Raw genomic sequence first — 112,518 nt, forward strand, 5'->3', positions numbered from 1 at the left:
CCCTGGGCAGGACGGCGCAAAGCGGTGCTTTGCGAATTCCCGTCCAGCCTGCCGTGGATCAAAGCTAACAAGCTGGTTGATCAATCGAAGAACTAATCGACATTGCTGCCGATGAACGAAAAGGACGCCTTGGCGTCCTTTTTTATTTCTGAGGCGGGAATAACTGTGTCTGAAGCGTTGAGTGTGTTCCTTTACTTGCACATTGTCACAATCATCACATTGCCGTAACGAACTAACGCCATCCACCGGCGTCCAACCGCGGTCTCCAGATCATCGGAGCGCCCGGAACACATATCAAACAAGCTTTATTTGGAGGTTTTCATGTCGCGCCCAAGCCAACTCTTATTCGCCGCCGTCCTTGCAACAGCAACCATGGCAGCACACGCGCAAGCAGTACAAACCAGCGGTACCCAGGTCGTGGTGCCGGCATCCGGCGAACTGGTCGTGCCGAACGATGAAGCTCGCGCCACTCTCAATGTTGAAGAGCAAGATAAAGACAAAGGAGTCGCCGCTTCTCGCGTTAACAAGAAGATGAAGCAGGGCATCGAGATCGTGAAGAAGCAGGATCCGCAAGCGCAATTGAAGACTCGCGGCTATTACACCTACGCTGTCTACTCTGAAGAAACACCACGTTCCAACAACAAGCCGCGCGCGATTGTCGGCTGGCGTGTCGGTCAATATCTGGAAGTGACGACTACAAATCTGGAAGGTTTGCCGAAGACTGTCGCTGCAACGCAGAACATCCTGGGTCTGAATAATCTGCAATTCGGTCTGAGCCCGGCAACCAGCAAGAAGCTGGATGCTGATCTGATCAATGCTACTTATAAAAATCTCAACGAACGCATTTCTTCGATTGCAACCGCCATGGGCCGCCGCAGCAGCGATGCAGTTGTGGAGACGGTTGATTTCGAAGGCTCCGGCAATTACGTACAGGCCGCAGCAGCTCCCAAAGCGATGATGATGCGTGCGATGGCAGATGCGCCGCAGGAAGCCGTGTCAGAGCCAAGCTTTGAGCCGGGCGAGTCGACCGTCGGCATGCATCTGGTTGGCAAGGTTCGATTCAAGTAAAAAAAGCGGTAATGTCTCAGGCGGCAGGATGATAATTCCTGCCGTAGCGTTTTGCGGGGAGAGTATGATTTTTACCTCTCTTGGTTTTTCTGGCGGATCAGCATCCGATCTTCACTCCGATCCGGTTCATGCAATGTGTTTCGTTCATTTGCCGTTGTGGTCCAGATTTGCCTTAGTTCGCGATAAAATAGCGGCTTATCAAAAAAAGAATGGCTCTTCAGGCCAACAGGTCCCTCCGCTTTAGCACAAGCCGGCATCCCTGGCTGTCATTCGCTATCAACGGGTAAATATCCGTTGATTTGATTTGCGGCGCGTTACATTTCTTAGGCGCTCGTCTAGAATAAGCACGCTTTACCATTTTGAAAATCTATCAGCGACTATCGGAGCAACGTTGAATAACCATTATCCACATCCTATTATTGCCCGCGAAGGCTGGCCCTTCCTCGGTATCGCTGTCGTTGTCGCCGTTATCGTCACGCTGATTGGCGGAGCATGGTCGATTCCTTTCTGGATCATTGCGCTGTTCGTATTGCAATTTTTCCGCGATCCGCCGCGGACGATTCCACAAAATCCGAATGCCGTCCTGTCGCCTGCCGATGGCCGCATCGTGGTGGTCGCCAAGGCGCATGATCCTTACACAAATCGCGAAGCGCTGAAGATCAGCGTATTCATGAACGTCTTCAACGTTCACTCCAACCGCGCTCCGGTGGATGGCAAGATTGAGACCGTGCAGTACTTTCCCGGCAAGTTCGTGAACGCGGATCTGGATAAAGCATCGCTGGAAAACGAGCGCAACGCGCTGGCGATTACAGCCGCCAACGGCCAGAGCGTGACCTGCGTGCAAGTAGCAGGCCTGATTGCCCGCCGCATCCTCTGCTACGTCAAAGCCGGCGACGTCCTGGCGCGCGGTCAGCGTTATGGATTCATTCGTTTCGGTTCGCGCGTCGACGTCTACCTGCCGTTGACTGCAACACCGAAAGTGAGCGTGGGTGAAAAGGTCTCGGCGACGGAAACGATCCTAGCCGAATTCTGATCATCTGACGCATATTGAGACGGACTCTACATGGCAACTTTTCGCAGACGCAAAAACAAGGGCGCAATTCCTTTCCCGAAATCCTTGCGCAGCCATAAAACGCCGATGTACCCGGCCCAGCTGGAAGACGTGGATGGCGCGCCGATCGTGCGTCCACGGCGTTCGCGCGGCATCTATCTGTTGCCGAATGCCTTTACGACGGCGGCGCTGTTTTGCGGCTTTTACGCCATCGTGATGGCAATGAACCTCAAGTTCGACCATGCATCGATCGCAATTTTCGTGGCGATGGTGCTCGATAGCCTTGACGGCCGTGTGGCGCGCATGACCAACACGCAAAGTGAGTTCGGCGCGCAATACGACAGCCTTTCGGACATGGTGTCCTTTGGCGCTGCGCCGGCATTGGTGGTTTATGAATGGTCCTTGCGCGGCATGGGCAAATTGGGCTGGCTGGCGGCATTCGTGTATTGCGTCGGCGGCGCTTTGCGTCTGGCGCGTTTCAATACCAATATCGCTGTGGTCGACAAACGTTATTTCCAAGGCTTGCCGAGTCCGGCTGCCGCGGCGCTGGTCGCCGGCTTTGTGTGGCTGATGGATGACCTGCGTTTTGCCGGCACGGATCTGAGCTGGGCTTCCTGGGTGATTACGCTGTATGCAGGCATCACCATGGTGACCAATGTGCCGTTCTACAGCTTCAAGGACATCAACTTCCGCAAGCCGGTACCGTTTATCGCGGCATTGCTGGTGGTCGTGGTGCTGGTGGCGATTTCGAGCGATCCTTCCAAGGTCTTGTTCGGCTTGTTCGTGTTATATGGCATTTCCGGCTACATCGTCTATGCCTGGCGCAAGATCAAGGGAAAGCCCGTTAGCATCGTCCAGACGGAACACGAGGAAAAGTAAGCGCCTCTGCAAGCAGTCTCCCAAAACCGCCCATGTGTCACCGGGCGGTTTTTTTACGTCTGTTTCATTCGATATGCCCGCGGAATCGTTACTGCACCGCCTATTGCATTGGTGTTGCAAGATTGTGCGAGAGGACTAGAATGAATTTCCGAGACTAGCCTGAGGAGTTGCCATGTCAGCAGAAAAGCTCATCATTTTCGACACGACCCTGCGCGACGGCGAGCAATCTCCCGGTGCATCGATGACGAAAGAGGAGAAGATCCGCATCGCTCGCCAGCTTGAGCGCATGAAGGTTGACGTGATTGAGGCGGGCTTTGCTGCGGCTTCACCCGGCGACTTTGAGGCGATCAAATCCATTGCAGGCCTGATCAAAGACTCCATCATCTGCTCCTTGTCGCGTGCCAACGACCGCGATATTGCCCGTGCTGCAGAGGCCCTGGCGCCGGCGCAGCGCAAACGTATTCACACCTTTATCGCAACCTCTCCGCTGCATATGGAAAAGAAGCTGCGCATGGCGCCCGATCAGGTCTTCGAGCAGGCGCGGCTGGCGGTGCGTTATGCACGGCAGTTCACCGACGACGTCGAGTTCAGTCCGGAAGACGGCAGTCGCTCCGACATGGATTTTCTGTGCAGAGTGCTGGAAGCCGTGATCGCCGAAGGCGCAACGACCATCAACTTTGCCGACACCGTCGGCTATGGCGTGCCTGAGCTCTACGGCAACATGCTCAAGAGCCTGCGCGAGCGGATTCCCAATTCGGATAAAGCGGTTTGGTCCGTGCACTGTCACAACGATCTCGGCATGGCCGTCGCCAATTCGCTGGCCGGCGTCATGATCGGCGGTGCGCGGCAGGTGGAATGCACCATCAATGGTCTTGGCGAGCGCGCCGGCAACACGGCGCTGGAAGAAATTGTCATGGCCGTCAGGACGCGCCGTGACCATTTCAACCTGACGCTGGGTATCGATGCCTCGCAAATCGTACCGACCTCAAAACTCGTATCGCAGATTACCGGTTTCGCCGTGCAGCCGAACAAGGCGGTAGTCGGCGCGAATGCCTTTGCTCATGCCTCCGGTATCCATCAGGACGGCGTGCTCAAGGCGCGCGACACCTATGAAATCATGCGCGCTGAAGACGTTGGCTGGACGGCCAACAAAATCGTGTTGGGCAAGCTGTCGGGCCGTAACGCGTTTAAGCAGCGGCTGGAAGAGCTGGGCATCGCATTGGAGTCGGAAGGCGAGGTCAATGCCGCCTTCGCACGCTTCAAGGAGCTGGCCGACCGCAAGTCGGAGATTTTTGACGAAGACATCATGGCGCTGGTCAGCGATGAACAGCATAGCCATGAAGGAGAGCACTATGGCTTTGTTTCACTGTCGCAGCATTCGGAAACTGGCGAGCGGCCGAGCGCCAGCATTGTCTTCACGGCTGGCGGCAAGGAGGTGAGTTGTTCGGGGCAGGGGAATGGTCCGGTGGACGCCATCGTCAATGCGATCGAATCCAACGCTGCTAGCGGTGCCGAGCTGCTGCTGTTTTCAGTCAATGCGATTACCACCGGCACGCAATCGCAGGGCGAGGTCACCATGAGGTTGGCCAAATCGGGACGTATCGTCAATGGCGTCGGCTCCGATCTCGACATTGTTGTGGCTTCGGCAAAGGCCTACCTCTCAGCACTGAACAAACTGTATTCAAAATCGGACAAGTTGAGCCCGCAACAGGTGTGATGTTGCCAAGCTGGTATCGATCTTTGCCTTAATTGCTGCTAATCTACATTAACAACAGCGAATTTCCCGCGAGAATTGTTTTATGGTAATTGCAGTCAACAGTTCGTTCACAGCCACCATTCCCTATGTCTTCGGAGGGAATGCACCCGTCGTCGATCTCGGTCAAAGCCCGGGAGTGATCAGCACGGCAGCTGCGCTTGCCAGTGGCGGCGCGGTGGTGTTGAGTCTGCCTGGCGCACCCAAAGGGGCCGTCACCTATACTGCATCCGGACTTTTGCACGTACTGGCCCGTGGCAATGTGGCGACTTCAAGGCCAACCGCTGCGAACGACGAAACAGCGGCTGCCGGCAAAGCCATTCTGACTTCACTGAATAAATCGACTGCGGGTTCACCGGACTCTTCCGGTTCTTCGATTGTTTCCGCTTCGTCGGGTGCGACAGACGGCATCTATAACGGCAGCGGCGTCTTTACGCCGACTATTGGTGCGAGCAGTGGCGTTTCCGCTAATTTTGCCGACATTCTGAGCAGCAATCCCGGTTTGTCTTCGGTGGCTGTCAGTAGTGCGGTGGCGCAAGGCTCAGTAGGTACGCTGGTCAGCACCACTGCCTGAGCATTTACTTCCAGTCTTCGGTTTTGATTGCGGTAGCGATGCGCTGACGCAATGTGGCATCTTTCGCCATTCTCTCGCTGACGCGATGATCGGTTGCTGGCAAATCGATGATGCGCCGAGAGCGTGCCGACACGGCGGCTTGTTCCAGCAAGTCTGCGACTTCATGCGGAATGATCGCATCCTCCAGCGCCCTGATCAGGGTCAAACTGCCGCGATAGTTCTGAATCAATTCCAGGGTCTCGGCGTCGCGCCAGCTTTGCGGTCGACGGAGTACGGTTGAGAATTCCACGCCGAAAGGAATGGAAAACGCAGCGCGATCGTAGATAGCACCGACAACCAGCACCAGATGATCAATGCGACTCTCTTCCTGACAGGCGAGGCGCAAGGCGATTTCGCCGCTCATACTGGTGCCGACGACGGTGCGGACGGTATGGGCTGTATCGCTGTAGGCCAACACGCACTGCGCCTGGTGCAAACGCTTTTTCAGCGAACCGGGACTGTTGGCGCTGCTCTCGCCGTGGCCGGAAAAGTCCAGCGCGACGCTGCCAAAACCGGCATGCACCAGATCCTCCCGCAACAGGCGTTGGCGTTGGCGATCGCTTTGCCCGGCGCCGTGCAGAAATACTGCGCGTAGTTGGTGTTGCTCGCCCAGCACGTCGCCAACGATGACTTCATCGTCGACGTGCAGTTCAAAGCGGCGTGAGTTCATTCTTCCGCGGATTGGCGCCGGTCATGTGCTGGCGCCTTGGCGTAGTAAGAACGTTTGTCTTCGTACATCAGGGCGTCGGCGCGCTGGATGGTTGCCTCAAGACGCTCGCCATGCTGGCTGGTGGCGCAGCCCATAGACAGGCTCAGCGGCGAGCCGGAGTAATACTGATTATTGATATCGATCAGCTTCTGAATGTTTTCCATCATGGTTGTGGCGCCGCGCTCATCCGTGGCGGGCATGAGGATCGCGAACTCGTCGCCACCGATGCGCGAAGCGTAGATCGGTTTGTCGGCAGCCTTGCCCAGCACTTCGCCGACACGGCGCAGCAACGCATCGCCTGCGGCATGGCCGAGTTGATCGTTGATCTCTTTAAGTCCGTTGAGGTCGGCCATGATGACGCTGACCGGGAATGGGCCTTTACGCTCCAGGCGATTCATCTCATCGACCATGAAGGCGCGGTTATGCAGCTTGGTCAGTTCGTCGTGCTTGCCGAGGAATTCCAGATAGGCTTCCGCCTTCTTGCGGGCCGTAATATCGGTCAGGGCGACCAGCACCAGATCCCAGTCCTCTTCATGGCCGGGGAATACCGAGAACTGCAGGTGCACATGCAGTTGATCGCCGTTGAGCGCATAGTTCACTACCTCGCGCTGATGGAATAAATTACCTTGCCACAGTTCGCTGAGCTGCTCGCTGAAATGCGGGCGCATGTCGTCGCGGAACACTTCGCTCAGGCGCGACAGCAAAGTCGACTTGTCCGGCGCATGGAACATTGTCAGCGTTTGCTGATTGACGTCGATGACGCGGATTTCCTGCATGCAGCGCTCGACGAATTCCGGATGCACATCGGTGAAGACGCGGAAATCCTTGATGCCGATCTGGCGCAAATCGCCGAACAGGCGTTTGACCTGGCTGAAGTCTTCCACCCACAGCGAAATAGGCGAGTACTCAAACAGACCGCGTGCGTAATCTTCGCTGCGTGTCAGTTTGCGGCGGGCGGTTTCGCGTTCGGTGACATTTTCCACGGCCAGCAGCACGCGGCTCCAGCTGTCTTCGTAACCCGGCAGGATGCGTGCATTGAGCTGAATGTCGAGACGTTTTCCGGAGAGCGTGTAATTGACGCTATGGCTGGAGAATTCAGTTTTGCCTTCCCATACCTGCTGCAATTCTTCGATATGGGTGTGCAGCATATCGTCGCGGAAAACCTTGCCGAGATTGGCGATCAGATGTGCCGTATCCTCGGCTTCAAAGAGCTGCAGCGTCTTCTGGTTAACGTGCAAGACCTGGATGTTGAGCGTGCAGGCATGCACGCGCGACAGATCTGCTTGCAGATAGCTGCGCAGATCGGTGACGCCGGCGGCGCGCCATTCTTCGAGCAGCTTTTTGACGCCACTGAAATCTTCCAGCCACATGGAAACGGGAGCCAGTTCAAACATGTCCGCGTTGATGAAGTCGTCGCTGCCTGTTGTGGCGGCGTCTGAGGAGCGGATTTCATTCTGCATAACGATGAAGATGGATGGGCGATGCCGTAGTGTAATGCCTTTATTGCAATGGGCACACTATCTTCGGGAGCGAATCCGGTTTTTTTTGATGCAAATTTGACATAGATTTAATGCGGCGCAAGTGGTCCATGCGGGCGGCGTTCATGCCGCCCGCCGTGCTTATTTTGATGCCAATAGCTGTGCTGCCATCGTGCGTAAGCGCCGGGTGGGCGTACTCAGCAGGTGCGCGAGGAAATCCAGTGAGAAATAGCGTGGCCGGATGCCGGCGTAGCACCGCACTTCTGTGGACTGTGTTGCATAAAGGCAAGTCCAGCCGCTGCGTTCGATTTGATAATGCTGGCCTTCCTGCAAGCTCGACAAGGCCTTCAGAATAGTCTCGCTCATCCACTCCGGCGACTCGCGCAGGCGAATGCTGCCCGAGTGCACAAACAGGACGGTGCCGCGGGCAGTCCACATGTAATGGCTTTGGCCGGCGCTCAGTTGGATCGTGGTGGGGGTGGCTTGCCTGTCTTCTGTACGCATGGTCTTTTCCTGTTGGTTGGCGTAGGGATAGTCTAGGCAGGACCGGCTTTGCGAAACAGGCACAGGCTGTGGCGATGTGAATCGGAACAGCGGGCATTTTTTCGATCTGTTATCGTCTGTTTTTATCGGCTCTGTATCTATCGCCGCAACAGAGGAACGCTGAAGATTCACTGCATGGACATGCAACCACCACTTCTTGTTATTGAGCCTGCTCCGGCTTCCGCCAGCCAGCCGATTTATCGTCGCCTGGCTGAACACTATCTTTCCGCAATTCAAGCGGGGACGCTATCTGCAGGCGACCGCGTGCCGTCGGTGCGCGACCTGATGCGGCAGCACCATGTAAGTTTGTCGACCGCGCTGCAGACTTTGCGCCATCTGGAAGAGGGCGGCTGGCTGGAGGCACGTCCGCGCTCCGGCTATTTCGTGCGTCAGCCGCGACGTGCGGTGATTCGTCCCGTGGGCGAACCGAATATATCTGCGCCGCTGGACCCGGCGCAATATGTCGGCATCCATGAACAAGTTTCTGATTTCATCGCACGCCGGCATTTGAAGACGCCGACCGTTGACCTGAGCGGCATGAGCTGTGCGCCTGAGCTATATGCTGTCGAAGCCCTCAAGAATGCGGCGATCAAGGCCTTGCGTGAACAGCCGACCTTGCTCACCAGTCCCATGCCGATCAACGGCAACGTCAATTTCCGGCAAGTGGTGGCGCGCCGTGCATTGAATGCCGGCATACGCATCAGCGCCGACGATGTCGTGGTCACGCATGGCTGTATCGAAGCGCTCAATCTCGCACTGCGTGCCGTGGCGCAGGCGGGCGACACCATTGCGGTGGAGTCGCCGACCTATTTCGGCCTGCTGCAGACGCTGGAAAGTCTGGGCATGCGCGCCCTGGAAATTCCGACCAGCCCGCATACCGGCATTTCTATCGAAGCGCTGGAGCTGGCGATGCAGACCTACGGCAACATCAAGGCCGTGGTGGTGGTGCCGACCTTGCAGAATCCTCTCGGCTGCATCATGTCCGACAGCCACAAGGAGCGCCTCGTCAATCTGTGCGAGCAGCAAGGCGTGCCGCTGATCGAGGACGACGCCTATAGCGAACTGGCCGATGGCGATGTTGCGCCGTCAGCGGCAAAGGTCTGGGACAAGAGCGGTAACGTCATCTATTGCGCGTCGTTGAATAAGGTGCTGGCTCCGGGTATGCGGCTGGGCTGGATGACCTGCGGAAAATGGAACGAGCGGGTCAAGATGCTCAAGTTCGCCTATACCCGCGCCAACGAGGAGTGGACCCAGATCACCGCTGCCAACTACATGGGGTCGCCTGCGTATGATCGTCATCTGCGTCGCTTGCGCAGCAGTCTGAAGGACCAGCGCGAACAGATGGCCGAGGCGATCGCCGAGTACTTTCCTGATGAGACCCGGCTAAGTGTACCCAATGGCGGTGTCGGCTTGTGGGTGGAGTTGCCGCGCGGTTTGTCGTCCAAGGCGGTATTTACGGCAGCACTGGATGAGGGCATCGGTGTTTCACCGGGCGTGATTTTTTCCAACTCCCATCGCTTCGACCACTATCTGCGACTGTGCTGCGGCAAGCCGTTCACGCGTGAACTGGATCAGGCCTTGCGCAGGCTTGGCGTCATCACCGCACAATTGCTCGGCTAGATTGCAATTCTTCCTCTGTCAAAAAGCTTTCCGACGCATGTCTGAAAGCTTTTTTTGCTTCTTGTACAAAATATTGTAAGAATACGAAGTGTCCCTGCGACGAACCGTCAGCCGCTGGTCCTGCGAGTTGCGCATTGTGCTGAAGTGTTCGATTCTCAATGTGTTTCTGCTGGGCAAGTGTATATCCGAATCAGAACAAGAGCCGCTAACAAAACAACGCCGACGGCAACGCGCGCCGACGCAGACAGTATGTGAGTACGGCAAAGAGAAGCAATGCTGTCAGCGGTGTTTTGTTAGCGGCTAAGTTACAGGAACATGCTTATGGAGTCTCTTTCCCAGGTGGGGGCAGGTAGTGATGCGTTGCTGCAGTCATTAGAGCAGGCGATCGGTTTTCACACCGCAGGCGATCTTGAAAAGGCGGAAAAGATTTATCGCGAGGTGCTGGTGCAGGACCCGGTGCATCCTATCGCGTTGCATTATCTCGGTATTTTTCTCTATCAGAACGGGCAGGACGAAGAAGGTGTGCAGAACATCCGATTGTCTTGCGCACTACAACCGGATAACGCCGGCTGGCACAACGATCTCGGCAATGTGTTGTTTGCGCTGCGCGAATTCGACGAGGCGTCAGAAGCCTATCAGGCATCCCTGGACGCATATCCGCAGGACCATATTGTCTGGAACAACCTCGGTTCTTCTCAGTTGCAGCACGGTGACGCCGACGGTGCGATTCATTCCTTCAAACAGGCACTTGAACTGGACCCGAATTTCGGCCCCGCCCTGATCCATCTCGGCAATATCTATGAAGCTGCCGGCGATCAGATGAACGGCGCGCATTATCAATGCCGCGCATTCGTGCTGCCGCCGCATGAGGGAAAGTCCAAGCAAATGCTTGGTGTGTCGTATTACTTTCTTGGTCGTTTGCAGGAAGCTGCCGATCACTATCGCGCATGGATGGTGGAAGAGCCGGATAATCCGATCGCTGCTCACATGTTCGCCGCCTGCGCACAGCAGGACGTGCCGGAGCGCGCTTCGGACAGTTATATCGAAAAGCACTTCGACCGCTACGCCGAAACCTTCAACGCCAATCTGGTCGACAGCCTGGCGTATCGCGGTCCGGAACTGATGCAGCAGGCGCTGCAAATCATCGGTGCGCCGGCAAAGCAATTCGATGTACTCGACATCGGTTGCGGCACCGGCTTGTGCGAGCCGATCATCGCTCCTTATGCGCGGTCGCTGATCGGCGTCGATCTGTCCGGAAAGATGCTGGAGCAAGCTGAGGCGCGGGGCGGTTACGACCAGCTCTTCAAGCAGGAAATCACTGAGTATATGACCGGAAAACCGGGCACTGCCGACGTGGTGCTATCGGCCGACACGATGATCTATTTCGGCGATCTGGAAAAGGTGTTCCAGAAAGTAGCGAGCACCTTGAAAGAAAACGGCTATTTTCTGTTCACGGTCGAGACCGCAGCAGAAGAGGGCGCGCAGGATGAGGGTTTCTATTTGCATCCGAGCGGCCGCTATCGCCACAATACAAGTTATGTGACGCGCTGTCTGAGCCAGTTTGGCTTTGAGCTGCTGAACATCAGGGATGTGGTGCTGCGAGAAGAGATTCGTCAACCGGTGCTTGGCATGGTGGCCGTGGCCCAGCGCAGGGGATGAGAGTGCTCTTCGCCGGCAAAAAAAGAGCGACGAGTTTGAATTTCGCCGCTCTTTTTTATTGCGCAGATCTTTTTACTCAGCCCAGGCGGCTCACGACAGTATTGACTTGTTCAGCCATCGGAATCGGCGCAACAGCGCCATAGCCGGTGGTTGAAATGGCTGCCGCCACATTGGCATAGCGTGCTGCTGTAAACGGATCCTTGCCTTCAACGATCTGTGCGATGAAAGCGCCGCCAAAGCAGTCGCCTGCGCCGGTGGCATCCAGCGCATCGACGACATGCGGCGGGACCAGTCGACGCTCGCTCGGCGTCGCGACATAGCAGCCTTCCTTACCCAGCTTGAACGCCACCAGCTTGATCCCATAGGACAGCAACTTATCGACGATGGCATCGCGGTCATCCAGTCCGGTCAGTGCGCTGACATCTTCCCAGCTTGGGAGGCAGATATCGCACAAGGCAAAGGCTTCCGCCATTTTGGCGCGTGCGCGTTCCAGCGGCCACAGGCGCAGGCGCAGATTGGTGTCAAGCGACGTCAGCGTACCGTTCTTGCGCGCATGCGCCATGGCGGCCAGACCGGCGTCACAGGCGCTTTCGCTGATGGCCAGACTGATGCCGGACAGGTGCAGCACCTTGGCGTCGGCAATCGCTTGCAAAGGCAGTTGCGCAGTAGTGTAACGGCTGGCGGCGGAGCCGGTGCGCAGATAATTGAAGTGATGTCCCTGGTCGTCATGCGTGACGACATAGACGCCCGATGCCACGCCCGGCATCACGCCGACATGCGTTGTGTCGACCTGCTCGGTTTTCCACAGTGCTTGCAGGCTCTTGCCGAAATGGTCGTCGCCGACGGCGCTGACGTAGCCGGTGTCGGCGCCCTGGCGCGCTGCGGCGATGCAGAAGTTGGAGGTGTCGCCGCCAAAGCCTTCGAGGTAATAACGCGGGTCTTCGATGCTCTGGTTGAATTCCACCATTGCTTCGCCATAGGCCAGAATTTTCTTGCTCATGATGTGATGCCGTTGCTTAGAAAAAGGTTTGTACGACGTCGATGACGTTGAACTTGCCATCCAACACCGGCAGATGACGCCATTTGTCGAAAGTCAGGCAAGGATGGGAAATGTCGAAAGCGATCATGTCGCCGACCTTGATGTCGTCGCCCGCATTGATTTTCAGGTAGGCGTGCTGATCCATCATGCCCGTGACTTCCCAGTGCGATGGCGAGTCGATCGGCGCCGCATCCAGACCGGGGCGGAAGCGTTTTACCGGCAGCGGCAGACCGGCATCGAAGGCGGCGTCGCGTTTGCCGAGTGTGATGATGGCTTTGTCGGATTCGGGAATCGATTGCACGTAAGCCCATAGTTGCAACGCCGGCAGCAATTCGCTGCGCATTTTCTTTGCCACCGGATTGCGCGTCTGAATCTGCTCCTGTGCGGCGCGATAGACGCCGACGTCATGCGTCAGATAGCAGCCGGGACGCAGCACCACATCGAGCGGGACGCCGATGTCGGCGCCGGCGAATTCTTCGGCGACCACGTCATACCAGGCCGAGCCTGCACCGGTCAGCACCACCGGCTTTTGCGCCGAGCGATGGCTGAAATAGCCTTCGCGGGCCAGATCCCTGGCGCATTGGACCGCGCGTTGCAGGAACAGGCGGATGTCGGCTTCTTCTTTCAAGACACCTTCGTAGACTTCAATGCCGGACAGCGCGATGCTGCCTTCCCAGCGTTTGATCGCTGCCAGCACGGTGGCTTGCTGTTCGTTGTTGCGCACGCCCGTGCGGCCGCCGACAGGGCCGAGTTCCAGCAGCACGTTCAGAGTTTGCTTGCGCTCCGAGAAGAAACGGCCGAGTTGATCAACCAGGTCGGCCGAATCGACCAGGCAGAAGAATTCAAAGAATGGGTCTTCCAGCAGACGGGAAATGATGTTCATGTTTTGCTTGCCGACCAGCTGATTGGCCATCAGCACGCGGCGCACGCCGTGGTGATAGGCTACCTGTGTCTGATGCGCGGTCGCCAGCGTAATACCCCAGGCGCCGGTCGCCAGTTGGCGCGCAAACAGCTTGGGCGCCATGGTAGTCTTGCCGTGCGGCGCCAGCTTGACGCCGTATTCCGTGACGAAACGCTGCATCCAGTCCAGGTTGTGCGACAGGCGCTCTTCGTACAGTACTGCGGTCGGCAGGCTCAGGTCTTCTTTGAGGAGATTCCAGGGCAGGGCGTTGGCCGCGTTCGGCGCCAGCGGCGCTGTCAGGGTGCCGATACCCTTGTTGAGTGGATCGATGATGCCGCTTTGCCAAGTATTCTGGTAGTTTGTATCACTCATCTTGAATTTCTCCTCAAAAATTTGATTTGACGTAATGATAGTCCTGAATTTACTATGTTGGAAGTGTGTTATAAACTAACACGAAAAATTCTTTCACGCCCCATTCAAGCTTTGTAGAGCACCGTCGGGAAGCGTGGAGCCACCATCGAGACTTCATTCAACGCCATGGCACAAGCTTTTGACATTGTTTCACGCATTACTGAGCGTAGCGGACAATTGCGTCTGGCAGAGCAAAAAGTTGCCGAAGCGATTCTGAATGACTTGTCTACCGCCGCGAGCGCCAGCATCGGCGAGCTGGCGCAAAAAGCCGGCGTCAGCCTTGCCAGCGTGACGCGCTTTGCCAAAGCGATGGGATGCCGCGACGTGCGTGAATTCAAATTCATGCTGGCGCAGGCGGTTGCTGTCGGGCAGCGATTTTTTGATGGTGTTAAGACAATTCCTTCAGGGCAGCCTCCTGAACTTGCCGATGTGGTCTATAACGACATCCATGCGGTGCTCGAAGTCAATCGTGCCTTGCTCAATCCTGATGCGCTGCATCGTGCCGCCGAATTGCTGCGTGATGCGCGCATGATTTATTCCTTCGGCATGGGCGGCGGTTCCACCATGTTGTCGGATGAGGCGCGCTATCGTCTGGTACGCCTGGGGCGACCGGTGGCGACGTATCACGATGCACTATTGCAGCGAATGGTTGCCGCGACGCTGGACAAGAATGACGTGCTGCTGGTGTTTTCCACAACAGGCAACGTGCCTGAATTGCTCACCAACTGCGAGGTCGCCAAAGAGTACGGCGTCAAGATGATCGCCATCACCGCGCTGGGTTCGCCGCTGGCGGGCATGGTGGACGTGCTGCTGCCGATCAAGGCGCTGGAAACCGATTTTATTTTCAAGCCGTCTTCATCGCGCTACGCCATGATGATGACGCTGGACATGCTGGTGCTGGAACTGGCGCTGCTGCAAAAGGATCGTAGCCAGGAGCAGTTGCGACGCCTCAAATATGTACTCGACATGCATCGCGGCGGCGGTGACCGCCAGCCGCTCGGAGATTGATATGACTACCTCTACACATTCATTGCCTTCCACACCTGCGCAACATTGCGACACCCTGATTCGCAATGCTTTCCTGATCGATGGCAGCGGATCCGATCCGGTCGTTGCCGACGTCGCCGTTGTCGACGGCCGCATCGCCGCCATCGGCTGCCTCGAAGGCTGGCAAGCGGATAATGTGATCGATGCAGAAGGCAAGGTATTGAGCCCGGGTTTTATCGACGCGCACACGCACGACGACACCAACGTCATCCGCATGCCGGAGATGTTTCCGAAACTCTCCCAGGGCGTTACGACAGTCGTGGTCGGCAATTGCGGCATCAGCGCCGCACCGGTGACGCTCAAGGGCGATCCGCCGGATCCGATGAATCTGCTGGGGCAGTCGAGCGCATTTTCCTATCCGACATTTTCCAGCTACGTCGCAGCGATCGAAGCTGCGCAACCGTCTGTGAATGTGGCGGCGCTGATCGGCCATACGGCGCTGCGCAGCAATCATATGGATACTCTGGATCGCGCCGCGACCGATGCCGAAATCAAGGGCATGCGCGATCAACTGACCGAAGCGCTGGAGCATGGCGCGCTGGGCCTGAGCACCGGTCTGGCCTACGGCAACGCGATCAATGCGCCGACCGAAGAAGTGCTGGCGCTGGCAGAGCCGCTGGCGGAATACGGCGCCATGTACGCCACGCATCTGCGCAGTGAATTCGCTGACATTCTCGACGCCATGGATGAAGCCTTCCGCATCGGCAAGCATGCGCGTGTGCCGGTGGTGATTTCCCATCTCAAATGCGCCGGCGTAGAAAACTGGGGGCGCAGCAGCGAAGTGTTGGCCGCGCTTGAACAGGCCGAGAAACATCAGCACGTCGGTTGCGATTGCTATCCCTACACCGCAAGCTCGTCGACGCTGGACCTCAAACAAGTTACAGATACCTACGACATTCAGGTGACCTGGTCGGAGCCGCATCCTGAGCAGGGCGGCAAGCTGCTGGCCAGGATCGCAGAAGAATGGAAGGTCGACATGACCGAAGCCGCGCGTCGCCTGATGCCTGCAGGAGCCGTCTATCACTGCATGTCCGACGACGACGTCAACCGTATTCTGCGCCATCCGTCGACCGTGATCGGCTCCGATGGTCTGCCCAACGACCCTTTGCCGCATCCACGCTTGTGGGGAGCTTTCCCGCGCGTGTTGGGCTACTACAGCCGCGAGCAGCAATTGTTCTCGCTTGCTGTGGCGGTCCGCAAGATGACCGGTTTATCGGCCTCGCGTTTCGGCCTGAGCGATCGCGGGCTGGTCAAGGAAGGCTATTGGGCTGACCTGGTGTTGTTCGATGCGACCACGATTCGCGACGCCGCAACGTTCACCGATCCCATGCAGCCTGCACACGGTATCGAAGCGGTCTGGGTCAACGGGGTGCTGTCGTATCGCGGCGAAGACAAGAAGGCAACCGGTCAGCGCGCAGGGCGTTTCCTCGCGCGCAAACGTATGCCAGCGGATGCAGCAGAAGCCGCGGCAAGTTAATTCATTGCAACGCCGGAGCGGGGCAATCAATATGAACCTGCCGCGCACCGGATCATTTATCTGAAGGAGTTACACAATGAGCATCAAACGATATGGCGTCGACGGCGGCACCGGTACCGGCGGTCAGCATCTGCCTTTTGCACGTGCAGTGGAAGCGGACGGCTGGCTGTACGTCTCCGGCCAGGTGGCCATGGTCAACGGCGAAGTGATCGACGGCGGCATCGTCGCGCAATCGCACCAGGCGATCAAGAACGTTCTGGCAATCCTCAAGGAAGCCGGCTACGGTCCTGAGCACGTCGTGCGTTGCGGCGTCTGGCTGGACGATACCCGCGATTTCCAATCGTTCAACAAGGTCTTCAAGGAATACTTCGGCGCCAACCCGCCGGCGCGCGCCTGCGTGCAATCGGCCATGGTAGTGGATTGCAAGGTTGAAGTGGATTGCGTGGCGTTCAAGCGTTGATTTGCACGTTGATCACCTAGTTGAGTAACACCCTGGTTGGGGTGAGGAGACCAAAAATGGAAGCAGTACAAGGAAGTATGTTGTTGATCTACGCGCTGGTCGCGGTGATCGCATTGATCGTGTTGATCGCCAAGTTCAAGATGAATCCTTTCATCGTCCTGATCGTGGTGTCGCTGATCCTGGGTTTGTCCGTCGGCATGCCGATGGGGGCTATCGTCAAGTCGTTTGAAACCGGCGTCGGCAATACGCTGGGGCACATCGCGCTGGTGGTCGGCCTGGGTACTATGCTGGGCAAGATGATGGCGGAGTCGGGCGGTGCAGAGCGCATCGCCACCACCATGATCAATGCCTTTGGTGAAAAGAACGTTCACTGGGCGATGATGGTAGTGGCTTTCATCGTCGGCTTGCCGGTGTTCTTTGAAGTCGGTTTCGTGCTGCTGATTCCGATCGCGTTCAACGTCGCCAAGCGTACCGGTACGTCGATGGTGCTGGTCGGTATTCCGATGGTGGCGGGTTTGTCCGTGGTGCACGGCCTGATTCCTCCGCATCCTGCGGCGCTGCTGGCAGTGACTGCTTATAACGCGGATATCGGTCGTACGATTCTGTACGCGCTGATCGTCGGTATCCCGACCGCAATCATCGCCGGCCCGATCTTCGGCAAGCTGATGTCCAAGGTGGTGATCCCTAATCCGGATAATCCGCTGATCGGCCAGTTCGTCGATCAAGGCGGCGCTAAGCGCGAACTGCCGGGTTTCGGCATCACATTGTTCACCATCCTGTTGCCGGTGGCACTGATGTTGATCGGCAGCTGGGCGGACTTGTTCTTTACGCCCAAGACGTTTGCCAATGACTTCCTGCGTCTGATCGGCAACTCGGTGATCGCACTGCTGATTGCAACACTGGTCAGTTTCTACACCTTCGGCAAGATGCGCGGTTTCAATCGTGATGCCATTCTCAAGTTCACCAATGAATGTCTGGGCCCGATTGCCAGTATCACTTTGGTGGTGGGCGCGGGTGCCGGTTTCGGCCGTATCCTGATGGATGGCGGTGTTTCCAAGGCCATCGTCGGCATCGCTACCGATGCGCACTTGTCGCCGTTGCTGTTGGGTTGGTTTGTCGCGGCGCTGATTCGTGTGGCGACCGGTTCGGCAACCGTGGCAATGACAACTGCTTGCGGCATCGTGGCGCCGATTGTGATGGCGGGTGGCGGCGCTCGTCCCGAGCTGATGGTGTTGGCGACCGGCGCCGGTTCGCTGATTTTGTCGCACGTGAATGACGGAGGTTTCTGGCTGGTCAAGGAGTACTTCAACATGACCGTGCCGCAGACCTTCAAGACCTGGACCGTGTGCGAAACGCTCATTTCGGTGCTGGCCTTGCTGTTCACACTGGCATTGGCAACCGTGATCTGATTTGTTCTGTTTTCTTCCGGACAAGAAAAAAGCCGCTTTTCGAAGCGGCTTTTTTTATGCAGAGAGGAGCACTCAGAAGCGCATGCGGCTGTCGTCGTAACGCGGATCGGGGCCATTCTCGACTTTGCGGACGATGCCCTGGGCATCGAAGTAGACGGTCATCTGCGAGTTCCAGACGCCGCTTTCCTTGAAGCCGTAATTCCATGCCTCAAAAGGAATGCGCGCATAACGCGTCACTTCGGTCGGGCGGCCCACCAGGCGGAGCACATCGTTCTTGCTCGCCTGATCTACCTTGATCGAACGGAAGTTCTCAATGGTCCAGACTTGTTGGTAAGAAATTAACTTCCCGTCCGGGCCGATGCGCGCCATGTAACTGTACTGCCCGAAAGCGCCGGCAGCGTATTCCAGCAGGTGAGTATTGCCGTCGGGATACACGCCCGTCGGCTGGCCGAGGCGCGCGACGACTTGCTGTTCCGTGTCGCCCGGATTGACCGGCGGCGCGAGCAGGGAGGCACAACCGCTCAAAGACAGGGCAGCTGCGGCTAAAACGGGGAAAAGGAGGCGTTTCATAAACAATTGGAGAGAAGTTTGCGGAAATAATTTCCCGGAAGGACTCTGATTCTACGCTTTTCCGGTAAGTATTTGAATCTGCTGATCTTTTGCTATATACTTGCGCCTCTGGTCATTTCGGCCAGTTTTTTAATTGTTAGTCACGGTATGTAGGGTAAACACTCCGCACACCGCTTGTGAAAGGTATAGCATGTCGATCGAAAAAGCAGCCAAGGCTGCCATTATTACTGATAACGCCCGTGGTCAAAACGACACCGGCTCCCCGGAAGTTCAAGTTGCGCTGCTGACAGCACGCATCAACGACCTGAACGGTCACTTCAAAGAACACAGCAAGGATCACCACTCCCGTCGTGGTCTGATCAAGATGGTTAACCGTCGTAAGAGCCTGTTGTCCTACCTCAAGGGCAAGGACGCCGACCGTTACCGCGCACTGATCGAAAAACTCGGTCTGCGTAAGTAATCTTGTTCCCTCGTACCATTCCGGTTCAGGGTTCATAGCCAAAATGCCTGCGTCAGTTTCTGACGCGGGCATTTTGTTTTTTGCGATTCCGCTTTTGCCTGGATGTTGATGTTTTCGCGGTTCGCAAAACTTCTTTGCAGTACCGCGATCCCATCCAATGATCGTGATTCGTAAGGTGTCTTGCAGCGGCTTTGTTTTGCCGGTGACGGACATCTGTGGTGAGGTGAACGACAGCGCCTGAAAATCTGTCGGCAAAAAAGAACCCCCGCCAAGCAAGGCAACGCAGGGGTTCAATATAGAAAGGAAATACCGTGTTTAATAAAGTTACTAAAACCTTCCAGTATGGACAACACCAGGTCACGCTGGAAACCGGCGAAATCGCTCGCCAGGCTTCCGGTGCAGTCGTCGTTTCGATTGAAGACACTGTTGTGCTGGCAACGGTCGTGGCACGCAAAGATGCCAAGCCAGGTCAGGACTTTTTCCCATTAACCGTCGATTACATTGAAAAGACGTACGCTGCGGGTCGTATCCCCGGCGGCTTTTTCAAACGCGAAGGCAAGCCATCCGAAAAGGAAACACTGACATCGCGCCTGATCGATCGCCCGATTCGTCCCCTGTTCCCTGAAGGCTACCTGAACGAAGTGCAGGTGATCATTCACGTTCTGTCCGTCAATCCAGAAATCGATCCTGACATCGCTGCGATGATCGGCGCGTCGGCTGCATTGTCGATCGCAGGTATCCCGTTCAACGGCCCGGTCGGCGCCGCACGCGTCGGTTACATCGACGGTCAGTACGTCCTGAACCCGACTGCAACGCAATTGAAGACTTCGCAGCTGGATCTGGTCGTCGCCGGCACAGAAACAGCCGTGTTGATGGTCGAATCGGAAGCGCAGCAATTGTCCGAAGAAATCATGCTGGGCGCGGTCGTGTTCGGTCACGATCAATCGAAGGCTGTCATCAACGCTATCCACGAACTGGTGCGTGACGGCGGCAAGCCGGAAATTCAATGGACTGCTCCTGCAAAGAATGAACCGCTGATCGCACGCGTCACCGAACTGGCTGACGGCAAGCTGCGCGAAGCCTATCAGACCAAGGACAAGCAAGCCCGTACCGAAAAACTGAAGACCGTGACTTCCGAAGTCAACGCAGCGCTGGCAGCAGATGCCGCAGCAGCGGGCACATCGGCAGCGGATTCCGCAGAAGTTGGCGGCATCCTGTTCGATCTGGAAGCCAAGATCGTCCGTTCGCAGATCCTGGACGGCGAGCCACGTATCGACGGCCGCGACACACGTACCGTACGTCCGATCACCATCCGCACCGGCGTGCTGCCACGCACTCACGGTTCGGCACTGTTCACCCGCGGTGAAACACAGGCGCTGGTTATCGCCACCCTGGGTACTGCACGCGATGAACAAAAGATCGACGCACTGATGGGCGAATACTCGGACCGCTTCATGCTCCACTACAACATGCCTCCGTTCGCTACCGGCGAAACCGGCCGCGTTGGTACGCCAAAGCGCCGCGAAATCGGTCACGGCCGTCTGGCCAAGCGCGCGTTGATCGCTGCATTGCCGCCAGCTGAAGAGTTCAGCTACTCGGTACGTCTGGTGTCGGAAATCACTGAATCCAACGGTTCCTCGTCGATGGCTTCGGTCTGCGGCGGCTGCCTGGCACTGATGGATGCCGGCGTGCCGATGCAATCGCACGTTGCCGGTATCGCCATGGGCCTGATCAAGGAAGGCAACAAGTTCGCCGTCCTGACAGACATCCTGGGCGATGAAGATCACCTCGGCGACATGGACTTCAAAGTGGCGGGTACTGCCAACGGCATTACCGCACTGCAAATGGATATCAAGATCCAGGGCATCACCAAGGAAATCATGCAGGTCGCACTGGAGCAAGCCAAGGAAGGCCGCGTGCACATCCTGGGCAAGATGCAGGAAGCCGTTCCAGCCGGCAAGGCAGAACTGTCCGACTTCGCACCGCGTCTGATCACCATCAAGATCAATCCGGAAAAAATCCGTGACGTGATCGGCAAGGGCGGCGCCGTCATTCGCGCACTGACCGAAGAAACAGGCACCCAGATCGACATCAGCGACGAAGGCGTGGTCACCATCGCTTCCGTCGACGCTGCTGCAGGCCAAGAAGCCAAACGCCGTATCGAAGAACTGACCGCTTCCGTTGAAGTCGGCAAGATCTACGAAGGTACCGTGTTGAAGTTGCTGGACTTCGGTGCGATCGTTCAGGTCCTGCCAGGTAAAGACGGCCTGCTGCACATCAGCCAGATCGCCAACGAGCGTGTCAACGCTGTTGCCGATTACCTGAAGGAAGGTCAGCAAGTCCGTGTCAAGGTTCTGGAAACCGATGACCGCGGTCGCCTGAAACTGTCGATGAAGGCAGCGCAAGAAGGTACGGAAGCGCCTGCTGCGCAAGACGCGCAGTAATACCTGAGCAGATGCAGGCTATGCCTCATCTGCCGGATGCACTGAAGTAATAACGAATCCTCCGGGGCGAAAGCCCCGGGGGATTTTGTTTTTTGCGGAATATCTGCGTAGCGTATTTGTCGGAGAGTGGCGCAAGCGGCTGTCGGCGATACACCGATTTGTGTCTGTACACCTTGTCCGAAACGCTAACTGGCATTAGGCTGATCCCTGTTCTTTTGAGACAATGCGGATGTCATCGCAGAATGACTGGGAAATAATCAGGACGATTGAGGAGCACCATTTCATCAGAATCTGAAAGGAGTCCCATGCCTCACGTGATCATCATCGGATGCGGTTTCGGCGGACTTGCCGCCGCACGCGAACTCGCCGATGCCAAGGTCGACATCACCATCATCGATCGCAGCAATCACCATCTTTTTCAGCCTCTGTTGTACCAGGTGGCGACAGCAGGGCTGTCGGCGCCTGCCATCAGCGCACCCATACGCAGCATCCTCGCGACACAGCGCAATCTCACCAGTCTGATGGCTGCGGTCAGCAAGATCGATGTCGCGCGTAAAACGGTTGCACTGGAAGACGGCAGCGAGATTGCCTACGACTATCTGATCGTGGCGGCAGGATCTACGCACAGTTATTTTGGTCACGATGAATGGGCACCCCTGGCGCCGGGTCTGAAAACACTTGCCGATGCTTTCGACATCCGTCGCCGCATCCTCATGGCGTTTGAACGTGCCGAGCGCGAAGCCGACCCGGTGCGCCGCGCAGAGTGGCTGACTTTCACCGTCATCGGAGCCGGAGCCACCGGTGTGGAAATGGCCGGCACGCTCATTGAGATCGCGCGTCACACCTTGCGCGGCGAATTCCGGCGCATCGATCCACAGCAGGCAAAAGTGGTCTTGCTGGAGGGCTCGGAACGTGTGCTCGGCGCCTATCCGGCAGATTTGTCCGAGAAGGCGAGAGCGCAATTGGTCAAGCTGGGCGTTGACGTGCGCACCGGCAGCCGCGTCACGCATATCGATGAAGAGTGCGTGCGCTATACCGATCAAAGCGGTGAGCAGCGATTGGCCTCCCGTACTGTCATCTGGTCCGCGGGCGTGGCGGCATCGCCTTTGGGAAAATCGCTCAACGTGCCGCTTGACCGAGCCGGGCGCGTGATCATCGGCAATGAATTGTCGATCCCGGATCATCCGGAAGTGTTCGTCATCGGCGACCTTGCCGCTGTCACATCAGACGGTAAGCCGGTCCCGGGCGTGTCGCCTGCTGCGAAGCAGATGGGACGCGTCGCCGCACGCAACATCATCAACCGGATCGGCAGCAAGCCACTCGAGAATTTCGTCTATCAGGATTACGGTTCGCTCGCGACAATCGGTCGCAAGGCGGCGGTGGCGATGGTCGGCAACTTCAAGTTCTCCGGCTATTCGGCGTGGCTGTTCTGGTTGTTCGTGCACGTCTATTTTTTGATCGGTTTCCGCAATCGCTTGATGGTCATGACCGACTGGGCATGGGCGTATCTGACGTTCAAGCGTAGTGCACGCGTGATCTCCAACGCGATTGATACACCTGTGGAAAAGCCAGACGACGCGCCAAGCCAGTAAGATTTTCTATCGGAATAAAAAAGGCCGTCATCTGCGCCGGCCTTTTTTGCGTCTGAAGGAAAAGACTCAACCTTCCAGCGCCAACAGAGCGAAGCTGGCCAGCCAGTGGCCGCCGCTGTAGTGGCTGCCGACAACGTGGTCGAGGCTGGCTTGCAGATGCCGCTGCACGGCGCCCGCCAGCGCAGCTTGTGCCGGATGATCGGAGGGCAGGTGGCGGGCAATATGCTTCATGCTCCACGCGCGGCTCAGATTGAGGCCGTCGAGGTGAGCAATCTTTGGATCGGTGCGGTCACTGACCTGGGCAGGCTGCATCAGCCGGTCGATCTTGTCGATCTGCGGCAGGAACTTGCTGAACCATGCCGGGTAGGCCGTCGCATCCAACACCTTGCTCATCAACAGCGCTTCGGTCAGTGCTGCGGAAATGTATTCGTCGCCGCCTGGTTCGTAGTGCGCCGGATAGTCGACGTCGTTGCTGTAGTAGCGTTGCGAGGCTTGCACGATGGCGGTTTCAAGTTCGGTGTCTTTTGCCGCACGTGCATAGTCAATCGCCAACGCCAGCGCAAACGCCGTGTTGTAGTGGGTGCCGACGCGAATCGGGTAGGTCAGCTTGCCCAGATATTCCAGCAGGCGCTTGCGGATCTCCAGCGTCAGCGGCTGCATGGCGGCGTGCCAGATAGCTGCGCGCGGGTGCGGCGATTCGGCCAGTTCCTGCGCCAGTCCGAGGATCCAGCCGAAGCCGTAAGGACGTTCGAAAGAAGCTCGTCCGCCGACCTGGAAGTAGGCGGTTTCCTGCGCCATCAGTTCCGGCGTGAAGTGCTCGTCGAATATCGCGGTGATCTTGTCCAGTGTCGGCAAGGACGGATACAGCTTCGCGCAGCGCAGCAGCAGCCAGTAGCCATGGACGGCCGAATGCCAGTCATAGCAGCCGTAAAACACCGGATGCAAGGCGCGTGGCGACAAGACGTCGCCGGCGTTGTTGAGCACGTGCATGATGTGATTGGGATACTCCTGGCGGAGGTAGGCCAGCGGCATCTCGGTGTATGCGGCGGCCAGTTCGATAGTGAGTTGCATGAGATTTTTTCCGATTTTCAGATCAGTGCGGCAGCGCGTATTTTTGCCATTTTGCGGCCGATGCAGAAAGCATCGGCCGCAACACGCATGAGCGAAACAATTAATGAAATAACTAGCGGAACACAATGAAATACATCAGCAGGATATTCGCCGCCAGCAAGGTAAGGCCAGTAGGGATTTGCACCTTGATGACCTGATACTTGTCCTTGAGTTCCAGCAGCGCCGCCGGCACGATGTTGTAGTTGGCGGCCATCGGCGTCATCAGTGTGCCGCAATAACCTGCCAGCATGCCGATGGTAACCAGCGGTGCAGGATCTGCGTGCTGCCCGACGATGATGAAGGGCAGGGCGATGCCGGCGGTCATGACCGGGAACGCCGCGAAGGCGTTACCCATGATCATCGTGAAGAGCGCCATGCCGACACAGTAAATAACAATCAGCATGAACCGATTTTCAGGATTGACGAACAGGCCGACAACCTGCTGCACCGATTTGCCGGTTTGCGCTGCGACGAAGACGCCGCCGAGCATCGCCAGCATCTGCGGCAGAACCGCGGCCCAGCCGATGGCGTCGAGCAGGCGGCGGGATTCGCGCACGGCATGCAATGGTGTGCCGCCGGTCAGTTTCCATCCTGCCAGGATGGCGCAGATACAGCCGACGCACAATGCCGCCAGCGTCAGTTGCTTCTGGTCGAGTATGTACACGCCGCCAATAGCTACGCCCTTGAGCAGGATTGTGCACAACACCGTCACGACGGGAATCAGGATGGCCGGCACAAAGATCCAGTTACCGTACTGATTGGCCGATGCCTGACGTTGCTCAGCGCTGCGCTGCTTGTAAGTACCGATGGAGAGCAGGCCAAAACCGGCAATCAGTGAAATCAGGATGACCACGACGCCGATGATGCGGTAAGCAAGCGGCTTCCCCAGTGAGGAAACCAGCAAGTCGCTGAACAGGAATACCGCGCCGAACAGGAACCAGAACAGGGCGGTAGTCAGGCGTTTCGGGTTGCCTTTGTCGCGCAATGTCATGCCGACCAGCAGCATGACGATAACGCCGATGAGATAGTAGATTTCGTTGATTGTGATGAGGGTATTCATGCTGTCACCTCTTGTCCTTCAGACTTCTTCCACGCGTTGACATCGCGCTGAATCCCTGCATCGAGACGCACCAGGCGGAACATATGAATAGCCAGTGCCGCAATCGCGGTTGGAATGGCCCACAAGCCGAGATGTAAAGGCTCGACGTTGGTGATGCCGTTTTCCTTGAGGAAGGCGTCTATCAACAGCACCGCGCCGAAGGCGAGGAAAATGTCTTCGCCGAAAAACACGGCGATGTTGTCACAGGCAGCAGAGTGCGCGCGCAGTTTGTCGCGGATGTGCTGCGGCAAGTCGCCATAGCGAGCTGTCGCCGCACCTTCGACCATGGGCGCTAGCAGGGGCCGCACGGTTTGTGCCTGGCCGCCGATATAGGTCAGACCGAGTGCGCCAAACACCTGGCGCAGGATGAAGTACAGCATCAGAATACGAGCGGACGTCGCGCTGGCCATGCTGGAAATCCAGTCTTGTGCGCGCTCCTTCAGGCCGTAACTTTCCAGCAGACCGATAATCGGCAGGATGAGGACATAGACGGCCAGCGAACGGCTATTGATGAATTTTTCGCCGAAGGTTTCCAGCAGCATGCCGAAATCCATGCCGACGGCAAGGCCGGTGGCAAGGCCGGCGACGGTGACGACCAACAGCGGATTGAAGCGGAATGCGAAGCCTGCAACGACGATCGGAATCCCGATCAACGGTAGCAAAATCGAGCTATCCATGGACTATCTCCCAGTAAGGATGGTTGTTGTTAATGAACTGCGTACGACGAATTAAAAAGCGGTAAAACGAGAATCAGAGAGCAATGAAAGACAAACTCAGGACGGTGCGCGAACGGCGATGTGCTCGATGCTCAGGCGCGCGCGGATCTGGCGTGCAAATTCCAACGCATGCGCGCCGTCGCCGTGCAGGCAGACAGTTTGCGCATTGACCTTGACGACGCTGCCGTCGAGGGCGGTGACTTGTTTGTCCTTGACCAGTGAAATCGTCTGCGTGATGGCCTGTGCTTCATCCTCGATCATGGCGCCGGGCAGGGTGCGGCTGACCAGACTGCCGTCGGCGTTATAGGCGCGGTCGGCGAAGACTTCTTCGATAGCCGTCAGGTCAGCTTGTTTTGCGGCGGTGATGAGCTCGCTGCCGGCCAGGCCGAACAGGGCAAGTTCAGGATTGAAGGTGCGCACGGCGGCGCAGATGGCGCTGGCCAGCACGGCGTCTTTTGCAGCCTGGTTATACAGCGCACCGTGCGGTTTGACATGCACCATGCGGCCGCCTTCTGCACGTACGATGGCATCCAGCGCACCCAATTGATACAGCATGCCGCTGATGATTTCTTCCGTCGGCAATTGCATGGCGCTGCGGCCGAAATTCTCGCGGTCGGGAAAGCTGGGATGTGCACCGATGGCGACATGGTTCTGTATTGCCCAGCGCACGCTCTGGCGCATGGTGTTGGCATCGCCGGCATGCCAGCCACAGGCGATATTGGCCGAGCTGACGAGTGTCAGCAGCATTTCATCGTTGTCGCAACCTTCTCCGAGGTCTGCATTGAGGTCGATTTGCATGGTCTTGCATACTCCTTCTGTCTCGTTGGTACCGCGATTCTTGTTGTTTCTTACTTCTTGTATTCGGTGGCGCGCGACCAGTCGAGGGCGGCGAGCGTTTGTCGGATGCTGTCCAGATAAGCTTGCTGTTCCTCCCAGGCAAGCAAGGCCTGTTCCAGATCGCAAGGCTGCAATTGCAATTGCGCATTCAACGGCGCTTGCGCCAGCTTCCACATGTCGGCTTGAATGACAACGCCAATCTTCGGATAGCCGCCGGTGGTTTGCGCATCGCCCATCAGGATGATCGGCTGACCAGATGGCGGCACCTGAATCACACCCGGCACAACGCCATGCGACAGCAGGTCGCGGCTTTGCTTGCGCTTGAGTTCTGGACCTTCGAGGCGGTAACCCATGCGATTGCTGTTGGGGGTGATGCGCCATTTGTCCAGCCACAACGCATTCTTCGACGCGACCGTGAATTGTTCAAATTCAGGGCCAGGCAAAACACGCAGATGAATCAGTTTGCTGCTGTCTTGTGTCTGCGTGCCGACGCCGCTCCATGCCGGCGAACGTACGCCGAAAGCCGGACCGGCGACTGCCAAGGCCGAGGGGCCTTGCGGCAGGCGATCGCCTTTGCGCAAGGCTCGTCCTTCATGGCCGCCGAAGTTGGCTTTCAAATCAGTGCTGCGCGAGCCGAGAACTTCTGCCACGTCGATGCCGCCGGCGACGGCCAGATAGCTTCGCATGCCTTGCGTGGCGTTGGGGCCGGCATGCGCCAGCTTCAGGATTTGCCCGGCGTGCACCGGTACACTCCAGTATGGCGTGATTGATTTGCCATCGAGCCGGGCATCGAAGTCATCGCCGCCGAGTGCAATGCGCGTATCCGCGGTGAAGCGCATTTCGCAGGCGCCCATCGTTATTTCAAGACCTGCCGCATCCATCGGGTTGCCGACCAGCAGATTGGCGGCGCTCAAGGCGAGGCTGTTCAGCGCGCCGCCGGGATTGATGCCGAGCTGGCGGTGTCCGGGGCGACCGAGGTCCTGCACTGAAGTGAGAATGCCGGGTTGGAGGATTTCTATCATTTGGCGATCCGTTCCACGGTGAAGTGCACGCGGTCACCCGGTCGCAACAAGGTTGGCGGCGTTTGCGCGGGATCGAACAGCGAAACGGATGTGCGGCCCAGTAGTTGCCAGCCGCCGGGTGAGGCGAGCGGATAAATGCCGGTCTGCTCGCCGCCGACGCCGACCGACCCGGCCGGGATCGACAGGCGGGGCTCGTCGCGGCGCGGCGTCGCCAGTGCAGGCTCAAGTCCGCCCATATAGGCAAAGCCCGGCATGAAGCCGATGAAGTAGACGACGTACTCGCCGCCGCTATGGCGGGCAATGACTTCTTTGGTGGACAAGCCGGTGTGGCGGGCTACGACGTCAAGATCCGGGCCGTCAGCGCCGCCATAGACGACAGGAATCTCGATTTCGCGTCCGGCGACGTGACTGACGTCAATCCGGGGCCAGATTTCCAGGATACGCCGGGAAACGATGTCCATGTCCGCAACGGGACGGCGGAGGATCAGGGTCAGATTGTTCATGCCGGGCACCACTTCGCTGACTTCCGGCCAGCTTGCAGCCTGTTCGGCAATGCTCCAGATGCGTTGCTGGTGGGGCAGTGTGGCGGGAGGCGGTAAATTGCACAGCAATGCGCCGTCGCCCAGGAAGTGAATTTGCGGTTGAATCATTGTCATCCAGATTGTGCAGAGGCTTAAGCGCCTTCATTGTTCTCGCGGATCATACATTTACAGCAAGGTATAAACAATATGTCGATAAATTATTTATTTGGGATTGCTATATAGTAGCGGCGTTGTACGAAAATCTTCTCGATAGAAAATAGCTTATGAATGAAAAATCCCTGGAAATCACGCCGGAGAATGCCGTGACCAAAAAATCCCCGACCAAAATCGTCTCCTCGAATCACCTTGTTTCCGAGCGCAGCGCTGAGCTGTCAGAACTCGAATATGCCCTGATCATGGCCGGAAACGCCTTCAACCGCTGGATGATGCGTTGCATGCTGGCTGCCGGTGCAAAAGACATGACCGCGATCGAGGTCTCTTTGTTGCATCACGTGAATCACCGTGAACGAAAGAAGAAACTTGCCGATATTTGCTTTGTCCTGAATATTGAGGATACCCACGTTGTGACTTATGCGCTGAAGAAATTGGTCAAGGCAGGCTACGTGAAGAGCGAAAAAGCAGGCAAGGAGTTGCTGTTTTCGACCACGGAAGAAGGGCAGGAGTTGTGCATGAAGTATAAGGAAGTGCGCGAACGCTGCCTGATTGAAGTGCAGGTCGACAGCGGTATTCAGAACCAGGCCATCGGCGAGGCGGCGCAATTGCTGCGTAGCGCTTCAGGCTTGTACGACACGGCGGCGCGTGCTGCGGCCTCACTCTGACGCTGAAATCGCTGGCGGTATGCCGGCAAGGTAAAAAGGATGGATATGAAGGCAATCGAAATCACCGAGTTTGGCGCTCCTGAAGTACTGCAGTTGTGCGAGCGGCCCATGCCGGAACTGAAGAGCGGCGAGGTGTTGATCAAGGTACATGCCGCCGGCGTGAATCGTCCGGATGTCTTTCAGCGGCAGGGTAATTATCCGGTGCCGCCTGGCGCTTCGGATTTGCCGGGATTGGAAGTGGCGGGCGAAATTGTCGACGGCGATCTCGGCGACAGCGGCTTCCGCAAGGGCGATCTGGTGTGTGCGCTGGTGCAGGGTGGCGGTTACGCCGAATATTGCGCCGCGCCGCTTGCGCAATGCCTGCCGGTGCCTGCTGGATTGACGGCTTTGCAGGCTGCCGCTTTGCCCGAGACGTTCTTTACTGTATGGAGCAATGTGTTTGAACGGGCGCACTTGTCGCCGGGCGAGACCTTGTTGGTGCAGGGCGGCAGTTCCGGCATCGGCGTGACGGCCATTCAGATTGCGACTGCCCTGGGGCATCGGGTCTTTGCTACGGCGGGCTCGGACGACAAATGCCGCGCCTGTGAAGAGCTGGGTGCTGAATTGGGCATCAACTACCGCACGGAAGATTTCGAAGAAGTCGTCAAAACCGCGACAGACGGACGCGGCGTCGACGTCATTCTGGATATGGTCGGCGGCGATTACCTGCCGCGTGAAATAAAGACCCTGGCGGATGACGGCCGGCTTGTCGTGATCGCCTTGCTGGGCGGCGCCAAAGGACAGTTGGATCTTAGCCAGATCCTGCGCCGCCGCCTGACGGTGACGGGCTCCACGTTGCGCCCGCGTCCGGTCGAGTTCAAGGCTTACATCGCCGCACAATTGAAAGAACGCGTGTGGCCGCTGCTGGCCGCCGGTAAAGTGAAGCCGGTGATCTACAAGACTTTCCCGCTGGAGCAGGCTGCGCAGGCGCATGCACTGATGGAGTCGAGCGCCCATGTCGGCAAAATCATGCTGACAGTGAGCTGAAACGGTCTCCGGCAGGCCCCGGCAGGCTTTTCAAGCGGCAGATCTGGTGGATAAATACCGGGCTATTGGTTTGACCGGGTTTGCCGCGGCGCGATAGAATGCGGGGTTATTCAAAATACTCACTCTTATGCGCCGTAAATTAGTTGCCGGTAACTGGAAGATGAATGGCGGTCTGGCCGCCAATGCGGCGCTGGTCGCTGACGTAAAAACAGGCCTTGCCGCTGCAGGCGCGCAGGCTGATGTTGCCGTTTGTGTGCCTTCGCCATATCTGGCGCAAGTGCAGGCGGCTGTAGAAGGTTCAGCTTTGGCGTTGGGTGCGCAGGATGTTTCGGCACATGCCAACGGCGCTTATACCGGTGAAGTGTCGGGCGCAATGCTGGCGGAGTTCGCATGCAAGTACGCGATCGTCGGCCATTCCGAGCGCCGTGCTTATCACGGTGAAACGGACAGCGTCGTTGCAGCAAAGGCGGCTGCGGCGCTGAAGTCAGGTTTGACGCCGATCGTCTGTGTCGGCGAAACGCTGGCCGAACGCGAAGCCGGCCAGACCGATGCAGTCGTAGGGCGTCAGATTGATGCGGTGTTGGCCGTGTTGGAAGTAGCGGATGTCGAAAAGATCGTGGTCGCTTATGAGCCGGTCTGGGCAATCGGCACCGGAAAGACGGCAACGCCTGAGATGGCCCAGGATGTCCACGCGAAACTGCGCGGCAAATTGTCGGTCAAGAGTGCGGCGGCGGCCGTCAAGGTGCAAATCTTGTATGGTGGTAGCATGAAGCCAGATAACGCAAAAGAATTGCTGGCCATGTCGGATATCGACGGTGGTCTCATTGGTGGTGCGGCCTTGAAGGCGGCGGATTTCCTGGCGATTGTCCAGGCCGCCCAAGGTAACTGATCGTTGTTGTTTTAAATTGAAGATGGCTATATGAATACTTTATTTACTGTTATTGTTGTGATTCAAGTGCTGGCGGCGCTGACAATCATTGGTCTGGTGTTGCTGCAGCACGGCAAAGGGGCTGATATGGGGGCTGCTTTCGGTTCCGGCGCGTCGGGTAGTTTGTTCGGCGCCACCGGTTCTTCCAACTTCTTGTCCAAGTCGACTGGCGTCGCAGCTGCGGTCTTTTTTATCGCAACGCTCGCGCTGGCTTTTGTCGGTAATCACCACGTCTCGCAAAGTGGCGGCGTCATGGACAATTTGCCAGCTCCGGCAGCTGCAATTCCGGCAACGCCAGCTGCATCGGGTGCTCCGGCGGCAGCACCTGCGAATCCTGCAGATCAATCAAATCAGATTCCGAAATAATCTTTTGCGCAGAGTGTAATAATGCGCAAAACTTAAAGCAGTTTATGAAGTTTTAGTGTGATTGTGCATTGAACAAGAGCATCAAAACGGGTTACAATTGCAGTCTCAAGCCGACGTGGTGAAATTGGTAGACACGCTATCTTGAGGGGGTAGTGGCGAAAGCTGTACGAGTTCGAGTCTCGTCGTCGGCACCATTGAAATATCTAGAAAAGCCAGCAAAGGACAAAATCCTGAGCTGGCTTTTTGACGAGGGAAAAGCTGTTTGATATTGAGAATCATTCCGCTAATTATCAACAAACCTGCGCCTAATCGTGAACCTCGAAAATTACTTTCCAGTTCTATTGTTTATCCTAATCGGCATCGCTGTTGGTGTCGCTCCTCAGTTACTAGGTCGTTTGCTTGGTCCCCACAGGCCTGATGCGCAAAAGACCTCTCCATACGAATGCGGATTCGAGGCTTTTGAAGATGCGCGCATGAAGTTCGATGTGCGTTATTACCTCGTCGCCATTCTGTTTATTCTGTTCGATCTCGAAACTGCATTTTTCTTCCCTTGGGGCGTTTCCATGCGCGACTTGGGCTGGTCTGGCTACATGACGATGATGGTGTTCATCGCCGAATTTGTTGTCGGTTTTTGGTACATCTGGAAAAAGGGTGCCCTGGATTGGGAGTGAGCCATGTCAATTGAAGGCGTATTAAACGAAGGGTTTGTTACCACCTCGCTGGATAAGGTAATCAACTGGACCCGTACCGGCTCTTTGTGGCCGATGACATTTGGTCTGGCTTGCTGTGCGGTTGAAATGATGCACGCTGGCGCATCGCGTTACGATCTGGATCGTTTTGGCGCGGTGTTCCGTCCGTCGCCACGTCAGTCCGATCTGATGATCGTGGCCGGCACGCTGTGCAACAAGATGGCGCCGGCATTGCGCAAGGTGTACGACCAGATGGCCGAGCCGCGCTGGGTGATTTCGATGGGTTCCTGTGCCAACGGCGGTGGTTATTACCACTACTCGTATTCCGTTGTGCGCGGTTGCGATCGCATCGTGCCGGTGGACGTGTATGTGCCAGGTTGCCCACCAACAGCGGAAGCGCTGCTGTATGGCGTGATCCAGCTGCAAAACAAGATCAAGCGTACCAATACCATTGCGCGCTAAGAAGAGAGTGGAAGGGTCAGAATGACGACAAAATTGGAAACTCTCGAAGCTGCCTTGCGCAATGCGCTTGGGGGGTATCTTCAGAATTTGACAGTGGCTTTGGGCGAGATCACGATCGTGGTCAAGCAAGCCGATTACCTGTCGGCGATGCGCGTTCTGCGCGACCACGCCGACACCCGTTTCGAAGAACTGATCGACCTGTGTGGCGTGGATTACTCCACATACGGTGATGGCGTCTGGGAAGGTCCGCGTTTTGCGGTGGTTTCCCATCTGCTGTCGATCAGCCACAACTGGCGCGTCCGCGTCCGTGTTTTCGCTCCTGATGACGAATTGCCGCTGGTGGCGTCGGTGACCGGTATCTGGTCTTCCGCCAACTGGTATGAACGAGAAGCCTTTGATTTCTTCGGCATTTTGTTCGATGGGCACGACGACTTGCGCCGTATTCTGACTGACTACGGCTTCATCGGTCACCCGTTCCGCAAAGACTTCCCTGTGTCGGGCTATGTCGAAATGCGTTACGACGCTGAGCAAAAACGCGTGGTTTATCAACCCGTAACGATTGAGCCGCGTGAAATCACCCCGCGCGTTATTCGTGAAGAAAACTACGGGATTAAATAATGGCTGAAATCAAGAATTACACGCTGAACTTTGGTCCTCAGCACCCGGCTGCACACGGTGTGTTGCGTCTTGTGCTGGAGCTGGACGGTGAAGTTATTCAGCGTGCCGACCCGCACATCGGTCTGCTGCATCGCGCGACTGAAAAGCTGGCTGAACAAAAAACCTATCTGCAATCGGTTCCTTACATGGATCGTCTCGACTACGTGTCGATGATGTGTAACGAACACGCCTACGTCATGGCGATCGAAAAGCTGCTCGGCATTGACGTGCCGATGCGTGCTCAGTACATCCGCGTGATGTTCGACGAAATCACCCGTCTGCTGAATCACCTGATGTGGATCGGCGCACACGGTCTGGACGTCGGCGCGATGGGCGTTCTGCTGTATGCCTTCCGTGAACGTGAAGATCTGATGGATTGCTACGAAGCCGTGTCCGGCGCACGTATGCACGCTGCCTACTATCGTCCGGGCGGCGTCTACCGTGATCTGCCGGATACCATGCCGCAGTACAAGGCATCTATCGTTCGCAACGACAAGGCAATCAAGCAACTCAATGAAAATCGCCAGGGCTCGATGCTGGACTTCATTGAAGACTTCACCAACCGCTTCCCGAAATACGTCGACGAGTACGAAACACTGCTGACCGATAACCGTATCTGGAAGCAGCGTCTGGTCGGCGTCGGCGTGGTCTCGCCTGAGCGCGCGCTGGCAATGGGCTTCACCGGACCGATGCTGCGTGGTTCGGGTATCGAATGGGATCTGCGCAAGAAGCAACCGTATGAAGTCTACGATCTGCTCGACTTCGATATCCCGGTCGGCAAAAACGGCGACTGTTATGACCGCTATCTGGTGCGCGTGGAAGAAATGCGCCAATCCAACCGCATCATCAAGCAATGCGTTGAATGGCTGCGTAACAACCCGGGTCCGGTCATTATCGACAACCACAAGATTGCGCCTCCGCCACGTATGGACATGAAGTCCAACATGGAAGATCTGATTCACCACTTCAAGTTGTTCACCGAAGGCTTCCACGTGCCTCCGGGTGAAACGTATGCCGCGGTTGAGCATCCGAAGGGCGAGTTCGGTATCTATCTGGTGTCCGACGGCGCCAACAAGCCATACCGTATGAAGATTCGCGCGCCTGGTTATGCGCATTTGTCGAGTCTGAACGAGATGGCCAAGGGTCACATGATTGCCGATGCGGTAACCATCATCGGTACGCAAGACATTGTGTTTGGTGAAATCGACCGATAACCGGTGAAGTAAGCCGGTCAGTGGATGTTTTTTAAAACCCATTAGGTTCTGGGGAATATCCGATAAACCCGCGCGGGTTCTCAAAAACCATGCGCACGGATGGCCAACGATATGCTGTTAAGTCAAGACGCTCTAAAGAAAATCGATCGCGAACTCGCGAAATATCCTGCGGATCAACGCCAGTCTGCGGTCATGTCCGCGCTGCGCATCGCCCAGGATGAACACGGCTGGCTGCCTGCCGAGCTGCAACAGGAAATCGCCGACTACATCGGTATGCCTGCTGTCGCGGTGCAGGAAGTCGCTACGTTCTACAACATGTACAACACCAGTCCGCAGGGTAAGCACAAGATCACGGTTTGCACTAATCTGCCGTGTTTGCTGTCGGGCGGCGAGCGCGCTGCGCATCATCTGAAGCACAAGCTTGGCGTGGGCTACAAGGAAACCACGGCTGACGGTCAGTTCACGATCGTCGAAGGCGAATGCATGGGCGCTTGCGGCGACGCACCTGTCATGCTGGTCAATAACCACCGCATGTGCAGCTGGATGTCGAACGACAAGATCGACGCGCTGCTGGAGGAACTGAAGAAATGACTTGTCTGCACGATCGTCATATCAAACCGCTGATTCTGGCGGATCTGGATGGCCAGAACTGGCACCTGGCGGATTACGTCAAGCGCGGCGGCTACGAGTCGCTCAAGCGCATCCTCGCTGAAAACATCACTCCTGAACAAGTTATCGCCGAACTCAAGTCGTCTGGCTTGCGTGGTCGCGGCGGTGCAGGTTTTCCGACCGGCCTGAAGTGGAGCTTCATGCCGCGTCAGTTCCCAGGCCAAAAATATCTGGTCTGTAACAGCGACGAAGGCGAACCGGGCACATTCAAGGATCGCGACATCATTCGCTACAACCCGCACGCACTGATCGAAGGCATGATCATCGGCGGTTACGCAATGGGCATCACGGTCGGTTACAACTACATTCACGGCGAAATCTTCGACGCATATCTGCGTTTTGAAGAAGCGCTGGAAGAGGCGCGCGCAGCCGGTTTCCTGGGCGATAACATCCTCGGCACCAATTTCAGCTTCCAGTTGCATGGTCACCATGGTTATGGCGCCTACATCTGCGGCGAAGAAACTGCGCTGCTGGAGTCGCTCGAAGGCAAGAAGGGGCAGCCGCGTTTCAAGCCGCCGTTCCCTGCCAGCTTCGGCCTGTACGGCAAGCCGACCACGATCAACAACACCGAAACATTCGCGGCTGTTCCGTTCATCTTCAAGATCGGCGCGCAAGCGTATGCCGACATCGGCAAGCCGAACAACGGCGGCACCAAGATCTTCTCGATCTCGGGCGACGTCGAACGTCCTGGCAACTACGAAATTCCGCTCGGCACGCCATTCTCCACGTTGCTGGAACTGGCTGGCGGCATGCGTGGCGGCAAGAAGATCAAGGCGGTCATCCCAGGCGGTTCGTCCGCTCCGGTGATCCGCGGCGACGTCATGATGGAAACCACCATGGATTACGATGCCATCGCCAAGGCCGGCTCGATGCTGGGTTCGGGCGCGGTCATCGTGATGGATGAAACACGTTGCATGGTCAAGTCGCTGCTGCGCCTGGCTTATTTCTACTACGAAGAGTCCTGCGGTCAATGTACGCCATGCCGTGAAGGCACAGGCTGGATGTACCGCATGGTCGAACGTATCGAAAACGGTCACGGCAAGCTGGAAGATCTCGATGTGCTGAATTCGGTTGCCGACAACATTCAGGGCCGCACCATCTGCGCGCTGGGTGATGCGGCGGCGATGCCGGTACGTGCGTTCATCAAGAATTTCCGTGAAGAATTTGAGTATCACATCGAGCACAAACACTGCTCGGTGCCAGCTTATATCTGATCGACATAGTTAGCGATAAAGTTGAGCAGCACGGCAAGATATGCGATCGGCGATAAAGCAGGGCGCATCTCTTCAAGGTCAAAAGAATACTTAGCTTGGGCAAAAAGCCATGGTTGAAATCGAAATAGACGGCAAAAAAGTTGAAGTGCAAGAAGGCAGCATGGTTATGGATGCTGCCAACAAAGTCGGCACTTACATTCCTCATTTTTGCTATCACAAAAAATTATCCATTGCGGCTAACTGCCGCATGTGTCTGGTCGACGTGGAGAAGGCGCCGAAGCCGTTGCCGGCTTGCGCCACACCGGTGACCGCCGGCATGATCGTCCGTACAGCGAGCGACAAGGCAGTCAAGGCGCAAAAAGGCGTCATGGAATTCCTGCTGATCAATCACCCGCTGGACTGCCCGATCTGCGATCAGGGCGGCGAGTGCCAGTTGCAGGATCTGGCTGTCGGTTACGGCGGTTCGGTGTCGCGTTACGAAGAAGAGAAGCGCGTCGTTCCTCCAAAGGACGTCGGCCCGCTGATCTCCATGAAGGAAATGAATCGTTGCATCCACTGCACACGTTGCGTACGTTTCGGCCAGGAAGTCGCCGGCGTCATGGAACTGGGCATGCTGGGCCGCGGCGAGCACTCCGAAATCACAACTTTCGTCGGCAACACCGTCAATTCCGAACTGTCCGGCAACATGATCGATCTGTGCCCGGTCGGCGCGCTGACATCCAAGCCGTTCCGCTACGCTGCGCGTACCTGGGAATTGTCGCGCCGCAAATCGGTCAGCCCGCACGACAGCCTCGGTTCCAACCTGATCGTTCAGGTCAAGGGCGGCAAGGTCATGCGCGTTCTGCCGCTGGAAAACGAAGAAGTCAATGAATGCTGGATCTCCGATAAAGACCGCTTCGCCTACGAAGCGCTGGATAGCGAAGAGCGTCTGACCAAGCCGATGCTCAAGCAAGACGGCAAGTGGCAGGAAGTCGAATGGCAAGTTGCGCTGGAATATGTCGCACACGGTCTGCGCAATATTCGTCACGAACACGGCGCCAGCGCCATTGCAGCATTGGGTACACCGTACTCGACGCTGGAAGAACTGACATTGCTGCAAAAAGTTGTGCGCGGCATGGGTTCGGAAAATATCGATTTCCGTCTGCGTCAGTCCGACTTCGCACTGGACCATCAAGTTAATCCTTGGCTGGGCATGTCGATCGTCGAGTTCTCGCAATTGAACCGCGCTTTCATCATCGGCTCTTTCCTCCGCAAGGATCATCCGCTGCTGACCGCGCGTCTGCGTCAGGCAGTCAAGAGCGGCGCCAAGGTCAGCATTCTGCACGCGACCGACGACGATCTGCTGATGCCGATTGCCAACAAAATTATCGCGGCACCGTCGGCATGGTTGTCCGCACTGGGTGAAGTTGTTGCCGCCGTGGCGCAAGCCAAGGGTGTCGCTGCGCCAGCCGGTTTCGACGGCGTGGAAGCGTCGCAAGCTGCCAAGCAAACTGCCGCCAGCCTGCTGTCCGGCGAATCCAAGGCAGTTCTGCTGGGTAACGCCGCTGCACAACATCCGCAAGCATCGCAACTGCACGCTGCGGCGCAATGGATCGCTGAGCAAACAGGTGCCAAGTTCGGTTATCTGACTGAAGGCGGCAACACCGTCGGCGGTTATCTGGCCAACGCGATTCCGGGCAAAGACGGCGCCAACGCGCTGCAAGTCTTCGCGCAACCGCGCAAGGCATACCTGCTGCTGAACGCCGAACCTGAACTCGACAGCTACGATCCGCAAGCAGCGACTGCAGCATTGAAGCAAGCTGAGATGGTTGTTGTGATGTCCGCTTACAAGCATGGCGCAGATTACGCCGACGTCTTGCTGCCGATCGCACCGTTCACCGAAACATCCGGTACCTTCGTCAATGCCGAAGGCCGTGCACAAAGCTTCAACGGCACAGTCAAGCCATTGGGTGACGCACGTCCGGCATGGAAGGTTCTGCGCGTATTGGGCAACCTGCTGGGTCTGACCAACTTCGATTACGAAACATCCGAGGCTATCCGCGGCGAAGTCATCGGTGCCGAAACCGATCTGGCGGCGCGTCTGAACAACGTTTCCAAGCTGGGTCTGCAAGCATCCAACGGTGCTGCAAACGGCGCGCTGGAACGTGTTGCCGATGTACCTATTCACTTTGCCGATGCGATCGCACGCCGTTCGCCGGCGTTGTTGCAAACGCAAGACGGCCAGGCGCCGAAGGCATGGTTGTCGACAGCATTGTCGCAAAAGCTGGGGATCGCAGCTGGCGACCGCGTAAGCGTCAAGCAAGGGCAGGGCAGCGCATTGCTGACTGCCGGTATCGACAAGACATTGCCGGAAAACGTCGTGCGTGTGGCGGCAGCCCATGCAAGCACCGCTAATCTGGGCAGCATGTTCGGCGCAATCGTTGTGGAGAAAGCGTAATGGATCAACTGATTGCCAATATCAATGCAGTTGGCCCCAACTATCTGGGGACGGCATGGCCGTACGTGTGGACTTTCGTCTGGAGTCTGTTGAAGATTCTGGCCGTATTGATCCCGCTGCTGGTAAGCGTGGCCTACCTGACTTACTGGGAACGCAAGCTGATCGGCTGGATGCACATCCGTCTCGGCCCTAACCGCGTGGGGCCTGCAGGTTTGCTGCAGCCTATCGCCGATGCGCTGAAACTGATCTTCAAGGAAGTCACGACACCGTCGCGCGCCAACAAGGTCCTGTTCTTCATCGCGCCGATCATGACCATCATGCCAGCGGTGGCTGCATGGGCTGTAATTCCTTTCGGACCTGAGTCGGTGATCGCAAACGTAAATGCCGGTCTGCTGTTCGTGATGGCGATCACCTCGATGGAAGTCTACGGCGTCATCATCGCCGGCTGGGCATCCAACTCGAAGTACGCTTTCCTCGGTGCGATGCGTGCATCGGCGCAGATGGTGTCCTACGAAATCTCGATGGGCTTCTGCCTGGTCGTGGTGCTGATGGTTTCCGGCAGCCTGAACATGATCGACATCGTCACCAGCCAGGGCAAGGGTTACTTTGCTTCGCACGGTCTGGGTTTCCTGTCGTGGAACTGGCTGTCGCTGCTGCCGATTTTCGTGATCTACGTGATTTCGGGTATCGCTGAAACCAACCGCCATCCATTTGACGTGGTTGAAGGCGAGTCGGAAATCGTTGCCGGTCACATGATTGAATACTCGGGTATGTCATTCGCCATGTTCTTCCTGGCTGAATACGCCAACATGTGGCTGATTTCCATACTGGCGTCGCTGCTGTTCCTGGGCGGCTGGGCATCGCCGGTCAGTTTCCTGGACTTCATCCCAGGCTGGATCTGGCTCGGTATCAAGACGTTCCTGGTGGTGTCGCTGTTCGTCTGGGTGCGTGCATCGTTCCCGCGCTACCGCTATGACCAGATCATGCGTCTGGGCTGGAAAGTGTTCATTCCGCTGACGCTGGTGTATCTGGTGATCGTTGCGACCTGGATGCAGACCTCGTGGAATATTTGGAAGTAATGGATAAAGGCTGAGGTGAGAAGCATGGAAGCTATTAAAGATTTTTTCAACAGCCTGCTGCTGCGGGAGCTGTTCAAGGGCCTGGCCCTGACAGGCCGCTATCTGTTTGCGCGCAAGATCACGATTCAATTCCCGGAAGAGAAGACGCCGCAGTCGCCGCGTTTCCGCGGTCTGCACGCTCTGCGTCGCTACCCGAACGGTGAAGAGCGTTGCATCGCCTGCAAACTGTGCGAAGCGGTCTGCCCGGCAATGGCGATCACGATTGAATCGGAGCAGCGTGATGACGGTTCGCGTCGCACCACACGTTACGACATCGATCTGACCAAGTGCATTTTCTGCGGTTTCTGCGAAGAATCCTGCCCGGTCGATTCCATCGTCGAAACACATATTCTCGAATATCACGGTGAAAAGCGTGGCGACCTGTACTACACCAAGGAAATGCTGCTGGCCGTTGGTGATCGTTACGAAAATGAAATTGCTGCTGCACGTACGGCAGACGCTGCGTATCGTTAATTGAGTTCGGGACGGCATGCCGGTTTGTTAGTTGTTGCGTGCCGCTGAGATGATCGGGTCTGAAGTTTGTTGGGTGGTCTGGCCGATGGGGCAGGCGATCGAATGATCTGATACTGGTTTAGCCAACTTTTTGGTTGATTATGGAATTTAAAACTGTCTTGTTCTATGCGTTTTCAGTGATCCTCGTGCTCGCTGCATTACGCGTTATCACGGCCCGCAATCCGGTGCATGCGGCCCTGTTTCTCGTGCTGGCGTTTTTCTCGGCGGCCGGTATCTGGATGTTGCTGAAGGCGGAATTCCTCGCCATCGTGCTGGTGCTGGTGTATGTCGGGGCGGTGATGGTGCTGTTCCTGTTCGTGGTGATGATGCTGGATATTAATCTCGACAAGATGCGAGAGGGATTCTGGGGTTACTTCCCGCTGGCGGCAACCATCGGCGTGGTCATCGTGCTGGAAATGGCTGCAGTTCTGCTGCGCAGCTTCTGGGCTCCGGAAGCACAAGTTCCGGCTGCGGCAAATACCATCGGCGGCACCAAGGCGCTGGGTATGCTGATCTACACCGAATACGTCTACGCGTTTGAAGTTGCTGCAGTGATCCTGCTGGTTGCGATTGTCGCCGCTGTTGCGCTGACACTGCGCCGTCGCAAGGACAGCAAATACTTCTCTCCGGCTGATGCCGTCAAGGTCAAGAGCACCGATCGTGTGCGCCTGGTCAAGATGAAGTCTGAATCTACCCGCAACACCGGCGACGATGCTCAGGCATCCGGTGCGGAACAACAATCTTAAGGAGCGGTGCAATCATGACTCTTTCGCTCTCGCATTACCTGATCCTCGGCGCGATCCTGTTCGCGATCTCGATCGTCGGTATTTTTCTGAATCGCAAGAACATCATCGTGCTGCTCATGGCAATCGAGTTGATGTTGCTGGCGGTGAATATGAACTTCATTGCTTTTTCGCATTATCTTGGCGACGCAGCAGGACAGATCTTCGTGTTTTTCATTCTGACCGTCGCTGCTGCTGAGTCCGCAATCGGTCTGGCTATTCTGGTGGTGCTGTTCCGTAATCTGGACACCATCAACGTGGAAGACCTGGACACACTCAAGGGATAAGCGCGCAGTACAGCATTAATGCATTTCGCAGTGCATGTAGATTGAATTTAAATTTCATTTAAAGATGGGTGTTCTCCGAGAGTCCTCGTGATTCGAAGAGAACCCAAATAGCGATAAGGTTCATCATGGCGGGGCAACTTAACCCACATCTTCTTTTAGCCGTACCACTGGCGCCGTTGGCCGGTTCTGCGATCGCAGGCCTGCTCGGTACGAAATTCTTCGGCAATGTAGTTGGCCGCAAGGTGTCGCACACGGCAACCATACTCGGCGTATTGATTGCACTGATCATTTCCGTCCAGACCTTATTGGCGGTGATCGACGGCGCAACCTACAACGGCACGCTGTACACCTGGATGACCGTTGCCGGCCTGAAGCTGGAAGTGGGCTTCCTGATCGACAGCCTGACGGCGATGATGATGTGCGTGGTGACCTTCGTGTCCCTGATGGTGCACATCTACACCATCGGCTACATGAAAGATGACGACGGCTACAATCGCTTCTTCTCGTACATCTCGCTGTTCACGTTCTCGATGCTGATGCTCGTCATGAGCAACAACTTCCTGCAACTGTTCTTCGGTTGGGAAGCGGTGGGTCTGGTTTCTTACCTGCTGATCGGTTTCTGGTACACCCGTCCGACCGCGATCAAGGCCAACATGAAGGCCTTCCTGGTCAACCGCGTCGGCGACTTCGGCTTTATCCTCGGTATCGGCCTGTTGCTGGCTTATGCCGGTTCCATGAACTACGGCGAAGTGTTCGCCAAGCGCGGCGAGCTGGCGCAACTGACATTGCCTGGCACTGACTGGATGTTGCTGACAGTGGCATGTATCTGCCTGTTCGTCGGCGCGATGGGTAAGTCGGCGCAGTTCCCGCTGCACGTCTGGCTGCCGGACTCGATGGAAGGTCCGACCCCGATTTCCGCACTGATTCACGCTGCAACGATGGTTACTGCCGGCATCTTCATGGTGTCGCGCATGTCGCCGCTGTTTGAACTGTCCGATACCGCCTTGTCCGTGATTCTGGTGATCGGTGCAATTACTGCACTGTTCATGGGTTTCCTCGGCACGATGCAAACCGACATCAAGCGCGTTGTTGCGTATTCGACTCTGTCGCAACTGGGTTACATGACTGTCGCACTGGGCGCTTCGGCCTACTCGGTCGCAGTGTTCCACCTGATGACGCACGCATTCTTCAAGGCCTTGCTGTTCCTTGGTGCAGGCTCGGTCATCATCGGTATGCACCATGATCAGGACATGCGCAACATGGGCGGCCTGCGCAAGTACATGCCAATTACCTGGATCACTTCGCTGCTGGGTTCGATGGCGCTGATCGGTACACCGTTCTTCTCCGGTTTCTACTCGAAGGACAGCATCATCGAAGCGGCTGCCGCATCGCATCTGCCAGGCTCCGGTTTTGCCTACTTTGCCGTGCTGGCCAGCGTCTTTGTGACCGCGTTCTACTCCTTCCGCATGTACTTCATGGTGTTCCACGGTGAAGAGCGTTTTGGCAAGGCAGACGCACACGGCCACGATGATCATCATGCTCCCGTCGCTGCACATGGCGCCCACGATGATCACGGCCATGACGCTCACGGCACGCATGGTGCACACGATGACCACGCTCATGACGATCATGAACATCACGGTCTGGCCCCGGGGCAGAAGCCGCACGAGTCGCCGCTGGTTGTGACGCTGCCGCTGATCCTGCTGGCGATCCCGTCGGTCATTATCGGTTTCCTGGCAATCTCGCCTATGATCTTCGGAGATTTCTTCAAGAACGTGATTTTCATCGGTGAAAACCACAAGGCAATTGAAGAGCTGGCGGAAGAATTCCATGGCCCTGTCGCGATGGCTGTGCACTCGCTGACATCCGCGCCGCTGTGGCTGGCAATTGCCGGTGTTATCGTGGCTTACTACTTCTACATGGTCAACCCGCGCGTTCCGGCCTGGTTCAAGGAAAAGTTCAGCGTGATCTACACCATCCTGGACAACAAGTACTACATGGACAAGTTCAATGAAGTCGTGTTTGCCGGTGGCGCACGCTTGTTGGGCACCGGCCTGTGGACTATCGGCGACAAGGGCCTGATTGACGGTCTGATCGTCAACGGCAGCGCCAAGGTCGTCAACTGGTTCTCGAAAGTCACGCGCCTGTGGCAATCCGGTTACATCTACCATTACGCTTTCGTGATGATTATTGGGGTACTGGGTTTCCTGGTTTGGTTCATGCCGTTTCCGTTTGCCAAATAAGTTGGCGGAGTAAAGTAAATAACAACCATGATGCAGTCAACTTTTCCTCTCCTTAGCCTTGCGATCTGGTGTCCGGTCGCGTTTGGCGTGCTCGTCCTGGCAGTGGGCCGTGACGAAAATCCATCCATCGCGCGCTGGCTGGCCTTGCTCGGCGCCGTCGTCAGCCTGCTGGTCACCATCCCGCTGGTCCTGCATTTCGATGCGGCTGCGCATGGCTACCAGTTCGTTGAAAAGACGCCTTGGATCGACCGTTTCAACATCAGCTATTTCCTCGGTATCGACGGTCTGTCGCTGTGGTTCATCCCGCTGACCGCTTTCATCACGGTCATCGTGGTGCTGGCCGGCTGGGAAGTGATCCAGAAGCGCGTCGGCCAATACATGGGGGCCTTCCTGATCTTGTCCGGTTTGATGATCGGCGTGTTCTCAGCGCTCGACGGCATGCTGTTCTACGTGTTCTTCGAAGCGACGTTGATCCCGATGTTCATCATCGTGGGTGTGTGGGGCGGAGCGAACCGCGTGTACGCAGCGTTCAAGTTCTTCCTGTACACCTTGCTCGGCTCGCTGCTGATGCTGATCGCCTTGATCTATCTGTACATCGTGTCCGGTGGCAGCTTCGAGATCCCGACATGGCATCAACTGCCGTTGTCGATGCTGGAGCAAAAACTGCTGTTCTTCGCATTCCTGATGGCCTTCGCAGTCAAGGTGCCGATGTGGCCGGTGCACACATGGTTGCCTGACGCTCACGTGGAAGCGCCTACCGGTGGTTCCATCGTGCTGGCGGCAATCATGCTGAAGCTGGGCGCGTACGGCTTCCTGCGTTTCTCGCTGCCGATCGCCCCTGATGCCAGCCACGCGCTGTCCGGTTTCATGATCACCTTGTCGCTGATCGCCGTCATCTACATCGGTCTGGTTGCGCTGGTTCAGCAGGATATGAAGAAACTGGTGGCGTACTCGTCGATTGCTCACATGGGCTTCGTCACGCTGGGCTTCTTCATGTTCAACGACATGGCAGTGCAGGGCGGTATTGCCCAGATGATTTCCCACGGCTTCGTGTCGGGCGCAATGTTTATGTCGATCGGTGTGCTGTACGACCGCATGCATACCCGTGAAATCGCGCAATACGGCGGTGTGGTCAACAAGATGCCGCGCTTTGCAGCCTTCTTCATCCTGTTCTCGCTGGCTAACTGCGGTCTGCCTGCGACATCCGGTTTCGTCGGCGAATTCATGGTTATCCTGGGTGCCGTCAAGTTCAACTTCTGGATCGGCCTGTTGTCCGCGACTGCTCTGATTCTGGGTGCGGCTTACTCGCTGTGGCTGACCAAGCGCGTGATCTTCGGCGCGGTGACCAATCATCATGTTGAAGAACTGACCGACGTCAACAAGCGCGAATTCTTCATCCTTGGTTTGCTGGCAATCGCAGTATTGGTGATGGGTCTGTACCCGGCGCCGGTGACCGACACCATGCAGACTTCGGTGTCGGACCTGCTCAAGCATGTAGCGGTATCCAAGATTAATTAAGTAAGAAGTGTCGGCACAGCCACAGCGTTGCCTTGCTGTGCTGCGCCGACACCATGCAGCAATTCGGTACGACGTTTCGATATAAGCCGGTCACATGTTTCGCACGGCTGAAAACGGCGGCAACGGTAAGCGGACAAAATACGCGGACGAAAATAAGCGGTAACTAAATGAACAACATGAATCTGATCCCTGTCTATCCGGAAATATTTCTGCTGATTGCGACTTCCGCAATTCTGCTGATCGATATGTTTTTGCCGGATGCAAAACGCGTCATCACCTACCTGCTGTCATTGTTGGCGCTGGTGGTCTGCGCAGTGTTGACCTTCACCAACTACGCAAGCGGAGAGACGGTCTACACCTTCAGCAACATGTTCGTTTCGGACCCGTTGTCCAGCCTGCTGAAGCTGTTCTCCTACCTGGCCATCGGCCTGACGCTGATCTACGCCCGTCAATACAACAGCGACCGCGCCATCGTCGGCGGCGGTCATCTGGGCGGCGAGTTCTACGCGCTGGCGCTGTTCTCGCTGCTGGGTCAGATGGTCATGATCTCCGGTAACAGCTTCCTGTCGATTTATCTCGGTCTGGAACTGATGTCGCTGTCGCTGTATGCGCTGATCGCTCTGCGCCGCGACAATGTCGGCTCGACTGAAGCGGCGATGAAGTACTTCATCCTCGGTGCACTGGCTTCCGGTTTCCTGCTCTACGGTATCTCCATGCTGTATGGCGCGACCGGTTCGCTGGAATTGAACGACGTCTTCCGCGCCATCGTGTCCGGTACCGTTGACCGCAACGTGCTGGTGTTCGGTATCGTCTTCGTGGTCGCAGGCCTGGCGTTCAAGCTGGGTGCTGTTCCTTTCCACATGTGGGTCCCTGACGTTTATCACGGCGCACCGACACCAATGACACTGCTGATCGGCGGCGCGCCGAAGCTGGCTGCGTTCGCCATGGTGTTCCGCCTGCTGGTGGAAGGCCTGCTGCCCCTGGCAATCGACTGGCAGCAAATGCTCATGGTGCTGGCAGTCTTGTCCATCATCATCGGTAACGTGACGGCGATTGCGCAAACCAACATCAAGCGCATGCTGGCTTACTCGACCATCTCGCACATGGGCTTCATGTTGCTGGGCATGATGTCGGGCGTGGTTGACGGCAACCTGTTCCAGGCCGTCAATGCCTACAGCTCGTCGCTGTTCTACGCAATTACCTATGTTCTGACAACGCTGGGCACCTTCGGCGTGATTCTGCTGATGGCGCGTTCCGGTTTTGAAGCCGACACGCTGGACGACTTCAAGGGCCTGAATCAACGCAGCCCTTGGTTTGCCGCGATCATGCTGATCCTGATGTTCTCGCTGGCAGGTATTCCTCCGATGGTCGGCTTCTACGCCAAGCTGTCGGTGTTGCAAGCGGTGCTGGGTACAGGCCAGATCTGGCTGGCCGTGCTGGCAGTCGTGTTCTCGCTGGTTGGTGCGTTCTACTACCTGCGCGTTATCAAGAACATGTACTTCGATGAGCCTGCCGACAGTGGCAAGATCACCGCAAGTTTCGACGTTCGTGTCGCGCTGAGCCTGAACGGTCTGGCAGCACTGGTCATCGGTCTGTGGCCTGGTCATCTGATGGATGCGTGCACCAACGCAATCGTCACGACGCTGGCGACATTCCTGAGCAAAGTCATCGCAGCCTAAGCGAATCTACCGGTGAATGTTTCTCTACTGAGCTGGTGTGTCATCCTGTTGGCGGTCCTGGCCGCCAACCTGCCTTTCTTTAATCAGCAGTTGTTCGCGCTGATCCCTCTGAGCAAGTCCGCCGCATACCGCAAGCCGGTATGGGTGCGACTGCTTGAACTCATCGTTCTGTACTTCCTCGTTGGTGCCATTGCCCGTTTCTTCGAAGCGAGCATCGGTAATGCATTTGCGCAGGGCTGGGAATTTTATGCCATCACCGCGTGTCTGTTTCTGGTGTTGGCGTATCCGGGTTATGTGGTGCGCTACCTGCGCAAGAGCCACGCTTAGCCAGTTCTGGACGCGATGCTGAAACGTCCGCGCTGAACTGCGCGCAGGCATGCGGCGCAGTATTTGATTCTTTCATTCACAATCACTGCATACCGGTCCCGTATGGATACTCATCTCAAAGAAAGCAAGATAGACGGCGAGCTAGCCTACGAAGGCCATTTTCTCAACGTCCAGTGCGACAAGATTCTGCTGCCGGACGGCAAGCAGAGTGTGCGTGAGTACATCAAACATCCTGGCGCCGTTGTGATTCTGCCATTGTTTGAAGATGGCTCGGTATTGCTGGAAAAGCAATTCCGTTATCCTCTCGATCAGGTATTCATTGAATTCCCAGCCGGGAAGATCGATCCGGGCGAAGATCATCTGGAATGCGCCAAGCGCGAGCTGCAGGAAGAAACCGGCTACACCGCCACCGACTGGCAATTCGTCTGCACCATCCACAACGCCATCGCCTATTCGGACGAGCATCTGGACATCTATCTTGCGCGCGGTCTCACTGCCGGTGAGCGCAAGCTGGACGAAGGCGAGTTCCTCGATATCTACAAGGCGCCGCTTTCCGAATTGCTGGAGCAAATCCGCCAGGGCAAGGTAACCGACGTCAAGACGGTGATAGGCGCCTTCTGGCTGGAGAAAATCATCAACGGACAATGGACCTTGCCGGGCGTCTGACTGGCAGGCGATTTCTCAGAATAAAAGAAAAAGGCTTCGATAGGTATCGAAGCCTTTTTTACTTGGGGACCTCGCCTTGCACTCCTGGTTTGAGGCTAACGTTGCGGCAGCGTTTTCAGAAATGCGCCAACTTGCTGCGCATAGAACTTCGAAAAGCTCGTCGTTCCATGCCCGCGTGTTTCTGCACTCGCCGAGATCAGATATAACTCGGCATTCTTCAGTTGCTTCAAGGCCGCGACCATAGTGCCGGTTTCTGGTGGATTGCGCTCGTCGTCGGCAGAATTGATCGCCAGCACCGGCGCCTGTATGCGCGTCAGATTCGGCATCGCATTGAAATCGGCAGAGGATCCCCACTGATAGATGAAATCGTTGGCGTCGGCCGTTACCGGCGCGTTCAAGCGATCGTCGACGATCTTGTCGGCCTGCGCGCGCGTCGGCGCCAGCGCCTGGTAGGCGAGGGTGCCGCCGGCAGTGGCAATGCCGAACATGGTATTGGCAAGGCGTAGCGACGGCGGTTGTGCGGTGTAATTGCCGCCGTTCCATGCCGGATCCTGCTTGATCGATTCCACCAGCATGCGCCGCATCATCCAGTTGCGGCTCGCCATCTCGATCGGCTGCGACGCCATCGGCACCAGCCCGTCCATCATCGTCGGATACATTTCGCCCCACATCCACGTCTGCATGCCGCCCATGGAATTGCCCATGACCAGGCGCAAGTGTTTGATACCCAGGCCTTCCGTCACCAGGCGGTACTGCGCCAGCACCATATCGGCGTAATTGTATTGCGGGAATTTAGCGCGCAGGCCGTCGGACGGTTTGGCGGATTTTCCGACGCCGATGGCGTCCGGCATGATGAGGAAATACTTGCTGGCGTCGAGCGCTTGCCCTGCGCCGAGCATCTCGCCGGCAAAGTCCTTGCCGACCATGTCGGCGCCGCTGCGATAGGTGCCGTGCAGCAGCAGTACCGCCGGATTGGCCGGGTCGCCGGCGGTGGCGTAATGCAGTTTGAAATTGTTCAGCGTTTCGCCGGTGTGAAAGGTGAAGCTCGGTGCAATCCAGTCAGCCTGACGATAACCGGGATAGTCCGCTGCCCGGGCGGTGGAGCAAAGCAGGGCGGAAGGCAGCAGTGAAAGCAGCGATAGTGACAACGACAGCGGGGCGATGAAGCCTGAGGCAAGTCTCCGGATCATTTTTATAGTCCTCGTAAGATGGTCTTATGGGAGAGCCCATACTAAAGGATATTCGTCGGCATCGCAGGGCGCGTCATTGCATCAATGCGACAAGGGCGAGGTCGAAACAAAAACGGCGCTTCGTTTGAGGAAGCGCCGTTTTGTTTTTCACGAATTTTTGAAACACTGCCGCAGCCGAAATTACATATTCGAATAATTCGGTCCGCCGCCGCCTTCCGGCGTCACCCACACGATGTTCTGCGTCGGATCCTTGATGTCGCAGGTCTTGCAGTGCACGCAGTTCTGGGCGTTGATCTGTAAGCGATCGGTATTGTCGTCGTTCTTCACGAACTCATACACTCCCGCTGGGCAGTAGCGCGCTTCCGGCCCGGCATATTTCGCCAGATTGACCCCGACCGGCACCGACGCATCTTTCAGCGTCAGGTGAATCGGTTGGTCTTCCGCATGGTTCGTGTTGGAGATGAACACCGACGACAGGCGATCAAAGGTCAGTTTGCCGTCCGGCTTCGGATACGCAATCGGCGAGAAGTCCGCGGCCGGCTTCAGGCATTCGTGGTCTGCATGCGAATGATGCAGGGTCCACGGCGCCTTGCCGCCGAACAGCACCTGATCGATGCCGACCAGCAGCGTGCCGGTGTACAGGCCTTTGCTCATCGACGGCTTGAAGTTGCGCGCCTTGTACAGTTCTTCATGCAGCCAGGACTTCTCAAACGCCGCGCTGTACGCCGTCAGCTCATCGTACTGGCGATCATTGCCCAAGGCCTCAAAAACAGCTTCTGCGGCCAGCATGCCGGTCTTGATGGCCGCATGGCTGCCCTTGATGCGCGACGCATTCAGGAAGCCCGCATCGCAGCCGATCAGCGCACCGCCCGGGAAGGTCAGTTTCGGGAGCGATTGCAAACCGCCGGCCGTGATCGCGCGTGCGCCGTATGCCAGACGTTTGCCGCCTTCAAAGAACTTGCGGATTTCCGGATGTGTCTTGTAACGCTGAAATTCTTCGTACGGAGACAGATAAGGATTCTCGTACGCCAGACCGACGACATAACCGACAGCGACCTGATTATTTTCCAGGTGATACAGGAAGGAGCCGCCGTACGTGCCGCTATCCAGCGGCCAGCCGGCGGTGTGCACCACCAGACCGGGCTTATGCATCTTCGGATCGATTTCCCAGATTTCCTTGATGCCGATGGCGTAAGTCTGCGGATCCTTGCCGGCGTCGAGCTTGTACTTGGCGATCAGTTGTTTGCCCAGATGGCCGCGCGCGCCTTCGGCGAAGAAGGTGTATTTCGCATGCAGCTCCATGCCCAGCTGGAAAGCACCGGTCGGCTCGCCGTGGCGATCCACGCCCATATTGCCGGTGGCGACGCCCTTGACGGAGCCGTCGTCGTTGTACAGGATTTCCGCCGCGGCAAAGCCGGGGAAGACTTCCACGCCCAGCGCTTCAGCCTGCTGGCCCAGCCAGCGTACGACGTTGGCCAGCGAGATGACGTAGTTGCCGTGATTCTGGAAACAAGCTGGCAGCATCCAGGACGGAGTCTTGTATGCCTTGCTGGCGCTTAGAAAAAGAAAGCGGTCTTCGGTCACTTCCGTATTGAGTGGGGCGCCGAGTTCTTTCCAGTTGGGAAACAATTCGGTGATCGCCTGCGGATCCATGACCGCGCCGGAGAGAATGTGAGCGCCGACTTCGCTGCCTTTTTCCAGCACGCAGACCGAGACTTCCTTGCCGGCTTCGGCGGCCAGTTGTTTGATGCGGATGGCCGAGGACAGTCCGGCCGGGCCGCCGCCCACAACGACGACGTCGTATTCCATCGCTTCGCGCGGACCGTATTGCGCGAGCAAGTCTTGAGTTTGAGTCATGGAGTGTCCCGTATAGTTTTGGTTGGAATATTTGCGAACGATCGTGCTATTGTTCAGTATTTTGCGAGAGAATGCTAGTCTCATCCGCAAAATATGTTCGCGACGCTAGGCATTTTATTTGATTTTTGCCAATTCCCTTGTTCTTGTGTGGAAATGCGTTCGCGATGTGAAACGCTACATCGCCGGATGAAATAAATTCAACAATCACATGAGCAAGATCGACCAAGATTGATGCTTACGAAGAAAGGCACTACCGATGTCCGACAAGATCCTGATTCACACCTCCACCATGAAGATCCGCTGGGGCGACATGGACGCCTTCGGCCACGTCAACAACACCGTCTATTTCCGCTACATGGAGCAGACCCGTATCGAATGGCTGGAGTTCGCCATCGGAGGCATGGTGGAAGACGGTCTGGGCCCGGTGATCGTCAACGCCCAGTGCACCTTCCGGCGCCAGCTCAAGTACCCGGCAGACATCGAGATCCGCATGTATGCTGTGGAACCGGGCCGCTCGAGTGTGGAAACTACCTATGAGATCCGACGTGTAGATCAGCCGGAAATCATCTATGCTGAGGGCGGAGCCAAGATCGTGTGGGTTAATTTCAAAGAAGAAAAATCGGTCCCGTTGCCTGACAGCATTCGTCAGATCCTGACGAAGTTGTAAGTTTCGAGAAAGGTAGATGGGACAGAATCAGCGACGATAACGGTGCCTCAGAACAACGCAGAACAACTGACGGCCCGGCAAGAATTGAGTTAGACCACATAAAGATGGCCAACCAAGATAATTACACCAGGAGGAAGACAAATGTCATACAAGACCCAAGCTTTGGTTGCAGCAGCACTGCTGAGCCTTTCCCTTTCCAGCCAGGCAGCTGATCCGATCAAGATCGGCGTATCTGGCCCGTTCACCGGCGGTTCCGCGCCGATGGGCGTCTCCATGCGCGACGGCGTCAAGCTGGCCGTGGCAGAAATCAACGCCAGCGGCGGCCTGCTGGGCCGTCAGGTGCAGATCGTTGAACGCGACGACGAAGCCAAAAACGAGCGCGGCGTGCAGATTGCACAAGAGATGATCAACAAGGAAAAAGTCGTCGCTACTGTTGGTTACGCCAACACCGGCGTCGCACTGGCTTCGCAGCGTTTCTATCAGGAAGCCAAGATCCCCGTGATCACCAATGTCGCCACCGGTTCCGTGGTCACCAAGCAGTTCGAAAAAGACAAAGACAATTACATCTTCCGCACTTCGGCCAACGACGCAATCCAGGCCAAGATGCTGGCTGACGAAGCCATCGACAAGCAAAAGTACACCAAGGTCGCGATTCTGGCCGATTCGACCAACTACGGTCAATTGGGACGTGAAGATCTGGAAAAAGCGCTGGCTGCTAAAAAGATCACTCCTGTCGCCATCGAAAAATACAATCTCAAAGACGTCGACATGACTGCCCAGTTGCTGAAGTCCAAGCAAGGCGGCGCGCAAGTCGTGCTCACCTACGGCATCGGTCCTGAACTGGCGCAGATCGCCAACGGCATGGAAAAGCTGAACTGGCACGTGCCTATCATCGGCAGCTGGCCGCTGTCGATGGGTAACTTCATCGACAACTCCGGCAAGAACGGCAACGGCGCACGCATGCCGCAAACCTTCATCCAGGACGGCGACACGCCAAAGCGCAAGGCCTTCATCGAAGCCTACCAAAAGGCTTACAAGGTTGACCGCATGCCATCGGCTGTTTCCGCAGCCCAAGGCTACGACTCGATCTTGCTGCTGGCAGCTGCGATCAAGCAAGCGGGCAGCACCGACGGCGACAAAGTCCGTGGCGCGCTGGAAAGCCTGAACACCAAGATTGAAGGTGTTGTCACCACGTACAACAAGCCGTTCACTCGCGACGATCATGAGGCCATCAAGCCGAACATGGTCGTCATGGGCGAAGTCAAAAACGGCCGCGTTGTACTCGGCAAATAAAATCTGACGACAGTGTAATTCGTCGTTAAAGCATAAAGGCCAGTCCTTGCGATCCGGGGACTGGCCTTTTTCGCAGAGTCTGTTGACGATTTTTTAACTTGTATCGGAAATGACGGAAATGTCGCAGCGACGAGCGTGCATCCACCGGCTACAAGCCGTGGTGACCGGCGTCTGCAAGGTGGCCGAAAGAGCAGGGCGCAAGGCATAACCCTGGCTCATTTGTCCGTACCTCATTCTTCATTTTCCTGCTTGCGCTAAAAGTCCCGGCAAACTCAACCCGCCATTCAATGGCAGCCGCTTCTTGGGTAGAAATAATGGATATTCTGTTACAGCTGGTTTTCAGCGGCATCGCGCTAGGCATGATCTACGCGGTGATCGCATTCGGTTATCAATTGACCTTCGCCACCTCCGGCACACTGAACTTCGGCCAGGGCGAGGCGCTCATGCTGGGCTCGCTGGTCGGTCTCAGCGTCGTCGGCAACATACACGGCGGCCCCTATCTCAACTACTGGCTGATGATCCCGATCGTGCTGGTCTTCGGCGCATTGCAAGGCATGTTCGTCGAATGGATCGGCGTACGTCCGGCGATCAAGATCAAGTCCGAATTCGGCTGGATCATGTCGACCATCGCGCTGGCGATCATCTTCAAGAACGTCGCAGAAAACATCTGGGGCAAAGACGACCTGCCTTTCCCGAGCCCACTGTCCGGCTCCCCGTTCCAGATCTTCGGCGCCAACGTACAGCCGATGCAAGTGCTGGTCGTGGTCGGCGCATTGGCCATCATGCTCGCGGTCGAGCTGTTCAACCGCAAATCGATCTACGGCAAGGCCGTGGTCGCGACGTCCAACGACCGTGACGCCGCCGGCCTGATGGGCATCAATACCAGTGTGGTGATCACATTCTCCTACGCACTGTCCTCCGCAACCGCAGCCTTCGCCGGCGTGCTGGTGGCGCCGCTGACATTGACCGGTGCGACCATGGGCGCCGCGCTCGGCCTTAAGGCATTTGCGGTCGCGATTATCGGCGGCCTGACCTCGGGCATGGGCGCCATCGTCGGCGGCCTGATCCTCGGCATCGCTGAAACCGTCACCGGCTTCTACATCTCGACCGGCTACAAGGAAGTCCCAGGGCTGCTGCTGCTCCTGCTGGTGCTGGCGGTCAAACCTGCAGGCCTGTTCGGCAAAACTGCGATCAAAAAGGTCTGATGAACATGAACAAGAAAATCCTCATTCTCTCGCTCCTCGGTGTCGCCGCGCTCGCGGTGTTACCTCTTTTCGTGCGCAATCCCTACTACCTGCATCTGGTCGAAACCATCCTGATCTACGCCATCCTGCTGTTCGGTCTGGACATCGTGGTCGGCTATACCGGTCAGGTCTCGCTGGGCCACGCCGGTCTGTTCGGCATCGGCTCGTACACCGCCGGCGTGCTGTATTTCAAACTCGGCCTGCCGCTGCTGCTGACGGTGCCTGCCAGTATTGCCGTCACCGCCGTGTTCGGCGCCATCCTGGCCTTGCCGGCCCTGCGCGTGACCGGTCCGTACCTGGCGATGGTCACGCTGGCCTTCGGCACCATCATCCAGATCCTCATCAATGAGATGACCTTCCTCACCGAAGGCCCGATGGGTATCAAGGTCGCCAAGCCGATGATCGGCGGCGACAAGATGACCGAAGTCGAGTTCTTCTACGTCGTCGCCATCCTCATGGTGGTCTCCCTGATCGTGGTTCACCGCATCCTGCGATCCAACCTCGGCCGCGCCTTCCAGGCGTTGCGCGACAGCCCGATCGCATCCGATTGCATGGGCGTCTCGGTGTACCGCTACAAGGTCTATGCCTTCATCATCAGCGCCGCACTGGCCGGTCTGTCGGGCGCCTTGTATGCCTATTCGGAAGAGTACATCTCGCCGAACACCTACAACTTCGAACTGACCATCCTGTTCCTGCTGGCGGTGATCATGGGCGGCCGCAAGTCGCGCATCGGTTCGCTCATCGGCGCGCTGATTGTGGTCATGTTGCCGAGCCTGCTGTCGGACATCGAACTGTTCCGCCAGATCGCGACTGTCGCAGCCGTGATCGTCGTCATCGGAGGCGTCGCTTCCGTGATCAAGAAGGTCAAGACCCCGCGTGAGATCCTCGTGCCGGTGGTCGCCACCGTCCTCATGGCAGCGTTCTCCTACAAGCTGGAAAACATCACCGACTGGCGTCTCACCATCTTCGGCCTGATGACGCTGTTCGTCGTCTATTACCTGCAAGACGGTATCGTCGGCTTCTGCCGCAGCCTGTTCGGTCGCATGCTGAGCAAGCGTCCGTCGTCAACCTTGCCGGCGCAGCAAATTGCCGGCGACAAGACCCAAGCCGTCATCACCACCGCCGCCGTCAAGGAAGACGGCGCAACCCTGCTCAAGGTCAATCAGGTGCTGATGCAGTTCGGCGGCCTCAAAGCCCTGAACAAAGTCGACCTCGACGTGCGCAAGGGCACCGTGCACGGCCTGATCGGCCCCAACGGTTCCGGCAAGAGCACCATGATGAACGTCCTCACCGGCATCTATCGTCCGACCGACGGCGCTGTCGAATACGACGGCCGCGCCATCACCGGCCAGACGCCATCGCTGATCGCTTTGGGCGGCGTGGCGCGCACCTTCCAGAACGTGCAGCTGTTCGGCGAAATGAGCGCCACAGAAAACATCCTGGTCGGCCTGCACCACACCTTCACCAGCAACGTCGCGGACGTCATCATCCATAGCCCGCGCTACAAGCGTGAAGAGAAAGCCGCACGCGAACGCGCCGCTGCGATTCTGGAGTTCGTCGGCCTCGCCGATCTCGCCAACGAAGAAGCGCGCAACCTGCCATACGGCAAACAACGCCTGCTCGAAATCGGCCGCGCCCTGGGCCTGAACCCAAGCCTGCTGCTGCTCGACGAACCGGCCGCCGGTCTCACCGCGCCCGACATCAAGGAACTGGTCGCCATCATCCGCAAGATCCGCGATGTCGGCATCACCATCATCCTCATCGAGCACCACATGGACGTCGTCATGTCGATCTGCGACACCGTCACCGTGCTCGACTTCGGCCAGAAGATCGCCGAAGGCAAGCCGGCCGAAGTGCAGGCCAACCCCAAGGTGATCGAAGCCTATCTCGGCGGCAGCGCCGGCGATTCCACACCAACCACCGCGGGAGCTTGAGATGTTGACGATTTCGAATTTGCAGGCCGCTTACGGCAAGGTTGAAGTGCTGCACGGTATTTCCATGGAAGTACCGAAAGGCAAAGTGGTCACCCTGATCGGTTCCAACGGCGCCGGCAAAACCACCACCATGCGCGCCATCTCCGGCATGATCAAACCGAAGGGCGGCACCGTCACCCTCGGCGGCAAAGACGTCACCGGCCAGGACTCGCACAGGATCGCGCGCGCCGGTCTCGCCCATTCACCCGAAGGCCGCCGCGTCTTCGCCACCATGAGCGTCACCGACAACCTGCTGCTGGGCGCTTTCCCGCGCTTCACGCGCGCCCGTCCCAAGGGCGACATCGCCCACGATCTGGAACGCGCACTGGAGCTTTTCCCGCGCCTCAAGGAGCGTCAGACGCAACTGGCCGGCACCTTGTCCGGCGGCGAACAGCAAATGCTCGCCATGGCCCGCGCCGTGATGCTCAACCCGGAAGTCATCCTGCTTGACGAACCGTCAATGGGCCTCGCGCCCATCCTGGTCGACGAGGTGTTCCGCATCATCTTGCGATTGAAAGAGCAGGGTATTACGATGCTGCTGGTAGAACAATTCGCCGCGGCAGCACTGAACGTCGCCGACTACGGCTATGTACTGGAAAATGGCAAAATTTCCGTACACGGCCCGGCCGACAAACTGCAGAACGACCCGGCGGTCCAGGCAGCCTATCTCGGCGGTGGCGCACATCATTAATCAATAACATGCCAAGCCGGCAACCGGATACTCAGGCGCGCAGTACGCTGCGCGCCGGGTATATTAAGGAGGAGACATACCTCTGAGACCTGACTAGGGTGCGCTGCGGCGCACCTTTTCTTTTTGTGGCCACATTTATATCTTTAGTGGCCAAATAAAAAGAGATTAATAACTACACAAGACGCTTCTTCAAGGAGATGGGATATGGACAAGTTAGTCGTTCAGCTTAAGCATTGTTACGGAATTCATAAGTTTGAAAACGATTTTGATTTTTCATCTCCGACAGATCGTTCCAAGAAGGCCAAAGCCTATGCAATCTATGCACCAAATGGATTGATGAAAACCTCTTTTTCCAAGACTTTCGAGAAAATTTCTCGAGGAGAGAGTCCCAAAGAGGAGCGATACGACCGGCCAAGTGAGTGGCTCGTCGAGGTAGATGGAAAAGCTATTTCGCCTAGTCAGATCTTTGTTTTGAAATCGGAAATTGATATCGGCGAAGAAAGTAATGCTGTAACCAATATTCTTGTCAATCCGGAGAGTAAAAGTAGATATGACAATCTTCTGGTTGAAATTGAAAAGCAAAAAGGCAAGGTTGTTCCTTTGCTCGCTAAATTGACCCTCTCTAACTGATCCAGTTTCCACCGCCTGGCAAAGGCTGCGACACGGTCGTACGACCCTTCATATCCCAGAGCGCAAAGATCTACGTGCATCTGTTTCAGACTGCGTTTTTGCTTTCGAGATTTGGTCGATTCTGTTCTAAGCCAAGTGGATAGCTTGAACGCATACTTATCAAGAGCGCTGGGCGATTTTCTGTCTGCATAGACAGGCTCTATGGTTTCAGAGCGTATGTACCGTCTAACGGTATTTCTTGAAATGCCTAAGCGCCTAGAGATCTCTCTCAGTGAAATCTGGTCACGAATGTGCCAGCGTCGAATAATTCCAATTAAAGCCACGTCGATCACTCCAAACTCCTACCTAAATGCCTAGGTAGGATTGTGTCGTAAATGTGGGTCAACTCTCCGTGCAAAAATACGGCCAAAGTGGGTCAAATTTCGGCGCAAATCAACAATTCGAGCGATCAGCGGTTAATCAAAGATATTTTGTTTATCGTGACTGATAAAATTTGCAGTAAAGACCATCACGATGGTTTGAATTTGGAAGATAAAGTTTCGTTGTCTATGGCGATACGCATGCGAGCGGAAATTTTTTTGATCAATGAGCTTCGTAGAATAAAAAAAGAACCAGAATATTGGAGTGACTCTATGAGTCAATTTGGTTCTCTTATGAAGGAGTACAAAACCTTGAACTCCGCATCTCCCTCATTGCAGATTTTGGAAAAAGTTAGTATCACAGTTAGCTCAAACATACATCTCAACTCTTTTATGTATGAACCTATTCTTGACTTAACTATTCATCATCTGATCAAGCTATATGGCGAAGTGAATGGTCTGAAATCAATTTGAGTATTCGAAATAAAAAATACAGTCATGGCAGGACGTCATGACTGTATTAAATAATTTTCTATTTAGATAGTTTTTGCCAAATACCGCTTCCGCCAAGGCTTCAACACCAGCAACGCCAACACCGCCGCCAGAATATCCAGCGTAATCGCCGTCCCGAACACAGGATGCCAGCTACCGGTCTTCTCGTGCATCAGCGCAGCCAACGGTCCGCCGAGGATCGATCCTATCCCTTGCGAGATATACAGCCAGCCGTAGTTGGCGGTGGCGTTGCGCGTGCCGAAGGTGTCGGTCAGTGTCGACGGGAACAATGAAAAGATCTCGCCCCAGCCGAAGAACACCACGCCTGACAACAGCACGAACAGCACCGCGTTCTCACGCGTCATGAGCCACAGCGCCATGGCGATGCCTTCGAGGGCGAAGGCGAAGAACATGGTGTTTTCGCGGCCGAAGTGATCCGATACCCAGCCGAAGAACGGACGCGTCAGGCCATTGGTCAGACGGTCGATGGTCAGCGCCAGCGGCAGTGCGGCGAGGCCGAACACCATCACGTTGGCGACGCCGAAGTCGCGCGCGAAGCTGGCCATTTGCGAGGTCACCATCAGGCCCGAGGTGGACATCATGGTCATCATGCAGAACATCAGCCAGAACAGCGGCGTGCGCAGCATCTGGCGCGGTGTGAGGTCGTTGCCGGTGGATTGCGCGACGCGCGTTGCCGGCAGCGCCGTCATCGGCTCCGGTGAGCGCAGTGCTTGCGAGGCGACGACGCCGATCACAGCGAAGATCAGGCCGAACTGCCACAGCGTGCTTTCCAGTCCCTGGCCGGCGAGTGCGGATGAGATCGGGAAGGTGGTGAGGATCGCGCCCATGCCGTAACCGGCGGCGACCATGCCGACCGCAAAGCCGCGGCGGTCAGGGAACCAGCGCACCATCTGGCCGACCACGCCGACATACACGATACCGGTGCCGAGTCCGCCGACCAGGCCGTAGCTCAGGTACAGCATACCAATACTGGAGGCTTGCGACGCCAGCACCCAGCTCAGGCCCGACATGACGGTGCCGATGGAGATCAGGCGGCGCGCGCCGAAGCGTTCGATCAATCCGCCCTGGAACGGCGAGAAGAAAGTCTGCAGCACGATCAGCATGGAGAAGGTGATCTGCAGCTCGGACAGCGGCACGCCGAGTTTGGCCGAGAGCGGTTTGGTGAACAGCGTCCATACGTATTGCGGGCTGGAGATCGCCATCATGCAGATCAGGCTGATCAGCAGCTGGAACCAGCGGTTCTGGAGCAGGCCCTGCGCGCTGGCAGGGGCGGATGTTTCAGTCAGAGTGGTCATGCGTTTTCTCCTGAAGTAAGAGGGATGGAGCGCGTTGCCGGTGGATTGTTAATTTATGTATGCATAAATTCGCGGCGAACGAATGCAGGATTCGTGCCATTGAGCATGCATTGCCATGGCGTAGCGGGGGAGCGCCGCGCACGCCGTAGAAAGCAAGCCCGGTCCGGCGAGATGCGGGAGGTAATCAAGAGGAAGCGCAGGCTGGGCGCGGCTGTCAGCGCCCGGTAAGCTGCACTAAATGTGTGCTTTAGCCGAAGCGTTTGCGCCGCGCGGGTGCCGGCGAAGGATGCTGGGCCATCTCGGTGCGGACGTGTTCCAGCCGGTCAATGGTGATCTGTTCGACGACGGCGTGGCTGTCTTTGATGTGGCGTTCGACCAGTGCGCCAGCCTGCGCGGCGTCGCCGTCGGCAATGGCGTCGAGGATGGCGGCGTGTTCGTTGTAGGTGTCGGCGATGCAGTCGCCATAGGCGAAGTCCAGGCGCCGCATGATGCGGATGTGTTCGGTGACTTGACGGTAGACGGCATCGGTCTCCGGATTGCCGGCGGCGGCGACCAGCGCGAGGTGAAATTGCTCGTCCAATGCGGCGACGGCGAGTCCGTCCTTTGCGCGTTTTCTGGTCGTCACGCGCCAGACGGCGTTGGCTTCGGCCAGCAGCGTGTCGCGGGCGGAGGTTGGCCTGCCCGGATCGCAGAGGCGGCGCACCGCGTGCAGCTCGATCATTTCGCGCAGGTCGTAGAGCGCGGCAAAGCGCGAGAAGTCGATCGGCACCACTTCCCAGCCGTTGCGAAAGTAGCCGCGCACCAGACCTTCGCTTTGCAGCCGCATCAGCGCTTCACGCACCGGCGTGCGGGAGACTTGCAGGCGTTCGGCGACGTCGTTCTCGGCAAAGCGGTCGCCGGGCAGCAGGCGGAAAGCGAAGATGTCGTCGCGCAGTTTTTCATAGACGGTTTCCGCGAGCCGCAATGCAGGGCGCCGGGTTGCGTCGTCAGTCGGGTGCACCAATGGTTTCGTTGTCATGCGATGGCGGTGGCGGTGGCTCCTGCGGCGTCGTTTTCAGGTAGCGGCGACGCGGCCGGGTGCAGAGTTCGATTACCGGCAATGGTAGCGCATGGCTTCCCGGTCTGCTTTACATATTCGGCTTCCGTTGCGCAGGATGCCACTGCTGCCGGTCAAGCCGACGACGGCGATCCGGTGTAAGGTAGCGGATTTTCTCAGCGCCATTTCTCTGCATGATCGACGCATTCAAAGCCTCCACCGCCGGATTCAGCCTCAGCCTTTCACTCATCCTCGCCATCGGGTCGCAGAACGCCTTTGTGCTGCGCCAGGGTTTGCGTCGCGAGCATGTTTTCCTGATCTGCCTGACCTGTTTTCTCTCCGACACGGTGCTGATCTTTGCGGGCATTGCCGGGTTCGATGTGGTTATCGCCAGGCTGCCGTGGCTGGAGCAGGCCATGCGCTACATCGGCGCTGCCTTCTTGTTCGCCTATGGCGCCAGAAGTTTGTGGTTGGCGTTGCGATCTTCCGCTGCGCTGGCCGCCGGCGACGCGACTCCGCAGCCGCTGAGAAAGACGCTGCTGATCTGTCTGGCATTGACCTGGCTCAACCCTCACGTCTATCTCGATACGGTATTTTTGATCGGCTCGATTTCTACCCAATACGACGGACAGAAGATTGCCTTTGCGCTTGGCGCCGGCGCGAGTTCGCTGCTGTTTTTCTTTGCGCTGGGTTATGGAGCGCGGCTGCTGCAACCTTTGTTCGCGAGGCCGGTTGCGTGGCGGGTTCTGGACGGACTGATCGCCGTCATCATGTGGAGCATTGCGTATTCGCTGGTGCGGCATGCGGGAGTGTGATCGTCGGTAAAGTTGATCAATCGTCAACGCAAGAAGTGCATTGACCGGAAATCACCCCGTTTCATTTGATTTTGAATCGTCAGCACTGCTCATAAAATATTCGGGATAAACATAAGGAGAAGAACATGTTGAAGGTCGCCAACGGAACAACCACGCTTGATCTGCAACCGCTGATGCCGGTGAGCAAAGTCGCCGGCACGCCGTTTCGGGAAGTCTTCGCCAGCGCCAAAACCGATGCAGCCGCCAACGCAGTGGACGTCTCCGCACTATCCTCGCAATCGGCCGCCGTCGCCGCGCTGAATACGGCCTTGTCGCAAGCCGGCATCACCATTCCGCCGGCCATTCGCATCACCTCCGGCCCCAATGGTCTGGAACTCAGTGGTGACAACCGCAACGCCAAATTTCAGGCGATGCTGCAAGTCAATCCGGATCTGCAGAACCAGCTGGGAGGAATGATTTCCCAGGCCGACACGAGCCGCAAGGCGGCGCTCAACGCCGTCGCCAATGACTTCGCGGGGAAGAACCCCGGCGCCGGCGCCACCGCCTTCCTCGAAGACTTCATGGACGACGAGAAGAACGACACTTACAGCATCAGCTTCAATGGCGCCAACGTTTCCGTCGATGAGATGGGCAAGAAGGGCTGGGAGCCGGTCAAGGACAAGGCCGATTTCACCAAGGATTTGCTGGCGGCGTACACGGGCTATCTGCTGACGCATCAGGCCACGGTTGAAAAGAGCAAAGACGACAAAGAGTCGGATGCCGATCTGGACTTCCGCGCCAAGCTCGCCAAGGCGGCACAGGACAGCGCCGGCGCGGTCTGAGCTGTTCGCCGAATCATCACGCCCGGTTTCTCAACGGGAGTGATGGATACTGGATGATGATGGAAATGCAAGATGCAGATAAGGCCTTCAGGCGTTGACGATATCGAGCTCATTTGCCGCCACCGCGAAGCAATGTTTCGCGAGGCCGGGCGCGACGACAAGACGCTGGCGGAGATGACGCGGTCCTTTCGCGTGTGGCTGGCGCCGCGCTTGCTGGACGGCAGTTACTATGGTTTCTTTGCGGTCGACAACAACCAGGTGGTGGCCGGCATCGGCCTGATGTCCATCGACTGGCCGCCGCATCCTTCCCATCCCGGGCAAGACAAGCGCGGCTACGTTTTCAATGTCTACGTTGAACCCACTCACCGCAAAAGGGGACTCGGCAAAATGCTGATGCGCCTGGCCGAGGAAGCATTCGCTGCGCGCGGGCTGCAATTCGCCATTCTGCATTCGACGCAAATGGGGCGCGAACTCTACGCAGGAATGGGCTGGTCGCCGACATCGGAGATGGCGAAGGTACTGAAGTGAAGAATGCAGGCCAGGGTGACAAACGGATCTTGCCACCCTTGCTTCACATGGGCATCGTCTTCACGCCGAGAAACCGCCGTCTGCGGTGATGGATGCGCCCGTGACGAAGCTTGCTTCGTCCGAACACAACCACGCAACAAGATTGGCAATCTCGCTATCCTTACCCAGGCGTCCGATGGGCATCATCGGACGAAGAGCAGCCTTGACGTCGGTTGCGATGATCTCGGTTTCCGTAGGGCCGGGCTGCACATTGTTGGCCGTGATACCTAGCGGTCCGAGGTCGCGCGCCAGGCCGCGCGTGAACGAGGCGATCGCACCTTTGGTGAGTGCATACACGGCTATATCAGGGTGTCCGACGATGTCGGCGACCATGCTGCCAATATTCACAATACGTCCTCCGGACCCCATATGCGCAAGCGCAGCTTGCGTGCCGACGAAGGCCGCTCGCACATTGACGTTGAGCATACGATCAAAGTCTTCTTGCGCGTAGTCGGTCACGTTCCCCTGAATCAGGATGCCGGCGTTATTTACCAGGATATCCAGTCCACCCAGCATTGTTGCCGCCTCGGTGATGGCTGCGCGTAATTGTGCTGCGTCGCCGCTGTCGGCTCGCAGAGCAATGGCGTTTTCACCGAGTTCCGACACCAATGCCTCTGCACGCTCAGGGGACGACATATAAGTGAATACCACCTTGGCGCCAGTTGCGACCAGACGGCGTACGATGCCGGCGCCGATGCCGCGTGAGCCGCCGGTGACAAAAGCGCGACGGCCGGAGAGATGCTGTTTCATGATGATTCCTTTAATTGACTGATTAGTCCAAAATTAAGTAAAAAAATGAGGTGTCGGAACACCTCTGTTGCCTGCTTCTTAACGAAAACTGCGAATGGCCATGTTGGCGATCCCTGAAAGAACCTCCGCCGAAGCGCCGCCTCGGGCTGCGACCTTGATGCCGGTGATTGTCGCCAGTATGAATTGCCCCGCATGCGCGGCATCGAGGTCGGGTGCGAATTCACCCGATTTCACCGCATCTTGCACACGACGTTCGATCGCGCCGGTCAGGAGCCGTCCCATGGTCTCTGTGAGAGTAACTATTTCAGGAGAGCTGCGGCCGAATTCGCAAATGGCTGAAATTCCGAGACACGAGGGTTTCAGCTCCTCCAGGGCCCGCGCCGCGGCATAGGACAGTAATGCTTCAATTCCCGCTTTACCGCCAGCAGCGCTTTCGAGTGCGACCAGCTGCCCGCCGATACTGTCCGACGCATAGCGTTCCAACGCCTCGAGATAGAGCTGCCATTTGTCGCCAAAGGTGTCATAAAGACTTTGACGGCGAATGTCCATCGCGACGAGCAATGCTTCTGTCGACGTTCCTTCGAAACCGTGTTGGGAGAAAGTGGCGATCGCGCGCGCCAACGCTACGTCACGATCGAATTCTTTGGATCTGGCCATCTGACAATCGTAATTGTTTTGGATTGATCTGTCAATAATTGAAGCGAGCACTGTTCTGCATCCACGTTTATTGATTACGTCTTGGTAGCTCAGTAAGGTACGCGAGCAGTTTTAACGAATGAATGGAAAATTGTCACTCTTGCAATGGCGAATAAATTGAACTATGTAACAATCAACAGCGTTCAGGCGTATCTCCGATTACTTATTCCTTTTCTCTCATGACGACACTCCGACTTCTGGGTCTGCTGGCATTTCTTACCTCGGCCAACGCGTTTGCAGCCGACTCGTACATACGGCTCATCTGCGAAGAAGAGGAGAAAGGTTCCGATGTCATCCTGGATGGCGAGTACAAGGGAAAATGCCCGGTCGACATCAGCACCAAGCCGGGCAGCCATCAGTTGGAGGTGGCCATCAAGAAAGAGGGTAAGTACAAGATCGTCTATCACGCGGACGTACCGGTGGGCGCTGGTGTGGCGCAACGGATCGAAGTACCCCGGCCTCCCGGTTATGGGCAGCCGCCGGAATGGGAGAGTTTCTGGGCGCGGAGAACGCCATTTCCGGTGCTCATGCGCAGTGCCGCGGCGGGCAGTCCGGTTGCCAAGGCAGAGCTGGAGAGGAATTATCTTGCCGACGCTAAGGGATGCCGTTTTCTCCTGATCATGCCTGAGGATATGAAGGCCGCCGTCAAATCCTGGAGCGGCGCTTGCAAGGGGGGCGCAGGATCGGGCCCCGGAGAACTCGTGTGGTCGGCGGACGGCAAGGAAGAGTATGGCCGCCTGACAGGCAACTTCGTCCTGGGCAAAATAGAGGGAAAAGGCCGGCAGGCTTTTCACAACGGCGAAGTCTATGAGGGCATGTTCGCCGGCGGACAGCAGCGTGGGCAAGGCTCCCAGTTGTACGCCAATGGCGACCGCTACGAAGGAGAATTCCAGGATTGGAAGACGACCGTGAAAGGCGTCCTGATCAAAAAGAACGGCGATCGCTACGAGGGCGAATTCAGAAACGGCCAGATGAATGGGAAGGGCGTGCTGACTGCGGCCGACGGTACGCGCAGCGCCGGAAAATTTCAACAGAACAAATTCATCGGCCCGGAATAAAGCCTGATCGTCTCAAGGCCGGTTCCCGGACTTTTTGCTGGCTGAGTTAACGGGCCAGGAACATTCAATGCAATTCACGACCCCTGTCGACCTGGGTTCCTTTGTTCTCCAGAGAACCCGCCATGGAGATGATGTCGTCGTCCGTGACGACGAAGCAGACTTCGAATCCTTCCAGCGTCGCCAGACGAAGAATGAGTTTACCGGCTTCTTCTGCGCGCTCGAGCGACCACGCGCTGGTGGGGAAGACGAGCCGTGCGGAGCGGTCTCCCGATTGCGCCTGCAAGGCCTGGGACTGAATGGTGGGCAGGGTCATCACCAGCGAGGTCAGCAATTCGTACGGCAGGTGCAGGGAGGTTTCCTCGCCTGACTTGTCGAGCATGCCAAGACGCGCCTTCGAGCCGTCGAAGGCGATGTCAAAACTGGTTAAATCGCTGATTTCGATGTCGTTTGACATACTTCATGCCCGCCTGATATTCGTTATGTTCGTAAGGATATAGCGTATGCCGTAACGGCGTCAATTCAATACGCTCCAATACTCCCGTGCGGTCAGCTTCATGCGCGGGCGGCAAAGCGCATCGCCGCCGCGTTCATGCAATAGCGCAAGCCGGTCGGTTTCGGACCATCGTTAAACACGTGTCCCAGATGCGCGTCGCACAAACGGCAGGAGACCGCGGTGCGCTGTACGCCAAAACTGCGATCGGTTTCTTCCACGACGTTGCTTGCGGAAATCGGTTGCCAGAAGCTCGGCCAGCCGGTGCCGGATTCGAACTTGGTTTTGGAGTCGAACAGCGCCGTGTCGCAGCCGATGCAGCGATACAGACCGTCCTTGTGGTTATCCCAGTCCTTGCCGGTGAAAGGACGCTCAGTCCCTGCTTTGCGGGTCACCAGATAGGACGTCTCCGAAAGCTGTTTGCGCCAGTCGGCATCCGCTTTGACAAGCTTGGGCAGACGAACTGTCTTGTCCAGCTTTCCTGCCGGGGAAAACATGTCGATGGTGACTTCATTGTTGGGTCCGGCAGCGGCCAAAGGCGCCGCTGCTGCGCGCCCATGCAGGCTGCCGAGCGCGAGTGCGCCCAGGCCGAGTCTCATCAGCATGCGGCGCCGGGCGCTCGGTACGCGTGTGCCGGATTTTGCATTGTCGGCGTTGTTTGTGTTGTTTGCGCTGTGGCGAGGGATCTTCATGTCGTCTCCTATCCGAAAGTGAATGCGAACGCCTGAGCGCCGCCATCGAGAAACTCAATTGAAAACGTGTGCTCGCCGATCCCGCCGGTTTGGCGGATCAATTGATAGAGCCGTTGTTCGCGGACGATGCCATCGCCTTTGTCATTGATATCGGTGCCGTGCGCTTGCATCGGCGCCTGGCCGTCGAGCATGACGCGGAACTTCACCGGCTTGCTATCGGCGCCGGGTCCGATGACCAGATGCAGATCACGGGCATAGAAGCGGAAAGAGATCTTGCCTGTCGTGCCGGCCAATACCGCTTTTTCCTTGTCGACTTTCCACTTCCCATCCAGTCCCCACTGATTGAGCGTCAGCGCCTTGGGTAAGCGGTATTCGGCTGTCTGGTCCGCTTGCTGATCGGGTGTCGCAGCAAAATTGTCTGCGCGCTCGTAACCCAGATAGGTTTCCGGCGATTGCATATGGTCGTTGTCCGCAGCAGCTTGCAAGCCGCTGGCGTTGATTGCGGCACCCGGAGCCGGGAGATTCTTTGCGCCTGCCTCGATCAGCAACTGACGGATCAGTGCTTCGGACTCTTCATAGTTGCCTTCGCCAAAATGATGACCGCGGATCTGGCCTTGTGCATCGATGAAATAGTGTGCCGGCCAATACTGATTCTTGAAGGACTGCCAGATGCTGAAGTTGTTGTCGAGCGCCACCGGATAGCCGATCTTCATTTCCTTGACGGCGCGCTGCACGTTCTTCAGATCTTTTTCAAAGGCAAACTCGGGGGCGTGTATACCTAGCACGACCAGGCCGTAGTCCTTGTATTTTTCACTCCAGGCTTTGACGTAGGGAAGGGCGCGCAGGCAATTGATGCAGGAGTACGTCCAGAAATCGACCACCACGACTTTGCCGCGCAAGGATTCCGGCGTCAGCGGTGCGGAGTTGATCCATGCTGTTGCGCCGGCCAGTGACGGCAATGTTCCTTCCACGTCCGGAGCGCTGTATGCGCCTGAGCTGCTCATCATGGCATTGCTGCCCGACATGCTTGCGCTCATGGCGACAGGTGCGCCGTCGGCAGGGGCCGGCTTGATGCGCTCGATCAGGGATTGCTCCAGGCGATTGGTGCTATTGAGCGACAGGCGCGTCAACACATCCGTATCCCAGCCTGCGGCAATGGCAACCACCGCAAACAAAATGGCGACGCCTAATGCGCGACGGACCCATTCACCTGCACCGAGAGATTTTTTCATCAGCGAAAACACGCGGCCGCCGATCAGCAAGGCGGCGCCGAGCGATGTCGCGGCGCCCGCAGCATAGGCAAACAACAACAGCGATGTCTGGGTGTTCGGGCCGGAGATCGCTGCGCCGGTCAATACCAGCCCCAGGATAGGTCCGGCGCACGGCGCCCATAGCAAACCAGTGGCGATGCCAAGCAGGAACGAGCGCACTGCGCCGGAACTGCCGCCCTGGTCATCAGATGCGCCTTGCACCAGGCGATTTCCCAGAGAGACAAATGGCTTGGCAACGATGTCCGCCAGGCGCTTGGACAGCAGCGTCAACGCAAAGGCGGCAAGCATGACCAACGCCAGCACACGCCCATATTGATTGATGTGTACAGCCCAGGCGCCGCCGACTGCGGCGAGTGACGCAATGCCGGCAAAGGTGGCGGCCATGCCGATCAGCATCGGCAAACCGGATTTCAGGAATGGTTGTTCCGCACGTGCGAATACGAACGGCAGAACCGGCAGGATGCAAGGGCTGAGAATGGTCAGCACGCCGCCCAGAAAAACCAGCAAGAACAAAATCATTTTTTCTCCGTCATCGATGCAAACAACATCGCGGTAGTTGCTGCTGCTGCTGCTGCTGCTGCTGCGCAGCCTTGATTTTTAGGGATTACAGCGAGTTAGTCGTCGGTCTGACCCAGGCATTACAAAAATAGTTGTTGCCGTTGTTTTGATTGCGTGCGGCATGCGCCCGGTCAATATGTCCGGTCTGGCAATGACATTGAGGGATGCTGAAAGCGAGAGTACGCCGGGATGCGGCACTCCGGCATTACAAATGGATGACAATTTTGTCATTTAAAATGGCTGTGCCGCCAACCGGGCATAACCGTCTGAAAACAGATGGTCAACGCCATTCCTCTACCGATCAACAATCAAGATGAATTTCAAGATGAACAATATGCCACCAGCAGAAAACCATGAAGTCCAGATACGCCCGGTAAGGAAAGAAGACTTCCACGCCTGGCAGCGTCTATGGCAAGGCTATAACGCCTTCTACGGGCGCCACGGCGAGACGGCGTTGGCCGAGGAGATCACCGCAATGACATGGTCGCGCTTTTTTGACGCCTACGAACCGGTGCATGCGCTGGTTGCCGAATGTGATGGCCAGTTGATCGGGCTGGCGCATTTTCTGTTTCATCGCAGTACGACGCAGATCGGCCCCAACTGCTATTTGCAGGATCTTTTTACTGCGGAGTCATCCAGAGGAAAGGGCGTGGCGCGCAGGTTGATTGAAGAGGTCTATGCGAGGGCAAAGGCAGCGGGCAGCGGCAGGGTCTACTGGCAAACGCATGAGACCAATGCCACTGCAATGAAGCTGTATGACAAGGTCGCCGAGAAGTCGGGCTTTGTCGTCTATCGGAAGTTGCTCTGAAGGTCGGCGAAGCGGATGACCGGTCCGAACGTATGGACTGGCCATCCGCCTGATGTGAGACTAGTTAAAAAATTTCAGCAGCAGCGTGGCGCACACGATCATGACCGCGCCGCCGATACGGGTGGAGATCTGCGCGAACGGCATCAGCCCCATGCGGTTGGACGCCGACAGAATCGCGACGTCGCCGGTTCCACCCAGGCCGCTGTGGCATGCCGTGACGATGCCCGACTCCACCGGATACATGTTGAGCCATTTGCCGGCGAAGAAGCCGCACGCCACCAGCGAGATGACGGTGCCGGCGCAGACCGCAAAATAGCCTGGCGTGAACGCATGCACCAGATCTTTCCATGATACGAACAGCGCACCCAGGCCGACCAGGATGGCAAACGTCAGGTTGCTGGAGACGAACTTGTACATCTGGTAGGCGCCCAATTCGATTTTCTCCGGGACCAGCTTGCATACCTTCAGCAACGCCGCGCTGATGATCATCAGGATAGGACCGGGAATGCCGGTATATTCCGACAGCACCGCGCCGAGAATGAAGAAGGCGCAGCTGACCAGCAGACCGGCGCCCATCAGGCCCAGATCGATGGGTACGTTGGTGTGGTCGGTTTTGAGCAGGTCGACATCTTCCCCCGATTTGACGAGGTAGCCGTTGCCGTTCAGATGCGGCTTCTTGTCGCCGATCCAGCGCAGCACGCCGCTCGACAGGATCGCGACGACATTGCCCAGCAGCGCCGCAGGAACCAGCATGGCGATCAGCTCGGCCTGCGGTCTGCCGAGGATTTCCGAATAGCCGATGGAGAGCGGCAATATCCCTTCGCCTATACCGCCGCCGAAGATGGGAATGATGATGAAGAAGAAGGTGTGCCTGGGCGTGTAGCCAAACAACCAGCCGACGGAAATCCCCACCACGATGGCCCCGATCGAACCGATCAGCAGAGGCAGGAACATGCGCATGAAGCCTTGTACCAGCACCTTGTGGCTCATGCCCAGTATGCTGCCGGCAACCAGGCAGGCGATGTACAGATACTGCAGATTCGCTGTCTTCATGGTGGTGGTGATGGCCTTGAGCATTTCCGGATCCATCAGCTTGAAACCAATCAGCGCCGACGGCACAAACAGGCACAGAATTGCTGCGCCGCCGATGTGCCTGAAGACGGGCAGCCGGCTGCCGATTTCGCCGAGCAGAAATCCGGCCAGCATGAGCACGGCAAAGCCGCCGATCATGTCGTTGGGTAGTTTTTTGTTGAGCGCGGCAATGATGGTGATTGCCGCGATGGCGACATAGACTGGTAGCGGCAGCGGGCCGATTTTATAGCTGCTGATGGATTGCCATGCGCCTTGCCGGGTGTCAGGCGATTCGATTGAGGTTGCTTTCATGTTTGTCTCCGTATTGAGGGCGGCAGCTCTTTTTTTGTATGAGGTTGGATGCCGCTTGATTCAAGAAATGCTGCTAGCTGTTGCCCAAAGGTTCGGCTGGCGAAGTTGCGTTGAGCGTCGCGTTAGTCGTCGCGTCGATGCGTGCTCTGGTGACGTGAGCAATGTTGTGCAACCAGGGCCGTTGTTGCCAGTGTTGCTGCTGGAATGCGCTGATCTCATCTTGCAGCGACAAGGTCGCGCCGATGATGTCGAGGCCTTCCAGAAACATGTGGTGATGCCGGGCCGACAGGGTGAATGAGGCTTTCACGCTGTGACTCTTGACCGTCATGTTGTTGACGTCGATCAGCACCTTGCTGGTCAGCGGATCGGAGACGTCGTCCATGATGCGTTGCACGTCGGCTTCCGGAAGCATCACCAGCAGCAGGCGATTGTTCATCGCGTTGCTGTAGAAGATCTCGCCGAAGCTGGGCGCAATGACCGCACGGATGCCGAATTGCTGCAGTCCCCATACTGCGTGTTCGCGACTGGAACCGCAGCCGAAATTGCTGCCGGCGACAATGATCGAAGCCCCCTGATACGCAGGCTGGTTGAGCACGAAACCGGGGCGCGGCTGATGATCGCCGTCATAGCGCAGGTCATACAGCAAACCTTGGTCCAGGCCTTTTTTGTCGATGCCGCGCAAGAACTGCTTGGGCATGATCTGGTCGGTATCCAGATTCGGCGTGGGGAGGGAGGCGGCGATACCGTCAACGCGCGTGGTGTCAGCAATACTGGTCATGCTGGTCATATCAGACATGGGCTTCTCCTAATTTGCGAACGTCGGTGATGCAGCCGGTAATGGCTGCTGCGGCCGCCATCGCCGGGCTCATCAGATGTGTAATGCCGCCGCGTCCCTGGCGTCCTTCAAAGTTCCTGTTGGTGGTGGAAGCACAGCGTTCGCCCGGCAGCAGGAAGTCGTCATTCATGGCCAGGCACATGGAGCAGCCCGGCTGCCTCCATTCAAAACCACTGTCGATCAGTATCTGGGCGATGCCTTCACGCTCGGCCTGTCTGCGCACGGCGCCGGATCCCGGCACCACCATGGCGCGCACCGAGGACGCCACCTTGCGTCCTTTGACGATCCCGGCGACGACACGCAGGTCTTCGATGCGGGCATTGGTGCATGAGCCGATGAACACGCGCTGCACGGCAATGCCTTCCATCTCGGTGCCGCCTTGCAGGCCGGTGTAGCGCAGCGCCTGTTCCGACGCTGCACGCACCGTGGGGTCTTGCGCCGATGCCGGCGAGGGGATTTTTCCTGTTACCGGCACGGCCTGGTCGGGGCTGGTGCCCCAGGTGACGTACGGTGCGACTTCACTCGCATCGAAGACGTGCTCGATGTCGAACACGGCCTCGCTGTCGCTATGCAGGGTCGCCCAGTCGGCAAGCGCGGCGTCCCGGTACTGTGCTGCAATCTCGGGGGCATGTTCCAGGACGTATTGTGCGGCGGCGTCGTCGGGGGCGATCAAGGCGCCGCGTGCACCGGCTTCGACGGTCATGTTGCACAGGGTCATGCGCGCTTCCATCGACAGCGCGGCGATGGCGCTCCCTTGAAACTCCACCACATAGCCTCGCGCGCCTTGCGCGCCGATGCAGCTGATGATGTACATGATCAGATCCTTGGCGCTGGAACCCGGCGGCAGTACGCCATCGACGCGAATGCGCATGTCCTTGGCCAGCCGGTACACCAGCGTCTGTGTCGCCAGCACGTGTTCAACTTCCGACGTGCCGATACCAAAGCCGAGCGCGCCAAACGCGCCGTAGGTCGTGGTATGGCTATCGCCGCACAGCACCACCATGCCGGGGCGGATCATGCCCAGCTCCGGTGTGATGACGTGTTCGATACCTTGCAAGGCATCGTTGGTGTCGAACAGCACGATGCCGTGCGCGGTGCAGTTTTTGGCGAGATTGGCGGCTTGCAGCGCCGACGAGGGATCCTGAATGATGCGAAAACTCACCGGATGCGTCGGAATGATATGGTCCACCACGGACAAATGTTGTCCGGGCACGGCCACCGGCCGTCCAGCTTCGTGCAGCCCGGCGAATGCCTGCGGGCTGGTGTATTCATTCATGATGTGCAGGTCTGCGTAGAGCAGCACGTTCTGCTCATCGAGCCGCGCCACGGAATGCGACTCCACCAGTTTTTGATACAGCGTCCTAGCCATGTTGCTTCCTCCTTGTGCGCACCTGCGCTTGCAGGCTTGCGGGTTTTGAATGGCGCCAAACTTTTGCGCACTTCATGAGGAGGAAGTGTAATAATTCTGTGGCTATTTATAATTCATATTCACTACATCTATTATTTAGTTGAGTTTAATAATGGACCGCATATCTGATCTGGAATTTTTCATTCAGCTGGTGAAGCAGGGATCCCTGGCTTCGCTCGCCAGGGAGCTGGGCGTCACGCCGCCGGCTGTGACGTCTCGGCTGGCGCAGATAGAAAAGCGCCTCGGCGTCAGACTGCTCAATCGCACCACACGGCGCATCAGTGTGACGCACGAAGGCGAGGTCTATCTGGCGACCGGCGCCAAGCTGCTGGCAGAACTGCAGGAGCTGGAACAGACCGTGTCCAGCAGCCGCGGCATCCCCAAAGGCGTGCTACGGGTCAATGCCACTTTCGGCTTTGGCCGTCGCCACATTACGCCGGCGATCGCTGCATTCGTGCGGCGTTATCCGGAAGTGGAAGTGCAGCTCGAACTTACCGACAGATCCATCAATCTGGCCGACAAGGCATTCGATATCGGCATCTGGTTCGGCACCGTGCCGGATTCCAGAATGGTCGCCAGAAAGATCGTTTCGAACAAAAGACTGCTTTGCGCCTCACCAGCCTATCTGAAAAGAGCCGGTACGCCATTGGTCCCCAGAGATCTGCAAACGCACCAATGCATCGTCTTGCGCGAAAGCGACGCCGCCTACGGCACCTGGCATCTCGCGCGCGGCAGCAAGCAGGAGACTATCAAAGTCCGCGGCAGTCTGAGCACCAACGATGGCGAAGCCGGCGTAGTGTGGGCGCTGGAAGGCCACGGCATTCTGATGCGCTCCGAGTGGGATGTTCATCCATATGTCAAAGCGGGGAAGCTGGTGCAGGTGTTGGGCGAATGGTCGCTGCCGGGGGCGGACATTTTTGCCGTTTATCCGGAGCGAGCGCATCTTTCTGCAAAGGTCAGTGCGTTTATCGATTTTTTGACAGCGTGGTTTGCCAAGGAAGCGGCGTGGATAAATAAGGGCAGATAGAGCGGAAGTCATGGATCGTCAATATTCCAAAGAGGAAATTCCATCGACGAGGGCTTGATCCTCTCCAGGTTGGCGGGCCGGAAAAAACTAAATGATACGAGTCGGATAAAATCGTTTCCCGAAGCGGATTCATTCCGCGCGTACAGAAAGAATAAATTTCACGGGGGAGGGGCAATAATGCGTGATTCCAATTCGATGCCACGGCGCAAGTTTTTGCAAACCGGGGCAGCGTTGTCTGCGTTGTTATATGCGGGGAGTTTTCCTGCGGCACTGAATGCAGCGCCGGTACTGCATTCGCCGAAAAATCTACGGGCTTTGCGCAACAGTCTGCATGGCCGCCTGATCTTGCCCGGTGAAATGGGTTATGCCATGGCGGCCACACCCAACAATGCGCGCTATGCGGATGCACTGCCGCTTGCGGTGGCGATGTGTGCAGACGCGCACGATGTCCAGCTGTGCCTGCGCTGGGCAGCAGACCATCGCGAAAAATTCGCCATTCGCTCCGGTGGCCACAACTATGCTGGTTTCTCAACCACCAGGGGCTTGCTGATCGACGTCAAGGCGATGAGCAAGGTGTGGTTCGATATCGACAAAAACCGCGGCTACATCCAGGCCGGCGCCAATAACCAGAATATGGCCGACGCCTTCAGCGGCTCAAGCTTTGCCATTCCTTCCGGCCGTTGCCCCACAGTGGGCGCCAGCGGCCTGGTGCTCGGCGGCGGTTGGGGATTCGCCGCGACCCATGCGGGCCTGACCTGCGACAGTCTGGTTCAGACGGACATCGTACTGGCCAACGGCCGGCAGGTCAGCGCCGACGCCGATGGCGACTTCAGGGATCTGTTCTGGGCGCTGCGCGGCGGCGGTGGCGGCAACTTCGGCGTCAACACCGGATTCAGTTTTGAGCTGCACGAGGTGAAGGATGACGTAACGATTTTCAACATCCTGTGGCCGGGCGAAAAGCAAATCGAACTGCTGAGTACATTGCAGGAAATACAAAACAACCACGCACAGCAAATTTCAACCCGCACCAAGGCCTATCCCAATGCTCCCGGCCCTCGGCCGCGACGCGATCAGCTTCAGGTAACGACACTCGGCCAGTTCTTCGGCCCGCGCGACAAGGCCATGGAAGCGCTCGCTCCGGCACTCAAGCTGGTTAAACCGCTCAAGAGCGATATTCGCCAGATGAGTTATTGGCAAGCGCGCGACTATCTTATTACCGATGATCCGAATGGCATGTATGACCTGCGCTCAAGCTATGTGGCCGACGCCTTGCCGGCGGAAGCGCTGGAAACGATGCTGCAATGGATGATGAAATGGCCGGGAGGCTCGCTGCTTCCGGAAAATATGGGCATTCTGTTTGCTATCGGCGGTAAGGTCCGGGAGGTAGCACCCGATGCCACCGCGTACGTGCATCGGAACGCCAACTACATCTTTGAAATGGAAAGCGCCTGGGCGCCGATCGACCGGCCGGATGTGGTGCGCCGGCAGCAAGCCTGGCTCACGGAATATTTTGCGGCCATGCAGCCATTCATGCTGCCGCAGTCCTACGTCAACTTTCCTAGCAGGGACCTGCCGCATTGGGCAAAAGCTTACTATGGCGACAACCTGGCACGATTGATGCGTATGAAAAGCAAATACGATCCCGGAAACCTCTTTTCATTTGCGCAAAGCATACCGTCCGCTTAAGAACATGAAATTCGTCTCAAAGCATTCTTTGGCAGTACATTTGCTACGCATCATTTTTGGCAGTTACTTTGTGGTGACGCTCATTGTCACTTGCGTCCAGTTGGCTGCTGACTACCAGCACACGAAAACTGGCATCGACAGTGAATTGATGGCCATGGATCTGACATTCGGAACCAGTCTGGCCAGCGCGACCTGGCGCTTTCAGGGAGACGTGCAGAAGGCCACTCTCACCGGCATCAGCAATCTGCCTGTGGTGACCGGCGTCAAGATTGAAGATCCCCAGGGACGTCTGGTGCTCGCCTTGGGTAATATCTACGACGGCGATGGAAAGCAGATACATGTCGACGCTGATGGCGTACGCAGTCAAGTGGCAACAGGTTTCCTCAATGCCGCAACCGGTCATCGCTTTCCCATTCTCTACCGTGACGAACATAACCTCAGCCACGACATCGGCTCCTGGACGGTGTACTCAAGCCGTCACGTCGTGGTCAGGAAAGTGGCTTATGGATTCACGCTCATTCTGATCAATTCCATCATCAAGACGCTGGTGTTGTGGTTTATCTTTCTCTACGTATTCCAGCGTTGGCTAGGCGCGCCTATTACCAAACTCAGCACCTTCGTGCGGGAGCAGGATCTGAATCAGCTCGATACGCCGCAAAGCATTGCATTGCCCGGGAAAAAACAACATGAACTGCATTTTCTCGCCGATGCCATCAACGCGATGCTGGCGAGTCTGAGAAAACACATGGGACAAAACCGGGCGCTCTATGAAGAGCTGCAACAGGAGAAGGAATCCCTGCGCGCTCTGAACACGTCGCTGGAATTACGCATTGCTGAACGTACCCGCGATCTGGCGCAAGCCAACGAGCAACTCAAGCTGCTCAGCCTCACTGACGCGCTCACCGGCATCCCCAACCGCCGTTGTTTTGATCAGACCCTCGATCAGGAGTGGCGACGCTGCGCCCGCAATGGCAAACCGCTGATGGTCGCTCTATTCGATGTGGATTGGTTCAAACATTACAATGACCACTATGGTCACATTGCCGGTGACGAGGTATTGCGGCAGGTTGCCGGCATCTTGCAACAAACCGTGGGCAGGGCAGGCGACACCGTGGCGCGCTACGGCGGGGAAGAGTTTGCGTTGATCGCACCGGACACCGATAGCGAATCGGGACTCAGTGTCGTGCACAGAATGTGCGATGCCATTTTTTCGCTGGACATGCCTCACACGTTATCAAATTTCGGGCGTATTACGGTGAGCGTCGGTGTGGCCAGTTGTGTGCCGTCTCAGCATCAGGGTGATATCAATACGCTGCTGCAAGCAGCCGACGCAGCCCTGTATCGTGCAAAAATTGCGGGACGCAACCAGGTTCTGGTTGCGGAATAGTCATCCCTCCATCATTGAAGAAAGTAGGCGATGTTGTATTGCGTTTTGCGTTGCGTTCTGTCCTCCCTGGCAATCGCCGCTTTATGTCCGGCCGCAATGGCTGCCGACGAGATCATTTGGGGCAAATACAATGTGCCGCCCTACATGATTCGGGCGGGAGAGTGGGCGCATCAAGGTATTTTTGACCAGACCCTCGATGTCCTCAAAGACAAGATGCCTCAGTATCAGCATGTGGAGTTGGAGGCGCCGTTTCCCCGTATCAACAGCGAGATCAAAAAAGGCAGCCACTGGTGCTTTAACGGGACATTGAAAACACCGGAACGTGAAGCCTATGGCTATTTTTCGTTACCCAGTTCTATCTTTCTCCCGGTCCGGATCATTGTGCGCCGGGACCGCCTGAATGAATTCAAGGGGCGACAATCGCTGCAGGCTCTGTTGCAGAATCATCAGTTCATCACCTCGGTGATGCGCGACCGGTCGTACAGCCCTACGGTGGACAAATTGCTGGCCGCTTACCCGCCGAAAGAAAATTATTCGGAACAGGTCGAAGCCATCGGCATGTTGTTGGCAGGGCGGATCGATTTCATGGTCGAGTTACCGCTATTGGCATTCGATCAGGCCCGCGTGATGGGCCACCCGGGAGAACTGATCGCCATTCCCCTGCAGGAGGGGGACGAAGTCGTCTTCAACCGGGTCATGTGCTCAAAGAATGAATGGGGGCGCAAAGTGGTGGAGCAGGTCAACAAGGTACTGATCGCGAATCGCGGCCAACCCTATTACCGCCGTATTGTCGAAAAATGGCACGATGCTGAATCGGTGGCTGAGATACGTAAAATTTACGATACCGTCTTTCTCAAGACGCCATAGACGCATTACAAAGAAATGGCTGGGAAAGTGCGAAGTGAAGTCGGGGCCTTTTCTTTCTATCGGTTCGTGACGGCCGCGATCGGCCAGAAGCGAAGATGTTGAGAACTCCGAATTTTTCCCAGAAATTCTAGACGGCCCGAAGCTGCTCGGCCAAATGATTTAACACGGTCCGCGTCTTGGACGGCATGCGTTGTCCCAGAGGTATCAGCGCATGCACCGGAGGACCGTCGACATCGGCTGAAGGCAGGACATGTACCAGCCGGCCGGCTTCCACATGGGGTTTGGCTACCCGGTCGAGTATCTGGGATATTCCCAGCCCATGAATAGTCGCGTCAACCAATCCCTGCCCATCAGCCAGCACCATCACCGGCGATGGTGAAATCTCGCGGACGATCTCGCCGTCCTGTACTGTCCACGGTCGCAAGCGGCCTGACGGGCCGCGAAAGATCACGGCGTCGTGGACACTCAGTTCAGAGACGGCCTGAATGGGGGCGTGTTGCGCCAGATACTCCGGCGCGGCGTAAAGTCCCAACCGCAAATCACAGAGCTTGCGAACGGTCATGTCGCTGTCAGCCGGCAGCATGCCGATGCGCACAACAATATCCCATCCTTCACCAACGGCATCCGACATCCTGTCACTGAGTGCAACTTCCAGTGTCACTTTCGGATAACGCTTCCTCAAGTCCACAAAGCTAGGTAACAGCAGGCGCCCGAAACCAGCGGGCAGATCGATGCGCACACGGCCAAGAGGCTCATCCCGGCGCGCAGCCAAGGCTTGTTCCGCATCACGAAGCCCATCCAGGGCAGCTTGTGCAGCCTGAAGGTAGGTTTCGCCATCTTCCGTCAATCGCACCGCACGCGTAGTGCGCTGGAACAGCTTCGTTCCGAGGCGCGCCTCTAGCCGCTGCACAGCCTTTCCCACATTGGATTTGCTGGTGCCGAGGTTCTCCGCAGCCTTGGTGAAACTGCCTGTTTGCGCCACAGCCGCAAACGCCGTGATCTCTGGAATTGATGCGTCGGAGCGTTCGCTCATTGTATCCCCGCTGGAAACAAAGAAAGTCAGATTGGCTAGTTTATCAAGTTTTAAGCGAAAGTCATACTGCGTTCCAAGGTCCTGCAGTCTGCGCAATTCCGCGCAAGTTGAGCAGGAAGGGGCACCAGGCGCTGGCGCCCGGCAAGCAAAGAGAAGGCATCAGCATGTTGACCAGAGAATTGATCAGTTCAGGCCAGTACCTCGAGCAGCTCAGTACGCTGCCTGCGGAATGGTTATGGACACCCGAAAAAATACAACGCTCATACGAAGAAACGATACGCGCTCGTCCTGGCACGGGCGACGTCTGGCTGTTCGGCTATGGATCGTTGATCTGGAATCCATTGCTTGATTTTGATGCGCAGCAAGGAGCCATTCTGGATGGCTGGAGCCGGAGCTTTTGCTTGCGAATGTTGGCCGGCCGCGCAAGTGCCGATGCACCGGGAAGAATGCTGGCGCTTGAGCCAGGGGGCCGCGCCCAAGGCGTTGCTTTCCGTATTGCCGCCGACAAGCTGGAGCAGGAACTCCCGATGGTCTGGGTTCGGGAGATGGTGGCCGGTTCTTATACGCCCACCTGGCAAATCGTCTCACTCGAAGACGGACAGCAGGTGCAGGCGCTGGTTTTCGTCGCCGACCGGACGGCCGCTCAATACGACGCCGACGCGTCCATTGCGACGGTAGCGCCATTGATCGCGCATGCGTCCGGCGTGCATGGCAGCAACGCCGACTACGTTTTCAAGCTTTCTTTTGCGTTGGCAGACCGTGGCTTCACCGATGACTACATCGAAGCCCTGGCCTTTGAACTTCAACGCATTTGTTCTGACCGCGACCGCCACCAGCTCCGCTGCACCGGCCGAAATCTTCCGTAACCGCCATTTCTCAATCCAAGGAGTCTCTTATGCTTACCAATCGCAAACGGCTATCCCTGATTCTCGGTGCTCTCTTCATTGCGGGCGCCGGCGTAGCCACTACTCAATATCACCACGGCATTGCCGATGCGCAAGCGGCTAATGCGCCTGCAGCAACTGAAGTCGATGTCGCTATCGTCGTCAGCCAACAGGTCACCGAATGGCAAAACTATTCGGGTCGCCTGGAGGCCATCGACAAGGTCGAGATCCGGCCGCTGGCATCCGGCAAGATTGTCGCAGTGCATTTCAAAGATGGGGAGAAGGTGAAGAAGGGCGACTTGCTCTTCACCATCGACCCGCAACCTTATGCCGCCGAGCTGGATCGTGCACAGGCTCAGGTCGCCGCAGCCGAAGCACGTGTTGGCTACGCTTCGTCAGACCTGACGCGCAACCAACGTCTGCTGGCGGACAACGCCGTCTCGCGCCGCGACTTCGAAGAAAAGCGCAACGCCTCGCTGGAAGCCAACGCCGCACTGCGCGCCGCCAAGGCCGCAGTGGAAGCTGCGCGCATCAATCTCGCCTATACCAAAATCACCGCACCGGTATCGGGTCGCGTATCGCGTGCAGAAATGACCGTCGGCAACATCGTCTCGGCCGGTGCGAACGCACCGTTGCTGACAACGGTGGTGTCGCAGTCGCCAATCTATGCATCATTCGACGTCGATGAACAAACCTATCTGCGTTACCTGCGGCAGGGTGGGTCGTCGAAGACGCCCGTTGCGCTCGGACTGGCTAACGAAGAAGGCTACTCGCGCGAAGGCCGCATCAATTCCGTCGACAATCAGCTTGACACCCATTCCGGCACTATCCGCGTGCGCGCGAGCTTTGACAACGGCGACGGCGCATTGCTGCCCGGGCTGTACGCACGCATCAAAGTCGGTGCCGGAAAACCGCAACAGTCCGTGCTGATCAACGACACAGCGATCGGCACCGACCAGGCCAAGCGCTTCGTGCTGGTGGTGGACAAGGCCAATCACGTCGAATACCGCGAAATCAATCCCGGCAACCTGCACGAAGGCATGCGCATCGTTACCTCCGGCCTGCAACCGGGAGAACGCGTGATCGTCAACGGCATGCAGCGTGTCCGTCCGAATGACAGCGTACAACCGCGCACCGTCGGCATGAACGACGGCAAGCCGGTGGCGACAGCCAAACCGGCTGCCTGAAGCAAGTCCAGAACCCGGAGTCCATCATGAACATTTCAAAATTCTTTATCGACCGGCCGATCTTCGCCGGCGTGCTGTCGGTGATTGTCGTCCTCGCCGGCCTGATCGCGCTGAAGATGCTTCCTACCGGCGAATATCCCGAAGTCGTCCCACCCTCGGTTATCGTGCGCGCGCAATACCCCGGCGCCAATCCCAAAGTGATCGCCGAGACCGTTGCCGCGCCCATCGAGGAACAGATCAATGGTGTGGAAAACATGTTGTACATGCAGTCGCAAGCCAACAGCGACGGCAAGATGACGACCACCGTCACCTTCAAGCTCGGCACCGATCCCGACAAGGCGCAACAGTTTGTGCAAAACCGCGTGGCGCAGGCATTGCCGCGCCTGCCGGAAGATGTGCAGAAGCTGGGTGTGACCACGGTCAAGTCCTCACCGACGCTGACGATGGGTGTGAGCTTGTTCTCGCCCAATGATCGCTACGACCTGACTTACCTGCGCAACTACGCGCTGATCAACGTCAAGGATCGCCTGGCCCGTATTCCCGGCATCGGTGAAGTCGTGCTGTGGGGCTCGGGCGACTACGCCATGCGCGTCTGGCTCGATCCCGGCAAGGTGGCGGCGCAGAACATGACTGCAGGTGAAGTGGTCAAGGCAATTCGTGAACAGAACGTGCAGGCCGCCGCCGGTGTGATCGGCGCATCGCCCATGCCGGCCGACGTACCGATGCAATTCAACGTCAATGCGCAGGGCCGTCTGAAAACTGAAGAAGATTTCCGCAACATCATCCTGAAGACCTCGGCTGATGGCGCGGTGACGCATCTGTCGGACGTGGCGCGTGTTGAACTGGGGGCATCTGAATATGCGCTGCGGGCCATGCTGGATGACAAGCCCGCGATTCAGCTGATCATCTTCCAGCAGCCTGGCGCCAACTCGCTGCAGATTTCAGACGACGTGCGCGCTGCGATGGAAGAGCTTAAGGCTGACATGCCGCAAGGTGTGGACTACGGCGTCAAGTACGATCCGACGCAATTTGTGCGCGAAAGTATCGATGCCGTCATCCATACGCTGATCGAAGCCATCATATTGGTGGTGATCGTGGTGGTGGTATTCCTGCAATCCTGGCGGGCATCCCTGATCCCGCTGCTGGCGGTGCCTGTGTCTATTGTTGGCACCTTCTCGCTGCTTCTGGGATTCGGCTTCACGATCAATGCCTTGTCGTTGTTCGGAATGGTGCTGGCCATCGGCATTGTGGTCGATGATGCCATCGTGGTGGTGGAGAACGTTGAGCGCAATATCGCTGCAGGTCTCTCTGCGCGGGAAGCGACTTACAAAGCCATGCAGGAAGTGTCGGGGCCGATCATTGCGATCGCGCTGACGCTGGTTGCCGTGTTTGTCCCGCTGGCATTCATGTCAGGTCTGACCGGCCAGTTCTACAAGCAATTCGCCATGACGATCGCGATCTCGACCGTGATCTCGGCGTTCAATTCGCTGACCTTGTCTCCTGCATTGTCGGCGATCCTGCTCAAGAGCCATCACGATCCCAAAGACAAGTTGACTTTGCTGATCGATCGCATCTTCGGACGCTTCTTTGCCGGCTTCAATAAGGTTTTTCATCGCGGTTCAGAATCGTATGGCCGTGGGGTAGGGGGCGTCATCAACCGCAAGATGGCAATGCTCGCCGTCTATGCTGTACTACTGGGCCTGACCGTGTTGCTGGGTAAAGTCGTGCCGGGTGGTTTTGTTCCTGGCCAGGATAAAGACTATCTGGTCAGTATCGTGCAGTTGCCGAACGGCGCATCGCTGGAGCGTACCGAAGCCATCGTCAGGCAGATGAACGAGATCGCCCTGAAGGTCCCCGGCGTGCGCAATGTGCCGTCTTTCCCAGGCCTGTCGGTCAACGGCCTGACCAATTCGTCTTCCAGCGCGCTGGTGTTCTCCGTGCTCAAACCATCCAAGGAGCGCTCGAAGGAAGAGTCTGCGGACGCCATTGCCGCCACGCTGAACGCCAGGTTCTCTCAGATCAAAGGTGCCGTGATTGCGACGTTCCCGCCGCCGCCCGTATCCGGGCTGGGCACAGTCGGCGGTTTCAAGTTGCAGATTCAGGATCGTGGCGCTCTCGGATATGAAGCACTGAACGACGCTACTCAGGCCTTCATGAAGGCGGCCGCCAAAGAACCTGCGCTGGGCCCGATGTTTACCAGCTATCAGATCAACGTGCCGCAACTGGATGTCGACCTGGATCGCGTCAAAGCCAAGCAGCTCGGTGTGTCGGTGACGGACGTTTTCGACACCATGCAGATCTACCTGGGTTCGCTGTACGTCAACGATTTCAATCGCTTCGGCCGTGTTTATCAGGTTCGTGCTCAGGCTGATGCGCCGTACCGTGCTTCGGCAGATGACATCGGTGTACTCAAGACCCGCAATAACCGGGGTGAGATGGTGCCGCTGTCGTCAGTCGTGAAAGTCAAGGAAAGCTATGGTCCGGAAATGGTCGTGCGTTACAACGGCTTTACTGCCGCCGACATCAACGGCGGTCCTGCTCCAGGCTATTCGAGCGGCCAGGCGCAAGCCGCAGTGGAACGTATTGCTGCCGAAACCCTGCCTCGCGGCATCAAGTTCGAATGGACGGACTTGACCTATCAACAGATCCTGACCGGCAATGCCGCCCTCTGGGTATTCCCTATCAGCGTACTGCTGGTGTTCCTGGTGCTGGCTGCGATGTATGAAAGTCTGACTTTGCCGCTGGCGATTCTGCTGATCGTCCCGATGAGCATTCTGTCCGCACTAGCCGGCGTATGGCTGACACGTGGCGACAACAACATCTTCACGCAGATCGGTCTGATGGTGCTGGTGGGGCTGTCGGCGAAGAACGCGATTCTGATCGTGGAATTCGCCCGTGAACTGGAAATGCAGGGCATGAACACCATCAAGGCCGCCATCGAAGCCAGCCGCCTGCGTCTGCGTCCGATCCTGATGACCTCGATCGCTTTCATCATGGGTGTGATTCCTCTGGTGATCTCGACCGGCGCCGGCTCCGAAATGCGCCGTGCAATGGGTATTGCCGTCTTCTTCGGGATGTTGGGCGTGACCTTGTTCGGTCTGCTGCTGACACCGGTGTTTTACGTCCTGCTGCGCAAATTGGGCGGCAACAAGAAACTGCACTCCGCATCGCATCACGATGCGCCGATGACCGCGGGCCAGCACGTCGATCCGGAACTGCACGTGGTGTCACCGGACGGTAAGCAAGCCGACAGTGTCGTACCCGCAAAACTGACAGGAGCATGATCATGAACGTCAATCAATTCAATCGCGATGCATCCGGCGTCATGAGCAAATGGATGCGGCCAGTCCAAGGTCTGAGAGTAGGTTCGGCCCTGCTGGCAGCCATGCTGGTGCTGGCAGGCTGTTCGGTAGCCCCGACTTACGAACGCCCTGCAGTGAACACCTCGGTCGCCTACAAGGAAGCTGCAGCTGAATCTGCCAATACTAAAGCAGCTTCCGACTGGAAGACCGCACAACCTGCGGAAGACTTGGCCCGCGGCGAATGGTGGAAGATCTTCAACGATGAAGGCCTCAACGCTCTGGAAGTCCAGGCGCTCGAAGCCAATCAGAACCTGAAGGCCGCCGCCGCCCGCCTAACGCAGTCGCGTGCACTGCGCCAGGACGCACGCTCCGGTCTGTTCCCGCAAATCGACGCCGGCTTCGGCGCGACCCGCCAACGTCAGTCGCCGGCCTCGCAAGGTCTGGCGCCGGATGCCAACACCACGCCGAACACCCTCTGGCGTGCACAGTTGGGCGTGTCATATGAAGCCGACTTGTTCGGTCGCGTCGCCTCGACTGTCGACGCAGCAACCGCCGATGCGCAACGCAGCGAAGCGCTGTTCCATTCGGTGCGTCTGGCGCTGCAAGCCGACGTCGCTCAGCAATATTTCCTGCTGCGCGAACTGGATGCCGAGCAAGAGCTGTACAGCGGCACCGTCGATCTGCGCACGCAATCGCTGAAGCTGGTCCAGCGCCGCTTCGATGAAGGCGACATCAGCGAAGTCGACGTCGCCCGCGCCAAGTCCGAACTGGCTTCCGCGCAATCGGAATCCTTCGGCATCGCCCGTCAGCGCGCCAATGCAGAACACGCACTGGCAATCCTGCTGGGCAAGACGCCGGCCGAGTTCAACTTCACGCCGCAACCGCTGCAACGCCTGTCGATCACGATTCCCGCCGGTCTGCCGTCCGACCTGCTGGAACGCCGTCCCGACATCGCTGCTGCGGAACGTGCGATGGCTGCAGCCAATGCCCGCGTCGGCGTGGCCCGTTCGGCATGGTTCCCGCGTCTGGATCTGACCGGTGGTCTGGGTTACGAATCGGCCAAGCTGGGCGACTTGTTCAACTGGTCGAGCCGCACCTTCCTGCTGGGTCCGTTGGTCGGTACTGCGCTGACGCTGCCGATCTTTGACGGCGGCCGCCGTGAAGCCGGCGTCAATCGTGCCCACGCTGCGTATGAAGAAGATGTCGCCAACTATCGCCAGACCGTCCTGACGGCCTTCCGTGAAGTAGAAGACAACCTCGCCAGCCTGCGCATTCTGGGCGACCAGACCCGCGCACAGGATGACGCGGTGTCGGCATCGAACCGCGCCGCCAAGCTGTCGCACGTGCAGTACCGCGAAGGTTCGGTCAGCTACTTCAACGTGATCGACGCCGACCGCACCGTGCTGCAACAGCAGCGCGCAGCCGTGCAGCTCGACGGCGAGCGTGCCCGTTCGACCGTCAACCTGATCCGCGCACTCGGCGGCGGCTGGCATGTGCCAGTGTCTCCGACCGATACGCAAGCGAAGAACGCGACCACAAGTAACTACCTCGCAAGCAACCACGGTAGCAGCAACAGGTAAAAGCCTGTTTACCGCGATGGTCGCGGTGAACCGTATTCAACTGTTCATCCCCTTGTCGGCCGGTTCGGTTGCCCATGCCGGGCCGGTCGACTTTTTTATTCTGCTGATTGTCGTTGATTGTCGCTAGTTGTTGCTGTATGGCGCTTTGAAAGGAAAACATGAATCGCTTGCAAGCAATGCAAATATTCGTCGCCATCGCTGACGAGAAGAGTTTCAGTCGTGCCGCCGCTATTTTTGGATTGGCGCGTTCATCAGTAACAGCCATCGTTCAACGTCTGGAAGACCATTTGGGAGTTGCGCTGATCCAGCGCACTACACGCAGACTGACGTTGACCGAGCAGGGATTGATGTATTACCGGATATGCAAGCAGGTGTTGCATGTTCTGGATCGCGTCGAGCGCAATCTTCGTTCGGCGGAGGAACCGCGACAAGAAGCGCCGCAGGGTGGAATAGGCAATGTGCAGTTTTCCAACGCAGTTTCGCCGGAAGAAGCTGCTTTCATTCTCTCGCCGGCCGCCAATGCCTCGCTTTTTTGGGGAAGTTAAACATCTCCATTCAGGCGACAAAAAATGACTCATTCAGTAAACCCACGCGCCATTTTTCCGGATCGGAACATGGTCATTTTTTCCATTCACAACACTCCATCTCATGAACGAAACTATCAATGACAAAACCGCCGACCGTGGCAAGCTTCTGATCCTGGCTGGCATATGCCTGTCCGCGCTGGTATTGCCGCTCAGCTTCACGGGGGGCGCAGTCGCTACACCTGCCATTGGGCGCGAACTGGGCGGAAGTCCGGTAGCGCTCACCTGGATCACCAATGCCTTCATGCTGACCTTCGGTAGCCTATTGATGGCTGCAGGCGCTTTGGCCGACGTCTACGGCCGCAAGCGGCTATTCACCATGGGAATGGTGCTGTACACCATGATGTCGCTGGCGCAGGCGTTTGCGCCCACCGCATTGTGGCTGGACATTTTTCGCGGCATCCAAGGCGTCGCCGGCGCCGCAGCGCTGGCGAGCGGATCGGCTGCGCTGGCACAGGAATTCGAAGGCCATGCGCGCACGCGTGCATTCAGCCTGCTGGGTACTACTTTCGGTATCGGCCTGGCCTTTGGTCCTCTGGTTGCCGGTTTGTTAATCGACGCGTTTAGCTGGCGCGCGATTTTTGTTTTTACAGCACTGATCGGCGTTATCGCACTGGTGTTCGGCGTCCCGCGCATGCGCGAGACGCGTGATCCGGAAGCCGCCGGGCTCGACTGGCCCGGAACAATGACTTTCAGCGGCACCCTGGCTTTGTTCACCTTCGGTGTCATCCAGGCGCCGGAAAGCGGATGGGGCAGCGCCCTGGTGATCGGTTTGCTTTCGGCGTCGGCTTTGCTCGCCATGAGCTTCGTTGTCATTGAGATGCGAGTCAAACGCCCGATGCTGGACCTCTCGCTGTTTCGCTATGCGCGCTTCGTTGGTGTGCAGATCCTGCCGGTCGGAACCTGCTACTGCTACATCGTGCTGATCATCATGCTGCCACTGCGTTTCATCGGCGTGGAAGGGCTATCCGAACTGGAGGCCGGCTGGTTGATGGTTGCACTGTCGTTGCCCATGCTCGTCGTGCCGATGTCCGTCGCCGTGTTGACGCGCTGGATCTCTGCCGGCGTTCTGTCAGGCATCGGTTTTCTCTTTGCTGCCGCAGGTTTGCATTGGCTGTCTCTCTACAACGCCGGTGATCCGCGTTCCGCGCTGGTACTGCCGATGCTATTGATCGGCGCCGGCGCTGGTATGCCATGGGGACTCATGGATGGCTTGTCGGTCAGTGTGGTTCCGACGGAGCGTGCCGGGATGGCAGCGGGAATTTTCAATACCGCACGTGTTGCAGGCGAGGGCATCACGCTGGCAATCGTCACGGCGATTCTGGCAGCACTGGTGCACAGCAATCTTCTTGCGAGCGCGCCCATTGCAAGCACAATCAGCCCAACTGCTCTGGCGGAAGCTTCAGGCTACGTCACGACGGGAGGTATCGCGCGCGCGGCAGCCATGTTGCCCGGTGTCGGCGGAAAGCTGCTTGCGATGAGCTACGCCGAGGCGTTCCGGAATTTGTTACACATCTTGACCGGCATCACCTTGTGCGTCGCTGTCGTGACTTTTGCTTTGCTGGGCCGCGCCGGTAAAAGCGCGGATGAAACTGAAGCGCTCAATTCCAACGCAAGCGGCGGGGCACAGGTTTGATGAAGACGATGAGATCACATCCCATCGCTGAACTTGAATAGGGGAATAGGCAATTCTTCCAATGCGATGAAAATCCCCGGCGCATTGAAAGCGCGCGTCGCAAGCGCTATCCCTGCTTGCGACGCGCTATTGCTGGGGAAATGGCTCAGGCGGCGATCAGCTTTTGGTGCTCGGCGACGAGGGCCGCTTCATCGGCAAGCGCCTTGACGACGGACGGACGTGATTCAATGCGTGTCTTATAAGCCATCAGATTTTTCAGATGGCTGATTTCAGCGCCGCTGCGTTCGTGCCAGAAGGTCGCCCAGACATAGGCGTCAGCCACGGTGAATTGTTCGCCGGTCAGATAGGCGCGACCGTCAGCCAGAATTTGATCGAGCGTGGCATAGGCGGTCACCAGTTTGTTGCGAGTCCAGGCGGCGCCATCTTCGGTCAGGAGCTTACGCATGAGAGGAATGTGTTTTTGCGCGATTTCAGTGCCGACGAAGTTGAGCAATTGATCCATCTTCACACGCTCAATTGTGTCGCGCGCTGGGACAAGGCCGCTTTCAGGATGTTGGTCGGCCAGGTAGCTGGCGATGATTGCGGTCTCTGCGATCAAGTCACCTTCGTTGTCGTCCAGTTTCAGGACTGGAACGTAGCCCAGAGGATTCACTTCAGCGAAGTTTTCGCCGTTGGAGGTGGATTTGCCAAACACATCATAGTGGATCAGTTCGGTGGTGTTGTTGCCCAGTTCGTTGAGTACGACCTGAACGGCCAGAGAGCAGGTTGCTTGAGCGATATACAGTTTCATTTTGGTCCTCTTAAGGTGGGTTCCGCGGAGAGTTCCTATAACTCTTCCGTCGTTGAGTCACACTTTAATTGGAGTGAAAGATGAGATAAATCCTTTGATTTGAGTAAGAGTGTTGCCTCAGTGGATACAGTCCTGCATTGTCTGCATACGGTGACATGTCGTGATCTCGCAATTTCCGTTTCCGGGCAGAACATGCGTTCGCGAGACGCCGCCAAGTGGCTTTCGCGCATCGGATTTACAATACCCTCATCGATTAACGCTCCTTGGCGACAGGGACCACGCCATGAGGTATCAACAATGAATAATGCTTTGAAGATCGATTTCGTCTCCGATATCGTATGCCCCTGGTGCGCGATCGGGCTGGCGGGTCTCAATACGGCGCTGGAACGCATTGGTCCGGCGGCACGCGTCGACCTCACCATGCATCCCTTCGAGCTCAACCCGGGTCTGCCGGCAGCAGGTCAGGTTCACCTCGATCACATCACCGAAAAATACAACATCACTGCCGATCAGGCGCGCGTTAACCGTGAGCAGATACGGGCCAGAGCGGCCGCTGTCGGTTTCACCATGAATCGCGATGACGCCAGCCGCGTCTACAACACTTTCGACGCCCATCGCCTGCTTGCCTGGGCGAAAGAGAAGAACGTACAAGCAGCGCTCAAGCTGGTCTTGCTCAAAGCTTATTTCACCGATGGCAAGAACATCGCGGACAGGGATGTGCTGGCCGAACTCGCCGGGCAAGCCGGACTGGACGGCGCCGAGGCACGCGAGATACTGGCGTCGGAGCGTTTCATACAGGAAGTGAAGGAAGAAGAGGCGTTGTGGGCTCAGCGCGGCATCAGCAGCGTGCCGGCAGTCGTCGTGAATGACCGTTATCTGATATCCGGCGGCCAGCCGCCGGAAGTGTTTGAAGAACAGCTCCGGGCGATTATGGCGGGCGCCGAGGACAGGGAATGATCATCGCAGGAGCGCTTGCAGATAGGCGCTCATCGAGGGTGTCTATCTGAAGGCGGCCCAGGCAATGAGCGCTGAAAACATGCCCAGCGCTACTGAGCTTAATTGTTGAATCTTGCGGGGGCTGATGAATGTCAGGTGCTTGTTATTCAACGCATTGCCTACGCCGATCCAGACGGCGCCTATCGGCACCAGCAGACAGACAAAAGACGCCATGGCAAATGCATAAGCCGATAGCATCTCGAATGTGTGGGCCGGAAAGATGACCAGTGCGAACAGCAGTCCTTTCGGATTCAGGAGCGTTGCTGCGAATAACATTTTTGGCGTGATGTTTCTTTGCTGTGGCGTCTGCAATAACTTCGCGTCGCCCCATACCTTGATTGCGGTGTAGGCCAGGTAGCCGCTACTGGCGATTTTCACCAGCGTGGAAATCCATGGAAACTGCAGCTGGATTGGCGCCAGCAATGTTCCCCACATTGAAATGGAAATGACGTACCCGGCTAACTCAAAGATGAGCAAGGGCAGGGCCCGGCGGATGCCCAATCCGAAGCCGGCCAGAGCCAGCAGGGTATTGGTCGGTCCCGGTGTCAGCAGAATCAAGGCGACGCTGAGCAGAAAAATGAAAGAATGAAAGTCAAAGGACATGAAGATCAGAGCCTGTTAAAAGCTGGTTAATGAGTAGATTAGCTGATTGTGAGTACGCGCGGACGCTGATAAATCATCAGGCAACGGCCGATGCTGCAAGCCTGGGTTCTCGCGCAATGCAGTCCACCAGAAAATTCATCACCACTTCCACCAGCGGACTGCGGCGGATATCGGGATAGACAATGATCCAGATATCACGCACCGGTCCTGCTACCGGCGTCGGCAGCGGTACCAGCTCCGGGTCCGCCGCGCCGATCATGGTGGGTAGCACGACTGCACCCACATGGTCCCGCGCCGCCAATTGCTGCGACACGAGATCGCTTGCAAAGAACGCGATCGGACGTTCGCCTCTGATCTGATGCAACCACATTTGCTGGGGCAGATGATCGAGTGACTGGTCATACGAAATGAAAGCCCATTGCTCCGCTGGACGCCGGCTGAATTCTCGCGTGCCATAGAGGCCGAAGCGTACCTCGCCGACCTTTTTACGGATCAGATCGCCGTCTTCGGGACGCACGGTGCGAATCGCAATGTCGGCCTCGCCTTTGCCGATGTCGTCCAGCGAAGTAGACGGCTGCAAGATCAGGCGCAACTGAGGGTGGCTGGCGCGCAGCGCTGCGATGCGCGGCACGATGCACGCACGCGACAGTGAGGGCGGAGCGCTTACCCGCACCGAGCCGGCGAGCCCGATCTGTGCGGGGCGGGCGCGTTGTTCTATCAGGGCGGCGATCTGTTCCATGTTCTGCGCCAAAGCGGCGATGGCGCGCCCGTCTTCCGTCAGTGGGCGGCTGCGCGGCAGTTTGTCCACCAGCCGCAAGCCCAAGGCTCGCTCCAGCGAATCCAGCCGCCGGCCGACAGTAGCATGCTCAATGCCGAGCTCGCGAGCCGCGCCGGAGAGTGATTCGGTGCGTGCCAGCACCGTAAAAACATAGAGATCCTGCCAATCGAACATTGGTAAATATTTTCACGGGAAGGGTGAGTAAATCGGGAATTTTCTATCAAACACCGCTGTTTTATCATGCTTGCCGGAAGAGCGAAACAGAAAATCCTGATCTGATGAGGAAGAATGCAATGAGAGCGATCACCATCGAACAATACGGCGGCCCGGAAGTGCTGCAAAAACGCCTGAATGCACCCATGCCGCTCGTACCGGGCGGCCATGTGCTGATCAAGGTGGCGTGCGCCGGCATCAATTTCATGGACGTGCACACGCGCCAGGGGAAATACGCTAACTCGCAGACCTACAGCGTGCGCTTGCCTTGCACCCTGGGCATGGAAGGCAGCGGCGAAGTGATCGCATGCGGTGACGATGTTCGCGATATCGCCGTCGGGGACCGCGTCGCCTGGTGTATTGCCTGGGGGAGTTACGCCGAGTACGCTTCGGTCCCGGCGGCGCTGGTTGCCAAACTTCCCGATGGCATCACCCACCAGATGGCTGCGGCATCGATCTTTCAGGGTTCGACTGCGCACTATCTCATCGAAGACGTGGCTCGCCTGGCACCCGGCAGCACCTGCCTCATCCATGCCGCCGCCGGCAGTATCGGCCAGTTATTGGTGCAGATGGCGAAACTGCGCGGTGCACGGGTATTCGTCACAGCCGGTACGGCGGAAAAACGCGCTGCGGCAATCCGGCGCGGCGCCGACCAGGCGTTCGACTATTCGCAGGGCGGCGTCGCTGAGCAGGTTCGCCAGGCCACCGGCGGCGAGGGTGTGGATGTGGTGTTCGACTCGGTCGGTAAAGCGACGCTGCGGGACAGTTTTCGCGCCTGTAAAAAACACGGACTGATCGTCAACTACGGCAATGTCTCAGGATCCCTCGCCGACCTTGATCCCATAGAGCTGGGCGAAGCCGGCTCACTGTTTCTTACCCGTCCGCGCCTGGCCGACCACATGGTGAATCGGCCGATGGTTCAGCGCAGGGCAGATGCGGTCTTCTCCGCACTCCTGGATGGTTCGCTACAGGTTGACATTGAAGCTTGTTATTCGCTCGATAATGTGGAGCAGGCGCACGCGCGCATCGAAAGTCGTGAACAAGTCGGCAAACCTGTCCTGCAACTGTAGATTCATCTGTGCCGACTGGAGGAATCCGCGCGTCCGCAGCAAGTTTTTCATGGTGTTCTGGTGCTTGTCGGCTACCATTCCCTCTTCGATGAAATGAAAGATGAACCATGGGAATACTTGACGAAGCAATACGCGAGATAGCGCTGGAGAGGCAAGCGGCTGAGGATGATGCCAGGCAGGCGCTGGAAGATTTCGACATCATCACTTCCAGAGCCATTGACGCGGTGAAAAACACCATCGCCGCCTTGCAGGTTGAGTTGCGGGCTGCGGGTTGGTGGGCTGATGAATTGAGCGAGGATAGTCAAAAGCCGGAATACCTGAGCCTGAGCTTCCGGGTTCGCCGTCATTCGCAAAATCCCGATCTCGTGACGAATCCCGATTATGTCTATTCCATTAAATTTGACGCTTTGGGGGGCGCGGTCCGGACCGCAGGTGCAAGCGAGCAATTGCTGGAGCCGATGGTATTTCGCGGTGTAGCCAGACAAGACTTTGGTGTTGATCTGGAAAAGGATCTCAAGCTTTTCCTGAAAGCGATTCTCCAGCGGCATTAAAGACCATCGATATTCCCCTCCGAGACCATCTGTCCAATCTTGTTCTCACCGATGGAAGGCGTCAGTCCAACTGCCAATCCATCGCGAGGGAGCAAGAAAAAGCCCCGTACGAACGGGGCCTTTACGGTAAAACGATTGCAACCGGCGTCGGGCGATTTACTCCGTCAGCGCGGGAGTGGCGGGCGTGATGTCGATCGTGCGAATCCGTGTCGTCGATGCGTTGCCGGCAAGAGCTACACGCTGATTATCCAGCTTGAATACGCTCACGACGTCAGACAATTTCCCGGCCTGATCTTGCAGCGACTGCGCTGCGGCGGCAGCTTCCTCCACCAGCGCAGCATTCTGTTGCGTGACTTCATCCATTTGCGTGATGGCCAGATTGATCTGCTCGATGCCGTCGCTTTGTTCCTGGCTGGCGGACGTGATTTCGCCGACAATGTCGGTCACGCGTTTGACGCTGTTGACGACATTGTTCATGGTGTTGCCGGCTTCTTCCACCAGTTTGCTGCCGACGTCGACTTGTGCGACGGAACTGTCGATCAGGAACTTGATTTCCTTGGCCGCGGCTGCAGAGCGTTGGGCCAGACTGCGGACCTCCGACGCGACCACGGCAAAACCACGTCCTTGCTCTCCGGCACGGGCTGCTTCGACGGCGGCATTGAGCGCCAGAATATTGGTCTGGAACGCAATGCCGTCAATCACGCTGATGATCTCGACAATCTTGCGGGACGAATCGTTGATGGAACCCATGGTGTGCACCACCTTGCCGACGACGTCGCCACCCGCCGCTGCAACTTCAGAAGCGGAGACCGCCAGCTGATTTGCCTGCCGGGCGTTGTCGGCATTTTGCTTGACGGTCGATGTCAGCTCTTCCATGGCAGAAGCGGTTTCTTCCAGTGAACTGGCTTGCTGCTCCGTACGTGAAGACAGATCCAGATTCCCGGTGGCGATCTGGCTCGATGCCGTTGCGATGGTATCGGTGCCGGCACGCACTTCGCTCACGATCGACAGCAGGCTGTTGTTCATGGTCTTCAGTGCCTGAAGCAGCTGTCCGGTTTCATCTTTGCTGGAGGGCTGGATATCCGTCGTCAGGTCGCCGCCGGCAACGCGTTGTGCGACTGCTACCGCCTCGGTCAACGGGCGTGAAATGACTTTGGCGATCCACACGGCCAGCGATACTGCGGCAATGACGCAAAACGCCAGCATGGCAATAATCCACATGCGCGCGCTGGCATAGGTTTCATCTGCGACCTTGTTTGATTCGTTCGCGCCGCTGTCGTTGACCTTCACCAGTTTGTCCAGTTGTTCGCGCAGTTTTGTATAGGCCGCCGTGGACGCGCCTTCGACCAGTGCACGGGCTTCGTCGTTCTTGTTGGCGCGCGACAGCACCAGCATCTTCTGATGCTCCGCCAGGAAGATGCTGATTGCCTGGGCGACTTCCGGATAGATGACTTTCTCCTCCGGCTCGCTGATTTGCGACACGTAATCTTTTTGCTGATCGGCCAGTTCTGCAATCTGTTTGTTCATCTGCTGTTCAATGAGATCAAACTGTTGAGGTTCCGACGCGACGATGTGCTGGAATTCGAAACTGCGTATGCGTTCGAGCGACAGTTTCATCTGCGACAGGGTGCGAATGCTTGGCAGCCAGTTGGTGGCGATATTCGTGGAAGCCTGATTGACCTTGTCCAGTTCCTGAATCGCAAAAAGGCCAAGCCCTGACACCAAGGCAATAATGAGCAGAAACGTCGAAAGCAGTTTCCGGGAAATCTTGAGGTCGTAGAACCATTTCATCTTATTCTCCTGACGGATGGCGCTTGGATAAGAGCGCTGATATACATATGTTCCCCGAATGAAACAGGGATGAAAAAAATTGGGGAATGATGCTGGCTTGATAATACAACCTACCGGGAATGTGTGTTTGGAGCGCCATCATTCGTCCATCATCGGGCAAAGGGCAAGGCAGGAGGGCTGACACCTCCTTTCATGCAGCAAAGGAGGTTCAGTCATCCTCGCCTCGGAGAATGCTTGGGTGAATATTGTGATCTCTGCGAAACGGCGAGATCAGCCGCTTTTAGTAGGTCAGCGTGACTGTCACGGTGTCCGTATAGACGCCGGCCAGCGGAGTCTGTGCGCTGGCGATGCGGCCGTAGACGGTCAGGTTCTGGATCAGGCCGTTGCCGGTGCCTGCCTGGGTATCGGTGCCGATGGTCGAACCCCAGTTGTTGGTACGGCCGGAATCGCGATACAGCGCGTAGTTCAGTGTGCCGCCCAGGGAACCGGTCAGCTTGCGCACGCTGGTGGTAGCGCCGGTGCCGGCGCCTGCATCCAGGCCGATGGTGTACGAAGTGCCGTTGGTGCACAGTACGGCGATGTTGCCGGTCTGGTCGACTTGCGAGCTGGTGTAGTTGCCGAAGGCGATGGTGGAGCCGACGACGGTGCAGGAAGCCAGTACGGTCGCGGTGACGACCAGCGTGCCTGTTGCAGTTGCAGCGAAAACCGGAGCGCCGGAAACCAGCATGGCGGCAGCGAGGGTGGCGCAGATGACACGATTTTTCTTGATGGTGAACATGGCATTTTCTCCTGATTTCTTGGCGGTTGTTGGCGTTTCGTTCTTGTCCCATTACAAGAGTTTCGAATTCGCCGGGCACAGGTGAACTTTACGTTTTCGACATACTTGCCGGTATCGGGAGATTCCCGAAAAGGGGGCGAAATGCTTAGGGAAATTCCTGAGAGTTGCTATTGGTAATGGTTGACACGGGTGGTGCCGACGTCAGCGCGGAATCAGATTGACTGTTGCCAGCCTTCAAGGAACAATTCGTCTCCCATCCAACTGGTAATGAAAGCTGTTCATGCTTACGGGAATCAACCACCTGACCCTGGCTGTCCGCGATTTACCCGCGAGCCTCGCGTTCTATCAGAAGCCGCTCGGTTTTAAGCTGCGCGCCGCTTGGGATACGGGCGCTTATCTGACGATCGGCGACCTCTGGTTGTGTTTGTCGCTGGATGGAAAAATGGATGGGAGCCCGCGTCCGGACTACACGCACTACGCGTTCTCGATTGCGCAGCAGGATTTCTTGCCGTTCAAACTGCGTCTTGAATCTGAAGGCGTCTGTTGCTGGAGGGACAACCAGAGCGAGGGCGATTCTTTTTACTTTCTCGATCCGGACGGGCACAAACTGGAGGCGCATGTCGGCGATTTGCTGTCGCGATTGGCACAGTGCCGGCAAGCGCCTTATGCGGGAATGCGGTTTTATGACTGATGCCGGCTTGCTTTCTGCCGGGCAGATACGTACGGTTCAATTCAATAACAATTTTCGGATGACTCCATGCTTGCACACACACTGAACTTCACAACCCTCGCATTGTTCGCGCTGGTGGCACTGGTGACGATCGCTACGCCCGGCCCGACGGTGTTGCTGGCGCTGGCCAATGGCGCGCGCTATGGCGTGCGCCGCTCGCTGCCGGGAATGCTCGGCGCGGTGTCGTCGGATTTTGTGCTGGTCGGTTCGGTGGCGCTGGGTTTGGGCGCGGTGCTGGCGGCGTCCGAGTTCTGGTTCTCGGTGGTGAAATGGATCGGCGTTGTTTATCTGACCTGGCTGGGAATTCGCTTGCTGCGTTCCAAAGGCGGACTGGATTTGTCGCGCGCGGTTGCGGAGCCGGGCGAGGTGGCGCCATCGCAGATTTTTGCGAAGTCGTTTCTGGTCGCAGTAACCAATCCCAAGGGATATCTGTTTTGCTCGGCGTTGCTGCCGCAATTCATCAACGCCGCCGAGCCGCAATGGCCGCAATATGCGGCGATCAGCCTGGTGTTTGCCATGCTCGATTTCAGCGTGATGCTGGGCTACGCCATCATTGGCGCACGCGCTGTCAGTCTGCTGCGTCAACGCGCAGTGCTGTGGCTGGATCGCTCTTGCGGAGCGATCCTGCTGGCGCTGGCGGGAACGATGGCATTTTATCGTCGCAGCGGTAACTGAGCCGGCTTCTGTTCAGACGATTTCCTGCGAGACCAAGGCATATAAAAAAGAACCGGCAGCATTGTTCAAATGCCGGCCGGCTCACACCACAACAACTTCAGGTACTGCAGGAGATTTTGGGGCTGGGTTGAACCCTCGTCACAAGCGGCTCAACCGGGCGTTTTACCGCTTTGCAATTACTGCGGTTTCAGCAAGCTGCATTTCGATTCGGCGACGGTGGTAAACGCTTGCTCGCCGGGGATGGTTTCCACCAGTTTCAGGTAATCCCACGGCTTCTTCGATTCGGACGGCGACTTGACCTGATACAGGTACATGTCGTGGATGTTGCGTCCGTCGGCGCGGATATAGCCTTTGTTGTAGAAGTCGTTGATCTTCGTCTTCTTCAGCTCTGCCATGACCTTGGTCGAGTCGTCGGTCTTGATTGCGGCGACGGCTTTCAGATAGGTCGTGGTTGCGGAGTAGGCTGCGGCCTGATGCGTACTCGGCATCTTCTTCATCTTCAGGAAGAAGCGGTTGGCGAACTGGCGCGATGCTTCGTCCTTGTCCCAGTACCAGCTGTCAGTCATCATCAGGCCCTCGGCGTTGTTCAGGCCGAGCGCGTGGATGTCGTTGATCACCATCAGGAGGCCCACCAGCTTCATTGTCTTGGTGACGCCGAATTCCTTGGCCGCCTTGATCGCATTGACGGTGTCGTCGCCGGCGTTGGCCAGGCCCAGGATCTGCGCCTTGGAACCCTGCGCCTGCAGCAGGAAGGACGACATGTCGGAGGCGAACAGCGGATGCTTCACCGAGCCCACCACGGTGCCGCCGTTGGCCTTGACCACGGCTCCGGTGTCGCTGGCCAGCGCATGGCCGAAGGCGTAGTCGGCCTCCAGGAAGAACCATGATTTTCCGCCTTGTTTGAGGACCGCTTTGCCGGTGCCTTTGGCCAGGGCCACGGTGTCGTATTCATAGTGCACGGTGTAGGGTGTGCATTCTTCGTTGGTCAGGCGTGCCGAGCCGGCGCCGATGTTGATGTAGACGCGCTTCTTTTCCGCCATCACCTTGTTCGTCGCCAGCGCGGTGGCGGAGTTGACGCCGCCGATCAGCATGTCGAGGCCGCGCTGGTCGGCCCATTCGCGCGCCTTGGTGGCGGCGATGTCGGCCTTGTTCAGGTGGTCGGCGGACAGCACTTCGATCGGTTTGCCCAGTACCTTGCCGCCGAAGTCGGCCACCGCCATGCGGATCGCTTCGAGGCCGCCGGCGCCGTCGGTGTCGGCGTAGGGGCCGGACATGTCGGTAATGAAGCCGATGCGGACCGCATCGTCCGACACTTGCGCCTGCGCGGCGCCGGCGCAGACCAGCGCCGAAGCTGCGATCAGGCGGGCGAGGGTGTTCAGTTTGAATTGTGCTTGCATATTGTCTCCTGGTTATCGATGCTTTCTGATGAAGCGATCTTTTTTGTACTGCGGGTGCTGCTTATTTTCCACGCCGCTGGCTTAACAGCTTAACCGCAAAATCGACGCGTACGTCTTTGGCGGCAACCATCTGCTGTACCACCCAATCCATTTCGTCTGCCGCTGCGCCGGCCGCCAGTGCAATGTTGCGTGCATGCAGCGCCATGTGGCCGCGCTGGATGCCTTCGGTAGCGAGCGCGCGCAGGGCAGCCATGTTTTGTGCGAGGCCGACGGCGACGGCGATTTCGGCCAGTTCTTGCGCCGATTTGACGTCCATGATCTTGAGCGCCAGGCGCGCCAGCGGATGCGTCTTGGTGGCGCCGCCGACCAGGCCGACCGGCATCGGAATTTCCAGCGTGCCGACCAGATGGCCGTCGTTGCCGATTTCCCAGGTGGTCAGCGCAGTGTAGTGGCCGTTGCGGGCAGCATAGGCGTGGGCGCCGGCTTCGACCGCGCGCCAGTCATTGCCGGTGGCGACGATGACCGGGTCGATGCCGTTCATGATGCCCTTGTTGTGCGTGGCGGCGCGGTAAGGATCGACGGCTGCGAAGGTATAGGCATCGACGATGCGGTTGATGACGTCGGCGCCGTCGTAATCGGCGGTGGTCAATGCTTCCGGCGAGACGCGGACGTGGGCGCGGGCTAGGCGCAAGTCGGCGAGGTTGGACAGGATGCGCAGGCGCACTTTGCCGCCGGTGATTTGTTCGATATGGCCGGCAACCGCTTCGGCCATGGTGTTGACGGTGTTGGCGCCCATCGCATCGCGCACGTCGACGATCAGATGCACGATTACCATCGCGCCGCGCGGCGTGTCGGGGAATACATGGACTTCGATGTCTTTGCAACCGCCGCCCAGGCTGATCAGCAACTGGTCGCGGCTGTTGGCGATATCGATGATGGCCTGGCGATCTTTGAGAATCGCCAGTCGTGCGCCGTAAGGATCGCTCACGCCGATGACCTGCACCTGAGCGCGCATCAGCGGTTCGCTGCTGGAAGTATGAAAGCCGCCGCAGTCACGGATCAGCTTGGCCATGAAGGACGCGGCGGCGACCACGGACGGTTCTTCCACGGCCATCGGCACCAGCACATCTTTACCGTTCAGCTGGAAGTAGCCGGCCACGCCCATCGGCAACTGAAAGGTGCCGACTACGTTTTCGATCATGCCGTTGGCGACGTCGAGCGAGAGCGCGGTCGGATTGCCGAGCAGGGCGGCTTCGTCGGCGGTCAGGTTGGCGCGTTCGGCGATTTGCGCCAGACGTTGCTGCGGCGTGAGGGAACGGAATTGCGGGAGTCGGGAGTCGACGGTCATGGCGTGCCTTTGTCTCGATGTTATGTCCGGCGATAGCCGGTACTGGAATGAAGCCAAGAATAACAGGCTGTACCCAATATCTTTGGTACACTTTTCACCAACAGTTAATTAACTGTACCCAAGACACTTGTCCTGCGATGCAACATCCGTCCAGAGTCGTTATGCCGCCCAAATCCACTGAAACCGCCGCGCCGCTTACCCTTACACGTCAACTGGTGCAACTGATCCAGCGTCAGATCCGCGATGGCGTGTACGCCCCCGGCAGCCGTTTGCCCTCGATTCGCGACATGGCCAAGACCCATGATTGCGCCAAGAACACCGTGGTCAATGCCTTCGACTATCTGACCTCGCTCGGTGTGCTCGAACCGAGGCGCGGTTCCGGTTTTTTCGTTTGCGTGGCGCCGCCTGCGATCAAAGAGGACGACGATGCTTCGTCGCTGAGCCGCGCCATGGACGTGGTCTGGCTCATGCGCGAACAATCGAAGAGCGATCCCGAACATCTGCGTCTGGGCGACGGCTTTCCGCCGGTGGACTGGCTGAGTGAAGTGCGGCTCGACAAATTCCATCAAAAGGTAGTGCGCACCGGTCTCGGCGCCTTGTTCGGCTACGGCAGCCGTTTCGGCTACCAGCCATTGCGCCAGCATCTGGTGCACCGGCTCGCCAATCACGGCATCGAAGCCTCGGCCAGCCAGATTGTGCTGACCCACGGCGCCAATCAGGCACTGGATATCGTGATCCGCAATTTCGTCAAACCGGGCGATCGCGTGCTGGTGGACGAGCCTGGTTACTACATGTTGTTTGGCAAGTTGAAGCTGAGCGGCGCGCGCATCGTCGGTATTCCGCGTCTGGCGGACGGACCGGATCTGGAAGCGCTCGAGCGGGAGCTGAAAACCGGCAAGCCTTGCCTGTTCTTCACCCAGACGCTGGCGCACAATCCGACCGGCTCCGACACCTCGCCGCACAAGGCGCACAAGATCCTGCAACTGGCCGACCGTTACAACGCCATCATCGTCGAGAACGATACCTTTGCCGACTTCAAGCCCAACGCGGCGCCGCGCATCGCCACGCTGGATCAGTTGCGGCGCACGATCTATGTCGGCAGCTTTTCGAAGTCGGTGTCGGCGGCCCTGCGCGTGGGCTTCCTCGCCTGCCACCGGGATCTGGCGAGTGACCTGGCCGACATCAAGATGCTGATCCACGTGAGCAGTTCCGAATATTGCGAACGCACGCTCGATGTCATCCTCAGCGAAGGCCACTACAACCGTCATGCGGCGCGTCTTCGCGACCGCTTGACGCAGGCCACCGAGAATGCGCGCCGTCTGCTCGATCAGTTCGGCGCGGAACTGTTTTGCGCGCCGGCGCAGTCCCTGTATGTCTGGGCGGCAATGCCCGGCTATCCGGATTCCAAGACGCTGGCGCAGGCGCTGATGCGGCAGAACATTGTCACCGCGCCGGGCAGCATCTTCCACATCGATACCGAGGCGCAATCGCGCTGGTCGCGCTACAACGTCGGCTTGCTCGGCGATCCGCGATTTGCGGCGGCGATGCAGGGACTGCTGCGCTAGCGCCGGACGAGAGCGGAGCTGGCCTGATAGTCAGCTCCAAGCCCCGGTTTGCACTAGAATGGAGGCCTTTTCGAGGCAATCCATTTCCTTTCTATGCTAGTCAAGCCACCCCTGCTCAGCGTCGCGGAAGCGACCAAGTTTCTTTCCAGGTCCGCCGTGCCGCTGACCGAGACCGAGATCGTCCCCACACTGGAAGCCAATGGCCGTGTGCTGGCGGCGGCGCAGGTGTCGCAGATCAACGTGCCGGGAATGGACAATTCGCAGATGGATGGCTACGCCGTACGCGCGGCCGAGTGTGCCAGCGGCGAGACGCGGTTGCGCGTGTCGCAGCGCATTCCCGCCGGTCATGTCGGTACTGCGCTGGAACCGGGCACGGCGGCGCGCATCTTTACCGGCGCCATGGTGCCGGAAGGCGCCGACGCCATCGTCATGCAGGAAGCCTGTGAACTCAACAAAGAGGCGGACGGCGATCACGTCATCGTTCGCCATGTGCCGGAAGCAGGCGAGTGGATCCGCACCATCGGTGAAGACATCCGCTCCGCCAGCACCATCCTGCCGTCCGGCGTGCGCCTGCGTCCGCAGGAACTGGGCCTGGCCGCTTCGGTCGGTCTGGCGACATTGCCGGTGGTGCGCAAGCTGCGCGTCGCAGTGTTCTTCACCGGCGACGAACTGACGATGCCGGGAGAAGCCCTGAAGCCCGGTGCGATTTACAACTCCAACCGTTTCCTGCTGCGCGGTCTGCTGGAAAACCTCGGCTGCGAGGTCAAGGATTTCGGCATCGTGCCGGATCAGTTGCAAGCTACGCGCGATACCTTGCGCGCTGCTGCAGCCAGCCACGACTTGATCATCACCAGCGGCGGCGTGTCCGTCGGCGAGGAAGATCACGTCAAGCCGGCGGTCGAAGCCGAAGGCCGTCTCAACATGTGGCAGATTGCCATGAAGCCGGGCAAGCCGCTGGCTTTCGGTGAGATCAATCGCACTGCAGACAAGACCGGAAAAGCCTTCTTTATCGGTCTGCCAGGCAATCCGGTATCGACCTTCGTCACTTTCCTGATCTTCGTAAGGCCTTTCCTGCTGCGCCTGCAAGGTGTGGAAAACGTCGCTCCGCGCGCGCTGACCATGCGTGCCGATTTCAACTGGCCCAAGGCCGACCGCCGCCAGGAATTCCTGCGCGCCCGTTTCAACGATCAGGGCGGCCTCGACCTGTTCCCGCATCAGGGATCGGGCGTGCTGACCTCAACGGTCTGGGGCGACGGCCTGATAGACAACGCGCCGGGCAAGACCATTGCCGAGGGCGACCTGGTGCGGTTTATTCCGTTTGATCATTTGCTGAACTGAACCGGGAAAGTGCCCGTCATCTACCGTATTCAAAGGATTTGAAACACATGAAAATAGAACTCCGTTTTTTTGCCAGCGTGCGTGAAGCGCTTGGCGTGACGCAAGAAATCGTCGACCTGCCGGATCACGTCAAGACCGTCGGCGACGTGCGCGCTTTCCTGATGGGCCGCGGTGGCCTGTGGATGGAGGTCCTGTCGCCGGAAAAGGCTTTGCGCATGGCCTACGATCACAACATGGTTGAGCCGGGCACCTTGATCGAAGAGGGCGGCGAAGTGGCCTTCTTTCCGCCGGTAACAGGCGGTTGAGCTGAGGGAAATCATGCCGCTGCCGAAAGAACAACTGGACGTCATTGCCGGCGGCACGCTGGCCCATTACGAAGGGCGCGCGCTCGACTTCCGCGAAGGCACGCGCGACCATGATGTCAGTCAGAACATCCATGCTTTGCTCGATGCCATCGCGGAATCTCCGTCGGCATCGGCGTCGGCGCCGCTGACCATTCTGGATTTCGGCTGCGGACCGGGGCGCGACTTGCAGACGTTCACGAAGCTGGGCCACCGCGCCATCGGTCTCGACGGTACGGCGAGTTTTGTCGAGATGGCACGCGCCGATTCGGGCTGCGAAGTCTGGCATCAGAACTTCTTTGAACTGGATTTGCCGGAGGCCTTGTTTGACGGCGTGTTTGCCAATGCCTCCCTGTTTCATGTGCCGGTCGCCGAGTTGCCGCGCGTGCTGGTGCAACTGCGCGAGACGCTCAAGCCGGAAGGCGTGCTGTTCTGCTCCAATCCGCGCGGCAGCAACAGCGAAGGCTGGAGCAGCGGGCGCTACGGTTCTTATCACGACCTGGACGCCTGGCGCGGCTTCATGACGGCAGCGGGTTTCGTCGAGATACGGCATTATTATCGTCCTGACGGCTTGCTGCGCGCCGAGCAGGCGTGGCTGGCGACGGTGTGGCGCAAGCCTTCATAAGTCCGCGATCCTAATTCACTCATCAACAAGAACAACGCTCATGACGCTGCAAACTTTCTTTCTGTATCTCGCGGCCGTATTCGTCCTTACCGTCACGCCGGGTCCGAGCGTGCTGATGTGCATCACCAATGGCATCCATCACGGCGTGCGCCGCGCGTTTGCGGGTGCGCTGGGCAGCGTGACGGCGGTGTGCCTGATCATGGTGGTGTCGGCTGCCGGATTGGGGGCGATTCTTGCAGTTTCGGAGAAGGTGTTTCTCATTTTGAAATGGTGTGGCGTCGCCTATCTCGCGTATATTGGCGTGCGAACTTTTTTCTCGACCCAGAGCACGATAGGCCTGGACGAAGGGCAAGCGCCGGCGACGACAAAGTCGCGCGCCAGCTTGTACTGGCAAGGATTCCTGGTCGGAGGGAGCAATCCCAAGGCACTGTTGTTCTTCACGGCGTTCTTCCCGCAGTTCATCAATCCGCAGGCCGCACAGTTGCCGCAGTTTCTGGTGCTGGGTGCGACCTTCGTCTGTTTCGAATTGTTCTGGCTGACGTTCTATGCGCACTTTGCTGCGCGTGTTGCGCCGTGGTTGCGTACGCCGGGCAGGGCGAAGATGTTCAATCGTTTGTCAGGTGCGACCTTCATCGGCGCTGGAGCGTTGCTGGCGACAGTAAAACGTAGTTGAATAAAACCCAGTTTGCAGAAAAACTGCCGAGCGCCAGAGTAGTGCAAGGCAAGGAGAAAACCAGGTGAGGAGACGCTCATACATTGAAGACAAGGAGATATCTTGCACCTGACCACTGAAATCGCCGCCTGGGCGGCACAGGATACGCGCCTGCTGCTATCCGTTCTTATTGCCCTGATCGGCATCGTTGTGCTGATCAGCGTTCTTAAAATAGCTCCCTTCCTCTCCATCCTGCTCGGCACTTTCATCGCCGGCATGGGCGCCGGCTTGCCGCTGGAAAAGATTGCCTCGGCGTTCAGCAAGGGGGCCGGCAGCATCCTCGGTGAAGCCGGTATCATCATTGCGCTGGGCGCCATGCTCGGGGCCCTGATGGCGGACTCCGGGGCGGCCGACAAGATCGTCACGACCTTGCTGAAATATGCCCGGGGCCAGGCGATTCCGTGGATGATGGCGCTGGTGGCGATCGTCGTCGGCTTGCCGCTGTTCTTTGAAGTCGGTCTGGTGATGATGGCGCCGATCATTTTTGTGATGGCGCGCCGTTCGCAGCAGCCGATCTTGCGCGTGGCAATTCCTGCGCTGGCCGGTATGACGACGCTGCATGCCTTGCTGCCGCCGCATCCGGGTCCGCTGATTGCGGTCAGCGCCTTGCATGCGGATCTTGGCACCACCATGCTGCTCGGGTTTATCGTTGCGATTCCGGCGGTGATTCTGGCGGGGCCGCTGTACGGCATGTGGCTTGCGCCGCGCATGCCGATCGGCGAGCCGGAACAGATCGGCGCCTTGTTCAAGGGCCAGCAAGCGGCTGAGCTGCAACCGGGTTTCCTGCCGTCGCTGGTGACGATTCTGCTGCCGGTGGTGCTGATGCTGGGCCGTACCGTGGCCAAGATATGGGTTACGCCTGAGACCACCTTGTTTGAAATGCTCAACTTCTTCGGCGAACCGATCATCGCGCTGACGGTGACCGTTCTGTTTGCCGTCATCGTACTCGGCTGGGCGCAAGGTACCGATCGCACCAAAGTCGGCGCCATCCTGCGTAAGGCCTTGCCGCCGATCGCCGGTCTGCTCCTGACCATCGGTGCGGGCGGCGGACTGAAGCAGGCTCTGCTGACGGCGGGCATCAGCGACACCATCACCAAGGTTGCAACCGGCACCCACGTGCCGCTGATCCTGCTGGCGTGGCTGATTGCTGTGGCGCTGCGTCAGGCGACTGGCTCGGCCACCGTGGCGACGACTGCAACCGCTGGCATCGTTGCGCCACTGGTGGCAAGCTTGTCGGGCACACACAATGCCTTGATGGCGCTGGCAATCGGCGCCGGATCGGTGTTCTTCTGCCACGTTAATGACGCCGGTTTCTGGATGGTGAAAGAATACTTCGGCCTCGATCTCAAGCAGACCTTTGCAACGTGGTCGGTGATACAGACCATCGTTTCAGTGGTGGGGCTGGGCATGACCTTGCTGCTGTGGGGTATCCTCGTCTGACGGCGTTCACGCGCCCATGAACAAGTCCCGGCTGGTCCGGGACTTGTCGTTTCTGCGGCCGATACGGGCATCGATGTCAGCAAGACATTGGGTACAATGAGGGCGATTCCATCAGCCTCTCCATTTTTCTATGCCGATCCGCGTCCAGACTGCCGACTTTGACCTCAGCGCCGAGATCGCTGCGTTGCGCCTGACCAATCCCAAGGTGGGCGCGGTGGTCAGCTTTGTCGGCACTGTGCGCGATCTCAATGACGGCGCCAGCGTGCAGGAAATGGAACTGGAGCATTACCCTGGCATGACCGAAAAGGCACTGGAGCACATCGTTGCCGACGCCAAAGCGCGCTGGGAGATTTTCGATGCGCTGGTGATCCATCGCGTCGGGCCTTTGCAGCCGCTGGATCAGATCGTGCTGGTGGCGGTCACCTCGAAGCATCGCGGAGAAGCCTTTGCCGCTTGTGAGTTCATCATGGACTATCTCAAGACGCAGGCGCCTTTCTGGAAAAAAGAACAGACCCCTGATGGCGCGCGTTGGGTGGATGCGCGCGAGAGCGATGACAGGGCGGTGTCGAAATGGCAGCCTGCATCCGAAGGCTGATTGATCTTTTCTCTTCCTCTTCAACAACAATAAAACATGTTCCGCCTGCCAACGACTGCCACTGCGCCTTTCTGTCCTTCTGAAGTTTCCGGCAGCGTGTCGGTGCCGCCACACGCCGGCGTCTGGCAAAAGCTCAAGGTCTATGTCGGTCCCGGCCTGCTGATTTCCATCGGCTACATGGATCCGGGGAACTGGGCGACCTCGGTCCAGGCCGGGTCGCAGTTCGGCTATCAGTTGCTGTTCGTGGTGATGTTGTCGAGTCTGGCTGCGATCATGCTGCAATGCCTGTGCGCACGGCTGGGTATTGTCACCGGCAAGGATCTGGCCATTCACTCACGCGAAAATTATCCGCCGGCGGTAGGCAAGGGCATGTGGGTGTTTGCCGAGCTGTCCATCATCGCCTGCGATCTGGCCGAGGTGCTCGGCTGCGCGCTGGCGTTCAAGTTGTTGCTGGGCGTGTCGCTGCCGGTCGGTGTACTGCTGACCGCACTGGATACGGTGATTGTGCTGGGTTTGCAAGGGCGTGGATTCCGCCAGGTTGAGGCTATCATCCTTGGCCTGGTGATGACCATTGCGGTGTGCCTTTTCACGCAACTGGCTTTCGTTAAAGCTGATTGGCATGCAGTGGTGCAGGGCTTCGTGCCGTCGCTGGCGGCGCTGTCGAGCCGCGAACCGCTGTATCTGGCCATCGGCGTGCTGGGGGCGACGGTGATGCCGCACAACCTGTATCTGCATTCGTCCATCGTCCAGACGCGCGCTGTCAGGCGTGATCGCAGCAGCCTGCTGGAGGCGATTCGTTACACGCGCATCGATACCACGGTGTCGCTGCTGATCGCGATGGCGATCAATGCTGCGATCCTGATCCTTGCCGCATCGGCGTTTCATAGCAGCGGCCGCACCGATGTCGTGGATCTGGATGTGGCGTATCACTTGCTCGATCCGATTACCGGGTCTTCGCTGGCGGCGATCTTGTTCGGCATCGGTTTGTTTGCAGCGGGGCAGAGTTCCACCTTCACCGGCACGATTGCCGGTCAGGTGATCATGGAAGGCTTCCTGAAGCTGAAGATTCCGTGCTGGCAGCGCCGCATGGTGACGCGCGGACTGGCCTTGATTCCGGCGCTGATCGGTGTGCTGACGCTGGGTGAGCATTCGGTCGGACGTCTGCTGGTGCTCAGCCAGGTGGTGCTGAGCCTGCAGTTGCCGTTTGCGATGTATCCGCTGATCCGGCTGACCAGCCGGCGCGACCTCATGGGCGACTTCGTCAATCCGGTGTGGCTGGCCGCGCTGGCGTGGATGTTATTCCTCGGCATCAGCGCGGCGAATGTGTGGCTGGTGGTGCAGCTCTTTACCTGATCGCTTGAGCTTATTTGGCGGAAGCAGTCTTGCTCTGACCGCTTGGCTCCAGCGTCACGGTGCAGGTCAGACCTGCGGCCAGCAGCACATCCTTCGGCACTTCATCAATGTGGATCCGCACCGGAATCCGCTGTGCCAGACGCACCCAGTTGAAGGTCGGATTGACATCGGCCAGCAGCTCGCGGCTTTGCGGATTGTCACGGTCATAGATGCCGCGTGAAATGCTGTCGACGTGGCCGCGCAAGGTGGCGCCGTTGATCAGCTGGATCTTTGCTTTGTCGCCGACGGCAACGTAAGGCAGCTTGGTCTCTTCAAAATACCCGTAGACCCAGAACGAATGGCTGTCGATGATGGCGATCTTGGCTGCGCCGATGCTGGCGTAGTCGCCGCGGCGCACGTTCAGGTTGGTGATGTAGCCGTCGACCGGCGCATAGACCTTGGTGCGGTCGAGGTTCAGCTTGGCGGCGTCGCGCTGAGCGATGGCGACCTGGTATTGCGCATCGGCGGCGGTGACCTGGCTGCCGGCGTCTTCACGGTTTTCACGCGAGACCACGAGGCTGTCCATGTCGGCGCGGCGGCGCGCCTGGGCGCGGCGCATGTCGAGATCGGCTTTGCGCGCCAGCACGGCGGCTTCGGCCTGTTGCAGCGCCAGTTGGTAGTGCGACGGGTCGATTTGCATCAGCAGGTCGCCTTTGTGCACCAGCTGGTTGTCGCGCACGGGCAGATCAACCACCTGGCCGGCGACATCCGGCGCGATGTTGACGACATCGGCGCGCACGCGGCCGTCGCGGGTCCACGGCGAGACCATGTAGTGCTGCCATAGCGTCCACGCCAGGAAGATGGCGGCAAGGAAAATCAGCGCCGTGATGATGAATCGAAAAATGGTTTTGACCGACATGATGGATTACTCCTGATTGATTCCGTATCTGTTTTTCTGAAGCTGCCGTTTTTTCAGGCTAACTGTAAATGGCCAGGCCGAGCAGCGCCGCGATGCAGGTGAACAGGCTGACGCGAAACAGCGCCGGATGCCACACCAGGTTGTACAACCCGATGCGCACCAGGACGCGGTCCGCCAGCAGCGCAATGGCGCCGGCCACGATGACGGCCAGCAGCAGCGTCGGCACATAGGCGTCGAAGAAAGAAATTTCACGCGGCATGATTTGCTCCTGAATGGGTTCCCGGGGAAGTGTTGGCGCCACCGTCCCGGTCCTGATGCATGGGTTGCAACGGCGATTGCGGATCCAGCAACGCCGTGCGGATGAAGTGCAGGTAGCTCAGCGTACGCTGCAGGCGATGACGCTCGCTGCGTTCGCGATAGTGCGGGCCGATGGCGCGCTGCACTTCGGCGATGGCGTTGTTGTTGGCGCCCAGCACCACCGCCAGCGTGGCGGGCGTGGGTTGCTCGAACAGCGCCGGCAGGGTTTCGCGCAGGCGATCCAGTGCCGCATAGGCCGATGGCGACAGCAGCTCGGGATTGCCGCTGCGGATGCCGTGCAGCTCGGTGCGCAGCTCAATCACGGCATGGCCGATCTCCAGCGTGGCGAACATCCAGCCGAAGGCGTTCTTGCGCAGCGCCGGACGGCTGCCGGTAACCATGGTGATCTGATGCATCAGGTCGCGCGTGCCGCTTTCGAATTGCAGCGCCAGATGTGCCAGTTTGCCGAAGCAGGCCTGGACGACTTGCTTGCGCAATTGTTTTTCCAGATGGCGTACGGTCCAGTTGGTGGTGGGTGGCAACAGCAGCATGAAGGACACCGTGGTCACGATCAGCGACACCATCAGCGCGATGCATTCGTTCAGATAGCCGGCGGCGTTGAAGTGGGCGAGGTTATCGGGCACCGCCACAAACGGGAAGAAGATGCAGATGCCCAATCCATATCCGGCCAGCGATGGCTTGGTGGTCAGCAGCACGGCCAGCATCAGCACCGGCGTCAGCGCGGCAGCCAGCATCCAGAAACCGTCAAGCTGCGGCACGATATGGAAAGTGTAGAAATAGCCGAGCACGACCGCCAGCGCCACACCCATGGTGACGGTGCGCGTCGCCTTGGCCGGATCCGGCGCGGCCGAAGTGATGGCGCAGAAGGCGGCGGCATTGAGCGCTGCGACATCGCCGCTGGGCCAGCCGCTCAGGATCCAGAACGTCGACAGGCCGATCAGCGTGATGGCGGCGCGGGCGCCGGCAATGCTGGCGATGACCAGACTGGTTTTGGGGGCGTAGGCGTGCTCCCATTGTTCGCGTTCGTGACGGCGTTGCACCAGTGAAGCGTAGGTCAGGGTATAGGCATGCAGCTCGTCGATCACGCGGTACAGCAATTCGGACGCGGTATCGAAATCGAGGATGGCGTCGTCGCCGAACGCCTGCGCATGCATGGCGCGGGTGGTGCGCACGCGGCGAGGCAGCTCCTGCTTATACGCTTCCAGCTTGAGTGCCGCGTCGGCGGCGTCGCTTGCTGTCATCACCGGTTCGCCGCCGCTGCGTGTGAGCAGCGGCTGTACTTCGTGGTAGTAGGGCGAGATCGCATCGATTACAAGTTGCGCAGAAGGATTGCGGCTGTCGTGCAGGCGGTTCATCAACTGATGCAAGGCGTGTACACGGGTCGACAGTGCCATGAACTCGCTGTTCATGCGGGTCAGGCGGCCGCTGCGCAGGCGGATTTCAGGATCTTCAAAAATGGCGGAGCTGCGCAGTGCTTCCAGGCCGATGATATCGCCGACGAAGCGGGCGTTGGTCGCTTCCAGCACTTTGCGGTCCGCCGTGCCGCCCAGCGTGGCGCCGATCAGATCGACGAAGGCGGTGAAGCGGCCGCGGATGATGCGCACCAGGCCGGGGGCGCTGGCTTGCGGGAAGATCAGGGCGCTGACCAGGCCGGCGCAGACGATGCCGACGGTGATTTCCGTCACGCGGGTCATGACCGAATCGAACGTCAGCGCCGGATTGAGCGCTGCCGGGAGGCCGATCAGCGCGACCGTATAGCCGGACAGCACGAAACCGTAGGAACGGAAGTTGCGGTTGTGCGCCGAACCGAGCGTGCACAGGCCGATCCACAAGGCGGTCGCCAGCAGGAACAGTTCCGGCGTCTGCGCGAACAGGCCGACAAAGACGAAGATGGCGACCGAGCCGACCAAGGTGCCGATCACGCGATAAAAACTCTTGGCCAGGATCATGCCGCTTTGCGGCTGCATCACGATAAAGACCGTGATCAGGCCGGAGCGCGGCGATTCCAGATCCAGCCCGTAACCAACCCCCAAGGCCAGCAGGCCGGCAAAGACCATCTTGAAGACGTAGATCCAGTTGGGGAATTCGGTCTGCCACCAGTCGGCGGCGGCTTCGCGCAGCTGTTGTCCGAAGGGAGGCCGGACCGCCGCTGGCGTCGGTGCCGGAACGGAGGGAGTGTTCACGGTGCGACTCCTGCTGCTGCGACCGTCTTGTTAGCGTCAGCAGATGCTGCGCTGTCTTCAGGTGCAGACACTTCCAGCCCGCCGCCAAGCGCAACCGTCAGGCTGGCGTAGGCGCTGAGCTTTTGCGCCAGCAGTTGTTGCACGATCTGCTGCTGACGCAGCCATTGCGTTTGGGCCGTGAGCACGTTCACATAGTCGGTCAGGCCACGCTGATAAGCGCGGGTGGCGATGTCGACGTTCTTTTGCGCGGCAGTGATCGAAAGGTCGGCCTGTACTTGCTGGCGCTTGATGGCTTGCAGCGTCACGATCTGGTCGGCGATGCTTCTGAGCGCCTGACTCAGCAACATGTTGTAGTGCTCGACTTCCTGGTCGTAGCCGGCAGTGGTGGCGCCGAGCTGGCCGCGCAGGCGTCCGCCCTCAAAGATCGGCAGCGAAATCGCCGGGCCGTAGCTGGTCGTGATGTTAGGACCGCTGAGGAAGCTGAACAGGCTGCCGCCGGCCGCTGCCGGACCGATGCTGGCCATCAGGTTGATGTTCGGATAGAAGGCTGCCTTGGCGACGGCTATGCCTTTGGAGGCGGCCTCGACGCGCCAGCGTGCGGCGCTGATGTCGGGACGGCGGCCGATCAGTTCGGCCGGCAACGCGCTCGGCAGGCCGATGCCTGCCTGCAGGTTCATGCTCGGACGGGTGATGCTGTCGCCGGCGCCGGGCCCTTGGCCGAGCAGGGCCGCCAACTGGTTACGGGTGAGCGCGATGTTTTCGTTCAGGGCTTCGATCTGGCGGCGGGTTTCCGGCAGGGGGACTTCGGCCTGGGTGATTTCCATCTGGGTGCCGATGCCGCCCTTGAAGCGGCGATTGGCCAGGTCGAGGATGCGTTGCTCTTGCTTGAGTGTGTCTTGCGTATTGTCCAGCAGACCATATTGCAGCGACAGCTGCACATAGGTACGCACGACGTTGCTTTCCAGATCGAGCTGGGCGGCGCGGGCATCGGCGGCGACGGCGTGGATTTCGTCCTGGGCGCGTTCGGTAGTATTGCGGTTGCGGTCCCACAGATCGAGGTTGTAGGAAAGGCTGAGCGCGGCGGTGTTGTTCCAGGTCAGCTTGTCGCGGAAGCTGGCGCCGTAGTAGACGTTGTCGGACCAGTCTTTACGGCCGATGGCGGCGTCCAGCTGTGCTTGCGGCAATTCGCCGGCATGTGCGACGACGGCCATGGCTTGTGCCTGGCGCACGCGGGC

General features: G+C 57.8%; 105 protein-coding genes, 1 tRNA gene and 1 pseudogene (1 of these 107 only partly in view). 70 read left to right on the forward strand and 37 right to left on the reverse strand.

Annotated features, from left to right (window positions below):
- Window positions 1–321 precede the first annotated feature (321 nt).
- The 5 genes from AC1RN6_RS16135 to AC1RN6_RS16155 all read left to right on the forward strand — a co-directional run bounded on the left by AC1RN6_RS16135 (window position 322) and on the right by AC1RN6_RS16155 (window position 5,325).
- Window positions 322–1,068 carry an SIMPL domain-containing protein gene (locus AC1RN6_RS16135; RefSeq protein WP_493006462.1) on the forward strand — a complete coding sequence of 249 codons (747 nt, stop codon included), beginning with the start codon at window positions 322–324 and terminating at the stop codon, window positions 1,066–1,068.
- A gap of 391 nt (window positions 1,069–1,459) precedes the next feature.
- Complete coding sequence (locus AC1RN6_RS16140) at window positions 1,460–2,101, forward strand: phosphatidylserine decarboxylase (RefSeq protein ID WP_493006463.1); 642 nt, start codon at window positions 1,460–1,462, stop codon at window positions 2,099–2,101.
- A gap of 30 nt (window positions 2,102–2,131) precedes the next feature.
- Window positions 2,132–2,998 carry a CDP-diacylglycerol--serine O-phosphatidyltransferase gene (gene pssA / locus AC1RN6_RS16145; RefSeq protein ID WP_493006464.1) on the forward strand — a complete coding sequence of 289 codons (867 nt, stop codon included), beginning with the start codon at window positions 2,132–2,134 and terminating at the stop codon, window positions 2,996–2,998.
- A 172-nt stretch (window positions 2,999–3,170) separates the two neighbouring features.
- Complete coding sequence (locus tag AC1RN6_RS16150) at window positions 3,171–4,715, forward strand: 2-isopropylmalate synthase (RefSeq protein WP_493006465.1); 1,545 nt, start codon at window positions 3,171–3,173, stop codon at window positions 4,713–4,715.
- 82 nt (window positions 4,716–4,797) lie between these two features.
- Window positions 4,798–5,325, forward strand: a complete 528-nt coding sequence (locus AC1RN6_RS16155) for a hypothetical protein (RefSeq protein ID WP_493006466.1) — start codon at window positions 4,798–4,800, stop codon at window positions 5,323–5,325.
- A gap of 4 nt (window positions 5,326–5,329) precedes the next feature.
- On the opposite strand, the gene AC1RN6_RS16160 is transcribed toward AC1RN6_RS16155, so the two are convergent.
- The 3 genes from AC1RN6_RS16160 to AC1RN6_RS16170 form a co-directional block, all read right to left on the reverse strand.
- Window positions 5,330–6,034, reverse strand: a complete 705-nt coding sequence (locus tag AC1RN6_RS16160) for an alpha/beta hydrolase (RefSeq protein WP_493006467.1) — start codon at window positions 6,032–6,034, stop codon at window positions 5,330–5,332.
- On the reverse strand, window positions 6,031–7,533 hold the full coding sequence (locus AC1RN6_RS16165) for a sensor domain-containing diguanylate cyclase (RefSeq protein ID WP_493006468.1): 1,503 nt from the start codon (window positions 7,531–7,533) through the stop codon (window positions 6,031–6,033). The genes AC1RN6_RS16160 and AC1RN6_RS16165 overlap by 4 nt, the downstream gene beginning before the upstream one ends.
- Window positions 7,534–7,692: 159 nt before the next feature.
- On the reverse strand, window positions 7,693–8,055 hold the full coding sequence (locus tag AC1RN6_RS16170) for a hypothetical protein (protein WP_493006470.1): 363 nt from the start codon (window positions 8,053–8,055) through the stop codon (window positions 7,693–7,695).
- A gap of 174 nt (window positions 8,056–8,229) precedes the next feature.
- Here AC1RN6_RS16170 and AC1RN6_RS16175 point away from each other — a divergent pair, with 174 nt between their 5' ends.
- Both AC1RN6_RS16175 and AC1RN6_RS16180 read left to right on the forward strand, forming a co-directional pair.
- Window positions 8,230–9,714, forward strand: a complete 1,485-nt coding sequence (locus AC1RN6_RS16175; protein ID WP_493006471.1) for an aminotransferase-like domain-containing protein — start codon at window positions 8,230–8,232, stop codon at window positions 9,712–9,714.
- A 321-nt stretch (window positions 9,715–10,035) separates the two neighbouring features.
- Window positions 10,036–11,373, forward strand: coding sequence for a tetratricopeptide repeat protein (locus AC1RN6_RS16180; RefSeq protein WP_493006472.1), 1,338 nt, complete (start codon window positions 10,036–10,038; stop codon window positions 11,371–11,373).
- A 76-nt stretch (window positions 11,374–11,449) separates the two neighbouring features.
- On the opposite strand, the gene AC1RN6_RS16185 is transcribed toward AC1RN6_RS16180, so the two are convergent.
- Window positions 11,450–12,373 carry a sugar kinase gene (locus tag AC1RN6_RS16185; RefSeq protein ID WP_493006473.1) on the reverse strand — a complete coding sequence of 308 codons (924 nt, stop codon included), beginning with the start codon at window positions 12,371–12,373 and terminating at the stop codon, window positions 11,450–11,452.
- Between the two features lie 16 nt (window positions 12,374–12,389).
- Window positions 12,390–13,685: an amino acid deaminase gene (locus AC1RN6_RS16190; RefSeq protein WP_493006474.1), complete on the reverse strand. Its 1,296-nt coding sequence runs from the start codon at window positions 13,683–13,685 to the stop codon at window positions 12,390–12,392.
- 165 nt (window positions 13,686–13,850) lie between these two features.
- Here AC1RN6_RS16190 and AC1RN6_RS16195 point away from each other — a divergent pair, with 165 nt between their 5' ends.
- The 4 genes from AC1RN6_RS16195 (at window position 13,851) to AC1RN6_RS16210 (ending at window position 18,117) form a co-directional block, all read left to right on the forward strand.
- Window positions 13,851–14,732, forward strand: a complete 882-nt coding sequence (locus AC1RN6_RS16195; protein WP_493006475.1) for a MurR/RpiR family transcriptional regulator — start codon at window positions 13,851–13,853, stop codon at window positions 14,730–14,732.
- 1 nt (window position 14,733) lies between these two features.
- Entirely contained in the window at window positions 14,734–16,248 is a 1,515-nt protein-coding gene (locus AC1RN6_RS16200; RefSeq protein ID WP_493006476.1) for an N-acyl-D-amino-acid deacylase family protein, read from the forward strand.
- 76 nt (window positions 16,249–16,324) lie between these two features.
- Window positions 16,325–16,708 carry a RidA family protein gene (locus tag AC1RN6_RS16205; protein ID WP_050477773.1) on the forward strand — a complete coding sequence of 128 codons (384 nt, stop codon included), beginning with the start codon at window positions 16,325–16,327 and terminating at the stop codon, window positions 16,706–16,708.
- Between the two features lie 56 nt (window positions 16,709–16,764).
- Entirely contained in the window at window positions 16,765–18,117 is a 1,353-nt protein-coding gene (locus tag AC1RN6_RS16210; protein ID WP_493006477.1) for a GntP family permease, read from the forward strand.
- Window positions 18,118–18,189: 72 nt separating this feature from the next.
- Here the strand turns inward: AC1RN6_RS16210 and AC1RN6_RS16215 are convergent, their stop codons facing one another.
- The gene (locus AC1RN6_RS16215; protein ID WP_493006478.1) at window positions 18,190–18,687 is read right to left on the reverse strand and encodes a hypothetical protein; all 498 of its coding nucleotides are present in this window, start codon (window positions 18,685–18,687) and stop codon (window positions 18,190–18,192) included.
- Window positions 18,688–18,877: 190 nt separating this feature from the next.
- Between AC1RN6_RS16215 and rpsO the strand changes: the two genes are divergently transcribed.
- The 3 genes from rpsO to AC1RN6_RS16230 all read left to right on the forward strand — a co-directional run bounded on the left by rpsO (window position 18,878) and on the right by AC1RN6_RS16230 (window position 23,183).
- Window positions 18,878–19,147 (forward strand): 30S ribosomal protein S15, encoded by a 270-nt coding sequence (gene rpsO, locus AC1RN6_RS16220; protein ID WP_007881925.1) that lies wholly within the window; start codon window positions 18,878–18,880, stop codon window positions 19,145–19,147.
- Window positions 19,148–19,458: 311 nt separating this feature from the next.
- Window positions 19,459–21,591 carry a polyribonucleotide nucleotidyltransferase gene (pnp, locus tag AC1RN6_RS16225; RefSeq protein WP_493006479.1) on the forward strand — a complete coding sequence of 711 codons (2,133 nt, stop codon included), beginning with the start codon at window positions 19,459–19,461 and terminating at the stop codon, window positions 21,589–21,591.
- A 305-nt stretch (window positions 21,592–21,896) separates the two neighbouring features.
- Window positions 21,897–23,183, forward strand: a complete 1,287-nt coding sequence (locus AC1RN6_RS16230) for an NAD(P)/FAD-dependent oxidoreductase (RefSeq protein WP_493006480.1) — start codon at window positions 21,897–21,899, stop codon at window positions 23,181–23,183.
- A 66-nt stretch (window positions 23,184–23,249) separates the two neighbouring features.
- On the opposite strand, the gene AC1RN6_RS16235 is transcribed toward AC1RN6_RS16230, so the two are convergent.
- The 6 genes from AC1RN6_RS16235 to pxpB form a co-directional block, all read right to left on the reverse strand.
- Complete coding sequence (locus tag AC1RN6_RS16235; RefSeq protein WP_493006481.1) at window positions 23,250–24,254, reverse strand: DUF2891 domain-containing protein; 1,005 nt, start codon at window positions 24,252–24,254, stop codon at window positions 23,250–23,252.
- Between the two features lie 112 nt (window positions 24,255–24,366).
- Complete coding sequence (locus AC1RN6_RS16240) at window positions 24,367–25,353, reverse strand: DUF979 domain-containing protein (RefSeq protein WP_493006482.1); 987 nt, start codon at window positions 25,351–25,353, stop codon at window positions 24,367–24,369.
- Window positions 25,350–26,069, reverse strand: coding sequence for a DUF969 domain-containing protein (locus AC1RN6_RS16245; protein ID WP_493006483.1), 720 nt, complete (start codon window positions 26,067–26,069; stop codon window positions 25,350–25,352). The genes AC1RN6_RS16240 and AC1RN6_RS16245 overlap by 4 nt, the downstream gene beginning before the upstream one ends.
- Before the next feature lie 96 nt (window positions 26,070–26,165).
- Window positions 26,166–26,906 carry a 5-oxoprolinase subunit PxpA gene (gene pxpA / locus AC1RN6_RS16250; protein WP_493006484.1) on the reverse strand — a complete coding sequence of 247 codons (741 nt, stop codon included), beginning with the start codon at window positions 26,904–26,906 and terminating at the stop codon, window positions 26,166–26,168.
- A 50-nt stretch (window positions 26,907–26,956) separates the two neighbouring features.
- A complete protein-coding gene (locus tag AC1RN6_RS16255) occupies window positions 26,957–27,967 on the reverse strand; it encodes a 5-oxoprolinase subunit C family protein (RefSeq protein WP_493006485.1) in 1,011 nt (336 codons plus the stop codon).
- Window positions 27,964–28,617: a 5-oxoprolinase subunit PxpB gene (gene pxpB / locus AC1RN6_RS16260; RefSeq protein WP_493006486.1), complete on the reverse strand. Its 654-nt coding sequence runs from the start codon at window positions 28,615–28,617 to the stop codon at window positions 27,964–27,966. The genes AC1RN6_RS16255 and pxpB overlap by 4 nt, the downstream gene beginning before the upstream one ends.
- A 155-nt stretch (window positions 28,618–28,772) precedes the next feature.
- On the opposite strand from pxpB, the gene AC1RN6_RS16265 reads away from it, so the two are divergent.
- From AC1RN6_RS16265 to AC1RN6_RS16365, 21 genes are all read left to right on the forward strand, one after another.
- A complete protein-coding gene (locus tag AC1RN6_RS16265; protein ID WP_050477762.1) occupies window positions 28,773–29,327 on the forward strand; it encodes a winged helix DNA-binding protein in 555 nt (184 codons plus the stop codon).
- 45 nt (window positions 29,328–29,372) lie between these two features.
- Window positions 29,373–30,353, forward strand: coding sequence for an NAD(P)H-quinone oxidoreductase (locus AC1RN6_RS16270; RefSeq protein ID WP_493006487.1), 981 nt, complete (start codon window positions 29,373–29,375; stop codon window positions 30,351–30,353).
- Window positions 30,354–30,480: 127 nt separating this feature from the next.
- Window positions 30,481–31,242 carry a triose-phosphate isomerase gene (gene tpiA, locus AC1RN6_RS16275; RefSeq protein WP_493006488.1) on the forward strand — a complete coding sequence of 254 codons (762 nt, stop codon included), beginning with the start codon at window positions 30,481–30,483 and terminating at the stop codon, window positions 31,240–31,242.
- A 30-nt stretch (window positions 31,243–31,272) separates the two neighbouring features.
- Window positions 31,273–31,647: a preprotein translocase subunit SecG gene (gene secG, locus AC1RN6_RS16280; protein ID WP_083444655.1), complete on the forward strand. Its 375-nt coding sequence runs from the start codon at window positions 31,273–31,275 to the stop codon at window positions 31,645–31,647.
- 109 nt (window positions 31,648–31,756) lie between these two features.
- Window positions 31,757–31,841: transfer RNA gene (locus tag AC1RN6_RS16285), tRNA-Leu, on the forward strand.
- 117 nt (window positions 31,842–31,958) lie between these two features.
- A complete protein-coding gene (locus AC1RN6_RS16290; protein ID WP_050477760.1) occupies window positions 31,959–32,318 on the forward strand; it encodes an NADH-quinone oxidoreductase subunit A in 360 nt (119 codons plus the stop codon).
- Between the two features lie 3 nt (window positions 32,319–32,321).
- Window positions 32,322–32,798 (forward strand): NuoB/complex I 20 kDa subunit family protein, encoded by a 477-nt coding sequence (locus tag AC1RN6_RS16295; protein WP_007881947.1) that lies wholly within the window; start codon window positions 32,322–32,324, stop codon window positions 32,796–32,798.
- A 21-nt stretch (window positions 32,799–32,819) separates the two neighbouring features.
- A complete protein-coding gene (locus tag AC1RN6_RS16300) occupies window positions 32,820–33,416 on the forward strand; it encodes an NADH-quinone oxidoreductase subunit C (protein WP_050477759.1) in 597 nt (198 codons plus the stop codon).
- Entirely contained in the window at window positions 33,416–34,669 is a 1,254-nt protein-coding gene (locus tag AC1RN6_RS16305) for an NADH-quinone oxidoreductase subunit D (protein WP_050477758.1), read from the forward strand. Before AC1RN6_RS16300 ends, AC1RN6_RS16305 begins: the two co-directional genes overlap by 1 nt.
- A gap of 99 nt (window positions 34,670–34,768) precedes the next feature.
- Window positions 34,769–35,260, forward strand: a complete 492-nt coding sequence (gene nuoE, locus AC1RN6_RS16310) for an NADH-quinone oxidoreductase subunit NuoE (protein ID WP_493006489.1) — start codon at window positions 34,769–34,771, stop codon at window positions 35,258–35,260.
- Window positions 35,257–36,552: an NADH-quinone oxidoreductase subunit NuoF gene (nuoF, locus tag AC1RN6_RS16315; RefSeq protein WP_050477756.1), complete on the forward strand. Its 1,296-nt coding sequence runs from the start codon at window positions 35,257–35,259 to the stop codon at window positions 36,550–36,552. The genes nuoE and nuoF overlap by 4 nt, the downstream gene beginning before the upstream one ends.
- Window positions 36,553–36,661: 109 nt before the next feature.
- Window positions 36,662–38,989, forward strand: a complete 2,328-nt coding sequence (nuoG, locus tag AC1RN6_RS16320) for an NADH-quinone oxidoreductase subunit NuoG (protein WP_493006491.1) — start codon at window positions 36,662–36,664, stop codon at window positions 38,987–38,989.
- Window positions 38,989–40,068: an NADH-quinone oxidoreductase subunit NuoH gene (nuoH, locus tag AC1RN6_RS16325; RefSeq protein WP_493006492.1), complete on the forward strand. Its 1,080-nt coding sequence runs from the start codon at window positions 38,989–38,991 to the stop codon at window positions 40,066–40,068. Before nuoG ends, nuoH begins: the two co-directional genes overlap by 1 nt.
- Before the next feature lie 24 nt (window positions 40,069–40,092).
- Window positions 40,093–40,581, forward strand: a complete 489-nt coding sequence (gene nuoI / locus AC1RN6_RS16330) for an NADH-quinone oxidoreductase subunit NuoI (RefSeq protein ID WP_050477753.1) — start codon at window positions 40,093–40,095, stop codon at window positions 40,579–40,581.
- Between the two features lie 140 nt (window positions 40,582–40,721).
- Entirely contained in the window at window positions 40,722–41,366 is a 645-nt protein-coding gene (locus AC1RN6_RS16335; protein WP_493006493.1) for an NADH-quinone oxidoreductase subunit J, read from the forward strand.
- Window positions 41,367–41,380: 14 nt separating this feature from the next.
- Window positions 41,381–41,689 (forward strand): NADH-quinone oxidoreductase subunit NuoK, encoded by a 309-nt coding sequence (gene nuoK, locus AC1RN6_RS16340; RefSeq protein ID WP_050477751.1) that lies wholly within the window; start codon window positions 41,381–41,383, stop codon window positions 41,687–41,689.
- 125 nt (window positions 41,690–41,814) lie between these two features.
- Entirely contained in the window at window positions 41,815–43,932 is a 2,118-nt protein-coding gene (nuoL, locus tag AC1RN6_RS16345) for an NADH-quinone oxidoreductase subunit L (protein WP_493006494.1), read from the forward strand.
- 27 nt (window positions 43,933–43,959) lie between these two features.
- Window positions 43,960–45,450 carry an NADH-quinone oxidoreductase subunit M gene (locus AC1RN6_RS16350; RefSeq protein WP_493006495.1) on the forward strand — a complete coding sequence of 497 codons (1,491 nt, stop codon included), beginning with the start codon at window positions 43,960–43,962 and terminating at the stop codon, window positions 45,448–45,450.
- Between the two features lie 167 nt (window positions 45,451–45,617).
- Window positions 45,618–47,129, forward strand: a complete 1,512-nt coding sequence (nuoN, locus tag AC1RN6_RS16355) for an NADH-quinone oxidoreductase subunit NuoN (protein WP_493006496.1) — start codon at window positions 45,618–45,620, stop codon at window positions 47,127–47,129.
- A gap of 12 nt (window positions 47,130–47,141) precedes the next feature.
- Complete coding sequence (locus AC1RN6_RS16360) at window positions 47,142–47,456, forward strand: DUF2818 family protein (protein ID WP_493006497.1); 315 nt, start codon at window positions 47,142–47,144, stop codon at window positions 47,454–47,456.
- A gap of 102 nt (window positions 47,457–47,558) precedes the next feature.
- Complete coding sequence (locus tag AC1RN6_RS16365; RefSeq protein WP_493006498.1) at window positions 47,559–48,122, forward strand: NUDIX domain-containing protein; 564 nt, start codon at window positions 47,559–47,561, stop codon at window positions 48,120–48,122.
- Between the two features lie 95 nt (window positions 48,123–48,217).
- On the opposite strand, the gene AC1RN6_RS16370 is transcribed toward AC1RN6_RS16365, so the two are convergent.
- Complete coding sequence (locus AC1RN6_RS16370) at window positions 48,218–49,312, reverse strand: alpha/beta fold hydrolase (RefSeq protein ID WP_493006499.1); 1,095 nt, start codon at window positions 49,310–49,312, stop codon at window positions 48,218–48,220.
- A 180-nt stretch (window positions 49,313–49,492) separates the two neighbouring features.
- Window positions 49,493–51,169 (reverse strand): electron transfer flavoprotein-ubiquinone oxidoreductase, encoded by a 1,677-nt coding sequence (locus tag AC1RN6_RS16375; protein ID WP_493006500.1) that lies wholly within the window; start codon window positions 51,167–51,169, stop codon window positions 49,493–49,495.
- Between the two features lie 256 nt (window positions 51,170–51,425).
- Here AC1RN6_RS16375 and AC1RN6_RS16380 point away from each other — a divergent pair, with 256 nt between their 5' ends.
- From AC1RN6_RS16380 to AC1RN6_RS16405, 6 genes are all read left to right on the forward strand, one after another.
- A complete protein-coding gene (locus AC1RN6_RS16380; protein WP_493006501.1) occupies window positions 51,426–51,836 on the forward strand; it encodes an acyl-CoA thioesterase in 411 nt (136 codons plus the stop codon).
- Between the two features lie 141 nt (window positions 51,837–51,977).
- Complete coding sequence (locus AC1RN6_RS16385) at window positions 51,978–53,129, forward strand: ABC transporter substrate-binding protein (protein WP_493006502.1); 1,152 nt, start codon at window positions 51,978–51,980, stop codon at window positions 53,127–53,129.
- A gap of 314 nt (window positions 53,130–53,443) precedes the next feature.
- On the forward strand, window positions 53,444–54,334 hold the full coding sequence (locus tag AC1RN6_RS16390; protein WP_493006503.1) for a branched-chain amino acid ABC transporter permease: 891 nt from the start codon (window positions 53,444–53,446) through the stop codon (window positions 54,332–54,334).
- 5 nt (window positions 54,335–54,339) lie between these two features.
- Complete coding sequence (locus AC1RN6_RS16395; RefSeq protein ID WP_493006504.1) at window positions 54,340–56,307, forward strand: branched-chain amino acid ABC transporter ATP-binding protein/permease; 1,968 nt, start codon at window positions 54,340–54,342, stop codon at window positions 56,305–56,307.
- A 1-nt stretch (window position 56,308) separates the two neighbouring features.
- Window positions 56,309–57,037, forward strand: coding sequence for an ABC transporter ATP-binding protein (locus tag AC1RN6_RS16400; RefSeq protein ID WP_493006505.1), 729 nt, complete (start codon window positions 56,309–56,311; stop codon window positions 57,035–57,037).
- Between the two features lie 204 nt (window positions 57,038–57,241).
- Window positions 57,242–57,667: a hypothetical protein gene (locus tag AC1RN6_RS16405; protein WP_493006943.1), complete on the forward strand. Its 426-nt coding sequence runs from the start codon at window positions 57,242–57,244 to the stop codon at window positions 57,665–57,667.
- Here AC1RN6_RS16405 and AC1RN6_RS16410 read toward each other — a convergent pair.
- A pseudogene (locus AC1RN6_RS16410) lies at window positions 57,610–57,999 on the reverse strand (winged helix-turn-helix transcriptional regulator); the annotation flags it as partial. The gene AC1RN6_RS16405 and the pseudogene AC1RN6_RS16410 sit on opposite strands and share 58 nt — an antisense overlap.
- A gap of 42 nt (window positions 58,000–58,041) precedes the next feature.
- Here AC1RN6_RS16410 and AC1RN6_RS16415 point away from each other — a divergent pair.
- Window positions 58,042–58,500 (forward strand): hypothetical protein, encoded by a 459-nt coding sequence (locus AC1RN6_RS16415; protein ID WP_493006506.1) that lies wholly within the window; start codon window positions 58,042–58,044, stop codon window positions 58,498–58,500.
- A gap of 62 nt (window positions 58,501–58,562) precedes the next feature.
- Here the strand turns inward: AC1RN6_RS16415 and oxlT are convergent, their stop codons facing one another.
- Both oxlT and AC1RN6_RS16425 read right to left on the reverse strand, forming a co-directional pair.
- Complete coding sequence (gene oxlT, locus AC1RN6_RS16420) at window positions 58,563–59,834, reverse strand: oxalate/formate MFS antiporter (RefSeq protein WP_493006507.1); 1,272 nt, start codon at window positions 59,832–59,834, stop codon at window positions 58,563–58,565.
- A 247-nt stretch (window positions 59,835–60,081) separates the two neighbouring features.
- On the reverse strand, window positions 60,082–60,852 hold the full coding sequence (locus AC1RN6_RS16425) for a GntR family transcriptional regulator (RefSeq protein ID WP_493006509.1): 771 nt from the start codon (window positions 60,850–60,852) through the stop codon (window positions 60,082–60,084).
- 212 nt (window positions 60,853–61,064) lie between these two features.
- Between AC1RN6_RS16425 and AC1RN6_RS16430 the strand changes: the two genes are divergently transcribed.
- The 3 genes from AC1RN6_RS16430 (at window position 61,065) to AC1RN6_RS16440 (ending at window position 63,034) form a co-directional block, all read left to right on the forward strand.
- A complete protein-coding gene (locus tag AC1RN6_RS16430) occupies window positions 61,065–61,685 on the forward strand; it encodes a LysE/ArgO family amino acid transporter (protein WP_493006510.1) in 621 nt (206 codons plus the stop codon).
- A gap of 125 nt (window positions 61,686–61,810) precedes the next feature.
- A complete protein-coding gene (locus tag AC1RN6_RS16435; RefSeq protein ID WP_493006511.1) occupies window positions 61,811–62,506 on the forward strand; it encodes a hypothetical protein in 696 nt (231 codons plus the stop codon).
- Window positions 62,507–62,578: 72 nt separating this feature from the next.
- On the forward strand, window positions 62,579–63,034 hold the full coding sequence (locus AC1RN6_RS16440) for a GNAT family N-acetyltransferase (protein ID WP_493006512.1): 456 nt from the start codon (window positions 62,579–62,581) through the stop codon (window positions 63,032–63,034).
- A gap of 60 nt (window positions 63,035–63,094) precedes the next feature.
- On the opposite strand, the gene AC1RN6_RS16445 is transcribed toward AC1RN6_RS16440, so the two are convergent.
- Entirely contained in the window at window positions 63,095–63,823 is a 729-nt protein-coding gene (locus tag AC1RN6_RS16445) for an SDR family NAD(P)-dependent oxidoreductase (RefSeq protein ID WP_493006514.1), read from the reverse strand.
- 78 nt (window positions 63,824–63,901) lie between these two features.
- Window positions 63,902–64,480 carry a TetR/AcrR family transcriptional regulator gene (locus AC1RN6_RS16450; RefSeq protein ID WP_493006515.1) on the reverse strand — a complete coding sequence of 193 codons (579 nt, stop codon included), beginning with the start codon at window positions 64,478–64,480 and terminating at the stop codon, window positions 63,902–63,904.
- 218 nt (window positions 64,481–64,698) lie between these two features.
- On the opposite strand from AC1RN6_RS16450, the gene AC1RN6_RS16455 reads away from it, so the two are divergent.
- Window positions 64,699–65,577 carry a PEGA domain-containing protein gene (locus AC1RN6_RS16455; RefSeq protein WP_493006516.1) on the forward strand — a complete coding sequence of 293 codons (879 nt, stop codon included), beginning with the start codon at window positions 64,699–64,701 and terminating at the stop codon, window positions 65,575–65,577.
- Between the two features lie 64 nt (window positions 65,578–65,641).
- On the opposite strand, the gene AC1RN6_RS16460 is transcribed toward AC1RN6_RS16455, so the two are convergent.
- The 3 genes from AC1RN6_RS16460 to AC1RN6_RS16470 form a co-directional block, all read right to left on the reverse strand.
- Complete coding sequence (locus tag AC1RN6_RS16460; RefSeq protein WP_493006517.1) at window positions 65,642–66,031, reverse strand: hypothetical protein; 390 nt, start codon at window positions 66,029–66,031, stop codon at window positions 65,642–65,644.
- A gap of 98 nt (window positions 66,032–66,129) precedes the next feature.
- Window positions 66,130–66,759: a peptide-methionine (R)-S-oxide reductase MsrB gene (gene msrB, locus AC1RN6_RS16465; RefSeq protein ID WP_493006518.1), complete on the reverse strand. Its 630-nt coding sequence runs from the start codon at window positions 66,757–66,759 to the stop codon at window positions 66,130–66,132.
- 8 nt (window positions 66,760–66,767) lie between these two features.
- Window positions 66,768–68,549: a cytochrome c biogenesis protein DipZ gene (locus AC1RN6_RS16470; protein WP_493006519.1), complete on the reverse strand. Its 1,782-nt coding sequence runs from the start codon at window positions 68,547–68,549 to the stop codon at window positions 66,768–66,770.
- A 352-nt stretch (window positions 68,550–68,901) separates the two neighbouring features.
- On the opposite strand from AC1RN6_RS16470, the gene AC1RN6_RS16475 reads away from it, so the two are divergent.
- Window positions 68,902–69,396: a GNAT family N-acetyltransferase gene (locus tag AC1RN6_RS16475; protein WP_493006520.1), complete on the forward strand. Its 495-nt coding sequence runs from the start codon at window positions 68,902–68,904 to the stop codon at window positions 69,394–69,396.
- 60 nt (window positions 69,397–69,456) lie between these two features.
- On the opposite strand, the gene AC1RN6_RS16480 is transcribed toward AC1RN6_RS16475, so the two are convergent.
- From AC1RN6_RS16480 to leuC, 3 genes are all read right to left on the reverse strand, one after another.
- Window positions 69,457–70,779: a 2-hydroxycarboxylate transporter family protein gene (locus AC1RN6_RS16480; RefSeq protein WP_493006521.1), complete on the reverse strand. Its 1,323-nt coding sequence runs from the start codon at window positions 70,777–70,779 to the stop codon at window positions 69,457–69,459.
- Window positions 70,780–70,852: 73 nt separating this feature from the next.
- Window positions 70,853–71,566 carry a 3-isopropylmalate dehydratase small subunit gene (leuD, locus tag AC1RN6_RS16485; protein WP_493006924.1) on the reverse strand — a complete coding sequence of 238 codons (714 nt, stop codon included), beginning with the start codon at window positions 71,564–71,566 and terminating at the stop codon, window positions 70,853–70,855.
- Between the two features lies 1 nt (window position 71,567).
- Window positions 71,568–72,983 carry a 3-isopropylmalate dehydratase large subunit gene (gene leuC / locus AC1RN6_RS16490; protein ID WP_493006522.1) on the reverse strand — a complete coding sequence of 472 codons (1,416 nt, stop codon included), beginning with the start codon at window positions 72,981–72,983 and terminating at the stop codon, window positions 71,568–71,570.
- Window positions 72,984–73,134: 151 nt separating this feature from the next.
- Between leuC and AC1RN6_RS16495 the strand changes: the two genes are divergently transcribed.
- From AC1RN6_RS16495 to AC1RN6_RS16510, 4 genes are read left to right on the forward strand one after another with little or no spacing between them, the layout of a single operon-like run.
- Entirely contained in the window at window positions 73,135–74,049 is a 915-nt protein-coding gene (locus AC1RN6_RS16495; RefSeq protein WP_493006523.1) for a LysR family transcriptional regulator, read from the forward strand.
- 54 nt (window positions 74,050–74,103) lie between these two features.
- Window positions 74,104–75,735: an FAD-binding oxidoreductase gene (locus tag AC1RN6_RS16500; protein WP_493006524.1), complete on the forward strand. Its 1,632-nt coding sequence runs from the start codon at window positions 74,104–74,106 to the stop codon at window positions 75,733–75,735.
- 4 nt (window positions 75,736–75,739) lie between these two features.
- The gene (locus AC1RN6_RS16505; RefSeq protein WP_493006525.1) at window positions 75,740–77,122 is read left to right on the forward strand and encodes a sensor domain-containing diguanylate cyclase; all 1,383 of its coding nucleotides are present in this window, start codon (window positions 75,740–75,742) and stop codon (window positions 77,120–77,122) included.
- A 30-nt stretch (window positions 77,123–77,152) separates the two neighbouring features.
- The gene (locus AC1RN6_RS16510; protein WP_493006526.1) at window positions 77,153–77,989 is read left to right on the forward strand and encodes a TIGR02285 family protein; all 837 of its coding nucleotides are present in this window, start codon (window positions 77,153–77,155) and stop codon (window positions 77,987–77,989) included.
- Between the two features lie 127 nt (window positions 77,990–78,116).
- Here the strand turns inward: AC1RN6_RS16510 and AC1RN6_RS16515 are convergent, their stop codons facing one another.
- Window positions 78,117–79,022, reverse strand: coding sequence for a LysR family transcriptional regulator (locus tag AC1RN6_RS16515; RefSeq protein WP_493006527.1), 906 nt, complete (start codon window positions 79,020–79,022; stop codon window positions 78,117–78,119).
- A 164-nt stretch (window positions 79,023–79,186) separates the two neighbouring features.
- Between AC1RN6_RS16515 and AC1RN6_RS16520 the strand changes: the two genes are divergently transcribed.
- The 6 genes from AC1RN6_RS16520 (at window position 79,187) to AC1RN6_RS16545 (ending at window position 88,195) form a co-directional block, all read left to right on the forward strand.
- The gene (locus AC1RN6_RS16520; RefSeq protein WP_493006528.1) at window positions 79,187–79,888 is read left to right on the forward strand and encodes a gamma-glutamylcyclotransferase; all 702 of its coding nucleotides are present in this window, start codon (window positions 79,187–79,189) and stop codon (window positions 79,886–79,888) included.
- Between the two features lie 29 nt (window positions 79,889–79,917).
- Window positions 79,918–81,093 (forward strand): efflux RND transporter periplasmic adaptor subunit, encoded by a 1,176-nt coding sequence (locus tag AC1RN6_RS16525; protein WP_493006529.1) that lies wholly within the window; start codon window positions 79,918–79,920, stop codon window positions 81,091–81,093.
- Window positions 81,094–81,119: 26 nt separating this feature from the next.
- The gene (locus tag AC1RN6_RS16530) at window positions 81,120–84,377 is read left to right on the forward strand and encodes an efflux RND transporter permease subunit (RefSeq protein WP_493006530.1); all 3,258 of its coding nucleotides are present in this window, start codon (window positions 81,120–81,122) and stop codon (window positions 84,375–84,377) included.
- A gap of 41 nt (window positions 84,378–84,418) precedes the next feature.
- Window positions 84,419–85,975 (forward strand): efflux transporter outer membrane subunit, encoded by a 1,557-nt coding sequence (locus AC1RN6_RS16535; protein WP_493006925.1) that lies wholly within the window; start codon window positions 84,419–84,421, stop codon window positions 85,973–85,975.
- A gap of 158 nt (window positions 85,976–86,133) precedes the next feature.
- Window positions 86,134–86,520 (forward strand): LysR family transcriptional regulator, encoded by a 387-nt coding sequence (locus tag AC1RN6_RS16540; protein ID WP_493006531.1) that lies wholly within the window; start codon window positions 86,134–86,136, stop codon window positions 86,518–86,520.
- Between the two features lie 103 nt (window positions 86,521–86,623).
- Window positions 86,624–88,195, forward strand: coding sequence for an MFS transporter (locus tag AC1RN6_RS16545; RefSeq protein WP_493006532.1), 1,572 nt, complete (start codon window positions 86,624–86,626; stop codon window positions 88,193–88,195).
- 145 nt (window positions 88,196–88,340) lie between these two features.
- On the opposite strand, the gene AC1RN6_RS16550 is transcribed toward AC1RN6_RS16545, so the two are convergent.
- Complete coding sequence (locus AC1RN6_RS16550; RefSeq protein WP_493006533.1) at window positions 88,341–88,985, reverse strand: glutathione S-transferase family protein; 645 nt, start codon at window positions 88,983–88,985, stop codon at window positions 88,341–88,343.
- 297 nt (window positions 88,986–89,282) lie between these two features.
- On the opposite strand from AC1RN6_RS16550, the gene AC1RN6_RS16555 reads away from it, so the two are divergent.
- Window positions 89,283–89,942, forward strand: coding sequence for a DsbA family oxidoreductase (locus AC1RN6_RS16555; RefSeq protein WP_493006534.1), 660 nt, complete (start codon window positions 89,283–89,285; stop codon window positions 89,940–89,942).
- 42 nt (window positions 89,943–89,984) lie between these two features.
- Here AC1RN6_RS16555 and AC1RN6_RS16560 read toward each other — a convergent pair whose 3' ends face one another.
- The gene (locus tag AC1RN6_RS16560) at window positions 89,985–90,584 is read right to left on the reverse strand and encodes a LysE family translocator (RefSeq protein ID WP_493006535.1); all 600 of its coding nucleotides are present in this window, start codon (window positions 90,582–90,584) and stop codon (window positions 89,985–89,987) included.
- A gap of 76 nt (window positions 90,585–90,660) precedes the next feature.
- Window positions 90,661–91,536, reverse strand: a complete 876-nt coding sequence (locus AC1RN6_RS16565; protein ID WP_493006536.1) for a LysR family transcriptional regulator — start codon at window positions 91,534–91,536, stop codon at window positions 90,661–90,663.
- A 119-nt stretch (window positions 91,537–91,655) separates the two neighbouring features.
- On the opposite strand from AC1RN6_RS16565, the gene AC1RN6_RS16570 reads away from it, so the two are divergent.
- Entirely contained in the window at window positions 91,656–92,645 is a 990-nt protein-coding gene (locus AC1RN6_RS16570; protein WP_493006537.1) for a quinone oxidoreductase family protein, read from the forward strand.
- 107 nt (window positions 92,646–92,752) lie between these two features.
- Entirely contained in the window at window positions 92,753–93,196 is a 444-nt protein-coding gene (locus tag AC1RN6_RS16575) for a hypothetical protein (RefSeq protein WP_493006538.1), read from the forward strand.
- Between the two features lie 156 nt (window positions 93,197–93,352).
- Here the strand turns inward: AC1RN6_RS16575 and AC1RN6_RS16580 are convergent, their stop codons facing one another.
- Window positions 93,353–94,987: a methyl-accepting chemotaxis protein gene (locus AC1RN6_RS16580; protein ID WP_493006540.1), complete on the reverse strand. Its 1,635-nt coding sequence runs from the start codon at window positions 94,985–94,987 to the stop codon at window positions 93,353–93,355.
- Window positions 94,988–95,267: 280 nt separating this feature from the next.
- A complete protein-coding gene (locus AC1RN6_RS16585) occupies window positions 95,268–95,765 on the reverse strand; it encodes a Csu type fimbrial protein (protein ID WP_493006541.1) in 498 nt (165 codons plus the stop codon).
- A 280-nt stretch (window positions 95,766–96,045) separates the two neighbouring features.
- Here AC1RN6_RS16585 and fos point away from each other — a divergent pair, with 280 nt between their 5' ends.
- Entirely contained in the window at window positions 96,046–96,456 is a 411-nt protein-coding gene (gene fos, locus AC1RN6_RS16590) for a fosfomycin resistance glutathione transferase (protein WP_493006542.1), read from the forward strand.
- A gap of 66 nt (window positions 96,457–96,522) precedes the next feature.
- Window positions 96,523–97,170, forward strand: a complete 648-nt coding sequence (locus AC1RN6_RS16595) for a LysE family translocator (RefSeq protein ID WP_493006543.1) — start codon at window positions 96,523–96,525, stop codon at window positions 97,168–97,170.
- Between the two features lie 176 nt (window positions 97,171–97,346).
- On the opposite strand, the gene AC1RN6_RS16600 is transcribed toward AC1RN6_RS16595, so the two are convergent.
- Window positions 97,347–98,567 (reverse strand): ABC transporter substrate-binding protein, encoded by a 1,221-nt coding sequence (locus tag AC1RN6_RS16600; protein ID WP_493006544.1) that lies wholly within the window; start codon window positions 98,565–98,567, stop codon window positions 97,347–97,349.
- A gap of 61 nt (window positions 98,568–98,628) precedes the next feature.
- Entirely contained in the window at window positions 98,629–99,915 is a 1,287-nt protein-coding gene (locus AC1RN6_RS16605; RefSeq protein ID WP_493006545.1) for a hydroxymethylglutaryl-CoA reductase, degradative, read from the reverse strand.
- A gap of 161 nt (window positions 99,916–100,076) precedes the next feature.
- Between AC1RN6_RS16605 and AC1RN6_RS16610 the strand changes: the two genes are divergently transcribed.
- The 8 genes from AC1RN6_RS16610 (at window position 100,077) to AC1RN6_RS16645 (ending at window position 107,884) form a co-directional block, all read left to right on the forward strand.
- Entirely contained in the window at window positions 100,077–101,480 is a 1,404-nt protein-coding gene (locus AC1RN6_RS16610; protein WP_493006546.1) for an aminotransferase-like domain-containing protein, read from the forward strand.
- A gap of 93 nt (window positions 101,481–101,573) precedes the next feature.
- The gene (locus tag AC1RN6_RS16615; RefSeq protein WP_493006547.1) at window positions 101,574–102,818 is read left to right on the forward strand and encodes a molybdopterin molybdotransferase MoeA; all 1,245 of its coding nucleotides are present in this window, start codon (window positions 101,574–101,576) and stop codon (window positions 102,816–102,818) included.
- Between the two features lie 47 nt (window positions 102,819–102,865).
- Complete coding sequence (gene moaD / locus AC1RN6_RS16620) at window positions 102,866–103,123, forward strand: molybdopterin converting factor subunit 1 (protein ID WP_050477693.1); 258 nt, start codon at window positions 102,866–102,868, stop codon at window positions 103,121–103,123.
- A gap of 13 nt (window positions 103,124–103,136) precedes the next feature.
- Complete coding sequence (locus AC1RN6_RS16625; RefSeq protein ID WP_493006548.1) at window positions 103,137–103,784, forward strand: class I SAM-dependent methyltransferase; 648 nt, start codon at window positions 103,137–103,139, stop codon at window positions 103,782–103,784.
- A gap of 40 nt (window positions 103,785–103,824) precedes the next feature.
- Window positions 103,825–104,457, forward strand: a complete 633-nt coding sequence (locus tag AC1RN6_RS16630; RefSeq protein ID WP_493006549.1) for a LysE family translocator — start codon at window positions 103,825–103,827, stop codon at window positions 104,455–104,457.
- Between the two features lie 102 nt (window positions 104,458–104,559).
- Entirely contained in the window at window positions 104,560–105,936 is a 1,377-nt protein-coding gene (locus tag AC1RN6_RS16635) for a GntT/GntP/DsdX family permease (RefSeq protein ID WP_493006550.1), read from the forward strand.
- Window positions 105,937–106,066: 130 nt separating this feature from the next.
- Window positions 106,067–106,531: a molybdopterin synthase catalytic subunit MoaE gene (moaE, locus tag AC1RN6_RS16640; protein WP_493006551.1), complete on the forward strand. Its 465-nt coding sequence runs from the start codon at window positions 106,067–106,069 to the stop codon at window positions 106,529–106,531.
- 36 nt (window positions 106,532–106,567) lie between these two features.
- Window positions 106,568–107,884, forward strand: a complete 1,317-nt coding sequence (locus AC1RN6_RS16645; RefSeq protein WP_493006552.1) for an Nramp family divalent metal transporter — start codon at window positions 106,568–106,570, stop codon at window positions 107,882–107,884.
- Window positions 107,885–107,894: 10 nt separating this feature from the next.
- Here the strand turns inward: AC1RN6_RS16645 and AC1RN6_RS16650 are convergent, their stop codons facing one another.
- The 4 genes in view from AC1RN6_RS16650 to AC1RN6_RS16665 are tightly spaced (at most 58 nt apart) and all read right to left on the reverse strand, a layout consistent with a single transcriptional unit that may run on beyond the window.
- Window positions 107,895–108,782, reverse strand: coding sequence for an efflux RND transporter periplasmic adaptor subunit (locus AC1RN6_RS16650; RefSeq protein ID WP_493006553.1), 888 nt, complete (start codon window positions 108,780–108,782; stop codon window positions 107,895–107,897).
- 58 nt (window positions 108,783–108,840) lie between these two features.
- Entirely contained in the window at window positions 108,841–109,041 is a 201-nt protein-coding gene (locus AC1RN6_RS16655) for a DUF1656 domain-containing protein (RefSeq protein WP_493006554.1), read from the reverse strand.
- Window positions 109,031–111,283 (reverse strand): FUSC family protein, encoded by a 2,253-nt coding sequence (locus tag AC1RN6_RS16660; RefSeq protein WP_493006555.1) that lies wholly within the window; start codon window positions 111,281–111,283, stop codon window positions 109,031–109,033. Before AC1RN6_RS16660 ends, AC1RN6_RS16655 begins: the two co-directional genes overlap by 11 nt.
- Window positions 111,280–112,518 carry the 3' portion of an efflux transporter outer membrane subunit gene (locus tag AC1RN6_RS16665; protein ID WP_493006556.1) on the reverse strand. It continues 279 nt past the right edge of the window, so only the last 1,239 of its 1,518 coding nucleotides appear in the window; its start codon lies beyond the right edge, outside the window; the stop codon is at window positions 111,280–111,282. The genes AC1RN6_RS16660 and AC1RN6_RS16665 overlap by 4 nt, the downstream gene beginning before the upstream one ends.

This window comes from Herbaspirillum sp. GW822-FHT03A08 (assembly GCF_058801885.1).

What these genes read in the sequence shown, in the direction of transcription:
- AC1RN6_RS16135 (WP_493006462.1), top strand. Translation starts at nt 322, where the DNA reads ATGTCGCGCCCAAGCCAACTCTTATTCGCCGCCGTCCTTGCAACAGCA.
- pssA (WP_493006464.1), top strand. Translation starts at nt 2,132, where the DNA reads ATGGCAACTTTTCGCAGACGCAAAAACAAGGGCGCAATTCCTTTCCCG.
- AC1RN6_RS16150 (WP_493006465.1), top strand. Translation starts at nt 3,171, where the DNA reads ATGTCAGCAGAAAAGCTCATCATTTTCGACACGACCCTGCGCGACGGC.
- AC1RN6_RS16155 (WP_493006466.1), top strand. Translation starts at nt 4,798, where the DNA reads ATGGTAATTGCAGTCAACAGTTCGTTCACAGCCACCATTCCCTATGTC.
- AC1RN6_RS16160 (WP_493006467.1), bottom strand. Translation starts at nt 6,034, where the DNA reads ATGAACTCACGCCGCTTTGAACTGCACGTCGACGATGAAGTCATCGTT.
- AC1RN6_RS16165 (WP_493006468.1), bottom strand. Translation starts at nt 7,533, where the DNA reads ATGCAGAATGAAATCCGCTCCTCAGACGCCGCCACAACAGGCAGCGAC.
- AC1RN6_RS16170 (WP_493006470.1), bottom strand. Translation starts at nt 8,055, where the DNA reads ATGCGTACAGAAGACAGGCAAGCCACCCCCACCACGATCCAACTGAGC.
- AC1RN6_RS16175 (WP_493006471.1), top strand. Translation starts at nt 8,230, where the DNA reads ATGGACATGCAACCACCACTTCTTGTTATTGAGCCTGCTCCGGCTTCC.
- AC1RN6_RS16180 (WP_493006472.1), top strand. Translation starts at nt 10,036, where the DNA reads ATGGAGTCTCTTTCCCAGGTGGGGGCAGGTAGTGATGCGTTGCTGCAG.
- AC1RN6_RS16185 (WP_493006473.1), bottom strand. Translation starts at nt 12,373, where the DNA reads ATGAGCAAGAAAATTCTGGCCTATGGCGAAGCAATGGTGGAATTCAAC.
- AC1RN6_RS16190 (WP_493006474.1), bottom strand. Translation starts at nt 13,685, where the DNA reads ATGAGTGATACAAACTACCAGAATACTTGGCAAAGCGGCATCATCGAT.
- AC1RN6_RS16195 (WP_493006475.1), top strand. Translation starts at nt 13,851, where the DNA reads ATGGCACAAGCTTTTGACATTGTTTCACGCATTACTGAGCGTAGCGGA.
- AC1RN6_RS16200 (WP_493006476.1), top strand. Translation starts at nt 14,734, where the DNA reads ATGACTACCTCTACACATTCATTGCCTTCCACACCTGCGCAACATTGC.
- AC1RN6_RS16205 (WP_050477773.1), top strand. Translation starts at nt 16,325, where the DNA reads ATGAGCATCAAACGATATGGCGTCGACGGCGGCACCGGTACCGGCGGT.
- AC1RN6_RS16210 (WP_493006477.1), top strand. Translation starts at nt 16,765, where the DNA reads ATGGAAGCAGTACAAGGAAGTATGTTGTTGATCTACGCGCTGGTCGCG.
- AC1RN6_RS16215 (WP_493006478.1), bottom strand. Translation starts at nt 18,687, where the DNA reads ATGAAACGCCTCCTTTTCCCCGTTTTAGCCGCAGCTGCCCTGTCTTTG.
- rpsO (WP_007881925.1), top strand. Translation starts at nt 18,878, where the DNA reads ATGTCGATCGAAAAAGCAGCCAAGGCTGCCATTATTACTGATAACGCC.
- AC1RN6_RS16230 (WP_493006480.1), top strand. Translation starts at nt 21,897, where the DNA reads ATGCCTCACGTGATCATCATCGGATGCGGTTTCGGCGGACTTGCCGCC.
- AC1RN6_RS16235 (WP_493006481.1), bottom strand. Translation starts at nt 24,254, where the DNA reads ATGCAACTCACTATCGAACTGGCCGCCGCATACACCGAGATGCCGCTG.
- AC1RN6_RS16240 (WP_493006482.1), bottom strand. Translation starts at nt 25,353, where the DNA reads ATGAATACCCTCATCACAATCAACGAAATCTACTATCTCATCGGCGTT.
- AC1RN6_RS16245 (WP_493006483.1), bottom strand. Translation starts at nt 26,069, where the DNA reads ATGGATAGCTCGATTTTGCTACCGTTGATCGGGATTCCGATCGTCGTT.
- pxpA (WP_493006484.1), bottom strand. Translation starts at nt 26,906, where the DNA reads ATGCAAATCGACCTCAATGCAGACCTCGGAGAAGGTTGCGACAACGAT.
- AC1RN6_RS16255 (WP_493006485.1), bottom strand. Translation starts at nt 27,967, where the DNA reads ATGATAGAAATCCTCCAACCCGGCATTCTCACTTCAGTGCAGGACCTC.
- pxpB (WP_493006486.1), bottom strand. Translation starts at nt 28,617, where the DNA reads ATGATTCAACCGCAAATTCACTTCCTGGGCGACGGCGCATTGCTGTGC.
- AC1RN6_RS16265 (WP_050477762.1), top strand. Translation starts at nt 28,773, where the DNA reads ATGAATGAAAAATCCCTGGAAATCACGCCGGAGAATGCCGTGACCAAA.
- AC1RN6_RS16270 (WP_493006487.1), top strand. Translation starts at nt 29,373, where the DNA reads ATGAAGGCAATCGAAATCACCGAGTTTGGCGCTCCTGAAGTACTGCAG.
- tpiA (WP_493006488.1), top strand. Translation starts at nt 30,481, where the DNA reads ATGCGCCGTAAATTAGTTGCCGGTAACTGGAAGATGAATGGCGGTCTG.
- secG (WP_083444655.1), top strand. Translation starts at nt 31,273, where the DNA reads ATGAATACTTTATTTACTGTTATTGTTGTGATTCAAGTGCTGGCGGCG.
- AC1RN6_RS16295 (WP_007881947.1), top strand. Translation starts at nt 32,322, where the DNA reads ATGTCAATTGAAGGCGTATTAAACGAAGGGTTTGTTACCACCTCGCTG.
- AC1RN6_RS16300 (WP_050477759.1), top strand. Translation starts at nt 32,820, where the DNA reads ATGACGACAAAATTGGAAACTCTCGAAGCTGCCTTGCGCAATGCGCTT.
- AC1RN6_RS16305 (WP_050477758.1), top strand. Translation starts at nt 33,416, where the DNA reads ATGGCTGAAATCAAGAATTACACGCTGAACTTTGGTCCTCAGCACCCG.
- nuoE (WP_493006489.1), top strand. Translation starts at nt 34,769, where the DNA reads ATGGCCAACGATATGCTGTTAAGTCAAGACGCTCTAAAGAAAATCGAT.
- nuoF (WP_050477756.1), top strand. Translation starts at nt 35,257, where the DNA reads ATGACTTGTCTGCACGATCGTCATATCAAACCGCTGATTCTGGCGGAT.
- nuoG (WP_493006491.1), top strand. Translation starts at nt 36,662, where the DNA reads ATGGTTGAAATCGAAATAGACGGCAAAAAAGTTGAAGTGCAAGAAGGC.
- nuoH (WP_493006492.1), top strand. Translation starts at nt 38,989, where the DNA reads ATGGATCAACTGATTGCCAATATCAATGCAGTTGGCCCCAACTATCTG.
- nuoI (WP_050477753.1), top strand. Translation starts at nt 40,093, where the DNA reads ATGGAAGCTATTAAAGATTTTTTCAACAGCCTGCTGCTGCGGGAGCTG.
- AC1RN6_RS16335 (WP_493006493.1), top strand. Translation starts at nt 40,722, where the DNA reads ATGGAATTTAAAACTGTCTTGTTCTATGCGTTTTCAGTGATCCTCGTG.
- nuoK (WP_050477751.1), top strand. Translation starts at nt 41,381, where the DNA reads ATGACTCTTTCGCTCTCGCATTACCTGATCCTCGGCGCGATCCTGTTC.
- nuoL (WP_493006494.1), top strand. Translation starts at nt 41,815, where the DNA reads ATGGCGGGGCAACTTAACCCACATCTTCTTTTAGCCGTACCACTGGCG.
- AC1RN6_RS16350 (WP_493006495.1), top strand. Translation starts at nt 43,960, where the DNA reads ATGATGCAGTCAACTTTTCCTCTCCTTAGCCTTGCGATCTGGTGTCCG.
- nuoN (WP_493006496.1), top strand. Translation starts at nt 45,618, where the DNA reads ATGAACAACATGAATCTGATCCCTGTCTATCCGGAAATATTTCTGCTG.
- AC1RN6_RS16365 (WP_493006498.1), top strand. Translation starts at nt 47,559, where the DNA reads ATGGATACTCATCTCAAAGAAAGCAAGATAGACGGCGAGCTAGCCTAC.
- AC1RN6_RS16370 (WP_493006499.1), bottom strand. Translation starts at nt 49,312, where the DNA reads ATGATCCGGAGACTTGCCTCAGGCTTCATCGCCCCGCTGTCGTTGTCA.
- AC1RN6_RS16375 (WP_493006500.1), bottom strand. Translation starts at nt 51,169, where the DNA reads ATGACTCAAACTCAAGACTTGCTCGCGCAATACGGTCCGCGCGAAGCG.
- AC1RN6_RS16380 (WP_493006501.1), top strand. Translation starts at nt 51,426, where the DNA reads ATGTCCGACAAGATCCTGATTCACACCTCCACCATGAAGATCCGCTGG.
- AC1RN6_RS16385 (WP_493006502.1), top strand. Translation starts at nt 51,978, where the DNA reads ATGTCATACAAGACCCAAGCTTTGGTTGCAGCAGCACTGCTGAGCCTT.
- AC1RN6_RS16390 (WP_493006503.1), top strand. Translation starts at nt 53,444, where the DNA reads ATGGATATTCTGTTACAGCTGGTTTTCAGCGGCATCGCGCTAGGCATG.
- AC1RN6_RS16395 (WP_493006504.1), top strand. Translation starts at nt 54,340, where the DNA reads ATGAACAAGAAAATCCTCATTCTCTCGCTCCTCGGTGTCGCCGCGCTC.
- AC1RN6_RS16400 (WP_493006505.1), top strand. Translation starts at nt 56,309, where the DNA reads ATGTTGACGATTTCGAATTTGCAGGCCGCTTACGGCAAGGTTGAAGTG.
- AC1RN6_RS16405 (WP_493006943.1), top strand. Translation starts at nt 57,242, where the DNA reads ATGGACAAGTTAGTCGTTCAGCTTAAGCATTGTTACGGAATTCATAAG.
- AC1RN6_RS16415 (WP_493006506.1), top strand. Translation starts at nt 58,042, where the DNA reads ATGTGGGTCAACTCTCCGTGCAAAAATACGGCCAAAGTGGGTCAAATT.
- oxlT (WP_493006507.1), bottom strand. Translation starts at nt 59,834, where the DNA reads ATGACCACTCTGACTGAAACATCCGCCCCTGCCAGCGCGCAGGGCCTG.
- AC1RN6_RS16425 (WP_493006509.1), bottom strand. Translation starts at nt 60,852, where the DNA reads ATGACAACGAAACCATTGGTGCACCCGACTGACGACGCAACCCGGCGC.
- AC1RN6_RS16430 (WP_493006510.1), top strand. Translation starts at nt 61,065, where the DNA reads ATGATCGACGCATTCAAAGCCTCCACCGCCGGATTCAGCCTCAGCCTT.
- AC1RN6_RS16435 (WP_493006511.1), top strand. Translation starts at nt 61,811, where the DNA reads ATGTTGAAGGTCGCCAACGGAACAACCACGCTTGATCTGCAACCGCTG.
- AC1RN6_RS16440 (WP_493006512.1), top strand. Translation starts at nt 62,579, where the DNA reads ATGCAGATAAGGCCTTCAGGCGTTGACGATATCGAGCTCATTTGCCGC.
- AC1RN6_RS16445 (WP_493006514.1), bottom strand. Translation starts at nt 63,823, where the DNA reads ATGAAACAGCATCTCTCCGGCCGTCGCGCTTTTGTCACCGGCGGCTCA.
- AC1RN6_RS16450 (WP_493006515.1), bottom strand. Translation starts at nt 64,480, where the DNA reads ATGGCCAGATCCAAAGAATTCGATCGTGACGTAGCGTTGGCGCGCGCG.
- AC1RN6_RS16455 (WP_493006516.1), top strand. Translation starts at nt 64,699, where the DNA reads ATGACGACACTCCGACTTCTGGGTCTGCTGGCATTTCTTACCTCGGCC.
- AC1RN6_RS16460 (WP_493006517.1), bottom strand. Translation starts at nt 66,031, where the DNA reads ATGTCAAACGACATCGAAATCAGCGATTTAACCAGTTTTGACATCGCC.
- msrB (WP_493006518.1), bottom strand. Translation starts at nt 66,759, where the DNA reads ATGAAGATCCCTCGCCACAGCGCAAACAACACAAACAACGCCGACAAT.
- AC1RN6_RS16470 (WP_493006519.1), bottom strand. Translation starts at nt 68,549, where the DNA reads ATGATTTTGTTCTTGCTGGTTTTTCTGGGCGGCGTGCTGACCATTCTC.
- AC1RN6_RS16475 (WP_493006520.1), top strand. Translation starts at nt 68,902, where the DNA reads ATGAATTTCAAGATGAACAATATGCCACCAGCAGAAAACCATGAAGTC.
- AC1RN6_RS16480 (WP_493006521.1), bottom strand. Translation starts at nt 70,779, where the DNA reads ATGAAAGCAACCTCAATCGAATCGCCTGACACCCGGCAAGGCGCATGG.
- leuD (WP_493006924.1), bottom strand. Translation starts at nt 71,566, where the DNA reads ATGACCAGCATGACCAGTATTGCTGACACCACGCGCGTTGACGGTATC.
- leuC (WP_493006522.1), bottom strand. Translation starts at nt 72,983, where the DNA reads ATGGCTAGGACGCTGTATCAAAAACTGGTGGAGTCGCATTCCGTGGCG.
- AC1RN6_RS16495 (WP_493006523.1), top strand. Translation starts at nt 73,135, where the DNA reads ATGGACCGCATATCTGATCTGGAATTTTTCATTCAGCTGGTGAAGCAG.
- AC1RN6_RS16505 (WP_493006525.1), top strand. Translation starts at nt 75,740, where the DNA reads ATGAAATTCGTCTCAAAGCATTCTTTGGCAGTACATTTGCTACGCATC.
- AC1RN6_RS16510 (WP_493006526.1), top strand. Translation starts at nt 77,153, where the DNA reads ATGTTGTATTGCGTTTTGCGTTGCGTTCTGTCCTCCCTGGCAATCGCC.
- AC1RN6_RS16515 (WP_493006527.1), bottom strand. Translation starts at nt 79,022, where the DNA reads ATGAGCGAACGCTCCGACGCATCAATTCCAGAGATCACGGCGTTTGCG.
- AC1RN6_RS16520 (WP_493006528.1), top strand. Translation starts at nt 79,187, where the DNA reads ATGTTGACCAGAGAATTGATCAGTTCAGGCCAGTACCTCGAGCAGCTC.
- AC1RN6_RS16525 (WP_493006529.1), top strand. Translation starts at nt 79,918, where the DNA reads ATGCTTACCAATCGCAAACGGCTATCCCTGATTCTCGGTGCTCTCTTC.
- AC1RN6_RS16530 (WP_493006530.1), top strand. Translation starts at nt 81,120, where the DNA reads ATGAACATTTCAAAATTCTTTATCGACCGGCCGATCTTCGCCGGCGTG.
- AC1RN6_RS16535 (WP_493006925.1), top strand. Translation starts at nt 84,419, where the DNA reads ATGAGCAAATGGATGCGGCCAGTCCAAGGTCTGAGAGTAGGTTCGGCC.
- AC1RN6_RS16540 (WP_493006531.1), top strand. Translation starts at nt 86,134, where the DNA reads ATGAATCGCTTGCAAGCAATGCAAATATTCGTCGCCATCGCTGACGAG.
- AC1RN6_RS16545 (WP_493006532.1), top strand. Translation starts at nt 86,624, where the DNA reads ATGAACGAAACTATCAATGACAAAACCGCCGACCGTGGCAAGCTTCTG.
- AC1RN6_RS16550 (WP_493006533.1), bottom strand. Translation starts at nt 88,985, where the DNA reads ATGAAACTGTATATCGCTCAAGCAACCTGCTCTCTGGCCGTTCAGGTC.
- AC1RN6_RS16555 (WP_493006534.1), top strand. Translation starts at nt 89,283, where the DNA reads ATGAATAATGCTTTGAAGATCGATTTCGTCTCCGATATCGTATGCCCC.
- AC1RN6_RS16560 (WP_493006535.1), bottom strand. Translation starts at nt 90,584, where the DNA reads ATGTCCTTTGACTTTCATTCTTTCATTTTTCTGCTCAGCGTCGCCTTG.
- AC1RN6_RS16565 (WP_493006536.1), bottom strand. Translation starts at nt 91,536, where the DNA reads ATGTTCGATTGGCAGGATCTCTATGTTTTTACGGTGCTGGCACGCACC.
- AC1RN6_RS16570 (WP_493006537.1), top strand. Translation starts at nt 91,656, where the DNA reads ATGAGAGCGATCACCATCGAACAATACGGCGGCCCGGAAGTGCTGCAA.
- AC1RN6_RS16575 (WP_493006538.1), top strand. Translation starts at nt 92,753, where the DNA reads ATGGGAATACTTGACGAAGCAATACGCGAGATAGCGCTGGAGAGGCAA.
- AC1RN6_RS16580 (WP_493006540.1), bottom strand. Translation starts at nt 94,987, where the DNA reads ATGAAATGGTTCTACGACCTCAAGATTTCCCGGAAACTGCTTTCGACG.
- AC1RN6_RS16585 (WP_493006541.1), bottom strand. Translation starts at nt 95,765, where the DNA reads ATGTTCACCATCAAGAAAAATCGTGTCATCTGCGCCACCCTCGCTGCC.
- fos (WP_493006542.1), top strand. Translation starts at nt 96,046, where the DNA reads ATGCTTACGGGAATCAACCACCTGACCCTGGCTGTCCGCGATTTACCC.
- AC1RN6_RS16595 (WP_493006543.1), top strand. Translation starts at nt 96,523, where the DNA reads ATGCTTGCACACACACTGAACTTCACAACCCTCGCATTGTTCGCGCTG.
- AC1RN6_RS16600 (WP_493006544.1), bottom strand. Translation starts at nt 98,567, where the DNA reads ATGCAAGCACAATTCAAACTGAACACCCTCGCCCGCCTGATCGCAGCT.
- AC1RN6_RS16605 (WP_493006545.1), bottom strand. Translation starts at nt 99,915, where the DNA reads ATGACCGTCGACTCCCGACTCCCGCAATTCCGTTCCCTCACGCCGCAG.
- AC1RN6_RS16610 (WP_493006546.1), top strand. Translation starts at nt 100,077, where the DNA reads ATGCCGCCCAAATCCACTGAAACCGCCGCGCCGCTTACCCTTACACGT.
- AC1RN6_RS16615 (WP_493006547.1), top strand. Translation starts at nt 101,574, where the DNA reads ATGCTAGTCAAGCCACCCCTGCTCAGCGTCGCGGAAGCGACCAAGTTT.
- moaD (WP_050477693.1), top strand. Translation starts at nt 102,866, where the DNA reads ATGAAAATAGAACTCCGTTTTTTTGCCAGCGTGCGTGAAGCGCTTGGC.
- AC1RN6_RS16625 (WP_493006548.1), top strand. Translation starts at nt 103,137, where the DNA reads ATGCCGCTGCCGAAAGAACAACTGGACGTCATTGCCGGCGGCACGCTG.
- AC1RN6_RS16630 (WP_493006549.1), top strand. Translation starts at nt 103,825, where the DNA reads ATGACGCTGCAAACTTTCTTTCTGTATCTCGCGGCCGTATTCGTCCTT.
- moaE (WP_493006551.1), top strand. Translation starts at nt 106,067, where the DNA reads ATGCCGATCCGCGTCCAGACTGCCGACTTTGACCTCAGCGCCGAGATC.
- AC1RN6_RS16645 (WP_493006552.1), top strand. Translation starts at nt 106,568, where the DNA reads ATGTTCCGCCTGCCAACGACTGCCACTGCGCCTTTCTGTCCTTCTGAA.
- AC1RN6_RS16650 (WP_493006553.1), bottom strand. Translation starts at nt 108,782, where the DNA reads ATGTCGGTCAAAACCATTTTTCGATTCATCATCACGGCGCTGATTTTC.
- AC1RN6_RS16655 (WP_493006554.1), bottom strand. Translation starts at nt 109,041, where the DNA reads ATGCCGCGTGAAATTTCTTTCTTCGACGCCTATGTGCCGACGCTGCTG.